The sequence below is a fragment of the Frisingicoccus caecimuris genome (genome assembly GCF_004340975.1).
Classification (GTDB): Bacteria; Bacillota; Clostridia; order Lachnospirales; family Lachnospiraceae; genus Frisingicoccus; species Frisingicoccus caecimuris.
Genome location: NZ_SLXA01000004.1, coordinates 115,343 through 230,685 on the forward strand (window position 1 = coordinate 115,343; position 115,343 = coordinate 230,685).

General features: G+C 43.2%; 121 protein-coding genes, 1 tRNA gene and 7 pseudogenes (2 of these 129 running past the window's edge). 10 read left to right on the top strand and 119 right to left on the bottom strand.

The window, feature by feature from the left end; all coding sequences use genetic code 11:
* The 4 genes from EV212_RS05975 to EV212_RS05990 all read right to left on the bottom strand — a co-directional run.
* A protein-coding gene (locus EV212_RS05975) for a diacylglycerol/lipid kinase family protein (protein ID WP_132090366.1) crosses the window boundary here: on the bottom strand, positions 1-250 show its beginning. 647 nt of this gene lie to the left of the window's left edge; the window shows 250 of its 897 coding nt (coding positions 1-250); its start codon is at positions 248-250; its stop codon lies off the left edge, out of view.
* Positions 240-1,244 (bottom strand): 3'-5' exonuclease, encoded by a 1,005-nt coding sequence (locus tag EV212_RS05980; RefSeq protein WP_243115478.1) that lies wholly within the window; start codon positions 1,242-1,244, stop codon positions 240-242. The genes EV212_RS05975 and EV212_RS05980 overlap by 11 nt, the downstream gene beginning before the upstream one ends.
* A gap of 127 nt (positions 1,245-1,371) precedes the next feature.
* Entirely contained in the window at positions 1,372-1,821 is a 450-nt protein-coding gene (locus tag EV212_RS05985; protein WP_132090369.1) for an Hsp20/alpha crystallin family protein, read from the bottom strand.
* 147 nt (positions 1,822-1,968) lie between these two features.
* Positions 1,969-3,225 (bottom strand): glycosyltransferase family 2 protein, encoded by a 1,257-nt coding sequence (locus tag EV212_RS05990; RefSeq protein WP_243115479.1) that lies wholly within the window; start codon positions 3,223-3,225, stop codon positions 1,969-1,971.
* A gap of 242 nt (positions 3,226-3,467) precedes the next feature.
* Here EV212_RS05990 and EV212_RS05995 point away from each other — a divergent pair, with 242 nt between their 5' ends.
* Positions 3,468-4,718 (top strand): DUF1015 domain-containing protein, encoded by a 1,251-nt coding sequence (locus tag EV212_RS05995; RefSeq protein WP_132090375.1) that lies wholly within the window; start codon positions 3,468-3,470, stop codon positions 4,716-4,718.
* An 81-nt stretch (positions 4,719-4,799) separates the two neighbouring features.
* Here the strand turns inward: EV212_RS05995 and EV212_RS06000 are convergent, their stop codons facing one another.
* The 8 genes from EV212_RS06000 to EV212_RS06030 are packed head-to-tail and all read right to left on the bottom strand — an operon-like array spanning position 4,800 to position 10,376.
* A complete protein-coding gene (locus EV212_RS06000; RefSeq protein ID WP_132090378.1) occupies positions 4,800-5,528 on the bottom strand; it encodes an ATP-binding cassette domain-containing protein in 729 nt (242 codons plus the stop codon).
* 15 nt (positions 5,529-5,543) lie between these two features.
* Positions 5,544-5,705: a glycine betaine ABC transporter substrate-binding protein gene (locus EV212_RS06005; RefSeq protein WP_330570472.1), complete on the bottom strand. Its 162-nt coding sequence runs from the start codon at positions 5,703-5,705 to the stop codon at positions 5,544-5,546.
* Positions 5,683-6,060 (bottom strand): ABC transporter permease, encoded by a 378-nt coding sequence (locus tag EV212_RS06010; RefSeq protein ID WP_243115494.1) that lies wholly within the window; start codon positions 6,058-6,060, stop codon positions 5,683-5,685. The genes EV212_RS06005 and EV212_RS06010 overlap by 23 nt, the downstream gene beginning before the upstream one ends.
* Positions 6,061-6,071: 11 nt before the next feature.
* The gene (locus EV212_RS13660) at positions 6,072-7,139 is read right to left on the bottom strand and encodes an ABC transporter substrate-binding protein (protein WP_243115480.1); all 1,068 of its coding nucleotides are present in this window, start codon (positions 7,137-7,139) and stop codon (positions 6,072-6,074) included.
* Between the two features lie 13 nt (positions 7,140-7,152).
* Positions 7,153-7,935 carry an ABC transporter permease gene (locus EV212_RS13665; RefSeq protein WP_165873316.1) on the bottom strand — a complete coding sequence of 261 codons (783 nt, stop codon included), beginning with the start codon at positions 7,933-7,935 and terminating at the stop codon, positions 7,153-7,155.
* Positions 7,929-8,747 carry an ABC transporter permease gene (locus tag EV212_RS06020; protein WP_132090384.1) on the bottom strand — a complete coding sequence of 273 codons (819 nt, stop codon included), beginning with the start codon at positions 8,745-8,747 and terminating at the stop codon, positions 7,929-7,931. Before EV212_RS06020 ends, EV212_RS13665 begins: the two co-directional genes overlap by 7 nt.
* Positions 8,740-9,816 (bottom strand): ABC transporter ATP-binding protein, encoded by a 1,077-nt coding sequence (locus EV212_RS06025; RefSeq protein WP_132090387.1) that lies wholly within the window; start codon positions 9,814-9,816, stop codon positions 8,740-8,742. The genes EV212_RS06020 and EV212_RS06025 overlap by 8 nt, the downstream gene beginning before the upstream one ends.
* Before the next feature lie 26 nt (positions 9,817-9,842).
* On the bottom strand, positions 9,843-10,376 hold the full coding sequence (locus EV212_RS06030) for a helix-turn-helix domain-containing protein (RefSeq protein ID WP_132090390.1): 534 nt from the start codon (positions 10,374-10,376) through the stop codon (positions 9,843-9,845).
* Positions 10,377-10,813: 437 nt separating this feature from the next.
* Between EV212_RS06030 and EV212_RS06035 the strand changes: the two genes are divergently transcribed.
* Positions 10,814-11,029 (top strand): hypothetical protein, encoded by a 216-nt coding sequence (locus EV212_RS06035; protein WP_243115481.1) that lies wholly within the window; start codon positions 10,814-10,816, stop codon positions 11,027-11,029.
* 117 nt (positions 11,030-11,146) lie between these two features.
* Here the strand turns inward: EV212_RS06035 and EV212_RS06040 are convergent, their stop codons facing one another.
* Genes EV212_RS06040 through acgA form a run of 6 tightly spaced genes read right to left on the bottom strand, consistent with a single transcriptional unit; the run spans position 11,147 to position 15,317 of the window.
* A complete protein-coding gene (locus tag EV212_RS06040) occupies positions 11,147-12,091 on the bottom strand; it encodes an SIR2 family NAD-dependent protein deacylase (protein WP_132090695.1) in 945 nt (314 codons plus the stop codon).
* Positions 12,092-12,112: 21 nt separating this feature from the next.
* Positions 12,113-12,886 (bottom strand): protein-ADP-ribose hydrolase, encoded by a 774-nt coding sequence (locus EV212_RS06045; protein WP_132090394.1) that lies wholly within the window; start codon positions 12,884-12,886, stop codon positions 12,113-12,115.
* Between the two features lie 4 nt (positions 12,887-12,890).
* Positions 12,891-13,502 (bottom strand): 4Fe-4S binding protein, encoded by a 612-nt coding sequence (locus EV212_RS06050; RefSeq protein ID WP_132090397.1) that lies wholly within the window; start codon positions 13,500-13,502, stop codon positions 12,891-12,893.
* 10 nt (positions 13,503-13,512) lie between these two features.
* Positions 13,513-14,088, bottom strand: a complete 576-nt coding sequence (locus EV212_RS06055; RefSeq protein ID WP_132090400.1) for a nitroreductase family protein — start codon at positions 14,086-14,088, stop codon at positions 13,513-13,515.
* Positions 14,082-15,143 (bottom strand): radical SAM/SPASM domain protein, ACGX system, encoded by a 1,062-nt coding sequence (acgM, locus tag EV212_RS06060; RefSeq protein WP_132090404.1) that lies wholly within the window; start codon positions 15,141-15,143, stop codon positions 14,082-14,084. Before acgM ends, EV212_RS06055 begins: the two co-directional genes overlap by 7 nt.
* Positions 15,144-15,173: 30 nt before the next feature.
* Positions 15,174-15,317, bottom strand: coding sequence for an ACGX-repeat peptide (acgA, locus tag EV212_RS06065; protein WP_132090407.1), 144 nt, complete (start codon positions 15,315-15,317; stop codon positions 15,174-15,176).
* A gap of 219 nt (positions 15,318-15,536) precedes the next feature.
* On the opposite strand from acgA, the gene EV212_RS06070 reads away from it, so the two are divergent.
* Positions 15,537-15,857: a winged helix-turn-helix transcriptional regulator gene (locus EV212_RS06070; protein ID WP_132090411.1), complete on the top strand. Its 321-nt coding sequence runs from the start codon at positions 15,537-15,539 to the stop codon at positions 15,855-15,857.
* Between the two features lie 569 nt (positions 15,858-16,426).
* Here EV212_RS06070 and EV212_RS06075 read toward each other — a convergent pair.
* The 34 genes and pseudogenes from EV212_RS06075 to EV212_RS06225 all read right to left on the bottom strand — a co-directional run bounded on the left by EV212_RS06075 (position 16,427) and on the right by EV212_RS06225 (position 42,171).
* Positions 16,427-18,178: a helix-turn-helix domain-containing protein gene (locus EV212_RS06075; RefSeq protein ID WP_132090414.1), complete on the bottom strand. Its 1,752-nt coding sequence runs from the start codon at positions 18,176-18,178 to the stop codon at positions 16,427-16,429.
* 112 nt (positions 18,179-18,290) lie between these two features.
* Positions 18,291-18,473, bottom strand: coding sequence for a PD-(D/E)XK nuclease domain-containing protein (locus EV212_RS13670; protein WP_243115482.1), 183 nt, complete (start codon positions 18,471-18,473; stop codon positions 18,291-18,293).
* A gap of 51 nt (positions 18,474-18,524) precedes the next feature.
* Positions 18,525-19,202 carry a hypothetical protein gene (locus EV212_RS13675; RefSeq protein WP_456298269.1) on the bottom strand — a complete coding sequence of 226 codons (678 nt, stop codon included), beginning with the start codon at positions 19,200-19,202 and terminating at the stop codon, positions 18,525-18,527.
* Between the two features lie 202 nt (positions 19,203-19,404).
* Positions 19,405-19,935: an AAA family ATPase gene (locus EV212_RS13680; RefSeq protein ID WP_243115483.1), complete on the bottom strand. Its 531-nt coding sequence runs from the start codon at positions 19,933-19,935 to the stop codon at positions 19,405-19,407.
* Positions 19,936-20,257: 322 nt separating this feature from the next.
* Complete coding sequence (locus tag EV212_RS06085) at positions 20,258-21,226, bottom strand: hypothetical protein (RefSeq protein WP_132090418.1); 969 nt, start codon at positions 21,224-21,226, stop codon at positions 20,258-20,260.
* A gap of 4 nt (positions 21,227-21,230) precedes the next feature.
* Positions 21,231-21,404, bottom strand: a complete 174-nt coding sequence (locus tag EV212_RS06090) for a helix-turn-helix domain-containing protein (protein ID WP_257591931.1) — start codon at positions 21,402-21,404, stop codon at positions 21,231-21,233.
* Positions 21,405-21,708: 304 nt separating this feature from the next.
* Positions 21,709-22,221 (bottom strand): RNA 2'-phosphotransferase, encoded by a 513-nt coding sequence (locus tag EV212_RS06095; protein ID WP_132090421.1) that lies wholly within the window; start codon positions 22,219-22,221, stop codon positions 21,709-21,711.
* A gap of 76 nt (positions 22,222-22,297) precedes the next feature.
* Positions 22,298-22,648, bottom strand: a complete 351-nt coding sequence (locus EV212_RS06100) for a DUF2200 domain-containing protein (protein WP_132090424.1) — start codon at positions 22,646-22,648, stop codon at positions 22,298-22,300.
* A 15-nt stretch (positions 22,649-22,663) separates the two neighbouring features.
* Positions 22,664-22,936, bottom strand: coding sequence for a hypothetical protein (locus EV212_RS06105; RefSeq protein ID WP_132090427.1), 273 nt, complete (start codon positions 22,934-22,936; stop codon positions 22,664-22,666).
* Positions 22,937-22,947: 11 nt separating this feature from the next.
* Positions 22,948-23,628: a DUF1905 domain-containing protein gene (locus tag EV212_RS13875; RefSeq protein ID WP_132090430.1), complete on the bottom strand. Its 681-nt coding sequence runs from the start codon at positions 23,626-23,628 to the stop codon at positions 22,948-22,950.
* 98 nt (positions 23,629-23,726) lie between these two features.
* Positions 23,727-24,857, bottom strand: coding sequence for a DUF4062 domain-containing protein (locus tag EV212_RS06115; RefSeq protein WP_132090433.1), 1,131 nt, complete (start codon positions 24,855-24,857; stop codon positions 23,727-23,729).
* Between the two features lie 109 nt (positions 24,858-24,966).
* Positions 24,967-25,401, bottom strand: a complete 435-nt coding sequence (locus EV212_RS06120) for a flavodoxin family protein (RefSeq protein WP_132090436.1) — start codon at positions 25,399-25,401, stop codon at positions 24,967-24,969.
* Positions 25,322-25,837 carry an N-acetyltransferase gene (locus EV212_RS06125; protein WP_132090439.1) on the bottom strand — a complete coding sequence of 172 codons (516 nt, stop codon included), beginning with the start codon at positions 25,835-25,837 and terminating at the stop codon, positions 25,322-25,324. Before EV212_RS06125 ends, EV212_RS06120 begins: the two co-directional genes overlap by 80 nt.
* Positions 25,838-25,867: 30 nt before the next feature.
* Entirely contained in the window at positions 25,868-26,140 is a 273-nt protein-coding gene (locus tag EV212_RS06130; RefSeq protein ID WP_132090442.1) for a hypothetical protein, read from the bottom strand.
* Positions 26,141-26,169: 29 nt separating this feature from the next.
* Positions 26,170-26,580, bottom strand: a complete 411-nt coding sequence (locus EV212_RS06135; RefSeq protein ID WP_132090445.1) for a peptide deformylase — start codon at positions 26,578-26,580, stop codon at positions 26,170-26,172.
* Positions 26,581-26,689: 109 nt separating this feature from the next.
* A complete protein-coding gene (locus EV212_RS06140; RefSeq protein WP_132090448.1) occupies positions 26,690-27,157 on the bottom strand; it encodes a YaiI/YqxD family protein in 468 nt (155 codons plus the stop codon).
* Positions 27,154-27,492: an MmcQ/YjbR family DNA-binding protein gene (locus EV212_RS06145; protein ID WP_132090451.1), complete on the bottom strand. Its 339-nt coding sequence runs from the start codon at positions 27,490-27,492 to the stop codon at positions 27,154-27,156. Before EV212_RS06145 ends, EV212_RS06140 begins: the two co-directional genes overlap by 4 nt.
* A gap of 792 nt (positions 27,493-28,284) precedes the next feature.
* Complete coding sequence (locus EV212_RS06150; RefSeq protein ID WP_207669077.1) at positions 28,285-28,563, bottom strand: hypothetical protein; 279 nt, start codon at positions 28,561-28,563, stop codon at positions 28,285-28,287.
* Between the two features lie 87 nt (positions 28,564-28,650).
* A complete protein-coding gene (locus EV212_RS06155; RefSeq protein WP_132090454.1) occupies positions 28,651-30,030 on the bottom strand; it encodes a tyrosine-type recombinase/integrase in 1,380 nt (459 codons plus the stop codon).
* Positions 30,031-30,043: 13 nt separating this feature from the next.
* Positions 30,044-30,259, bottom strand: coding sequence for a helix-turn-helix domain-containing protein (locus EV212_RS06160; RefSeq protein ID WP_132090457.1), 216 nt, complete (start codon positions 30,257-30,259; stop codon positions 30,044-30,046).
* Positions 30,232-30,666 carry a helix-turn-helix domain-containing protein gene (locus tag EV212_RS06165; protein WP_132090460.1) on the bottom strand — a complete coding sequence of 145 codons (435 nt, stop codon included), beginning with the start codon at positions 30,664-30,666 and terminating at the stop codon, positions 30,232-30,234. The genes EV212_RS06160 and EV212_RS06165 overlap by 28 nt, the downstream gene beginning before the upstream one ends.
* 139 nt (positions 30,667-30,805) lie before the next feature.
* Complete coding sequence (locus EV212_RS06170) at positions 30,806-31,048, bottom strand: helix-turn-helix domain-containing protein (protein WP_008727012.1); 243 nt, start codon at positions 31,046-31,048, stop codon at positions 30,806-30,808.
* Positions 31,041-31,427: a type II toxin-antitoxin system PemK/MazF family toxin gene (locus EV212_RS06175; RefSeq protein WP_132090463.1), complete on the bottom strand. Its 387-nt coding sequence runs from the start codon at positions 31,425-31,427 to the stop codon at positions 31,041-31,043. The genes EV212_RS06170 and EV212_RS06175 overlap by 8 nt, the downstream gene beginning before the upstream one ends.
* A 598-nt stretch (positions 31,428-32,025) precedes the next feature.
* Positions 32,026-32,451 (bottom strand): annotated as a pseudogene (locus EV212_RS13930) (ECF-type sigma factor).
* A 516-nt stretch (positions 32,452-32,967) separates the two neighbouring features.
* Positions 32,968-33,843, bottom strand: a complete 876-nt coding sequence (locus EV212_RS06190; RefSeq protein ID WP_132090466.1) for a 4Fe-4S binding protein — start codon at positions 33,841-33,843, stop codon at positions 32,968-32,970.
* Complete coding sequence (locus EV212_RS13460) at positions 33,836-33,991, bottom strand: CD1871A family CXXC motif-containing protein (RefSeq protein WP_165873318.1); 156 nt, start codon at positions 33,989-33,991, stop codon at positions 33,836-33,838. The genes EV212_RS06190 and EV212_RS13460 overlap by 8 nt, the downstream gene beginning before the upstream one ends.
* A 22-nt stretch (positions 33,992-34,013) precedes the next feature.
* Positions 34,014-35,810: an ABC transporter ATP-binding protein/permease gene (locus EV212_RS06195; protein WP_132090469.1), complete on the bottom strand. Its 1,797-nt coding sequence runs from the start codon at positions 35,808-35,810 to the stop codon at positions 34,014-34,016.
* Entirely contained in the window at positions 35,807-37,708 is a 1,902-nt protein-coding gene (locus EV212_RS06200; protein ID WP_132090472.1) for an ABC transporter ATP-binding protein/permease, read from the bottom strand. Before EV212_RS06200 ends, EV212_RS06195 begins: the two co-directional genes overlap by 4 nt.
* A 3-nt stretch (positions 37,709-37,711) precedes the next feature.
* Entirely contained in the window at positions 37,712-38,335 is a 624-nt protein-coding gene (locus EV212_RS06205; RefSeq protein ID WP_132090475.1) for a TlpA disulfide reductase family protein, read from the bottom strand.
* A 29-nt stretch (positions 38,336-38,364) separates the two neighbouring features.
* Positions 38,365-38,517, bottom strand: a complete 153-nt coding sequence (locus EV212_RS13465; protein ID WP_165873319.1) for a hypothetical protein — start codon at positions 38,515-38,517, stop codon at positions 38,365-38,367.
* A gap of 181 nt (positions 38,518-38,698) precedes the next feature.
* On the bottom strand, positions 38,699-39,436 hold the full coding sequence (locus EV212_RS06210) for a hypothetical protein (RefSeq protein WP_132090478.1): 738 nt from the start codon (positions 39,434-39,436) through the stop codon (positions 38,699-38,701).
* Positions 39,437-39,567: 131 nt separating this feature from the next.
* Complete coding sequence (locus EV212_RS06215) at positions 39,568-40,671, bottom strand: sensor histidine kinase (protein ID WP_132090481.1); 1,104 nt, start codon at positions 40,669-40,671, stop codon at positions 39,568-39,570.
* Positions 40,672-40,674: 3 nt separating this feature from the next.
* The gene (locus EV212_RS06220; protein WP_132090484.1) at positions 40,675-41,349 is read right to left on the bottom strand and encodes a response regulator transcription factor; all 675 of its coding nucleotides are present in this window, start codon (positions 41,347-41,349) and stop codon (positions 40,675-40,677) included.
* Positions 41,350-41,415: 66 nt separating this feature from the next.
* Positions 41,416-42,171 (bottom strand): MerR family transcriptional regulator, encoded by a 756-nt coding sequence (locus tag EV212_RS06225; protein ID WP_243115487.1) that lies wholly within the window; start codon positions 42,169-42,171, stop codon positions 41,416-41,418.
* 82 nt (positions 42,172-42,253) lie between these two features.
* Between EV212_RS06225 and EV212_RS06230 the strand changes: the two genes are divergently transcribed.
* Complete coding sequence (locus tag EV212_RS06230) at positions 42,254-43,591, top strand: MATE family efflux transporter (RefSeq protein WP_132090487.1); 1,338 nt, start codon at positions 42,254-42,256, stop codon at positions 43,589-43,591.
* Positions 43,592-44,067: 476 nt separating this feature from the next.
* On the opposite strand, the gene EV212_RS06235 is transcribed toward EV212_RS06230, so the two are convergent.
* The gene (locus tag EV212_RS06235) at positions 44,068-44,277 is read right to left on the bottom strand and encodes a DNA-binding protein (RefSeq protein ID WP_132090490.1); all 210 of its coding nucleotides are present in this window, start codon (positions 44,275-44,277) and stop codon (positions 44,068-44,070) included.
* A gap of 186 nt (positions 44,278-44,463) precedes the next feature.
* Here EV212_RS06235 and EV212_RS06240 point away from each other — a divergent pair, with 186 nt between their 5' ends.
* On the top strand, positions 44,464-44,823 hold the full coding sequence (locus EV212_RS06240) for a helix-turn-helix transcriptional regulator (protein WP_004607553.1): 360 nt from the start codon (positions 44,464-44,466) through the stop codon (positions 44,821-44,823).
* 27 nt (positions 44,824-44,850) lie between these two features.
* On the opposite strand, the gene EV212_RS06245 is transcribed toward EV212_RS06240, so the two are convergent.
* The 17 genes and pseudogenes from EV212_RS06245 to EV212_RS06320 all read right to left on the bottom strand — a co-directional run bounded on the left by EV212_RS06245 (position 44,851) and on the right by EV212_RS06320 (position 62,500).
* Positions 44,851-46,617 carry a lysozyme family protein gene (locus EV212_RS06245; RefSeq protein WP_132090493.1) on the bottom strand — a complete coding sequence of 589 codons (1,767 nt, stop codon included), beginning with the start codon at positions 46,615-46,617 and terminating at the stop codon, positions 44,851-44,853.
* 33 nt (positions 46,618-46,650) lie between these two features.
* Positions 46,651-47,424: a class B sortase gene (gene srtB / locus EV212_RS06250; protein WP_132090496.1), complete on the bottom strand. Its 774-nt coding sequence runs from the start codon at positions 47,422-47,424 to the stop codon at positions 46,651-46,653.
* A gap of 14 nt (positions 47,425-47,438) precedes the next feature.
* Positions 47,439-47,843: a DUF6075 family protein gene (locus EV212_RS06255; RefSeq protein ID WP_132090499.1), complete on the bottom strand. Its 405-nt coding sequence runs from the start codon at positions 47,841-47,843 to the stop codon at positions 47,439-47,441.
* Positions 47,836-48,588 carry a DNA-methyltransferase gene (locus tag EV212_RS06260; protein ID WP_132090502.1) on the bottom strand — a complete coding sequence of 251 codons (753 nt, stop codon included), beginning with the start codon at positions 48,586-48,588 and terminating at the stop codon, positions 47,836-47,838. The genes EV212_RS06255 and EV212_RS06260 overlap by 8 nt, the downstream gene beginning before the upstream one ends.
* A gap of 52 nt (positions 48,589-48,640) precedes the next feature.
* On the bottom strand, positions 48,641-50,974 hold the full coding sequence (locus EV212_RS06265) for a VirB4-like conjugal transfer ATPase, CD1110 family (RefSeq protein ID WP_132090505.1): 2,334 nt from the start codon (positions 50,972-50,974) through the stop codon (positions 48,641-48,643).
* Positions 50,971-51,411 carry a PrgI family protein gene (locus tag EV212_RS06270; protein ID WP_132090508.1) on the bottom strand — a complete coding sequence of 147 codons (441 nt, stop codon included), beginning with the start codon at positions 51,409-51,411 and terminating at the stop codon, positions 50,971-50,973. Before EV212_RS06270 ends, EV212_RS06265 begins: the two co-directional genes overlap by 4 nt.
* Before the next feature lie 14 nt (positions 51,412-51,425).
* Positions 51,426-52,262, bottom strand: a complete 837-nt coding sequence (locus EV212_RS06275; protein WP_002607869.1) for a hypothetical protein — start codon at positions 52,260-52,262, stop codon at positions 51,426-51,428.
* Positions 52,255-52,827 carry an MT-A70 family methyltransferase gene (locus EV212_RS06280; RefSeq protein ID WP_165873324.1) on the bottom strand — a complete coding sequence of 191 codons (573 nt, stop codon included), beginning with the start codon at positions 52,825-52,827 and terminating at the stop codon, positions 52,255-52,257. Before EV212_RS06280 ends, EV212_RS06275 begins: the two co-directional genes overlap by 8 nt.
* Before the next feature lie 100 nt (positions 52,828-52,927).
* A complete protein-coding gene (locus tag EV212_RS06285) occupies positions 52,928-53,281 on the bottom strand; it encodes a hypothetical protein (RefSeq protein ID WP_002607871.1) in 354 nt (117 codons plus the stop codon).
* 14 nt (positions 53,282-53,295) lie between these two features.
* Positions 53,296-53,736 (bottom strand): annotated as a pseudogene (locus EV212_RS06290) (type IV secretory system conjugative DNA transfer family protein); the annotation flags it as partial.
* Positions 53,737-53,843: 107 nt separating this feature from the next.
* Positions 53,844-55,661, bottom strand: a complete 1,818-nt coding sequence (locus EV212_RS06295; protein WP_306812214.1) for a reverse transcriptase/maturase family protein — start codon at positions 55,659-55,661, stop codon at positions 53,844-53,846.
* A 591-nt stretch (positions 55,662-56,252) separates the two neighbouring features.
* A pseudogene (locus tag EV212_RS06300) lies at positions 56,253-57,107 on the bottom strand (VirD4-like conjugal transfer protein, CD1115 family); the annotation flags it as partial.
* 65 nt (positions 57,108-57,172) lie between these two features.
* Positions 57,173-57,331, bottom strand: coding sequence for a hypothetical protein (locus EV212_RS13470; protein WP_165873310.1), 159 nt, complete (start codon positions 57,329-57,331; stop codon positions 57,173-57,175).
* A gap of 69 nt (positions 57,332-57,400) precedes the next feature.
* Positions 57,401-57,628, bottom strand: a complete 228-nt coding sequence (locus EV212_RS06305; protein WP_066733266.1) for a YdbC family protein — start codon at positions 57,626-57,628, stop codon at positions 57,401-57,403.
* A gap of 62 nt (positions 57,629-57,690) precedes the next feature.
* The gene (locus EV212_RS06310) at positions 57,691-58,947 is read right to left on the bottom strand and encodes a plasmid recombination protein (protein ID WP_132090517.1); all 1,257 of its coding nucleotides are present in this window, start codon (positions 58,945-58,947) and stop codon (positions 57,691-57,693) included.
* Between the two features lie 146 nt (positions 58,948-59,093).
* Entirely contained in the window at positions 59,094-60,152 is a 1,059-nt protein-coding gene (locus EV212_RS06315; RefSeq protein ID WP_132090520.1) for an AAA family ATPase, read from the bottom strand.
* 428 nt (positions 60,153-60,580) lie between these two features.
* Entirely contained in the window at positions 60,581-62,500 is a 1,920-nt protein-coding gene (locus EV212_RS06320; RefSeq protein WP_132090523.1) for a bacterial Ig-like domain-containing protein, read from the bottom strand.
* A gap of 192 nt (positions 62,501-62,692) precedes the next feature.
* On the opposite strand from EV212_RS06320, the gene EV212_RS06325 reads away from it, so the two are divergent.
* Positions 62,693-62,974, top strand: a complete 282-nt coding sequence (locus EV212_RS06325; protein ID WP_132090526.1) for a hypothetical protein — start codon at positions 62,693-62,695, stop codon at positions 62,972-62,974.
* A 309-nt stretch (positions 62,975-63,283) separates the two neighbouring features.
* Here EV212_RS06325 and EV212_RS06330 read toward each other — a convergent pair whose 3' ends face one another.
* From EV212_RS06330 to argS, 41 genes and pseudogenes are all read right to left on the bottom strand, one after another.
* Positions 63,284-63,574, bottom strand: a complete 291-nt coding sequence (locus EV212_RS06330; RefSeq protein WP_132090529.1) for a hypothetical protein — start codon at positions 63,572-63,574, stop codon at positions 63,284-63,286.
* A 10-nt stretch (positions 63,575-63,584) separates the two neighbouring features.
* A complete protein-coding gene (locus tag EV212_RS06335; protein ID WP_132090532.1) occupies positions 63,585-63,959 on the bottom strand; it encodes a TnpV protein in 375 nt (124 codons plus the stop codon).
* An 18-nt stretch (positions 63,960-63,977) separates the two neighbouring features.
* Positions 63,978-66,062, bottom strand: a complete 2,085-nt coding sequence (locus tag EV212_RS06340) for a recombinase family protein (RefSeq protein WP_132090535.1) — start codon at positions 66,060-66,062, stop codon at positions 63,978-63,980.
* A gap of 68 nt (positions 66,063-66,130) precedes the next feature.
* Positions 66,131-66,643, bottom strand: a pseudogene (locus tag EV212_RS06345) (type IV secretory system conjugative DNA transfer family protein); the annotation flags it as partial.
* Positions 66,630-66,827: a hypothetical protein gene (locus EV212_RS06350; RefSeq protein WP_132090538.1), complete on the bottom strand. Its 198-nt coding sequence runs from the start codon at positions 66,825-66,827 to the stop codon at positions 66,630-66,632. The pseudogene EV212_RS06345 and the gene EV212_RS06350, both read right to left, overlap by 14 nt.
* A gap of 15 nt (positions 66,828-66,842) precedes the next feature.
* Positions 66,843-67,706: a hypothetical protein gene (locus EV212_RS06355; protein WP_132090541.1), complete on the bottom strand. Its 864-nt coding sequence runs from the start codon at positions 67,704-67,706 to the stop codon at positions 66,843-66,845.
* A gap of 6 nt (positions 67,707-67,712) precedes the next feature.
* Positions 67,713-68,528 carry a PcfB family protein gene (locus EV212_RS06360; RefSeq protein ID WP_132090544.1) on the bottom strand — a complete coding sequence of 272 codons (816 nt, stop codon included), beginning with the start codon at positions 68,526-68,528 and terminating at the stop codon, positions 67,713-67,715.
* Positions 68,470-69,879, bottom strand: a complete 1,410-nt coding sequence (locus EV212_RS06365) for a relaxase/mobilization nuclease domain-containing protein (protein ID WP_132090546.1) — start codon at positions 69,877-69,879, stop codon at positions 68,470-68,472. The genes EV212_RS06360 and EV212_RS06365 overlap by 59 nt, the downstream gene beginning before the upstream one ends.
* Positions 69,879-70,211 carry a plasmid mobilization protein gene (locus EV212_RS06370; RefSeq protein WP_008727095.1) on the bottom strand — a complete coding sequence of 111 codons (333 nt, stop codon included), beginning with the start codon at positions 70,209-70,211 and terminating at the stop codon, positions 69,879-69,881. The genes EV212_RS06365 and EV212_RS06370 overlap by 1 nt, the downstream gene beginning before the upstream one ends.
* Positions 70,171-70,311 carry a DUF3789 domain-containing protein gene (locus EV212_RS06375; protein ID WP_132090549.1) on the bottom strand — a complete coding sequence of 47 codons (141 nt, stop codon included), beginning with the start codon at positions 70,309-70,311 and terminating at the stop codon, positions 70,171-70,173. Before EV212_RS06375 ends, EV212_RS06370 begins: the two co-directional genes overlap by 41 nt.
* Before the next feature lie 105 nt (positions 70,312-70,416).
* A complete protein-coding gene (locus EV212_RS06380; RefSeq protein WP_002607879.1) occupies positions 70,417-70,710 on the bottom strand; it encodes a hypothetical protein in 294 nt (97 codons plus the stop codon).
* A gap of 73 nt (positions 70,711-70,783) precedes the next feature.
* Positions 70,784-71,767 (bottom strand): DUF3991 and TOPRIM domain-containing protein, encoded by a 984-nt coding sequence (locus EV212_RS06385; RefSeq protein WP_132090551.1) that lies wholly within the window; start codon positions 71,765-71,767, stop codon positions 70,784-70,786.
* 83 nt (positions 71,768-71,850) lie between these two features.
* The gene (locus EV212_RS06390; RefSeq protein WP_165873320.1) at positions 71,851-72,435 is read right to left on the bottom strand and encodes a hypothetical protein; all 585 of its coding nucleotides are present in this window, start codon (positions 72,433-72,435) and stop codon (positions 71,851-71,853) included.
* 408 nt (positions 72,436-72,843) lie between these two features.
* Entirely contained in the window at positions 72,844-73,173 is a 330-nt protein-coding gene (locus tag EV212_RS06395; RefSeq protein WP_165873321.1) for a DUF6664 family protein, read from the bottom strand.
* A gap of 80 nt (positions 73,174-73,253) precedes the next feature.
* On the bottom strand, positions 73,254-74,807 hold the full coding sequence (locus EV212_RS06400) for a helicase-related protein (protein ID WP_243115488.1): 1,554 nt from the start codon (positions 74,805-74,807) through the stop codon (positions 73,254-73,256).
* 73 nt (positions 74,808-74,880) lie between these two features.
* The gene (locus tag EV212_RS06405; protein ID WP_132090557.1) at positions 74,881-75,069 is read right to left on the bottom strand and encodes a transposase; all 189 of its coding nucleotides are present in this window, start codon (positions 75,067-75,069) and stop codon (positions 74,881-74,883) included.
* A 118-nt stretch (positions 75,070-75,187) separates the two neighbouring features.
* On the bottom strand, positions 75,188-76,453 hold the full coding sequence (locus tag EV212_RS06410) for a plasmid recombination protein (RefSeq protein WP_132090559.1): 1,266 nt from the start codon (positions 76,451-76,453) through the stop codon (positions 75,188-75,190).
* A 180-nt stretch (positions 76,454-76,633) separates the two neighbouring features.
* Positions 76,634-77,650, bottom strand: coding sequence for an AAA family ATPase (locus tag EV212_RS06415; protein ID WP_243115489.1), 1,017 nt, complete (start codon positions 77,648-77,650; stop codon positions 76,634-76,636).
* Complete coding sequence (locus EV212_RS13705; RefSeq protein ID WP_226845240.1) at positions 77,643-77,822, bottom strand: hypothetical protein; 180 nt, start codon at positions 77,820-77,822, stop codon at positions 77,643-77,645. The genes EV212_RS06415 and EV212_RS13705 overlap by 8 nt, the downstream gene beginning before the upstream one ends.
* A 258-nt stretch (positions 77,823-78,080) precedes the next feature.
* Positions 78,081-78,500 (bottom strand): nuclear transport factor 2 family protein, encoded by a 420-nt coding sequence (locus tag EV212_RS06420; protein WP_003864537.1) that lies wholly within the window; start codon positions 78,498-78,500, stop codon positions 78,081-78,083.
* A gap of 173 nt (positions 78,501-78,673) precedes the next feature.
* Entirely contained in the window at positions 78,674-79,045 is a 372-nt protein-coding gene (locus EV212_RS06425; protein ID WP_004612398.1) for a TnpV protein, read from the bottom strand.
* The gene (locus EV212_RS06430) at positions 78,970-81,090 is read right to left on the bottom strand and encodes a recombinase family protein (protein ID WP_055173296.1); all 2,121 of its coding nucleotides are present in this window, start codon (positions 81,088-81,090) and stop codon (positions 78,970-78,972) included. Before EV212_RS06430 ends, EV212_RS06425 begins: the two co-directional genes overlap by 76 nt.
* Before the next feature lie 68 nt (positions 81,091-81,158).
* Positions 81,159-84,341, bottom strand: a pseudogene (locus EV212_RS14035) (N-6 DNA methylase); the annotation flags it as partial.
* Positions 84,342-85,361: 1,020 nt separating this feature from the next.
* Positions 85,362-86,201 (bottom strand): annotated as a pseudogene (locus EV212_RS14040) (LPD25 domain-containing protein); the annotation flags it as partial.
* Between the two features lie 488 nt (positions 86,202-86,689).
* Positions 86,690-87,142, bottom strand: coding sequence for a TnpV protein (locus tag EV212_RS13935; RefSeq protein ID WP_306812216.1), 453 nt, complete (start codon positions 87,140-87,142; stop codon positions 86,690-86,692).
* 754 nt (positions 87,143-87,896) lie between these two features.
* The gene (locus EV212_RS06440) at positions 87,897-88,121 is read right to left on the bottom strand and encodes a hypothetical protein (RefSeq protein WP_003433202.1); all 225 of its coding nucleotides are present in this window, start codon (positions 88,119-88,121) and stop codon (positions 87,897-87,899) included.
* A gap of 12 nt (positions 88,122-88,133) precedes the next feature.
* A complete protein-coding gene (locus EV212_RS06445) occupies positions 88,134-88,739 on the bottom strand; it encodes a hypothetical protein (RefSeq protein ID WP_165873322.1) in 606 nt (201 codons plus the stop codon).
* A complete protein-coding gene (locus tag EV212_RS13475) occupies positions 88,732-88,956 on the bottom strand; it encodes a hypothetical protein (protein WP_165873311.1) in 225 nt (74 codons plus the stop codon). The genes EV212_RS06445 and EV212_RS13475 overlap by 8 nt, the downstream gene beginning before the upstream one ends.
* Positions 88,957-88,993: 37 nt before the next feature.
* On the bottom strand, positions 88,994-89,146 hold the full coding sequence (locus EV212_RS14085) for a hypothetical protein (RefSeq protein ID WP_243115490.1): 153 nt from the start codon (positions 89,144-89,146) through the stop codon (positions 88,994-88,996).
* 9 nt (positions 89,147-89,155) lie between these two features.
* Positions 89,156-89,461, bottom strand: a complete 306-nt coding sequence (locus tag EV212_RS06455) for a hypothetical protein (protein ID WP_132090570.1) — start codon at positions 89,459-89,461, stop codon at positions 89,156-89,158.
* 147 nt (positions 89,462-89,608) lie between these two features.
* Positions 89,609-93,800 (bottom strand): annotated as a pseudogene (locus tag EV212_RS06460) (SpaA isopeptide-forming pilin-related protein).
* 181 nt (positions 93,801-93,981) lie between these two features.
* Positions 93,982-94,926 carry a ParB/RepB/Spo0J family partition protein gene (locus EV212_RS06465; RefSeq protein ID WP_132090573.1) on the bottom strand — a complete coding sequence of 315 codons (945 nt, stop codon included), beginning with the start codon at positions 94,924-94,926 and terminating at the stop codon, positions 93,982-93,984.
* On the bottom strand, positions 94,880-95,707 hold the full coding sequence (locus EV212_RS06470) for a ParA family protein (protein WP_132090576.1): 828 nt from the start codon (positions 95,705-95,707) through the stop codon (positions 94,880-94,882). The genes EV212_RS06465 and EV212_RS06470 overlap by 47 nt, the downstream gene beginning before the upstream one ends.
* A 181-nt stretch (positions 95,708-95,888) precedes the next feature.
* Positions 95,889-96,068 (bottom strand): hypothetical protein, encoded by a 180-nt coding sequence (locus tag EV212_RS06475; protein ID WP_132090579.1) that lies wholly within the window; start codon positions 96,066-96,068, stop codon positions 95,889-95,891.
* Positions 96,069-96,439: 371 nt separating this feature from the next.
* A tRNA-Arg gene (locus EV212_RS06480) sits at positions 96,440-96,516 on the bottom strand.
* A 582-nt stretch (positions 96,517-97,098) separates the two neighbouring features.
* Positions 97,099-97,986 carry a DUF3881 family protein gene (locus EV212_RS06485; RefSeq protein ID WP_132090582.1) on the bottom strand — a complete coding sequence of 296 codons (888 nt, stop codon included), beginning with the start codon at positions 97,984-97,986 and terminating at the stop codon, positions 97,099-97,101.
* A 78-nt stretch (positions 97,987-98,064) separates the two neighbouring features.
* Positions 98,065-99,342, bottom strand: a complete 1,278-nt coding sequence (serS, locus tag EV212_RS06490; protein WP_132090585.1) for a serine--tRNA ligase — start codon at positions 99,340-99,342, stop codon at positions 98,065-98,067.
* Positions 99,343-99,526: 184 nt separating this feature from the next.
* Positions 99,527-100,045, bottom strand: a complete 519-nt coding sequence (locus EV212_RS06495; protein ID WP_132090588.1) for a DUF4446 family protein — start codon at positions 100,043-100,045, stop codon at positions 99,527-99,529.
* A 1-nt stretch (position 100,046) separates the two neighbouring features.
* Positions 100,047-101,006 carry a ParB/RepB/Spo0J family partition protein gene (locus EV212_RS06500; RefSeq protein ID WP_132090591.1) on the bottom strand — a complete coding sequence of 320 codons (960 nt, stop codon included), beginning with the start codon at positions 101,004-101,006 and terminating at the stop codon, positions 100,047-100,049.
* A 31-nt stretch (positions 101,007-101,037) separates the two neighbouring features.
* Entirely contained in the window at positions 101,038-101,808 is a 771-nt protein-coding gene (locus EV212_RS06505) for a ParA family protein (protein ID WP_132090594.1), read from the bottom strand.
* Between the two features lie 332 nt (positions 101,809-102,140).
* On the bottom strand, positions 102,141-103,826 hold the full coding sequence (argS, locus tag EV212_RS06510; protein ID WP_132090597.1) for an arginine--tRNA ligase: 1,686 nt from the start codon (positions 103,824-103,826) through the stop codon (positions 102,141-102,143).
* A gap of 198 nt (positions 103,827-104,024) precedes the next feature.
* Here argS and EV212_RS06515 point away from each other — a divergent pair, with 198 nt between their 5' ends.
* Both EV212_RS06515 and aroE read left to right on the top strand, forming a co-directional pair.
* Entirely contained in the window at positions 104,025-104,975 is a 951-nt protein-coding gene (locus EV212_RS06515) for an alpha/beta fold hydrolase (protein WP_132090600.1), read from the top strand.
* A gap of 14 nt (positions 104,976-104,989) precedes the next feature.
* Positions 104,990-105,847, top strand: coding sequence for a shikimate dehydrogenase (gene aroE / locus EV212_RS06520; RefSeq protein ID WP_132090603.1), 858 nt, complete (start codon positions 104,990-104,992; stop codon positions 105,845-105,847).
* Here the strand turns inward: aroE and rsmG are convergent.
* The 8 genes from rsmG to rpmH form a co-directional block, all read right to left on the bottom strand.
* Positions 105,842-106,549, bottom strand: coding sequence for a 16S rRNA (guanine(527)-N(7))-methyltransferase RsmG (gene rsmG / locus EV212_RS06525; protein WP_132090606.1), 708 nt, complete (start codon positions 106,547-106,549; stop codon positions 105,842-105,844). The two genes, aroE and rsmG, sit on opposite strands and share 6 nt — an antisense overlap.
* Complete coding sequence (gene mnmG / locus EV212_RS06530) at positions 106,546-108,444, bottom strand: tRNA uridine-5-carboxymethylaminomethyl(34) synthesis enzyme MnmG (protein ID WP_132090609.1); 1,899 nt, start codon at positions 108,442-108,444, stop codon at positions 106,546-106,548. Before mnmG ends, rsmG begins: the two co-directional genes overlap by 4 nt.
* A gap of 10 nt (positions 108,445-108,454) precedes the next feature.
* Positions 108,455-109,831, bottom strand: a complete 1,377-nt coding sequence (gene mnmE, locus EV212_RS06535; protein ID WP_132090612.1) for a tRNA uridine-5-carboxymethylaminomethyl(34) synthesis GTPase MnmE — start codon at positions 109,829-109,831, stop codon at positions 108,455-108,457.
* Positions 109,832-109,892: 61 nt separating this feature from the next.
* The gene (gene jag / locus EV212_RS06540) at positions 109,893-110,558 is read right to left on the bottom strand and encodes an RNA-binding cell elongation regulator Jag/EloR (RefSeq protein ID WP_132090615.1); all 666 of its coding nucleotides are present in this window, start codon (positions 110,556-110,558) and stop codon (positions 109,893-109,895) included.
* Positions 110,559-110,586: 28 nt separating this feature from the next.
* Positions 110,587-111,855 (bottom strand): YidC/Oxa1 family membrane protein insertase, encoded by a 1,269-nt coding sequence (locus tag EV212_RS06545; protein ID WP_132090618.1) that lies wholly within the window; start codon positions 111,853-111,855, stop codon positions 110,587-110,589.
* A 19-nt stretch (positions 111,856-111,874) separates the two neighbouring features.
* Complete coding sequence (gene yidD, locus EV212_RS06550) at positions 111,875-112,084, bottom strand: membrane protein insertion efficiency factor YidD (RefSeq protein ID WP_132090621.1); 210 nt, start codon at positions 112,082-112,084, stop codon at positions 111,875-111,877.
* The gene (gene rnpA, locus EV212_RS06555) at positions 112,081-112,431 is read right to left on the bottom strand and encodes a ribonuclease P protein component (RefSeq protein ID WP_132090623.1); all 351 of its coding nucleotides are present in this window, start codon (positions 112,429-112,431) and stop codon (positions 112,081-112,083) included. The genes yidD and rnpA overlap by 4 nt, the downstream gene beginning before the upstream one ends.
* A 52-nt stretch (positions 112,432-112,483) precedes the next feature.
* A complete protein-coding gene (gene rpmH, locus EV212_RS06560; protein ID WP_132090626.1) occupies positions 112,484-112,618 on the bottom strand; it encodes a 50S ribosomal protein L34 in 135 nt (44 codons plus the stop codon).
* A gap of 425 nt (positions 112,619-113,043) precedes the next feature.
* Between rpmH and dnaA the strand changes: the two genes are divergently transcribed.
* Both dnaA and dnaN read left to right on the top strand, forming a co-directional pair.
* Positions 113,044-114,396: a chromosomal replication initiator protein DnaA gene (gene dnaA / locus EV212_RS06565; protein ID WP_132090629.1), complete on the top strand. Its 1,353-nt coding sequence runs from the start codon at positions 113,044-113,046 to the stop codon at positions 114,394-114,396.
* A 316-nt stretch (positions 114,397-114,712) separates the two neighbouring features.
* Positions 114,713-115,343 carry the 5' portion of a DNA polymerase III subunit beta gene (dnaN, locus tag EV212_RS06570; RefSeq protein ID WP_132090632.1) on the top strand. Its footprint extends 479 nt past the window's final position, so the window shows 631 of its 1,110 coding nt (coding positions 1-631); it begins with the start codon at positions 114,713-114,715; its stop codon lies off the right edge, out of view.

A 115,343-nucleotide genomic window follows, 5' to 3' on the forward strand; every position in this document is an offset into this window, starting at 1 on the left:
CGCTGCCACCCTCCATCAAACCGTTGACCACGTCATTCAACGTACCGTCACCGCCAACGGATACGACAAAATCGTACTCACCCTTTTTTATATTTTTCGCTTCCGCAAGTGCGTCCCCCTCTTGTTTCGTGTAAACCACATCCACCTGATTTACCACCTGATTTAAGACAAGGCATCCAACCACACTTTCAATACTTTTTAAAAAATTTTGTTTTCCGGATGAAGGGTTAATAATAAACTTAGCCTTCATGCGTTCCCTCCCTGTGTCTTTTTTCCTGACGCTTCTGGCGCAGCTCTTCTTTCATATCCCCAATCCCGGCCGCTCCTGCTGCGTCAACCGGACGCAGTGTCTTAACTACAAAAAATTTATCCTCATCCGTCTTTTTCAGCCGAATCTTACCACGGATATATCCATGTTCCGCACACTCAGCCAGACAATAATAGGCCCTGTTCTTTCCTGAAAACCAGCGAATTCGTTTCAATGCCGGTTTACCACACCGATAACACCGGGTCGTACGCACTTCCCTGTCGGACATGGCCGCCTCTTTGCTCTCAAATTCCTTTGAGATATACTTCGAATAATCCTCATACACCAGTTTGATTTCCTGCTTTCGGCTCTTTGGATTCTGATAATAATCTACCGTATACCACTTTGCCGCTTCTTTTTTATCCATTACGGCAAATATCTCCGCTGTATATTCGGCATCATTGATTGCCCGATGAAACTCACCTTTATGCCTGAGCTTCAGAAAATCCACCGCATATTCCAGAGACACTACGCTGCTCTCATGATTATAAAACCGGCAAAACAGCTTTTGTACATTGTAATATTTAATCGGACCGACAAGCAGATCTTCCAAATGATAAAACTTCATATTTCTCTGTAGTTCCAACAGATCAAGATTCCCCCAGGTACAGAACATATAGTCCTCACCGCACCAAAGCATAAAATCAACCAGTACCTTTGGGAACACGGTCCCCCGGTTTAAATCTTTCTCCGTAATGCCCGTCAGATTTTTTGTTACATGGTTCATCTTTCTGTAGACCTTCGGCTTGATCATTTCACTGAACCGATCAATCTCCCGTCCCTCTTCATCCAGCTTTACCGCTCCTATTTCAATAATTTCAAACGGAAGACGTTTATTTGAAGCGTTTTTACCGTATGGGGACTGGTTCCATTCAAAATCCACGACAACATATTCCATAGCTAACTGTCTCACTCTCTCCGTTACATTCCTTATCATTATATCATATGTCTTTTATAACTGCGAGGACTTCTTTAAGGACGTAATTTTGTTCCCTTTAAACACTAACAAAAAACCGGGCGCCCTTCAAGGACGCCCGGAGAAAGCAGTAAGGTATATAAAGCAATTAACCTTCAATGGATATATATTTCTGTTCCTCAATTTTGGCCGGTTGTGTTTTTGGAACAGTCAACTTCAAAATACCGTCTTCAAATTTTGCGTGAATATCTTCCTGACGGACATTCTCACCCACATAAAATGTTCTGGAACACTGTCCGCAATAACGTTCACGACGGATATATTTTCCATTGCCGCCATTTTCATTATTTTCTTCATTCTTCACAGCTGTAATTGTAAGATAGCCTTTATCAAGTCTGGCTGAAACATCCTCTTTTTTATATCCCGGGAGTTCCATGTCGACTTCATAAACTCCATCGGCTTCTTTCACATCGGTTTTCATCACTCCCGTTCTATAGTCATTCAGCATACGTCCGGAATCACCAAAGAAATCTCTTCCGAATGGGAAATCCATCATCTCATCAAATAAACTGTTATTAAAAATACTAGGCATTAACATACATCATTCCTCCATTCGACTGTTTTATATGTTTTATTTGTTCTAGATGTAATATAACAGATATTAATCTATATGTCAACCCTTTTTTTAAAAAAAAATTGAGAGACATCTACAGATAGTATGTGTCTCTCAGTTAAATTAAATTCATTATTGACCTTTAATCTGATTTGCCGTAACAGCAACCGAATGGGGAATCGGTTTCCAGTGAATCTTTGCAAACAGCGCCACAATGGATATCGGCAAATAAGTAAACATAAATATTGGAAATGTGAATAAATAAAATACTTTCTTCCGGGTATTACAATAAATATTTTTCCACTCCGTCAATGTTGTTATCAATCCCATAACAAAGAATGAAACATAGGAGGCAACCACCGAATAAAGCGCCAGCGAAGTCAGCGAATCCATTAATATTTTAGAGCTTGTATCCTCCGCGACAACAACGCCCAGGCAGGCCAGAATAATCAACACTGTCACTAAAAGCCCCGGAAGCAATGTCATAAACATATCGTAACAGGAAAATTTAAATTCTATAAAAATCTTTTTGATCAAATCTCTCCCATATCGGAAAAACACCTGGTAAAATCCTTTTGACCAGCGCAGCCTCTGATTCCATGAATCAATAAATCGTACCGGCTGTTCATCATAAAACATGGCATCGGCACAATACCCAATCTTATCACCCCGGATAATATTTTCCGTTGAAAACTGAATATCCTCCGTCAAAAGGAAACAGTTCCAGCCACCATTCCGTTTGATGATATCTTTATGCACAAGGAAGCCTGTTCCCGAAACCACACAGCTTGCTCCGAGAATCATTCGGGCATTATTCAAATATCTGGCTTCTCTTAAAAACCATAATCCATAGCCGGAAGTAATCCAGTTATCACTGTAATTTTTTGAATTCCGATAACTGGTGACCAGAGAATATCCATTATCAAATACCGTATTCATCTGGCTGATATAATCCTTCTCCAGAATATTATCCGCATCAAATACAAAATAACCTTCGTAATAATCCGGTCCATACTGCTGCTTGATCATGCCGAGCAAATAGTTTAAAGCATATCCCTTTCCCTTTTGCTGCTCATCATATCTCTCAAAAACAATGGCTCCCGCCTGCCGCGCAACAACCGCCGTATCATCCGTACAATTATCCGCTACAACAAATATATCCACAAGTTCCGATGCGTAGTCCTGGTTCTTTATACTTTCAATGAGATTTGCAATAACAGCTCTTTCATTCCGTGCCGATATCAACACGGCGTATCGATGAAAATTTTCAGCAACGAACCGTTTCGGTTTACAAAAAAGACCAACAAGCAAATACAATGTCTGATACAAATATAAAAGAACAAATATCCGAAGTATACATACAATAATAATATCCAACGTATTTCCCATATACATCACCTTTCTGTTCCAATGCCCACATATACTAACGTAGTATATCACCTTATATACATTTGTCTATGTCATAAAGCCTGAAAAATTCTTACATTTTTCTTACAAATCCTGTCATTTTTTTTAATTTTAATGTTTTTTCTTTAATAAACTATCATGATAACACTTGAAACTTTGTAATTATTTGTGTTAATATAGGAGTTACCTTTTACATATTAAACTATACATTTAAGGAGGATATCATGGCCGTTCTAAAACCTTTTGCTGCGATCCGGCCCGTACCATCTCTGGCCAGCCAGGTTGCCGCATTACCTTATGATGTAATGAATACGGAAGAAGCCCGAAAGATTGTTCAGAATAACCCTTATTCCTTTCTTCATGTGGACAAAGCAGAAATCAATTTTGATACCTCCGTCAATCCCTACGATGACCAGGTATATAAAAAAGCCGCGGACACATTGAATCAAATGCGTTCCAACGGCGTTTACATTCAGGATTCAAAACCCTGTCTCTATATTTATCGCGAAATTATGTACGGACGTGTGCAAACGGGAATTGTCGGCTGTGTCTCCATCGACGATTATGCTGACGGAACAATAAAAAAACATGAGATGACCCGGGCAGACAAAGAAGCCGACCGAATCCGTCACGTGGATACCTGCGATGCTAATACCGGTCCGATTTTTCTGACTTATCGTGCTCGTCAGAATGTGACACAGGCGATGAAATACTGGATAGACAGCTATCGGCCGGTGTATGACTTTACAGCTGAAGACGGCGTTCGTCACACGGTCTGGGTCGTAGATGATGAAAAAACAATTCTTGGATTTCAAAAAGAATTTAAAAATATTCCATACTTATATATTGCCGATGGTCACCATCGGGCAGCTTCTGCCTTCCATGTAGGTATGAAACGCAGAGAAAAATATCCGAACTACACCGGCGATGAAGAATTTAACTATTTTCTCGCTGTCCTTTTCCCGGATGAACAGCTTCATATATGGCCATACAACCGCTATGTCCACGACTTAAACGCCATGACGAATGCTCAGTTCCTGGAGAAACTCGGAAAAGATTTCGACTTATCCCCGGTAAACGGACGTTACGAGCCAACAAAAAAGCATCAGGCCGGTATGTATCTGGACGGGCGATGGTACAGCCTGACTTTTAAAGATGGCAGCTTCAATAAAGAAAATCCCGTTGAGCAGCTTGACGTCTCCATCCTCCAGAACAACCTTCTGGGACCGATCTTAAATATTGACGACCCCCGCACAAGTACCCGTATTGACTTTGTAGGTGGAATCCGCGGTCTCGCCGAACTGGAACGACTTGTCAACGAAGGGCATGGCGTCGCCTTTGCTCTTTACCCGACCACTCTGGATGATTTAATGGATATCGCCGACTCAGACTGTATCATGCCGCCAAAATCCACCTGGTTCGAGCCAAAGCTCCGAAGCGGACTTTTTATCCACGAGTTAACAGTGAAAGCCTGACAATATAAAGGATATCTCCGAAAGCCTTACCTTAAAGAAGGCATCTTCGGAGATATCCTTTTTCTACTCACGATTTAACGACTATAAAACACACTTTATCAGATCCGATACAAAACTGTCCGCCGGAACCTGGCATATATTTTCCGGCGTATCCAGCTGAATCGTTTTTCCGCCTTCCATCACCATGACCCGATCACCGAGTTTCATGGCCTCCCGAATGTCATGGGTAATAAAAATAATCGTCAATCCCAGTTCTTTCTGAAGCCTTAAAATCTCGTCCTGCATGGTCTGTCGGGTAATTTCATCCAAAGCTCCAAAAGGTTCATCCATAAGAAGAATCTTTGGATTCGCTGCCAAAGCCCGGGCAATTCCTACACGCTGCTGCTGTCCACCGGACAATTCTGCCGGATACCGCTGCAGCTTTTCTTCTTCCAGTCCGACCAGCTTTAAAAGCCTTAACGCCAGATCATGGTTTTCTTTTTTATTCTTCTTTCCGCTGATCACGGGAACATAGGTAATATTTTTTTCCACTGTCATATGCGGGAATAATCCCCGGTTTTGAATCACATAGCCAATCCGCCGCCGAAGAGAAATCATGTCCGTTTCAGCAATATTCTTCCCCTCAACATATACTTTTCCCCTATCCGGTGTCAAAAGCCCGTTCATCAGCTTCAGCATCGTTGTTTTGCCGCAGCCGGACCGCCCGATCACCGTAAGAAATTCGCCTTCCCTCACAGAAAGGTTAAAATCCTCCAGTATTTTCTGCCCATCAAAACTTTTTGTCACATGCTCCAGTGTAATGATATCCATCTGATTATTCTCCAACTATTCCTCAATGACTCCTTTAGAAATTAAAAATTCCTTTGCAACATCGGCTTCATTTTTTCCTTCCACTTCAACCTTATAATTGAGTCCGGCCATCTCTTTATCTGTTAAAATGCCGTCCATTTTCATAAGAGCATCTTCAAGCCCCGGATACTTTTCCAAAGAATCCTTTCTCACAACCGTTGAACAAAAATAATTTGCCGGTATAAGTATTTCGAACCATCGGCATGATACCATAAATAGTCAGAGCCACCACTGCCGTTTTGTTTCCAATCCCTATAAAGGGAATCAGCATACCAAGCAGAGAAATCGAAGGAATTGTATAAAACACATTGGCAATACCAAGAATGACCGGAGCCACTCGGTTGTGCTCCGCAATCCACATTCCTATTAAGAGTCCGATAATCCCCGCAAAAAAAATGGCAATAGCTGACAAGGTCATATGCTGTAGCATCAACCCCCCAAACCATTCTTTTCTCTCGATATATACTTGAATGACCTCTTCCAACAGTTCCAAACGCTTTCCTCCTAATATGCCTTTAATTCCTTCCACAATTGATTATAAAAGCTTTCAATCTCTGATCCTAAATATTTATATACCTCACATTTTTCCAGTGTACGCTCTGCCGGAAAAATCGTATAATCCTCTTTTGTCTCCTCATCCAAAGATTCATAAAGGACCTTATTCGGAGTACCATAATACACATAGTCAAAATTTATCCGGGCAATATCCTCCCGGTTCATAAAATCAATAAACTTCTGGGCATTCTCCGGATGTTTACAGGAATCCGGAATCATCCAACAGTCAAACCATATGTTGGAGCCCTCTTCCGGCACCACATAATCCAGATTTTCATTGGCCTCCATGGCCGCTGTCGCATCACCGGAATAGATGACAGCAAGCGCCGCATCACCTGCGATCATGGCGTCTCTGGACTCGTCCACCATATAAGCCATCACCATTTTTTTCTGTTCCATGAGCAGGGCCTGAGCTTCCCGAAGCTCCTCTTCGTCTGTCGTATTTAAAGACTTACCTTTCCACTTTAATGGAACTTCAAAGGCGTCCCGCATACTATTCTCCATAATAATCTGATTTTCATACTTTTCATCCCAGAGAATATCCCAGCTGTCAACCTCTTCCTCTACCATCTCCGTATTATAAAGAATACCCACTGTCCCCCAAAAATAAGGAACCGCATATTCATTCTCCGCATCAAAAGCCCGACAAAATTCCAGGTAAGTCGGATCCAGATTCTCATAGTATTCCATCGAAGTCTTATCGATCTTCTTTGCTTCTCCATTACGAATCATTTTTTCGACCATATAATCCGACGTACAGATCAAATCATAGGGAATATTTCCGGACTGATACTTGGTATACATATCTTCCGGCGTCACATATTGCTCATACTCCACGTGAATTCCTGTTTCCTTCTCAAACATCTCAATCGTGGTAAAATCAATATAATCACCATAGTTAAAAACAACCAGTGTATTTCCCGAATCGGCGGCATTTTCATTATCTGAACTGCCACAACCGCCCAATATTACCACCCCGGCGGCCATCAAACACATATATACTTTAACCTTTTTCACCGCATTCTCCCTTCTATCCCCGCGTTCCCTGGACCTGTCTTGCCGATATCCGATTGGCGATCCAAAGTACAATCAGAATCAACAGGAATAAAATCGTTGACAACGCATACATTTTCGGATTAATACCGCGACGCACCTGCTGATAGATCATGGTAGATATGGTATTCATCCCGGCGCCCTTTGTAAAATAAGTAATCACAAAGTCATCCAGAGAAATGGTAAACGCCAGCAAAAATCCCGAGAAGATTCCCGGCATAATATCCGGCAGAACAATCTTAAAAAAAGCATAGACCGGAGATGCCCCCAGATCCAGAGCCGCTTCATAGGTACTCACATTTGTCTGCTGGAGTTTCGGCATGACATTTAAAATGACATAAGGCACTCCCAGGGTGATATGGGCAGCCAGCATGGAAAAATACCCCAGATTCCAGAAGCGTCCGAAAAGAAGCATGATCGCAATACCTGTAACGACATCCGCATTCAGCATGGGAACATTGGTAACCGTCATAAACACCTGCTTCGTTTTCTGGCCCATGACTGTAATTCCGATACTGGCCAGTGTTCCAAGGAGCACAGCCACGATTGCCGCCACCGTTGTCAACATTAAAGAGGTCCGAACGGCTCCGATAACGGCCTCATCCTGAAATAATTCGATATACCACTGAAACGTAAATCCATCCCAAACTCTGCGGGATTTCGAAGCATTAAAGGAGCAGACAATAAGAATTGCGATCGGTGCATACAGCAAAAAGAGAACAAGCCCCACATAGCATTTCTCAATCCATCGTTTTACCATATCATCTGTCCCTCCCCTTCCGCGTCGTTCTTATTCATAACCGCCATACTGATAAAAATAAATACCATCAATACGATGGAAAGTCCGGAGCCCAGGTGCCAGTTGTTTGTCAACGAAAACTCCTGTTCAATGACATTTCCGATGAGCAAAATTTTCGAACCGCCTAAAATATCCGCGATCGCAAATTCTGAAATACTCGGTACAAACACCATGATAATTCCGCTGATCACACCAGGCATGGATAACGGCAGTATGATCTTTCTGAAAATCAACTTACTTCCCGCGCCCAGATCGGCCGCCGCATGTATCAAATCTCTGTCAATTTTACACATGGCATTATAAATCGGCAGGATCATAAACGGTAAATAGTCGTAAGTCATTCCGATGAGAATGGCGGTCCGCGTATAAAGCAGATGCTGCGACGGAAGTCCGAAAAAGTTCAGTATGCCATTTAAAATACCTGTATTCGCCAGAATCATCTGCAGCGCAAGAACACGCAGCAAAAAATTAATCCACATCGGAAGAATAAACAGCATAATGATAATGTCCTTTTTGCTCCCCTGATTTTTACTCAATATATAGGCCAGAGGATAAGCAATAAGAAGACTGATACACGTACTGCCAAAGGCAATCAATAAAGACTGTCCAAGGGCCTTATAGTGGATGGAATCTCCAATGGCCGATAGATTTTCCAGCGTAAAACCGCCATCTGGAGAAGTCAGGCCATAATAAATAATCATCAGTAAAGGTAAGATAATAAATCCTATGGCCCAAATAAGATAAGGCCCTGCCAAAAGTTTCCGTTTATTCATCAGGCGTCACAGCTTTCTCATCTTCGGATTCCGGTTTATTCATAATCTGAATATTAAACGGATCTACCCGAAGGCTTACCGGAGTACCTACCGCATGAGCTACCGTACTCTGCACCAGCCACTCAAAACCATTCGCCATAACTTCCATCTCATAGTGAACTCCCTTAAAGATTAAATGGCTCACCACACCATCCATAGAACCCTCTCCCGGGTTTCCAAGAATAATATCTTCGGGCCGAATGACCACATCTACCGGTTTATAGTTTCCAAAGCCCTTGTCCACACAGGCAAATTTCACACCAAGAATCTCAACCAGTTCATCCCGGACCATTAATCCATCAATAATATTACTGTCACCAATAAAGTCTGCCACAAAGGCATTCTCAGGCTCATTATAAATATCCTCCGGCGTACCCATCTGCTGAATATAGCCCTGATTCATGACCACCACTGTATCCGACATGGTCAACGCCTCTTCCTGATCGTGGGTTACATAAACAAAAGTAATTCCAAGCTCATTTTTTAATCGGATCAATTCATACTGCATGTCCTGACGCAGCTTTAAATCCAGCGCTCCCAAAGGCTCATCCAGAAGGAGTACCTTCGGCTCATTGACAATAGCGCGGGCAATAGCTATTCGCTGCTGCTGCCCCCCGGACAAATAGGATGGCATACGTTTCTCATATCCCTGCAGATTCACTAGCTTTAATGCATACTTAATCTTATCCTTAATATAAGCTTTCGATTTATGACTGATTTTCAAACCAAAGGCAATATTTTCCTCAATATTCATATGTGGAAACAGGGCATATTTTTGAAATACCGTATTCAGATTCCTCTTATTCGGAGGCACCTGAGTGATATCCTCACCGTCAAAAATGACATTACCCTTATCCGGCGTCACAAAACCGCCCAGAATCCTTAATGTTGTTGTCTTTCCACACCCCGAAGGTCCAAGCAATGTTAAAAATTCATTTTCCTTGATGGACAGGTTCAAATCATCCAGAACACAGGTGTCATCAAAGGATTTGGTAATATCCACCAGGTCGATTAATGGCTTTTTGCTCAACTTTTTTTCCTCCTAAGTACCAATTATTAAAAGCTGGGCGGTGAACTCACCCAGAGCACAGTTGCTCCGTGCCGGGATTCCAGATAATGCTGTTTTTCCGGCAGGAAGTAAAAAGATTCACCGCTCTTAATCTTATAAACATTATTTCCAATGTGCAGCCGGGCCGACCCCTTAAGCACATATCCGAATTCTTCCCCCTCATGGGGATTATCGGGATAGACCGAACCGCCCGGTTCCAGTGTTAAAAGAATTGGTTCCATAACATTTTTCTGCGCGTTAGGAATAATCCATTGAATTTTATTTTTTAACTCACCATCAAGCTTTTCAAAATAATCTCCCTTTAAGAATACTACCTGTTCTTCCGTCTCTTCATTGAAAAACTCGCCGATATTTGTTCCCAGACATTGAAGAATATCCATCAGAGTTGCAATCGACGGCGATGTTAAATTCCGTTCCAACTGGGAAATAAACCCCTTTGTCAACTCTGCCCGATCAGCCAGCTCTTCCTGAGTAAGTCCTTTCCTGACTCGCAAATCCTTTAATTTTCGTCCAATATCCATGTTAGCCTCCTACAGCAAATCGATCGCTGCATTTGTAATTATAAAAATAATCTTAAAGTTTAGTAAAACTAAACATCATTCACTGCTTATTATACAGAATGTCTTACATTTGTCAATGAGATTTTTAACGGGAAATACCGATAGGGTTAAGCTTAGACAAAACCGGGTATGAAAAAGTAGAGATACGGGCTGCTTTATGATATAATACGATTAACCACATTCATGCTTTCTGTTGATGAAAAAAAATGAAATAAAGAAACCCGAATGGGAGGAATGCAATCCTTGTCAGATAGAAGAATCATATTATCATTATAAGGTTTATAATACGGCTTTGTTCTTTCTTCTGTTTTCATTGAAATGATCATCTCAAATAACCCCGACACTCTAAAAAATCTGAGGGGATAGAATACATATCCGTAATTTTGGAGCTTTTCTTGTTGGGCTATAATGATGGCCGCAAAAAAACACTCTTTTGTGTAGCCGTCAACCTTTTGGAACTGCAAGACCTGCAATCGGTACTCAGGGAAATTGAGCGTAAACCTGATATGGAAACACTGACCCTCAAAGAAAAAAGTGCTTTTGTTGCTGGATTACTACAGGATGCAACGGCAACGAAAAATATCAGCTTAAAACTGCGTAAGAAAAAGGGATAATGTGAGCTTCATTCGCCTATTTTTCAGTGAATCTTATTAAAAGCATATGTGAAATCATCGGTGCTGGATTTTTGGTACAAAATGCCGGAATATCTGTCCTCATTCCTGTCTGTATGATTACTTACGCTTCACTTCCTCCACAATATCTTTGATACTCTCTGCCATATCCGCATGAATGCCTACCGCTCTGCGTCCAAAACTTTCCGGCACAACTGCCTGTTCCAGATTCAATCTGATCAGACTGATATTATCATGTTCTCTTACAAGTTTTTCAAATGGAAAACGAATAATTGTCGGGGTGTTAAATCCTACACCCAGTTCCAGAAGCACCAGCTTTTCATTGATAGCTTCTGACAGATAATCAGAAAATCTTTCTTCTGCTTCATACCAGTCATCATCCTGAACAAAAAAATGATCCTTACGGAGATTCATATCCATAGATTCACCGCAAACGGGACACTTTGGCACCAGATCAGATGGAATCTTACAATCTCTTCTTGCCTGATTCATCCGGCAAAACAATTCTACTGCATCATATGTTTTGTCGTGGCATCCTTTGCCACATTGGATATGGAAATAATCTCCCTGTGTACAGAAGATTTTCTCACCCGGCAGGCCTGCTTTTACGAACTGGGCATCTGCATTCGTGCTTAATACAAATATCTTCTTATCGGATAACGATTCCAAAAGCAATCTATGCAGTGGAGTTACATCAAGAGTTATTCCAGCCAGCAACGCCTGTTTTGACCAGTATCCCCAATAGCTTTCCTCATCCGGGAACGGATAAAAGCCTGCAGAATACATATCCTGCATATATGGACCTTTCCCGTATTTCATCTGAAACTCTCCGAAATTCTCTTCAAAGAATTTTCCGCCATACTGAGCACCGGCAGCCGTACTCATTCCAGCACCAGCTCCAATCAGCACATACTCTGCATTCTTTATCATTTTGGCAGCATCTTTTATCTGCTGATCATAAGGGATGTCCTGATAAATATAATCTCTTGCAGGTATACCACATAAAAAAGATTCAAATGTTATTTTCTGATTTGGAAACTTCATCAATTTCACAAGTATCACCTTCTATCTTAACAGTTCCCTGTAGATTTCTTCATCCAGATCTTTGAACACATTAAAGATCACCTTAATGGAACTGCCTGTTTTCTCTTTATATCCTTTTACTGTTTTGACTGCAATCTCTGCTGCTCTTTCATTTGGAAACATAAACACCCCTGTTGAAATACAGCAGAATGCAATGGAATCCACCTTATTTGCATCCGCAATTTCAAGGCAGGATGTATAACATGATGCCAACAGCTCCTCATGCTTTTCTGTCAATTTTCCCTGGACGATGGGACCTACCGTATGGATCACATAATCACAGGGGAGATTATATGCCGGAGTAATCTTTGCCTGGCCGGTTGGTTCTTGATTCCCCTGCTCTTCCATAATCTTGGCACATGTAAGTCTTAACTGGATTCCGGCATAGGTATGGATACAGTTATCAATACAATTATGACATGGCTGATAGCATCCGGTCATACCACTATTGGCAGCGTTTACAATTGCCCCAACCTTAAGCCTTGTAATATCCCCCTTCCAGATATATACACCCGGCTGTATCTCCTCCATATCCGAAAGTATAACAACACCCTTTTCTGCATTGACTTGCTGTAAATATTCATCCTGCACATTTAAAAATTCTTCATCTATATTATCAGGCATTCTGACATTCATAAGAGACCGAAGCATCACTTTCTGCTCATCTGTCCCGACAGGTATCTGCATGTTGCTATATCTCGGCCGTTCCTTTAATAATCTCTTAATCAGAAACAAGCGTTTTTCACTCTGATTCATCTCTTCATCTTCTTTCTATAGCTTTTACCGGACAGTTTTCATAACAGTTTCCACAGTGAAGACAATGATTCTGTCTGATTGTAAAAGGCGAACCATCCTCTATACACCTCTGCGGACACATTTCTCTGCAGGTTCCGCAGCCGATGCAGCTTTCGGTTATAAAATATCCTTTTTCTTTCAGTTTAACATCTCCCAGGCGGTATGTCTCCCGAAATATGGGATTTACACCAAGATGGAAATACTCTATTTCTGCCTTGTCAATGCAAAAGATGATTCCTATGCTTCTGGTATCTCCGGGATATACATTTCCCAGGTAGGGCTGTTCCTCAAAAATTTTATCTCTCCATTTCATCTGTTCATCTCCCGGCACAGCATATGCTTTTCCCGACAAACGAATCATTTCTTTATATTTTGTATAACATAGTATCTGAACTCTGCCATCCTCCAGCAGTTCTTTACAAAAATTCTTTCCCCTTGCGGTAAAGAAATATAAAGCATCCGGCTCATAATGAATAGCACTGATATTTCTGATCTGCGGCGCACCATCGCTGTCTACTGTTGCAAATGCAAGCACACCGACCAATTCCATTTTCTTAAGACATGTTGCCAGATCCATACGGCACCTCCTACTCAATAACCTTTATTCTGCCGGGTTTTCTTGGTTTACTGTGCGGCTGCTCTCCGTCTATGTAGCCAAGGATTACAAAACACTGGCACATATAGCCTTCCGGCACTTCCCATTCTTTCATCCGTTTTCGTCCTTCCTCATTGTCAAAAGTCTCATATCCTCTTGAAATGATGCAGGAAGCAATTCCCAGTTCCGTTGCCTGTAAAATCATATTTTCAGCCATACAGAAAGCATCTGCTGTTTTGAACATAAAATTGTTCTGTGCAAAAATGCAGATAACTGTGGGTGCATCATAGAATCCATTTTTAATTGACGGATCATCAATGGTACTTGGCTGCTCTTTCGACACAAAGTTTCCGGCTAAATGCATACGATCAAAATTGGCCATATTCATTTTTCCTACATGAGCCGCCAGTTCTTTGTTATGAATCGCAACCACCATGCTTCTCTGTCCACCGCCTGCATTTGGAGCAAAATTACCAGCTTTCAAAATTGTCTGAAGGTCCTCTCTGCTTATCTGCTCATTCGTATATTTTCTGATAGAATGCCTTGCCTTGATCAAATCCATTAACATGGCAGTTCCTCCCCGGTTATTTCATTCTTCGTTTTCCAGCACTGCGGATCTGCTCCATAGAAATCTCCATTTGTTCCATTGGCAACAGCAGGGCAGCCTCTGCACCATGATTTCAATTCGCACTTACTGCACTTCGTGAATTTATCATACTCTCTATAGTTTTCCATCTGACAGATCCATACATCTGCCAGCCTGTCTTCAAATACATTTGCCACCTTACTATTCGTAACCCTTCTGCACGCCATCACATCACCATTTGACGAAATCGTGATATGGCAATTACCACAATTACAGCCGCCGTAAATCATCCCTTCTTTTGCCTTTGAAGGCAGTTTAAACTGTCCTGTCTCATATTCGTAAAGAGTCCACAGATGGTCTTTTTTATTAAAATAGGTCTCACATCCCGCTGCTTCATATACCTTATACTTTGCATCGCATATTTCCAGAAGATTTCTGTATTCCTGTGGTGTCATGCTGGTATCCACTTCTCCACCAGTCGGCACATAACGGGAAAATGCAAAGACCTTAACATTCGCTTTTACAACTGCATCAATAACATCTGGTATCTCATCCATATTTGTCTTTGAAACCGTACTCATAATAATACTTTTTATCCCAGCACGATTCAGGCAACCTACTTTTTCCAAGGTAAGATCAAAGCTCCCGGGCTTTCTGAACCAATCGTGCGTTTCTCTCATTCCATCCAGTGACATCTGATATTTTTCACAGCCACAGACTTTCAGCATTCTGCAGATTTCATCATCCAGGTGAAACGGATTACCCATAAGCGTAAATGGTATATCCTTACTCTTCAACAATACCATCAATTTCCAGAAATCGGGATGAAGGATAGGATCTCCCCCGGTAATGTAGAAGTATGGCACTCTGTTGTACACTTTACAGAAATCCTCACAATTCGCTACTACCTCCTGCATCTGTTCCCAGGTCATGCTCTTAATTTCTCTGCAGCCTTCTCCCGAGAAAATATAGCAGTGCTTGCAGCGCTGATCACATTCATCTGTAATATGCCATTGAAAAGCAAAATACTGGCTCATCCTATCCCACTCCCTTCCCTTGATTTCTACTTACTTATCAGATGCTCCGCATGCTGTTCCACATGCTGCCGGTTTCTCTTCCGGTTTGTCAGCTGATCCACATGCTGTCCCACATGCTGCGCTTGTCTGTTTGTTCTCATCTTCGTTCCATCCTGCAATGTTTGTTAATGCCATTTTAGTTACCTCCTGCAATATTAGTTTTTTTGGGGCTTTGCCCTGTTGCACCTTTAGAATAGCAAGACCGGGCTTCAAAAAAAAGTACGCACATTTTTATTACAGAGGCACAAAAAAGTAACCCGGGTCACCTTTTTGTAACTGATTGACAGTTCTATGAGTGCTACATTATAATTTGATGTAACAATCAAAATGCATCTAATATAAGGAGTTGATTCTATGCTGACAAAAGAAGAATTGCCAGAATGCCCGGTTGCCACTACCGTCGCCCTGATTGGAAGTAAATGGAAATTGCTTATCATAAGAAATCTGTTAGAACGCCCTTGGCGTTTCAATGAACTTAAGAAGGATTTAGAAGGTATCAGCCAGAAGGTTCTCACCGACAGCCTCCGCTCCATGGAAAATGATGGCTTGATCACAAGAACTGTCTATCCGGAAGTTCCGCCAAGAGTAGAATATGCCTTAAGTGATTTGGGCAAGTCCCTGAAACCAATCCTTGATTCCATGGTTGAGTGGGGAAATGCATATAAAAAAATGTAATAAAAAAGAGTGAAGATATTTTTCCATTGCGATATCTTCACTCTTAATTTGTTTGCAAAATGTTGGCATGAGCTAATTTAGTTCTTAGTACCGAATTGCCAAACAGTAAAAATTGAGTGCTTATAACGACGCCAATAGATTTATCGGCTACCGATTCCGTACTTTCTCGGAATTGATAACTCTATTAAATTATTGACCTGTTTTTATAATCTCTACTCTTATATTATACCCCCAAAACACACGCATTGTGTATATCAAATTTACGCCGATGGGATATCTTTTCGTCAACCGATCCGGTGCTTTGCTGCTTTGCAGGCACTCATAGGTCGGCTCGCAGAACTGCTGCTTTAGTAGTCAAAACTTTCCCTCGCCCCGGCTGATTCAGCTGGTATCGGTAAGATACATATATCACTCATTTCCATACGATGCAACAATGTACATAAAGATCTTTCGACTTTTAATGGTCGCCAACTTGGCTACCATTAGCCAGAGCATGGTTTTATGCAAAGAAAACTGCAAGTCTGGGCGAATTGGCGAAAAGTGAAATTTCTATGCTATTATCGAGAATATCACACTACTGCTTCAACCAGTGTATGATCCTTAAAATGAATTTCCTGTACCCCTGGTTTTTTATTCTTGTTGAAGTTAAAGCTGAGCATATATCCTCTTTCGAGATGATAGTCATTTAGATATCCCAATAACTGCTCCTCCCCACGAGTATTGTATTCATTTCCGTGCCAGATCTTCATCTCGATGATATACTGTTTTCCCAGATAATCTATAATCAGGTCGGTACGTCCCATACTGCGCGTACGTGCCTCAATATAATAGTTTCCAATGCCATTAATTAACGGACGAATATACAACATAAACAGTTTTCTTCCATTCTCTTCTACAAATGCATCCGTACTATTACCGAAACTTTCTGTAAAATGCTCCACAAATTTCTTCAGTATTTTCTCTACATCCAGGCCACTCTCTGTAACAAACTGTCCCTTCAATTGCTGCCCGGCATCGTACGTCTTACTATCGATTGCATCCTGCGCAATGAAAAGGTTATAAAACCAGATTTCAAAAATTCTATTTGCTATTGCAACCTGTCCATCTTCATCCTTCAAAAAACCAAACATGGCACCAATCGATACCAGTTCTGTTCCCAGATTAAACGGAATTCCTTTTCCACAAAATAAAATATCCCGCAGCATGGTTCCCAGATCAGGATAATCCTTCACCTTCTTTGCCATATCTTCAAATAGAGAATTTGACTCGCGAACCAGTTTGCGAACCGCCTCCAAAATTCCTGCATGGGTCCAGCTATCATGCATTCCTGCTGTGTACATTTCATCAAGCAGCTGGCAAAGTCTGGATACAAGATACGGGTAACCGGAAGTGTAGTCATAGATTTCTCTGGCAATCATATTTGTATCTATAGCTGAATCATGTTCAGATGCATAATCAAGGAGCATGCCATTAATCTGTTCTACAGAAAAGCTCATATCAATATCAAAATCCGCAGCAATGTTCCATGGACTATTATCTTTATGTTCCTCTTCCGGTCGCATTTTACGTTTCAGATTACGAATATCACATACCCCGGCGAGGATTACTGATTGAAATGTAGCAAACCGACTTCTGTTAATATAATAGCCACGTAACTGTGCAAGAAAATCCAGAAAAACCTGATTGTTTGTCGCACTGTCAACTTCATCGATCATAAGCACTATCTTCTTTGGAACGGCTGCACAAAGGTTGCTGAGTGCCTGAAACAATTCTACCAATTCAAATTGTTCCCCGGCCTCTTGCCGCTCTTTTGTAAACTCCTTGAAAGCAGCCTGATATTCCTGACTCCTGCCACTTTCCGTAATTCGGTATGAATTTTCAAAGGCTCTGGCAAATGCCAAAGAAAAGCTGTTCTCATTTCTGAATTTTGCATCACTCATCTGCATCTGAAAATCCATACTTATGACAAGATAATCCTGACTCAGATATTCTGCCAGAGCATGCAATGTTGTCGTCTTTCCAAACTGTCTGGCACGATTGATCATAAAGTATTTTCCTTCATCAACGAGTTTCCTTACCTCAAGAAGTCTCTGTGTCAAATCTACCATATAGTGTTCTGCCGGATTACAGATACCGGTCGTATTAAATACGCGGGTTGAAACATTCCTTTTACTCTTTTTTGCAATAAAACTCTCCGGAATCATCCATCGGCTTCCCTTTTTTTCTGCACCGGAAATTGCTTTACTGGTACAGAGTTTTGTTATATATCTTTTTGTAACACCAAGGAGCTCTGCAGCTTCCTTTGTTGTATAATACTTCATATGCTTGGCTCCTCTCCTTTGATTGTATACTTATTTTATTATATTGTTCTCATTTTTTCAATCTTTAGTTCTCATTTTTTATATTTAGTTCCCTTATAATGATTTTTAGTTCCTATTCGGAAAAACCTATCGCAATCTCTACATTTTTACCTGCAAAGGCGATGCCGTATTTTACGATTTCCTTGATTCCACGGTCCTTCATATCCGTATCATAGTGCTTATCCTCAATCTGCTTTAAAGCCTCAGCGGCGGATGCAGACAAACCAGCATCATCCTTTGTCGCTTTGAATTCCATGATAACCCCCGGCAAAGAATGTACCTTAGGCTCCAACACAAGATCGAATCTTCACTCTCCGAATTCCCTATTTGATCTGATGTAATATCTTGAGGACATGCCTGCTGCCAGTCCAAACATCATGCCATGGTAAAAGCCCTCTGATGCTCCATCAAAACAACTGATGCAGGTGATCATATATTTTCGAAAGAATTCCTGAAGTTTCTTCCCATCATTCAGATACAATGCTTTTTCAAGTCCTGCCATGACATTGCCATCCACTGTCCCCCTGAGCCAGGATAAAATCTCTGTATTGTAAACTCTGCGAATCTCCTTATTCGGTAACGCCAGCTCCATAAATGTCCCAAATTCTGTTTCAACCGAATCGCTTACAGGTTTTAAATATCCTGCAAGTAACAAGAAGCTGAAGATGGTATCTGTTCCATCCGTTATCCTCGGATAGATGACATCCATATTTAACGATGCCTGAACGGTCTGCCCCTGCAGCAGTGCAAAAAGATTCTCTGCAATATCCGGTGTAAGAGATATCATGATCTCCCGGATAATCTCATTATCACTGGTATTGGTCCAATATGGTTTCGCCTGGCAGTTATTATAGAAATAATTGGCAACAGACCAAGGATTATAGATTTCTGTACTTCCGAAGCGATACCCATCGTACCACTCTCGAAGTTCTTCCAGTTTTGTCTCCTGTCCGTAGTATGCTGCCATGGTGTTCACTTCGTCCACGGTAAATCCAAAGTATTTACTGTATTTCTCATCAAGTACAGAATTTACGATTGGATTATTAAGTCCACTAAACAGATTCTCCTTTGATACGAGGAGGATGCCGGTAAGGACACCAAAAGCAAGAGAAGGGTTATCCTTAAGACCACCGGATTAAGGCTGTCGCTTGTAAAAAGCTCATCGTGCCGCATAAATTCATCACGAATCACATTTTTAATTGTCGCATACTGGCCCAATCCGAAAACTTTGCATCTTTGAAAGTGATGGAAATCACCGGAAATGCACCTTGCATCTTCTGATATTTTTCACCGCACGCCCAAATCTGTTTATCTTTGAAGTAAATAGAAGTATCCTCTTTCGTTTTTTCAAAAAAGGTTTTACGCATATCAAGGGCAAGTGTTTTGCCAAATCTTCGTGGTCTGGTAAACAAAATGACCGGAACCTGATCGTCAATCAAATCACGAATCAGAAGCGTTTTATCTACATAATAACTGTTCTTTACCACATCCATGTAAGATGTATTCCCAACTGCGCAAGAAAGAATCCCTTTATTTCTTTTTTCAGGTTTTACGGTACCTAGGTATGCATATACAGTCTCTTCCGGAATTTTCCATCCACGGCCCTTTTGCAAAGCACCTGCCAGCTTTCCGTCATTGCATAATCCTACTACTCTTCTGGTTGATAATCCCAGTATTTCAGCAGCTTCTTTCGTTGAAATATATCTAATATCGGTCATGTTATCGCCACTTTCGGAAATAGTATAGTATCTATCGAAAATTTCAGCAATGTGTTTCCGTTAACTTTCCGATATGTTCCCTCTGTATTTCTGAGGAAATGCCCGGTTCTTTGCGTTTGTTCTTTTTTCTTATTCCTCCTCATCCTCCGCAATCAGTCGCTTCAGCATATACGCCCTGTTATCCAGGAAAATCTTTGTAATCTGATATCAATAAAACCTTCGGTGTAGCCATTGAAAACAATCTCTATGCACAACTCAATCGTGTTCATACTTCCTTTCTTCTGCTGCACATCCAAAGTCCAGGTCTTGCTTTTTAATTTCATTACTCCCAAATACTTGAAATTGTTTCTGCGCTCAGTAATTCTTGTAAATTCACATATCGACAGGAACGAACAGGCTTTTTGTTATTTCCCATAGGTATTTTATCAATTTTCTTTGCTTTATCTTTAAAATAAATAATATACTTACCAGTTTCCTTATATTTTTCAATTCTGTCAACAGAAGCGTAATATGTAACACCTGATACAGGAGCCACCTGATATGCAGCAACATATTTTATTCTATTTAACATCGGTGCAGAAATTCTTACGGCATACCAACAATTTTCTCCAAGGAATACCTGATTAAATCCTTCTTCCATAGCTGGAACAATGATAGTGTCTAATTCATCCACATCTGCTGTTTCTTCATTGTCTACGTCAATTTCCTGATCATCATAGAAAGGTGTAAATTTATGAACAATGTCTCCGTTTGCTTTATAGGACTCAAACTCTAAAACAGTAATTTCATCATTTAACTTAGATTGAACTCTTTCCAACTGCTCTGTATATTCATCTATAATGACAATAATAGAAATTGGCATTTCATAAATCACATGGTACAAAAGCTCTGTTTCATCGCTGAATTTTGTTTTTGAATCTTGGACGTAATTTTTTAGCATCTTCTGTTTTTCAGAGTCTTTTGCGATTTCTTCCATTAAAATATTTTTCAATTTATACTTATTATCATCAAAAGCCATCGAAAACTTCAAAAGCTGTTCTGCTATATGACCATAAAGGTCATGACTTTCCATCTCTATCTCAATAAAATATAATTTGGGTTCTGTATGAAAAGTCAAATCTAAGCAATATCCATCAGGAATGGTATTCCCAATCTTCTTTTTGATTTCAAAGTAAATTGACTTTTCTCCGAAGATAGCAGTTTTATTTTTCACAATTTCCTGTTCAAATTCATTCTCCGTATTATATTTATAGGGTTCTAAAATACCTTGTTTTGTAATTAATTTGTACATATTCTCACTTACTTTCCGTAAACTTCATTATTTCGTCAATAGTACAATTCGGTGTTCCGCATATCTTTTCGACAGACTGCATGGAAATATATTCATTTCTTCCCAATTTGGCGAGAATATTCCCGCTGATTTCCAAACGATATTGTAATTCAATTTTTTTCATATCCTTTTTAGCCAAAAGTTTTCACAGTCTTTCATAGCATACTGCCATGTCTGTACCTCCATGTATAACTACACAAATTGTATCACGTTCTCATTAGATTGAATACCTCAAAGATTTTGATTCTCCATATTTCAGCTGCAAATTAATAAATTACTTTCGGACAGCTGGCTACCTTCAACAACTGTAACCTCACCACATTCTTCATTTAATCATAATAGGTTCTTTATGAATATTATAATACCAAGTTATTACGTTCTAAAAAATATAAATATTGAAGAATTAACCTGTCTTATTTCGCATATCAGGATAAAACAGCAAACTAGAGCGCAAAAAAAGAACAGTTCATATCTCCATGAGATTGAAAGAATTCATAACCGTCATGGTACATCTGACTCGCAAGTACTTCATACACCACAGGTCTCCCATGTCTTGAGCCGACAATGGTTGCAGTTGCTTCATCGCCAGATAAATGGACATAGAGACGGCTCCTTGGAATTAGTCCTTGTTCATCAATCGAGATTACATATTTTTCTCCCGTTCCGTGATATAAGATTACTGGCGGCTGCTTCTTCGGAAGTTCTACATCCACGTCAATGGAATGACCTTGATTTGCTCTGATCAAAGTTTTGCCTTCATTAAAAGAATATCTCTGCTTGCTATCTGTTGCCACAATCTTCTCAAGCATTGCCATATCAATGTACTGTGTCTTTGAGATACCGGCCAAAAGTTCTTCAACACTTGCCCATCCATGTTCATCTAACGAGATTCCGATAGTATCTGGCCTGTGTCGGAGAATCAAACTGATAAATCTGCTTGTTTTATTTAAATCCATTTACATCACTTCCTTCCGTACCATTAATGAAGTTCTTTCAGTTCCTCCATTGTATATCCCATCAGATTAACGCTTTCTATTCCCTCAATATTTTCTCCATTGCCTTGCCTCTGGCAAGTTCATCCACCAGCTTATCGAGATACCGAATATCACGCATCAGCGAATTTTCAACATTTTCGACTCGAACACCACATACAACGCCGATAATCTTCTCCCGGTTCGGATTCATTGCCGGAGCCTGTCGGAAGAAATCGCCATAGAAAATCTCACTATCCATGAGGTCATCAATCTGCTGCGCGGTGTACCCGGTAAGCCAGGAGGTGACTTCTTCAACCTCTGCCCTGGTGCGTCCTTTACGCTCGGCTTTTGCTATCAGAAGGCCATATACTTTGGAAAAGGACATGGCAAATACCTTTTCATTCTCCATGATTCTTTTTCTCCATTACTTGTGTTTTTTGTTTTTCTTCGATCGGTTATCCATGTACTCATGAGCCAGGATATCCTTCAGAACCAGCATGGCATCCTGTTCTGAATAATTGTAATCTTCCTGCAGTTCCGTGAGCATACGACGGATCTCGGTAGCATATTTCGGAATATCCACTTCTTTCTGATAAGTGGCAAGCACAGAATACTTTGTACTCCAGGCCTTGGTCCAATCCACCTTTTCCTGTTCTTCTTCGGTTGTATTTCTAATGATCTCTTCTATCTGCTTCATGATATTCCTCCTCATGCATGGTTCCCGGTTTCGTAGCACCACAAGGTAATTCTTTTTATCAGTTCTTCATCGACCTTGCCGTAAGGAATACGAATCGTTCCTTTATCCGTCTTATACCCTTTCAATGCTTCAGCAAATTCTTCAACTGCTGCAGGGCCCGGATACAAGCCGATGTGTTTCTTCGAAGCAGCAAAATGAACAATGTTATGACCTTTCCAATAGGTCGGCATACTCCATGAAATGCGTTCTTCCGCTTCCGGTAATGCACTGCGAAGAATCTGACGGATATATTGCAGATCTTCCTGTTTATCTTCATCCTGGCTCAGGATGTATTCATCGATCGTCTTTGGCTTTTCACCGCAGTAATGACTTTGCTCTTTTTTCTTAAACTCTCTGCCACATTTGGGACATTGCCACATTGGACTTTTCTCACTATCTCTTTCATGAAGAACCACTTCAACCATATCACCAAAACTCTTGCCAATCTGCTTGCGTATCTGTTTTGTAACGCCGATAATGTAACATGGAGTTCCCATTTTTACCACTTGCCCACGATACGGACTACCATCAAATGTAGCATTTACCAACAAACGCCCTTTTCCAAAAAGCTCTTTGATATCGTAAGGAACCTCTACATAGGCGGCATCCATATTCTCATTTTGAAGAATTTTTGCACAAAATTTTAATTCCATATTATTTGCCTTTCATTCTGTGAATATCATCCTCCGCAAATTTCGTTCTCTCGAGTTCTAAAAACAGGAATTTGAGGGTACTTTATGTATATAAAATATCAATCTTCAAACTCTTTTAACTCGTCAAGCGGGTCTTTTGAAGTATCAATTCTCATACCATCCTTCAACCAATCTGCTTTACTGTAACCAGTTCCTGTCAATTCAAATATTTCGCCTTTATACCCTACAGCTTTAACCCATCCCCATTCAACAAGTCGGTCTAACGCCTCTTCCCATCTTGCTGATTCTCTTTTCGAGTTATCAGCCATAAACGGCTTGCCAGACGTAAAAATCTGAGTAGGCGAGCTAAGCGTCTGTGACTTTATAATTTGACCATCACCATCAGCTGCATACACTAAGAGAAAAGCCGATTCCACAGGAATGTTGCCAACATCATCTTGACCTACAACTGATTTACCTTCCTCTGTATTTCCAATAATTAATGTCTCGTTTTCGACCCGAAATAATTTATGGATATCTTCACTCGTTACTGTAGGGATTTCCTCCCAACTTAACCGGTTATTCTCCATATCGGTAAGTTTACTGCCAAATTGAGACAGCATGTCTTTCATTTCTTCTAACATTTTCTGTTGATGCTCTCCAAATTCAGCGTTGGCCTTGTTTCGCCCTTCTGCCTCTTCATTGATTACATCTACGATATCTCGATATCGAACCCATCCAGCATATTCATCAACGTAGTTAATGGCCTTGCTAAATGTCGGTGATGCTTTATACTTTAAACTATTTATGTCTGTGAAAAAATCAACAGTATTTCCGTCATTCTTTACCCTATTTCTGAATTCCTCCAGCATTTTCATTTTCGTATATTTGTCATATTTTTCGTCTCCAATATCCTGTTCACTTTCAGTGATTGCTGAAGACTCCTTAATCAATACAAGCACCGGTAGTCCCTTGACTTTTGCATAATTGTATTCTTTCTCCGTGTAGCTTATACCTGCTTCTTCATCGATTGAGCCATACCGCCCTCCAATAACAAGAAGGTAAAAATCGCACTCATCAATCATCTTTGTTATAACATTCCATTGGCTTGTAGGCGCAGCGTGAAATTGCTCCATTCCCACGGGAATGAAATTATTCTCAAGCGCTACCCCCATTAATGCCTGTCTTTCATTTTTGAGGTCTTCATAGGTAGAACTAATAAAAACAGAAAACTTCCGTACATTCTTCATATCAATATTCTCCTCGTATATTTTTCTTTTATCATTTCACAGTATAATCAATTGCCCGAAAAGTCGGAATTTACCAACTTTACAAACACCGATTTTCTCATCGTTCTAATCACTGCAATCCAGCCACGAAGGATACTGCTGCTTTCAGATCATTTCCATCCGGATGACCTTTTGCAATACCACCCACCAATTTAAACGGTCCAAAAGTGTCATATCCTTTACAGCCAAATTTTCCGATAATGTCCGTTTTCTTCTCTTTCAAAATAACTTCCAGTGGTTTATATGCTGCATTTCCACCGTAAGTACAGATCATAAATACCTTTTTATTCTCCGGCAGATTTTCAGAAGCAAACTTTAAGATTGTCTGATGAAATTTTGAAAAATATATACCGGATGCAAAACCAATCCGGTCATAATCCGACAGATCTGCTTTTGGCTGCTGAACGGCATCAATCAGATCAACATTACATTCCTTTGCTATTTTCTCTACCAGTTTCTTTGTATTTCCGTGATGTACAGATGCATAAACAATTACTGTCTTCATTTTTACCTCCCGCCTGACGATACCATTCCATCGTATATTCTTCTTCTGATGTATTTTCATCTGTTTCCTGATTCACAATTTTAAATCCACGATGCTGATAGAACACTACCGCTCTCATATTTTTCTTATACACATTCAGTTGCAACTGATCATTTAAATTCATAACGGTGCGAAGCAGTTCTGTTCCGATCCCTTTTGATTGTTCCGTTGCCCTTACAAAGATCCCGGCTATATAAGTATCTGTCAAACCAATAAATCCCTGAATCTCCTCATTTTCTTCTGCCACAAATACTTCTGCTTCAGGAATCAGTTTTCTGACCATATCATAATTCTTTTTCCAGTAATCTGCTTCTATAAAAGAATGGCTCTCTATATTTGCATGAAGCCATAAGGCCATTACTTCGTCCAGATCTCTTGTTTCAAATCTTCGAATCATTTTCCAGTACCATAATTACTCAACTTTTCTTTACAACCCATTTCTGTAAATCTCATTGATCACAGTCTGGGCATGTTCCATTTCTTTTTTCTGGATGATCGCATCCCTTTCACTTAAGATTGCAAGCATCTCATCCACCAGATTCTCGATTCGGGGATCACTTACCCGATACAAATATCCAAGCATCCGAGTGGCAGTATAGTCTGTGTTCATATTTTTAAAGGCAATTTCTTCACAGAACTCTTTGGGATATCCTCTATCCAGCAAAACCTTGTATAATTCATCGGTTCGTTCCGATACCATAAGCAGTTACTCCTGTAATTTTAAAATTTTTAAATCAATATTCCTTCCAAATGATCCAATTCATGCTGACAAATCTGTGCCGGCCAGCCACTCAGTTTCTGCCGTTGCTTTTTCCAATTCATATCATGATATTCTACTTCGATATTTTCATATCGTGTTGTTTTCCGCACACCGGTAAGCGACAGACATCCTTCTTCTGTTTCATATGGAGTATCCTTGCTCAGCAAAGCCGGATTAAACATCACGATATCTACGAATCCCATATTTACAATAATCACTCTCTTTTTCACACCGATCATATTTGCAGCCATACCTACACACCCGGCACGATTTGCCTGTAAGGTGTCCTGTAAATCCTTTCCCACCTGCAGATCTGCCTTTGTAGCAGGTTCTGATTTTTGTCCCAGAAAGAGCACATCTTTCATTATCGGTTTTACCATCTATCATTCCTCCATGTCATATTATCTCTTTTTCAATCCCTCCGAACCATATAGTGATTATATCAACAATATTATATTTCTACCATAGAGAGGTTTTTTCATTTTCATTCTAATTTTGTCTCAGTAAGGGATTTCGATCTACTGCTGAGATGAGTTTCTCCAACGATACTTCAAACCGTTGATCATCTTCCCCCGTTCGTTTTACCGGACCTTTCAAATGATGCTTTTTCTTTGCATTTCTTGCCTTCTTCGCCAGATGACGTTCCATCAGCATCTGATCAATATTTTCATTTGTATACCATTTACCGCTCTGATGGATGCCATAAGCACCTTTTCCCAGAATCATTGCAGCCACACCATAATCCTGTGTCACAACAATATCTCCCTTCTGGCACAGACTGACCAGTTTAAAATCTACTGCATCAGCACCGGCTCCCACTGTGATCACTTCACTGTAATCTGAATACAAAACATGATTTGTATCACATAAGAGAATAACCGGAATTTCATATTTCTTTGCTGTCTTTTCTACGATTGGCACTACAGGACAAGCATCCGCATCTACTAATATTCTCATTTTTTCTTTCCTTTCGTCAGATCATAACTTTCCCCAATCATCCGCCGGATATCTTTATCCGGAATAGAGCCATCCAGGATAATAGAATTCCAGTGTGTTTTGTTCATATGATAAGCTGGGACAACAGATTCAAAAGCATTTCTCCAGAACTCTCTCCATTCCGGATCACATTTTACATTTATCCATACATAACCATCTTTATCATAAATAAGCGCAAATGTTTTCTTATTTTCCTTATGACGCATAACACACCAGTTATCATCATGAAATGGATAATCTTCATATACATCTTGAAATGAATGGCAATATTGTATTGCCTCCTGCCTTGTCTGCATAGCTTCTCCTCATTTTTATATTTCCTTATGTTGATCTATCTATATATTGTACTCGCAGCCGTAAATAAAATCTACAGCATGTCCATAATAAAAATGCCCATTCACGAGACCATTTACAGATCTGTGAATGAGCATTGTCATTCGATAACTTATATAGAGTTGTCATTCAATGAATTTTTGCTAAGAAAGTACTGATTTTAACAATACTTAACGCTAACCATACTGGCGAAAACAGCATCGTCGCCATAATTCCTTAGAAGAATTCATTTTCATGTTTTGGAAATAGGTACTTTTTCGTTGGGAAAATTTCTTTGCCCGAGTCCCCATTTCGTTTGCAATTCTGAGGGTAAAACGGAGCGTTTTTTACACCGTTATAAAGACAAATCGGAATGATTTCACAATTTCTGCTAATCATTCCGATACCCACCGTCGACAAGAGGATTTGAACCTCCGACCCTTCGCTTAGGAGAGGCACTCCTAAAGGTCAATCAGCTACCTTCTAAGTTTAAATAATCCCCGTATTTACTGGGTTTTCACGGCATCAGAATGTTATCCTGTACCTCGGTATTTCTGCTAATTTTAAGGTGTTTTATGCCCTTCAATTTGCAGGTAATTAGCAAAAAAGCAGGAGTTGGGAAAATACTAAATAGTAAAAACAAGTCGTTGCTGTGTGGGTGCGTCCCATCTGGTGTTAGGACAGTTCTCCTGATCTGCTCTGGAACTTCTCTAGAACAGTATGTAAATAATAGCCTGAAAGAAAGAGGACAACCCATGTTGGATTGTCCTCCTAAGTCATAAGGATAACTCGCATTCAGTTTGTGTTGCTTCAGAAGTTGATTTTCCTTTTATAATCTCATACCTCCTTCCACCACAATTTTCTTGTAGCATATTTTGTATCACGCTGTAAGGTACATCGAATACATAGTGTGAAAAATCTTCTAATTGTTTCTTAGGATATTCTGACAAACAAAAGTGTTTCAGTTCCAACCAAACTGCACGCTTATGATAGGGCAGGTCAGATATATACTGACATCCTATTTTGGCCTGCATATCCGTAAAAATATCTTTCAATCAATCACTCCAATCTTAATACGATATAGCAGAAGGAGCCATTGCTCCATAGATGATTACTCATCCATTTGCAACGGCTCCTCAGTGTCATATGGTTTTCGCCAGTGATTTCAAAAGGGCTGCCATTTCTGGATTGGCAAGAAGTTTCTGAAGCAGCTCCTGTTCAGTCTGTGTTTCTTTAGGTTCGGTTGTTTCCTCCGGTTCTTCAACTGCTGGGGTTGATTTGCCCTGGTAAAACTGCTCTTCAAATCGTTGCGCATTTAAGCGTCTGTCCTCATCTATGATATGAGAATACACATCAGCTACCATCTTCATTTGTGCATGGCCGGAATCACCCTGTACGGACTTCATATCGCCACCGTTGAGTTTCAGCTTATAAGTGATACTTGAATGTCTGAAACTGTGAAATACAACAGGCGGCAAGTCATGATCTTTGATCAGCTTTCCTAAAGCTCGATTGATAACCTGTCCTTCAATCGGTCTGCCACAGGTAGAAGCGAATACGAGATTAAAGTCCAAGTATTCGTCTCCAAACAGTGCCTTGTAGTTTTCAATTTCCTCATGCCGATCAACAAGCATTTCCGCAACTGTTTTCGGAAGAAATATCTTTCGGATACTGGTTTTTGTTTTCGGCTCTTTAAGCACCAGTGCTGTGTGTGTACTTGCCAGCGCAGGCGGGAACTTAAAGACTACTCCTTTTTCACCCAACTGTTCCAACGCATTACGATTAACACGCTGAAGTTCTTTGTTGACAAAGATGTAGGCACATCCATTTTTTATACTGTCCTCTGAAATGTCGATACAGTCCCAGGTCAGTCCGAGAAGCTCACCCATTCGCAATGAGCAGGAAAAAGCAAGATTCAGTGCCAATGCCAAATTGTCATCATCACAGACTTCCAATGCTTTGAACAGTGTTTCTGCTGTCCAGATTGCTCGCTCTTTATGTTCTTCTTTTGGAAGGGTAGCATTAAGAACAGGATTCCTTGACATCAGTTCCCATTTTACTGCCTGATTAAAGGCATTGCGGAGCAGCTTATGAATCTCTCTGACTGTATGAGCCGTGAGATATTCATTGTTTGGCCTGCGGTTATTTACCACCTTTGACTTGACCGATAATAAGCCCTGATAAAATTTGTCCATAGTTCTTGGTGTCAGATCTTCCAGTTTAATATCTCCAATCAGCGGAGTAATATAATTGAGGATCAGGCTTCGCCTTGCTTCATAGGTCGATAATGCCCAGGTATTCACACCATAAATAGACATGTATTCTTCCAGAAGATCACTGACCGTCTTAGCGGAAGGGGTAATAAAAGTACCTGTCTCCTGTTCAAATTCCACCTGCACTTTGCGCTTTTTAGCTTCGGCATTAGTGGCAAAGGTTTCCCACTTTTGCCTCTTTACGCCGTTTTCATCCGTATAGCTGTAAACCACAGAATAGCGGTTTTTTCTCTTAACAATAGATGCCATGCAAAACACCTCCTTACTCTCTTGTTTCGAGCCATGCATCAAAACTGCTTTTCACGATTCTGATGCCACTATTCAATCGAACACTCTGAAACACATTCTGATTTATCAGCTTATATGCAGTGGGGCGGCTTATTCCAAGAATCTGCCGAATTTCTGCAACAGTATAGCTTTTCTTATTCGGAGCAGTTTTTGAAACTCCATTTAATTCAGCGATGCGATCTTCAAACATGCTGCCACCTCCTCATTTTTGATAACTTTCTTATAGTGGGATTGAGAGTTATACCAATCCTCGAAGCTATCTATGTAAATACGGGTATACATGCCAACCTTTACGGTTTTAAAGGGTTTCTTCTTCATCAAGTCATATAGGGTTCCTTCAGCAATCCCAAGTAAGCGGGCAGTTTCCTGAATTGACATTGTGATGGATGTCCAATTCTTTCCCGGTGCTTCACCAATTATTTTCTTATAATGAAGCTGGTTGGCGTACCAGTTTTCAAAGCTCTCGATCATCACACGCATCTTACCGCCTATGATAACCGTATCAAAATAGTTCTTTTTTACGAGCCAGTATGATTCCGTCTTGCCAAGCCCAAGAAGCCGACGCATTTCTCGCACGGACATGCTTTTCTTTTTCATTGTGTTTTCCTCCGATTCATTTTTTTCGGCTCGTCAGCCGTTAGGGTATGCTATATAGCCAAGCATCTCTGCTTGGCTATATAGTAGGGAAAATCGGAGAAAAAGTGAAATGTGCAAATCCGACATTTCAAGGAATTTTTCACACTTGACAAGTATCCATTTGTTTATCAAGCCAATCGTCAAAGCTCTTTTTTGAAATACGGATATTGCCGCCGATACGGACACTGTGAAATACGCCAGATTTCACAAGATTATAGGCAGAATTCCTGCCGATGCCTAAAATGTCCTGGATCTCATCTACTGTATAAATTCTTTTCTCATATGGAATACTCGGCATAGCTTCTGTATCCTTATTTAATGCTGCAATTCTATCCTCAAACATGAGAAATCCTCCTTTCTGCTTTCAGCTCTTTTTCTGCGCCCATGCTGATAAATAGGGGTAAAACAATCTTTTCCATAGATTGTTTATCAAGCTGTGTTACTTTCTCTTTGAGACGGCTTTTATCAATCGTGCGCACCTGTTCAAAGAGAATAATTGAATTTTCGGGAAGCCCGTCAACATCTTTCAAATAGTAATGTGTCGGCAGCTTCGTTTTCTTTCGTACTCGGCTCGTAATGGCAGCAACAATGACCGTAGGGCTGAACCTGTTTCCTGTATCATTGGAAAGAATGAGGACAGGTCTTGTGCCGCCCTGTTCAGAGCCGATATGCGGATCAAGTTTTGCGTAGTAAATATCTCCACGCCTGACAGTTCTTTTCATTTGAATGCCCTCCAATCTATATTTGACATACGGTTTCTGTCTATGTAATAAGCCAGGCAAAAGGCTTTTTGAGGTCGGGAGCATATAAAACAAAGCTCTGTTCTCAGTAATAACCTTGTGTCTGGCTTTATGGTCATGGCATTTCTATTTGTCCTCGACACCCCGAAATGCAAATGTGCAAAAGCGCAGGGAAGTCGCCAAACGGTCAGCAGCGAACTGACTCCACGGGAGTTTCACCCCAACTGACGGTCTGCCAGAGCCGCCCTCATTGCCTGCGGCGGATTGGATACCGCTCGGACTGTGACTGGACGGGAGTACCATTATGCTCTTTGTGGGTTATGGCGGAACCGGGGGCTACCCGATATTTGGAGTCAGTATAGGCTCGCTCACCACCTTTCATCGCTATTTGCTTGTCGGCAGGTCTTGGCGTACTGCTCCGCACGCTTATGCTCATCACAATCACAAAGAGGACGTATTTGGCGAATGACTATTTGGTTGTCAAGGAACAATCCTGTTTTCGCCACACAAAGGAAAACAGGGTGGAGGATTTCGTCCTCTCACCCTGTCGCCAATGGGAACCTATAAATTTCCCCTCATATTAAAATATTTTTTTGATTTTTTCTTTTAACCTGTCCATTCGCCTGTAAACCGCCTTTTCGGTAATCTTCAGATACCTGGCGATTTCATGGGTGCTATACCCCTGGATCTTCATCAGAACAATCTGAAGGGTAAGCCTGTCCACTGTGATCAATACATGATACAATTCCTGATTCTCAATATGATCCAGGAAGTCCTGTACTGTTTTCGGTTCTGCCTGATCTGTGGATGCTGCTACGGTATCCAGATATGTACCTGTTTCCTGCACACGCTCGTAATATCATCTGTCTGAATTAAACACCTGGCGGTCATAGAGACGGATTGCTTCAATCGTATCTTCGGTAACACCGCTGTCTCTTAAAATTTTTTCTTCTTTCTCTTTCCAGAGTTTCCATTTATACTCTGCTTTTCCATGGTTATATGCCATTTTCCTTACCTCCAATCTGATTTGTTTGAACATTCAGATTGGAAAGGGCGGAGAACGGCAGCCGATACCGGAAGAAGGCTTGTCCTTATTTCCGACAAATATCGACAAACAAAAAACCGCAAAGGCTGTTAAACCTTTGCGGTAATAAGAAAAATAAGAACTATTATGTAGAAATATAGCTTCTACATTCGGGGCGTGAGAGTGCCACCAATAGCAGAAGCTTTTTTTAACAAATTATCCTCATTTTTATGTAAGAAGATGTAAATAGTCGCTGCTTCGGATCAGCAGCGGGGTGGTCACATCAGACCAGCACATAAAAAATCCCTCCAAACCAAAAACGATGGATTGGGGGGATGCGCATGACAATTTACCCTGCCAAAACCTCGTTTTTTTTATTGGCAGGGTATGTTTTATCTCAGGTTTATTATTTCCGCACTTTCAATTTCGTAATTATTGTCACTGCTCCTCAAAAATGGAGATGAAATTATTCTGAGGAGCAGTTTTTATATTGTATACCTACTTTTCTGCTTTATTTTTAAAAAGTTGAATTTTAATTGCCGAGGTAGGGCATATTGCTTTACACTTTCCGCAGCGAATACACTCCAGACTGTTTGCATTGTTTACCGGATTACATCCCATTTTGCAGACATTTGCACAAGCACCGCAGTTGACACATTTTTCCGAATCCACACGGTAGCGCAGAATGGAAACCGGGTTGAATAAGGAATATATTGCGCCTAAAGGGCAGATGTACTTACAAAATGGCCGATAAATCATAATAGACAGCAAAATGGTTACAACCAGGATAATGTTTTTCCATGCATATAACCATCCTACCGTAGCTCGCATGGCCTCATTCAACAGCACCAACGGGATTCCGCCCTCCAGAGTTCCCACTGGGCAGATCAGTTTGCAGAACCAAGGATAGCCCTGTCCAATCATGTCGGTGAGGTAGAGCGGCAAAAGGATGACAAAGACCAAAAGAATCACATATTTCAACCATCGCAGTTGTTTGTCGCCCTTGAATGTATGGACTTTCAGTTTGGATGGCAAGGGAATCTTATTCAGCAGATCTTGGATCAGACCAAACGGACAGAGCCAGCCACACACAAAACGTCCCATGATTGTGCCGACCAGAATCATAAATCCGGCCACATAAAACGCAAACTTATATTCATAGCTGCCGATGGTAGCCTGTAACGCACCAATGGGACAGGCAGCAACCGCGCCAGGGCAGGAATAGCAATTCATCCCTGGCACACATACATTTTTGATCTTTCCCTGATAAATCTTTCCCCGGACAAAACCGATGAGATAACTATTTGTAATAACCGCCCATAAAACTTGAAAAAAGTGGCGGAAACGTTCTGACTTTTTTACTTTCTTATCCAATTCCGATGCACTCCAAACAAATGTTGATTGCCTTTCCCATGACAATAGCGTACTCTTCTCTCCAAATGCCAAGGATCAGAAATGCCATACCAATCAGCAAGAGCAATATTGTGATTCCATTCGATAAAATATCAACTTTTTTACCCATACGGATTCCTCCTTGCAATCGTTTACTGCCGTAGTACTTTGGCAGGATCTGTTTTCAATAGTTTCACATTCGACACAGCCGTTGTGATCCACACAAGAAGGACTGTACCGCACATGCTCAGTACAAACTGGATGGGGGCAATGTGAATCGGCAAAATCTCCGACAAAGCAGTAAGCAAGAGCGAAACCAGCACGGTGGTCATAGCGGAAAGTGCTGATAGGAATAAACTTTCACAAAGGAGCATTTGCTGAATCTGTCCTCGCTGATACCCAAGCGCCATCAAAAGCCCCATTTCAGCGGCACGCATCCGGGTTGTTTTCAACAGCAACATCACACAAATACTCAGTGCGATGACAACAATAAAGCCGGAGACGATCATAAATAAAGTTTGGAGCTGCGTAAAGGTTTCTTCCAAACTTGCCACTTGTTCAGAGGCCGTAACAGGTGTCAACCCCTGTTCCTTTAGCTGCGTTTCAACTTCTAATACTTCGTGAAACCCTATGACCTGATAGGCTACTGAGATGGGGGATTCCTCGTTTTGCAATGTGCGGTACAACAATTGCTCGGTTTCGGCATCTAAATAATAGTCATCAAAGCTGCCGTTATAAATTCCGCTGATCCTCAGATTCTTTGAAAACGGCCCACAGATGAATGTGACCTCTTTTCCAATCAGGGTGCGTATATCCGTGGCAAACTGTTTGGCAAGGGATGGTGTGATTGCGATCTCGCCCTCTTGTGGCATTGTACCGATATTCATGGACTCTGCCGCAATGCTTCCAAACTGTTTGGTGGGAATGGATACTGTTTGCTGCTCAAATGTAATGTCACACTCTGGAACCTGATATTGGGAATAATACTGCTGTACCTGTTCGGATCGAGCGAGCAGAGACAGAACATCTTCTGATGATGTTCCTTCTTCCAATGGGACTTGTCCCCATGCAAAGGCAGTATTCTTTTCCTCGAAACTGCTGATCTTTTCTTCAATGATATTTTGAGAGGAAAATGACATCAGCACTGCACACACAGCAATCGTGACCGCAAGGGAAATGCCCAGAAACCGCTTAAAATGCACCCGGAAATTGTGCCAAGCTCTTTTCGGCATAGATACCAAAGCATTATCCGGGCTGCACTTCTGTATATGGGCTGCATCGGAATTATTTTCCGATGCTTTCCATATCTTGCATTTTCCATCTTCTATGGAGATGATTTCGTCCGCGTAATCACATATTTTGTGGTCATGCGTGATAATCACAACAGGCCGTTCCTTCGCAATCTCAGACAAAATCAACATGATTTCATTTGCTGTCTTGCGATCCAGCGCGCCAGTAGGCTCATCTGCCAAAATGAGCTTCGGGTCACCGACTAACGCTCTGGCAATGGCGACACGCTGCTTTTGCCCACCGGACAGGTTTTCCGTTTTTTCGTTTGCTTTATCTTCAATGCCAAGACGGCGGAGGAGCGTCAGTGCCCACTCTTTGTTCTTTTCTTTCTCCGAGCAGGCAAGATCAGCGGCAAGCAGGATGTTCTCCAACACGGTATATCCTGTCAGCAAATGATATTCTTGAAAAATAAATCCAATAGTATGTTTTCTGTAATCTGCCAAGGCTTCTGCTGATAGCGCAGAAAGTTTCTGCCCAGCGACGATAATATCGCCGCTGTACTCTCGGTCAAACCCTGCAAGGAGATTGAGCAGCGTACTTTTGCCGGAACCGGAAGCCCCCAGCAGGCAGGTGATTCCGCAGCTGCCAAATTCGTGGGAAAATTCATCCAGCACGACCTGCTCTCCGTATTTTTTGGAAAGGTTTCTAATCGTTATCATCCGCGCCCTCCTGTTTTCAATGCAGTCAGAGGATTGACCAGAGAAGAAATCAGGCTGGTCTCGGCAAAGCAAACGACCGACACACCAAGACTAAGTGCAAGCCCCAGCCACACAGGAATGCTCAGTATCCATGCCGCAACGACGCTTATAAACCCGCTCAGCAGGAACACCCCCGTGTATTCCACTGCGGAAAGCACAGCAATATCGAACTTGGCGTAGCCGCTGAGCTGGTAGACCGCATATTCCTTTTTTCGCATCAGCCCACAAAGTAAGCAGACTGAAAGTGCAGCCAGCACGGAAAGAACGGCAATTAGGGTATAGGAAATACCTGCCTGCGCCAGTGCAGCGCCCTTGAGGCCTACAATATCTCGAATCAGTTCAACTTGTCCCAGAGGCACAACGCCAGCTCCCATCAATTCTTCATAAATTTCCAGATAGTGTTCCGGCGAATCCGGACGAATGATAAAGTTGAAGCTGGGATCTTCTTTTCCGGCCTGTTCATATATGTCACGCATAATGGCAAGAGAAGGGAATAGAGAATCCTCGTGTTCAAAGGTCATTACCTCGCCTTCAAATTCCATGCCATAGGAGGTGTCGGCAACGCCGGAAATAACTGCAGTAAAGGAAACCGGCATTGTCACGGGTTTACCGCTGTCCCAGTTGATTACACTTCCCATAAAATCCAATTTTTGACCAATGATCTCCTCATTCGTACATCCCATTTTTTTAACCAAAATCTGTGGAAGCACGATTTCATGCTTGCTGTTGTCAGAGATTTTTCCAGCAATCATTTTGTTGTATACTGGCGCCTGACCCGTGGACTCAATAATAAAATCTTTTCCATCCAAAGTGACGACCATATCGTCCATAGGAGCATCCATGATAATCGCTTCCACACGGCTGTCATCCTGGTATTTCTCCAGCAAGCCGCTGATATCCTGCGAGACTTGCTGTACTGCATCTGGCGTTTCCTGACCAGTACCGGAGGCATTCATAAAAGAGGAAACAATCATCAGATTCATCACAGAATTTCCCTGCTTTTCCAGAAGCTCCTGAAATGCCTGGTTACTGCTTCCACTAAGCATACCACTAAAGTTTACTGCGAGACAGGAGGCAGCAATAGTGGTTGCAACAACAAGGGATAGAAGTTTTCCGGCTTGTCGCTTGCAAGTCACACCAGTCATACGCAGTGCAGAGCGCAGGGAGAGACTCTTCTTTTGTTTAGAAGGATTGATCGCTTTAGAAGGGGTATCTGTCACCTTGCATTTGCACAGAACGCCTTTATCCAGTTCGAAAACAGAACACTTGCCCCGGATCAGGGAGGTGTCATGGGTCACGACCACAACCGTCCGCTCTTTGGCGATTGTGGTCAACAACTCACCGATTTCCCGTGCGGTCTTGGCATCCAGAGCAGCCGTAGGTTCGTCAGCAATCAGCACCTGTGGATCTTTCATCAGTTCTCTGGCAATGGCCACCCGCTGCTTTTGGCCGCCGGACAAGGTGCTAACCTTCTGGTCAGCCAGCTTTTCGATCTTGAACTTCCGAAGCAGCATATCCAGCTTCCGCTCCGGATCATCGGATTTCAAGTAAGAGGGAACCAGAATGTTTTCCCGGACAGTCAGTTCGTCGATCAGATGGAACCCCTGAGCAATGAAGCCCAGTTCCGTTGCATAGAGCCGTGCTCGCTCCTGATGAGTCAGCTCTTTCAGGTTCTTGCCATGATAAAATGCTTCGCCTTCATACTGCGTGTCCATGGCAGAAAGAATGCGCAGCAGGGTGGTCTTTCCGCTGCCCGAAGCGCCAATGATGTAGTTCATGCCGCCGCTAATAGAAAGTGATACATCTCGCAGAGCGGCTTCATTTCCAAATATTTTGGTGATGTTCTTTAATTCAAACATCGATTACTCCTCCGTTTCGGCTTGTTTCAATTTGTCAATTTCATTGTTCATGGTCACACGCCAGTGGTTTTTGGGCAATGCACCGACATACGGCTCACTGACAACATTCCCTTCACTGTCTACAAAGAAGCTTTCCGGAAATGCTTGAATCCCCTTCAAACGACCTTCCAAAAGTACACTGTCCGGAATCAAGTTGGGATATTCTACGCCGGCTTTTTCAATGATCTCCTGGGCCTTCTTCAGATTGGCATCATTGATTTCATCCGTGTTTCCAACATCCATGCAAACACTGATAATGTTGAAGCTAATGCCGTCATCCTGGAATTCCTTCCGCAATTCATTCAAGACAGGCATTTCCTCGATACAGTAACCACAGGTCGTGGTCCAAAGATTGACCATCGTCAAATCATAATCTGCAAAAATATCTTTTGTGACGGTATTCCCACTAAAATCCTGTGCGGAGAACTCACCCAGAGGAATAGGTTCAAATTCTGTTGCCGGAGGCTGAGATTGCGATGTATCATCGCCGGAGGCAGAGACCCCCGTATCGTTTCCAGCAGTATTTCCGCAGGCAGCGAGGCTGAATACCATAGTTAAGGCTAAAATTAGTGTTATGACTTTTTTCATGATAGAATGCTCCTTTATTTTTGGCTTTGTTATCGTACTCGATAATGTTTGATCCCTATGACCTCAAGTACAAATTGCATCAATTCATCACGGCTGGCAAACTCTTTTTGCTTCGCACCAGAGATGGGAGAAAACGAAACAATTTGCTCAACATCATTTACCCAACATCGATTTTCGTTCATTAGCTTCCATATCCCCCTTGTGCCCCAGACGCTTGAGATTGAGTCATACAACATCGTCTATTTTCAGACCAAATGTCCTCCTGTATTGCCTGATCTGAAATCAGTATACAGGAGGACATATAAAGTTTATATAAAGTATGTGTATGTGACCGTTATAAACGGCACATCAAACGAGGATATTTTATTTGCGATCGCCCTCCAAAAGCTTGACTGCAACACAGGTACCGGGTTCAATTTCCGGGATTACTTTGGGGTCAAAAGTTGTAATCTCTATGGCGCTGAACAGTTCCGTTACATTGTCTACGGGATTGGTGCCGCGGTAAAACACATACTGGCCATCGGAAGACTTTCCAATTTCTTCATTCTCCTCACAGCCTGTAATACTCTCGATGGCATTATCTTTCAAATAGTCGCTGTGAATCACGGTGATTGTACCAACGCGTTTTGTGGTAGAAAGCCACTGAAAATATGCGTCATCGGTTTCTCCCATCAACATATCCTCGGTAAGATTTTTGTCCTCTGCGACCTGGAAGTACAGCATCGTATAGTTAAACTCACGCCCATTGGACATCCAGTTGGAATCAATATAGAGCGACATCTCGCCAGCGACCAGTTTCTCCTGGAGTTCCTTGGGCAGTTTATAGGAAAAACCGAGATAGTCATAGGTAAATTCGGTGTACTGGGAAAGTTCTTCATAGAGCGCATACGGGGTAGGCAGCGGGACGCTACATGCATTTGCTGTGCCAGTCCCGCCAGCAGCTGTTGCTCCACCACCATTTTCCGAAGAAAGGTCACTGCTGGAATTGGAACTGCTGTTGTCTGAAGAACCAACATTGGGGAGGTTGGCATTTTGACCACCGCATGCTGCGAGGCTTAGGGCCATAGTAAGTGCCAAAAACAAGGCGATAAATTTTTTCATGTTCAGGTCTCCTTTAATAAATTGATATTTAAGCGATAAACGCTTACAAATCAATTATAGAAACGAGGATATAAAATTCATATAAAGAGAGCGTCTGAAGAAAAATCTTCAGGCGCTCTCTTGCGGGTTCCTTATTCAAACTCTTTTTTATCAAATCCAACAACAAATACGCTACCTTGGGGGAGGTTGTTCTTGACATAGATATAGCCGTTATGTTTTTCGATAATATTTTTGACGATCGCAAGGCCCAAACCGCTGCCGCCCAATTCCCGACTGCGTGATTTATCTACGCAGAAAAAGGTGTTGAAAATATTAGGCTTTGCTTCGTCTGGAATTCCAATCCCTGTATCAGAAATGATAACACGTGAAGATTCAATCTGAATATCTACGCAGCCGCCATCCACATTATAACGGATTGCATTTGTAATCAAATTGTAGAACGCCCGCTGCAAAAGACTGTCATTTCCATAAACAGTGCCTTCTCCGGAAACCGTAACTTGAATTTGCTTTGCTTCGGCAGCCTCCTCCAATTCAAAAACAGTTTCGTCCAACAAAGAACGCAGATCCACGGGATATGAAAGATCAATCTCTTGTTCATTGGTAAAACTCAGAAGGTCATTTACCAGATGAGACAGCCGATCTGTACTTTCCGTGATACTTTGCAGCAGAGCATTATACTCCGTCGCACTGCGGTCGGATTTCATCTGGAACACTTCCACTTGTGTTTGAAGCATGGCAAGAGGAGTACGAAGCTCATGGGCAGCGTTCGCTGAAAAGTTTTTCTGCACCTGATAAGACTGATTAAGCTTGGTTGTCATATCATTGAAGGACTGCGTTAAGCGATCCACCTCATCTCCTGTATGTGGAATCGGGATGTTTTCATCCAGGTTATTGATGTTAATATTATCGACTGTTTCGGTTAAGTGTTCCAATGGTTTTAGGGTTTTAGAAGCGAACACATACGTCAATACAGATCCAAACACAATCAAGCAAATCATGACAACTATTGTATTTCCTCGAAATTGGCCAAGTGCCGCATCAACAGAAGGAACACTGTCTTGCGTAACAGTGACCTCTGTGGAAGGCCCTATAGATTTGGCAGGTGTAGTGAGCGTTGCAGCTACGATTGAATCTGCTATGAAAATAGTAGAGGCAGCCAAAGCAATACACATTGTTGTTAATATCACCACTGACATAATTGTCAACTTGATTTTTAGTGACATTTTCCTTTTCATAATTCAGTTTTCCTCCCGAATCACATAACCCTTACCAATCATATTTTGAATGGGGTCATATCCTAACTGTTTTTTCAGTTTTCGGCGCAGAGAAGACATATGAACTCGGATAGAGTTGGAAAAGGTGTCCGCGTTGCTATCCCAAACGTGTTCGAGCAGTTCTTCCAGACTGATAACTCTGCCTTTGTGTAGCAACAAATATTCCAGCAGCGCAGCTTCTTTTGTTGTCAGAGAAACTGGACGATTTGCGGCAGAGGTGATTCTTGAAACAGTATCAAAGCAGAGAGAGCCGCTGGATAAAATAGTATTTTCTACAACAGTTTTTCGCCGCAGTAGCGAGCGAATACGCGCTTCCAATTCTGCAAAATGAAAAGGTTTGGTCAAATAGTCATTTGCTCCGAGATCCAGCCCGGTTACCTTATCCGCAATTCCATCCCTGGCGGACAGGATTAGCACAGGCACATCTTGCTTCTCTCTCCGAAAATTTTGAAGCACAGAGAACCCATCTACCTTTGGCAAATTCAAGTCCAGGATGATGAGGTCATAGTTTTCACAAAATGCCATTTCATCTGCAAGTTCTCCATCCGCAGCTACATCAATGGCATAACCTTTCAAACGCAATCCCTCTGCAAGGGAATTACGTAGCTTTTCTTCATCTTCAACAATTAAAATCTTCATATGTTACACCTCGTTTCCACGATAGAATGTATATCATGGGCTATAAAGTTTATATAAAGGCAGATATCATTCAGTAATTTCAATATATGTCTTATAAAAATCGTAGGGAATCCCATTTTCAGCACCACAGGTCAAGAAACGACTAATAATATACCCCGTTTGATGGCTCTTCTGAATTTGCTCCATATGATACTGTAAATCATTGGGATATCCAGGGCAGATTTGTTCACGCATCAGACATACAGCAAACGTGCCGCTTCCATGCCACAGGATCTCCGGGTACTGTTCACGTTCACAAGTAGGGACTGCCAGCCCCCGCCGTTCCGCTGGCAAGGTTTTTGTGTGCTGTACACGGGAGTATAAATAGGGATTCTCAATATACTGGCGCAGTTTTTCTATTTCAATCAGTTCGAAGGGAACAATACACAAAGTTTCCATTGTTTCCAGTGTATATGGCTTCTCTCGTAGAAATGTAATTTCATTTAACGCATCAATATGCCATTGCAATTTTCGAATCCGACCTTCGATTTCTTGTTGCTGCTTTTGCAATTCAGCCATTTGTTGCTGGCACAACGTGTTGTGGTCAGGCAAATTGAGCAGCTCTATTTCTGAAATATGTTTTAGAGAAAGTCCAAGACTTTGATAAAAAATAACATCAGAAATCGTCATCAGATCTGAAACATCGTATTCCCGGTACCCATTCTTTTTATTTCGACACCCAGCCAAAATTCCTTGGGATTCCCAATAACGGAGCTTTGACGACGCAATATCAAACATTTTTGCTATTTCTCCGATCTGAAATCGTCGTTCCATAAACATCATCCTCCTGTCTATTAATTATAGCATAATGGTTCTTGACCTTCAAGGTACTTCAAGGTATAGACTTAAACAAGGAGGCGTTTGTATGAATTCAAAATACTACAAAGAAAACATCTCTTTTCGTGAGGTGATCCTTTTTGTGCTGCCAACCTATTTTACCTCACTTTTTACAACTATGTACACGATTGTGGACGGAGTATGTGTTGCCGCTTGGGTTGACACGGATGCTTTAGCTTCCATCAATATTGTCTACCCGTTGGTCAACATTTTGACTGGAATCGGGATGATGTTTGGCATCGGTGGTAGTGCTCTTGCAGCTGTATCATTGGGAAGTGGAAATTCAAAAAAAGCCGGTGAACAGTGTACGATATCTGCACTGTATGCCTTTTTTCTGAGCGGTGTGTTTGCTGGGGTGTGCATCTGGAAGCTTGAAACGTGGCTGCAATTTCTGGGCGCAACACCGTCTACTTTAACAAGCTGTGAAATATATGCTAAAATCTGGCTGTTTGGCGCTCCTATTGCAGTTGGAAAGGATTTAATAGTTGCCTATATCCGAGCTGACGGGGCGCCTAAAAAGTCTTTCTTCATATCAGCTGCAGGCGGTATCACTAATATTATTCTGGATATTATCTTTGTGGGCCTATTCAAGTGGGGAATTTTCGGTGCTGGTTTGGCAACAATAATCGGCTTGGCAGTATCTATGATTCTTGGGATTTTGTATTTTACAAAAGGGAAAAATCAGATTTCCTTTTCTATTTCGGGATTGTCTTTGAAAGAAGGATTAATATGTGCCGTCAACGGAAGTTCAGAATTGGTTGATCAAGTCGCCATTGCCGTTACGACAGTTGTGTTTAACAGAACCGCATTGTCCTTTGCAGGAAAGGATGGAGTGGCTGCAGTTTCCATTATTATGTATTTACAGTTTATTTTTCTGGGAATTTACTATGGGTACTCCTCCGGCATTTTGCCCTTATTAAGTTTTGAACTGGGACGCAAAAATTATACCGCCTGCCGATGTCTGGAGCAATACTCGTACCGTCTTGTTTCACTGCTCCCAATTGTTCTATACTGTGCCTCTTACTTTTTGGCACCCCTCGCGGTAGGTGTTTTTGCCAATCGTCAAACAGAAGTTTTCACCATGGCAGTCCGTGGAATGAGAATATATGGTTTGGGATATCTTTTTGCTGGCATCAATATCTTCTGCGCCATCCGCTTGATTGCATATAAATGGGGAAAATGGGCTGCGGTTATCACCTCGCTTCGTTCATTTTCTTTATTACTTCTATTTCTCTCCATTCTCCCAGCAACTATTTTAGGCATGGATGGCCTATGGTTGGCATTCCCAGCAGCCGAAGCGGGAACACTCTCAGTTTCCGCTTTAATTTCCAGATACAGCACAAAAAAGATTCACACTCAGAAATAAACACACAAAAATAGACTTATATAACAGGAGGCTTGGAACTATTTAACCAAGCCCTCTGTTTCTATGATATCTTAATTTTCCCATCCCTTACAGAGCGGGGGTTCGAATATGGATTCTGGTGAAAAATGTGAAAGTGAAAAGACAAATAACTATCTGGTTACCATTATCCAAAATTTGATAAACAATAGTGAACTGGACCTAAGTTCTTTCAACAAATAACCCCATGAAAACGGAATCCTCTGTTGTAGAAATACCACTTGAATCCAACAAATCAAATGGAATGGCTCTTACGACCAGTTGTTTTTCTTCGGAAAGACTATTAAACCAACCTAGCCATAACAATTACAGGAACATTTTTAATATGGAGCAACTTAACTCCAAAAACACTAAATCAAATAATGCTTGGTCTTAGCCGAGAAAGCACAAATATAGCTTTCGTTCACGTGTATGCACCGGAAACAGAATATCGCTCATTTTCATAATTGCCTCAATTCATTCTTGCGTGAGCTAACACTCTGAGAACTTTTATGGCGTCTATCCATTGGCTTTTCTGTCTTTTGTGGGATCAACCAAACATCAGCCATTTTAACAGCGGTGGGAATACGGCCACCCGCGCAATAGTAATTTACCCGTCGAGGGGTCACGTCCCATTTTTCACTTGCTTCTTTCAAGGTCATATAATTCATAGCACGCCTCCGCAAAGTACATTATAGTTCTTGTGCTCGAACAACACAAGTTTCATAGTATGAATCTATATTTCTACCGATAAGATGTATAATCTCTTGTCGCAAGAAATGACACATCGTTTCATAAGAACTCTCACCTCTGTACAATATAAAAGTAACATTATATTGCTACAAGGTGGTGAGCTTATGGACGAAAGAAACAACGATTTTGACTTTGATTTTATGCCCATTGGACAGGCAATCAAAAAAGCCCGTGAAGCCAGAGGGATGACCAGGGAGCAACTTGCCGGGATCATTGGGTATGCTCCACGACACATTCAGTCCATTGAAAATGAGGGACAACACCCAAGTATTGAGCTGTTTATTCAGCTGATTACCATGTTCGATGTGTCTGTTGATGAATACATATTTCCTGAAAAAGAAGTGAAGAAAAGTTCCGTCCGCAGACGCTTAGACGCACAGCTCGACAAACTTAATGATAGAGAACTGTCCGTCATAGAAGCAACTGTGAACGGGTTATGTATGGCAAAAGAGCCAGAGGAATAAAATCCTCTGGTTTTCTTTTGCTGATTTTTAGTAGGCTGGAACACCATATCCATAAATAGAGCTGCTTCCAATCGTATATTGTCTCTGTTTTACCGCATCACCGGAATTTCCTTCTACGGTGTAGACAACTCCGTTTTCGCATTTCTCTACAATACCTACATGATCGGTTAAACCATCGCCTTCCCAATCGAAGAAAATAATGTCTCCCGCCGTAGGCTCATAGTTTCTGTCCTGCCATTGGTTCTGTTCCTTGAACCAGTTTGCACCGCTGATGCATCCTGCAAACTTCGGGATAAATCCGCCTTCGATATAGCCACACTGTTCCGCACACCACGAAACAAAGCAGGCACACCATTCCACCCGGCTGTTGAATCCATACCACGACCAGTAGGGCTGACCACCTTCATTGCCAAGCTGCGTCAGAGCAACTTCTACAATCGCCTGATTTCCACCGCTGGTAAATGCCCGTCCGAAGGGATAATAGCGCAACACATGGGAAACATACTGGGTATCGCCATAGCTGTCCCATCCCAGTCGTTCTGCCTGTATCGTGGAAAATTCAACTGCATTGGCATAAGTGTAACCACCATAATTGTTCTGTGCCCATGTGATATAGCCATTTCCGAAGTTATATCCCTGCAGGGCCAGTTTGATCCGATCCATGTCCACGGGATTTTCCACCTGTGCGGCATTCAGACAGGCAGCTAAATTCTGGATACCGACATTGATGGAATATTCCGGGTCTGTAATGCCATTTGGTGTATTTGGGTACTGTGTGTTATACCCACATTCCGATGCCTGCATGGGGTCGTTTCCCCGTCCTCCAGACTCCTGCATCATGACCGCCTTGATAAGCTCTACATACTCAGGAATCCTATGCTGCTTTGCATATTTCTGGATCAGCGGTTCATAAGCTTCTACCTCGGCACTGACCGGAGTATAAGAAGTGCTTTCACTGCCGCCGCCAAACAGGGAGATCGCACAACCAAGCAATACCACAATCAGAATAATCACTACTGCGATCCAGCCGCCTGCAACAATCGCTGCTATCAATGCTTTTGTTCCTGCAATGATCGCTTTTACAGCCGCTATGGTGGCTTTGACGGTTGTTTTAGCCGCCGCTGCAGATGCCTTTGCGGATGCTCTTGCCGCCTGCGCTGCTTTCTGTGCGGTTTTGGCAGAAGCCTTTGCCGCTGCCTGTGCGGTTTTGGTAGCCTGCTGTGTGGTCTTAATGGCCGCTTTGGAAGTCACCTGTGCTGTTTTTACACTTCTTTCGGTTGTTTTTACAGAGCCTTTTGCCGCTGTCTTAACGGTTTTTCCTGCGCTTCTGGCGGACTGCTTAATCGTTTTTTGGGTATCTGTTGATGTTTTTATGGTCTGGACAGAAGCATCTGAAATAACAGAAGAACGGCCTGCAGTTCCACGATGGATCTGCAAGCCGTTCTGTCCAGATACATTTCTTGCTGACCTCTGCTCAGCAGCTTTGGCAGCCCGCTTCTGCTTAAAATCAGCCATTTTGTCCTTTGCCTTAACGACAGTTTCTTTGGTGGTCTTAACGCCTTTTTGCCCTTGCTTATTGAACTGGTGGATACCCTCATCTTTTACCCGGTCAGAAGCATAGGAGATCTTATCCGCAGCATATTCCGTAGCAGAGCCTTCATTGGCGTAATATCCTTCTTCCGCTTTCTCCTTTGTCTTTGCATAGGCAGCTTTCATACGCTCTGAAGCAACGGCGGCTTTATCTATGGTCTTAATCGTGCCTTTGACTGCATCTCTGGTTTTAATATCTGCCATAGAAGCCCTCCTTTCTTAGAAGCTGTACTTTCCTCATGCAGTCTTTTTTGCTACCACGACAAGCCTGCCATTTGTGGCCGAATACTCACAGGTAGAAAGGGTAATCAGCCTGTCGCCATAGTCTGCGGTAACACCCGTATCGTACAGGGCAAGCTCTTTACACGTTTGGATATAGGCATTAAATTCTTCCTCATTCTTGGCATCTACAAAATCATAATAGCGGTAGCCGCTGGAGCTGTAAGCGACTGTCTTAAATACAGCAACGATCTCATACTCTGCCTGTTCTGTCAGGGTATCAAACTGAATGGTTTTGTGTTCTTCATAAAAGCTTTTGGATTTATAATCCTCCAAAGCTCCAAACATGCGGTTACCGCTGATGTGGTGTCCGTAAATGATGAGATTATCACTGGTAAGCAGGTCACAGTTTTCCTGAATATACGGAGTACCTAAATCACTGTACTGCTTCTCAAAATTGTGTTTAAGATAATAATTCGGTTCGTCCTTCGTCTGCATAACAGGGTAGTTAATAGACGTGCCGAAAATGGAAATCCAGCCCACCATATCTTCATTTTGTAAATACAACTCCTTATATTTGGACAGGATATCTTCACCCTCGCTGACGGGAACATCATCAGGAACCGGTTCTTCATCGGGAGCCTGTGCCACCACTTCTGCAATCTCATCAAATACTTCGGTCTGCTCGTCCAGCTGTGCATAGTGATCATAGATGTGATAAACAGAAAATGCCGCCGTACCTAAAAGGCACACGGCGGCAGCAATACAGATCATAGATTGATATTTTTTCATGGGTTTCTCCTTTCTTAGCGTGACAATTCGTTTTGTTTTCTGGGTGCGGGAAGATCCCTGCAATATTCGGGATACCTGACCTTGATGCCCTCCATCAAGTAGGGGGCAAATTCACAACAGAACAGATCTTCCGGTGTAAAAGACTGGGGGCTGTCCATGTCGGTGTACCCATTCCAGAGGTTAAAGGCAAGGCGGCAAACCCTAACAGTTCCGCTGGTCTGCCATCCGCCGTGCATCCCATCCGGCTCGATACAGTCATTCTTAAAGTCAAACATCTGGCTGATATTTGCCCTTGTTTCCGAAGCAATCCCCATGACATAGAAAAATGCCCGGTGATAGCAGTCGTTGACTCTGCACTTACTCATGTTTTCCAGAAAGAAATCTCTATGCTCTGCGGAGCGAAATTGAATATTAGACATTTGAAAATACCTCCTTTATTCGTTTTTGCGTAATCTTAAAATATGCCTCATTGATCTCTGCACCTAAATAATCCCTGCCGTTTGCCAAGGCAGCCAAAGCAGTGCTTCCAGTCCCCATAAAACCGTCAAAGACCAGTTCCTTTCTGGTACTGGAAATCTGGATCAGCCACGACAAAAACTCCACATTTTTTACGGTTGGATGGTAAATGCCATGTTTCTTCTGCCATGTGGCATTGTAGGTTGCCTTGGGATATTCCTCTCCAAACCAGCAGGCAGGGAACCTCGTCTTGTACTTCTTACTTGGTTCTCTGCCTTTATGGAACAGTGTGCCTTCTTTTTTACGGTTCTCCAGTAATTGTGTCTGCTGAAACAATCGCCGTCCTTTCTGGCAGAAAATGATCCATTCTGAATTATTGGCATAGCTGCCTTTCAGATCACCGATGCCGCCCAGTGTTCCTTTCTCCACCACCAGACAGTTTTTTACCGTAAATCCTGCTTTTCGCAGACAGTCGTAATGAAAAGAATAGCAGTCAAACCGGGTAAAAAAATAAGCGTGGGAATTGTCCCGCAAAATGCGGTAACTTTCCCACGCAAAGCGTTCATAATCAATCCCGTGATCCCCATCCAATATTTCATGGGGCTGTCTGGCAAAATGGTTCTGGTATGCGATGCCATAGGGCGGATCGGTCAGGATCAGTGACACAAAGTTATCCGGGATATGCGCCATCAGCTCCATACAATCCATACAGTAAATTTGATTGCGCAGATCTAAACACTCTGTCTCCTTCCTCACTTCCTTATACCTCTCCAAACTTGGTCGTCATCAGTTTATACAGTTCGGTGTTATGCGGGAATTTGTTGACAAACGGCACAAGGGAACTGCCTACCTTCAAAAGTCCCTGGCCTGCGCCTACATTGGTGATATAGCCCATCTGAAGGTCAGAGATGTTCAAAAGCTTGGCAAGCTCAATCCTGTCCGTAGACGCCTGATTGAGCATGATGATAAATTCAGAATTGGCAAGCATTGTCCTTGCGGTATGGCTCTGCAAAAGATCGTCTACATTCTGTGTGATACCGGTACAGTATGCACCATATTTACGCACACGCTTCCAGAGGGTAAAGAGGAAGTTTGCCGAGTATTCATGCTGGAACAGCAGATAGATTTCATCAATGAAAATGAACGTGTTCCTGCCCTTGGCTCTGTTCTGCGTAATGCGGTTTAAGATACTGTCCAGGACAACCAGCATACCAATCGGCTGTAACTGTTTGCCCAGATCCAGAATGTCATAACAGATCAGACGGCTGTGGGTATCCACATTGGTGTTCTTGGCAAAGGTGTTCAGGCTGCCATCGGTAAACAGCTCAATGGCAAGGGCGATTTCCTGTGCCTCCGGCTCATTCTGTTTGAGCAGTTCTTCACGGAAGTCCTGCAAAGTGGGCGGGACACCCTGATAATTGCCCTGCTGATAGTGGCGGTAAACACTGGCCGTACAGCGGTCAATAATGGATTTCTGTTTTGCTCCCAGACTTGTACCGCCAATGAGCTGTTCACAGAGAGACAAAATAAACTCCGATTTCAGAATGACCGGGTTTGCGCCGTCACCGTAATCGGAGTTCATATCCATTGCATTGATGTGGTTTTCACTGGTCGCAGAAATGTGGATGACTTCGCCCTGCATGGCCTTGACCAGCGGGGAATATTCCCGCTCAGGATCAATAATAATGACATCTGCATTGGGGTCTGTGAGAATGATATTTGTCATTTCCTCTTTCGCCGTAAATGATTTACCTGCACCAGACACACCGAGAATAAAGGAGTTGCCGTTGAGCAGGTGGCGGCGGTTGGCAATAATCATGTTCTTGCTGATCACATTCTGCCCGTAATATACACCGTCCTTGTGGTAGATCTCCTGCACCCGGAACGGGATAAAAACAGCAAGGCTCTCTGTGGTCAGTGTGCGCAGGGCATCGATCTTACGCACACCAAAAGGCAGCGCCGTGTTCAGTCCGTCCATCTGCTGATATTTCAGCACCGCAAACTGACACAAATGCTTTCTGGCAGTGGTCAGCAGGGCTTCCGTATCGCTGTCCAGCTGTTCTTTGGTTTCAGCAGTATGCACCAGTGTCAGCACCGCAAACATCATCCTCTGGTCACGGGTTGTCAGGTCGTCCAGAAATTCCTTACTTTCCTTGCGCTGCTGCTCAAGGTCATAAGGGACAACTGCGGAGAAGTTATTGTTTTGATTCTGTTTTCTCTGCCAGTTTGTGATATTGGTTTCGACACCAAGTAGCCTGTTTTCCACTTCCCGCACAGCTTCATCCGTGGGAACCGGGACAACATCAATGGACAGCATCATGTTGCGGTTCAGCTCACAAAGCTCCGCTACCATGCTGTCTTTGATATAAGCAGCGTATTCTCTAAGGAAGATCACACGCCCGTATCGGTTGCCCATACGGAAGTAGTCACTTTCAAACTCAAAGGTGTCCGGGCAGATGAAGTCCTTAAAATCATGGCCTTTGCGCATACTCTGTACCATATCAAAGGTAAAGGCGGTTTCTTCTCCGGTACGGTAGAAGTCGTGGAAGATACGGAGTTTTTCTTCCGCTTCCAGTTCCACGCAGCGTGCGCCCAGACGGGAAAAATGAGTGACAAGATCCGCACCCACACGGGCAAAATAGTTCCGTGCTTCTTCGATATTTTTCTTGCACACAGAAATGGTCACATATTTGTCCTGCACAATAGAGTTTGCTCCTGTTGCCTTATCCAGCAGCATCTTGTTGTATTCCTTACGGTACTTATCCAGACCATCCTCTGCCATGGGGATCAGGATAGTCTGCTCAAAATCCACCCGGTTCAGACGGCGGTTGTTGATGGTGAGCTTTGTGGTAGCGCCGCTGTCAAAAGCATTGAGCAGTTCAGAGTATTCCAAAAACATGGCTTCCTTGTCCTCACGGCTGGCCACGGCATAATTGATGTCCTCAAATTTAAAGGTCTTTGCATATTTGTTCCTGCCGACAAGGAAAATGCCATCTTCCCAGATGGTATAAATGGGAATGACATTTTGTACTGACTTTGGCACGACAAATTTTTCCTTATCCTGCTTGAACAGGGTTCTCAGTGTTTTGATCATGCTGCGCCTCCTTTATTCTTTTTCGTTTTCTTCTTATCCTGTTTTTTCTCCTTTCGCTCTTTTCGTCTCTGTTTCTTGGGAACGACAGGAAGTCCTTTTTCTCTGGCTTCGATGCTGGACTTCATAGCTTCATAATAAAGATTGTTTGGCCGGAACATCAGTTTCTTGGGCATCAGAAATTCGGATTTAAACCACGCCCAGACAAACTGTTCTGCGGTCATGCCGTTATATTTGATAAAGCCCATCGCCGCAAAGGGGAATGCCCCTAAAATGCATACCCAGCTAAGGGTTTCCATACCAAAGTATGGGCGGAGAAGAAAATACAAGCCTACCGCAACACCGCAGGCAAGGACAGAAAAAATGAACTGCCTTAATGACAGTCCGAAAAACATACTTTCCGTATAGTTACGGATTTCTTTATTGATCTTTACTTCCAAAATGGATACCTCCTTTATAAGCCCATCATTTCCCGTACAACACGGTCAGCCATTTTGATCGCACCGACTAAGACGAGCATATTGAATACCAGTTCCCCGATGTAGCTCCATACCATAGATACCGCTGCCGCATCCGGGTTGACTGCCGGTGGAGCCGCTGCAAACAAGGAAAAGATGATGCAGGCAAGCACAATGATCGCACCTTCCAGGCAGACAGCAGCATAACTTTTGATGAAGCTCTTGCCAACACTCTGACTCGGTTCCCCTGCAAAAGTGGAAAGAGGGATGGGCGCAATCGCCGTATAGAGATACAGTTTAAAAAATCTGCCATAGACAGACATAATCATAATGAACGACAGTATCGTAATAAACAGACCGCCGATCAATGTGACTGCCCAGAGGGGAATACTCTCAAAAAAGCCACAGTCCTCAACGGCTGTGACGATTTCCTGCGGCAGTACCGTTTGTGTGGCAGAGCCAAATCCAGCGGCATTCATGATCGTGGAAACTACACCCTGAACGATATTAAAGAGAGCCATCATCAGTTCTAAGCCATAGGTGACGACTCCTTTTGCAAGGGCAAAACGAATAAACAGCTTCAAAGCATGTTCCGGCTTTTTGACTTCTGCAAAATTGCCGCAGGTACGCATGACACCAACGACAAAGAACAGCACCAGCAGGGCAAGCCCGATTGCCTGCAGTGCGCCGTGGATATTCAGGATAACAGACCATATCGTACCGCCTTTGAACTGCTCCGGTGACTGGGTAATAAGCTGCCATATCTCGGCTAACTTTTCATTCCAGGTATTCAGGGCATTTTCAAGATTTTGTACGACCCAGTTATCAGACACATAAACCACCTCCTGTTTTCTCTGCATAACTGCTGATTTCAACATCACTTACAACTTCGTCGCCCCACACATCCCAACCATCTGTTTTTTGGCGGGCAAACAATTCCAATCGCGGCAGGTCGCCCATCAGCTCAACGATTTTCTCTCGGGCTTCATCCGGTTTCTGACTATGCTCACGCAAAGGGCTGATGATAAACTGATGAGTACGTTTTGATTGTCTGCAAGGTTTTCCTTTTGTGGCAAGCAGGCAGATTTCCGCATTTCCTCTTGTCCAAAATCCAAGACCGAAGAACCATCCTTTTCCACTTTTGTTCTGTTTTAGCCAAACAAATGCAACTGTCTTATATTGAAAGCCCCATGCTTTTATTACCTTTAAGGCTTCGGGTAATTGAGGAAATGTTGCCCACAAAAACAGGACGCAATGTTGATCGGCCACTTCTGCCACTTTCAGGTTACAGATTTCTTCGATGCTCATGGTGCGGTAATGATGTTCTGCTGCTCCAGAAAGATTTTTCTGGTTGTAGCGCCACGGTGGATCGGCGTAGATGATGCCATATTTTTTTATATTCTCGATAAATTCAACCTCCTTTCTTGTCATAAAACAGACAGTGGGAGCATTTCTGCCGCAGCAGATCTGCTCCCATTGTCTTGTTTCATCCGTTATCTTAGCCTGTGATCAGGGTAAGGATCTCCTTTGCAAAGGTAATGACTACACCGCCCGCAAGTGTCAGGAAACCGTTCGCTCTCTGGGAAGGGTCATGGGATTTCAGAGAAAGGCCGATCTGTACGATACCAAAGCCGAGCATGATCATACCAACAGCCCTGACCAGTCCGAAAATGAAGTCAGAGAGGTTATTGACTACGGTAATGGGATCGTTGGCGGCAAATGCCGTCGTGGTAAAACAGGTCATACAAAGCACTGCACCTGCATATGCCACCAAGGCTCTTTTGGTCTTTCTTCTCATCGGCAGCTTCACGGTTTCTTTCTTCTTGGTATCCTTCTTGCTAAAAAATTTCATAGATAAATCCTCCTTTAGATGTTAAACATTTCTTCCAAATCCTCATCGGACAGAAGTTCATAAGTTGTGTTGACAGATGCAATGCTTACGGCATTCTCTGGAATTTCACTGTCAAACACGAGCGTAGCGACAGCCTGTGTCGGCTCTCCGTGGATATACGGCGGCTGGCCTCCATCCACCGTCAGCTTTACATTTGGATGCTTCAGGATGTCGTACTTCAGATCCATAACCGGACGCTCCCCTCGGATAAACAGCAGTGCATAACGGTTATCCAGCATACGCACCTCATCTGGCGTCATCAGTTCACGTCCTGAAATCTGATAGTTGGTCGAATAGTTTCCGCTGCGCCCGGAGCTTTTTCCATAGGTGTTCGTATCAATGGTTTCCTTACCTAAAAGCTCGGACACATATTTGTGGGTACTCTGTTCGTTGCCGCCCAGATACAGAAATTCATCATGAGGTAAGGTTCAGCTTGTCCTTTACAGGACTTGCATCCCCTCCCTCCCAAACCGCACGTACACCTCTCGATGTATACGGCTTTCCGCTTATTATATTTGCGGTATTAAGAATGAATCAGTTTATGACATTCGGGGCATACCACAAGAGTTTTCCGTCTCCTTTTGCGCATAAGGAGTACCCACTCCGCATTGCCCTTTAAGTCTTTTAGTTTCTTTACTTGATGGATTTCCAGATTTCTGCAATCCTTTCCACAAAGTTCACAGGCATGGCGTTCCACTCTCTGTTTCAGAGTGTTGGTTTTAGCGTATTTTGAGAACTGCGGAAGTTCGCTCACATTGTCAAACTTCGTAGCTGATTCTTTTCGCTTAAACCCGTCTCTGTAAAAGGTTGTAGTTTTCCTTCCTGCTCTGGTATCGTATGCGATTGTAAACAGTCCTCCAACACAATATCTGCGCTTGATTTCGTGAACATTTGTTTTATACTTACAGGCAAATGTCTTGTACATACTGTACTTCATAAGATTGGCGAATCTGCCTATCTTAAAAGAATCATTTGCTATGGCGTAGTAGTTATAAAGTCCACGAACTTCCGCATTATATCTTGCCAGAATCTCTATATCGCTTTGGTTTACCAGTTTTCCCCTGTGTAGGGCTACAAATCTTTCTTTTCCATTTTCGTTAATCTTGATTTTGATTGCATGGTATTCCAGTAACTTTCCCACCCATTTTTCTCTGGGTACAAGTAGTTTCACCACTCCTGCATTGCTCCTGATTTTGTATCCTCCTGCGGATTTCTTTAAATCCTGACTTCTGGATACCGTAATGTCGTAGCCTAAAAATCTGGCTCTGTCTCCTGTATGTGTAACCTTCGTTTTGGTTTCGGACATTTCCAAATCCAGTTCTTCCCTGAGGAATTTGCCGACATCAGCTTTAATCTGTTCTGCGTCCGCTTTGCTCCCAATTACTCCAATGATAAAATCATCAGCGTAACGGGTGTACTGAATCCGTTTATACGTCTCATCTAAAGGTTCGGTAGGAGTTAGTTGTCGTGCTTGCTTTTCAAGCGTTTTCAAATGCTTATTGCGTTCCCAGCGTTCTTCTGGAGATAAATCCGCCCACTTCTTTTTGCCCATACATCTGTAATAGGATGCCTTTTTGACAACTTTATTGTAGTCGGAGTTCATTTGTTTCTTCTTTCCTCGGTTATATTTCTGTGCGTATTCTTCCATAAATTTGTCTAATTCATGGAGATACACGTTCGCAAGCACTGGACTGACACCAGACCCCTGCGGTACGCCGCTATATGTCCGATTGTACGTCCATTGCTCCATATATCCTGCTTTTAGGAATTTCCAGATAAGTTGTAGGAACATTTCATCATCAATGCGTTTTCTCAGCAATCTGATGATTGTGTGGTGATTAAAACTGTCGAAGCAGGCGTGTATATCACCCTCAACAAACCAGTTCGTTCCCGTAAAGGTTTTCTGAATCTGGTATAATGCTGTCTGACAGCTTTTGTTTGGTCTGAACCCATGAGATGTTTTCTTAAACACAGGATCATAAATGCTTTCTAAAATCATTTTCACTACTTCCTGCACCAGTTTGTCATTGCCCGACTGGATTCCCAACGGGCGCTTTTTATTGCTGTTTTTCTTAGCAATATATTCCCTACGTGCAGGTTTTGGCAGGTAACTTTTATCTCGCATGGATTCAATAATCCTTTGGATTCTTTCGTCACTCATGCCATCAATGGTAGTTCCATCTGCACCGGCAGTCATACTGCCTGTGTTTGCATATATGTTTTTATATGCAAGCCAGTAGAACTCAGGATTGTACAGATTCCGATATAATCTCTGAAACCTGTAAGATTCATTCTTTGACTTTTCCGTCAAACTACTTAATACTTGGATTGGATTTCTCAATGCCTCTCGCACCGTCCTTTCATATCGTATTAGTAAATAAGCTGCTCCCCTTCGCCATGTGAACGTCATTAACGTCTCGGACTACTATGGGAGCTGTGTGACCATGCCCGTTACCGGGTTTAGGTCATCCCCAGTTAGTATTCATAGAATTAGCGTTTCGTGTTGTCGGCACCGACTTTCGCCATTTACCCGCTGTCTTGCGGTTGTCTTTCCATGAGTATCGCTTGCTTTCATAACTGCGAAATGAAACCAACATGGAATAGCATACGTTTCAATCCTTTTCGTATGCGGAGTGCGGATTCCCCCACTTTGGCTATCGTTCAGGCAGTTTAGCTTTGTACCTCATACACGAATTTTTATTCTTGAATTTTCAGATACACAGGATTAGTACCTTATCATTCAGGCTCTCGTCTATTGACAAGAGCGACAACATGCTACACTCCCCTTCGGGTTTCCCCTCTCGGATAAGTTGTAGAATAATAGGTTGTGATTTTTCATCACTTGATACTTTTACCTACTGCTTGCTAAAGGCAGTATTCCATAAATACCACGCCGCCGAATTTATAATGCGCTGGCGACTTCTGGGCGCACGCAGTTGCCCACAATGCTTTCCCACTGCTTTTCAAAGAGCGCCTTGAGCTGTGCCAGATTCTGAAGAATGATGCTGACGGATACGCCACGGGAGCGCATCACAGAAAGAATCTTGTCAAAATCATCCGGCAGGCTCACGTTGGCAAACTCGTCCATGATGAAATGGCAGTGGACAGGCAGGCTGCCTCCGTACTTATGGTCGGCAAGATAAAAGAGCTGCTGAAAAAGCTGCGTATAAAGGATACTGACAAGGAAGTTAAAACTCGTATCGTTGTCTGGTATCAGAGCGAACAAAGCAACTTTCTTTTCCCCTAAACTGGGCAGATCAAGCTCATCCGTAGCTGTCAAACCGGCAAGGCTCTCCAGATTGAATTTTTCAAGCCTTGCGGCAAGGGTGATCTGGATGCTCTTTAAGGTCTTAGCCGAACCGGAGTGATAATCCCTGTAATACTTCAGGGCGATATGCTCCGGGTTATCCAATTCCAACCGGTCAAACAGTTCATCCAGAGGACTGACATAGCTATCATCATCCTCCCGAACTTCACCAGCCCGTAAAAGCTCCATGACCATTGGGAAGTTCTGTTCATCAGGCGGCGCTTCGTATTTCAGATAAAACACCAGTGCCAGAAGCAGCATACTGGCCGCTGTATCCCAGAAGGGGTCTTGCGACTGTGCGCCTTTGGGCGTGGTTGCCTTAAAAAGATTGGTCACCAGCCTTTGCACATCGTTGTCATTCCTAAGATAAACAAAGGGATTGTAACAATGGCTTCGGTGCATATTGATCAGATCAAGGACTCGCACTTCATAGCCTTTCTTTTCCAACAGACCGCCAATGTCACGGACAATTTCTCCTTTCTGTCAAGTGGTTTTGAGATATTTTTTGAAAAATCTCCAAAGCGCATAGCTGTGCGTAAAGTCAATCAGGCAACCTCCGCTTCCTGCAAAGCCATTGCTTCTCTTGCAATCAGAGCCTTTACAAGCTCCTCCTGCGTATGCTTTGCGTTCTCTGCGGGCATTGCGTTGACAACGAAAATGGTGCCGCCGATTCTCTCTACAAAGCCGGTTTTGATATTCTCCACGGTCATCACCTCACTCCATAAAAATAGGGGCGTCCGTTTCCGCACACCCCGTTACCACCCGAAAAAGGATTATTCCTTTTCATAGATTGCTTTCAGTGCGGCATAAAGGTTCCTGCCCTCGTCCTCCGTGAGCGTGATGCCCTTGCCGCAACGCTCGTGGTTCGGATGCCACTCTCTGATGTCCAGCTTGGCGGCATTGCCGTTCCACGAAATGAAGTTGGCTTCCTTGGTGTAGCCCTTACCGTTCTCTCCGAGGACGGCGAGGGGCTTGGTAATCGTGCTTGTAATGTCTTTCATTTTCGTACCTCCGTAATTCAAGTGTTGAAGAAGTTAAAAAGTCGGGATAGTAATGGAAGGGATTATCGTTCCCAATCATTTCTGTCCCGACGGTGTTTGGATTGTTCTTTTCGGGCGGCGGCTCTGTCCTCCCGTTCCTTGCGCTCCTGCGCTTCCTTGATGCTGAAAAACTCCTTGACCTTCTCCACAAAGACCTCCACCAGCTTCGGGAAGTGTTCCAGCGCCTGTAAAAACGGCTGGCATTTTTCCTTGAGCCGGTCATAGCGTTCCTGCAATCGCTCCACGGCAGAGGACGCATTGAAATACTGCCTTTGATAGTAGGAAACGCTGCTTTTCAAATCTTGGATTTCACTGCGGCTCGTGATTCCCTCCTTTGCAAGTGCCGTGAGCTGCTGGTAATCGTCCTTAGAAACGGCAATTTTGCCGGTGATGGTTTTCTGTCCCATTCCCTCAATCTCTGCCATTGTCTTGTGGACTTCGTGGGCAGGTTCATAGCGCACCTGCTCGGCTTCAATGCGTTCCTGAATGTCGGCAAGCCGCTCCTTGTCCTTCTGAATTTGATAATCCAGGCTGCTCAAATTCTCCGCTGTGCTGCCCAATACGCCACGCTCAAAGCCGGTGAAGCCAGCCTCGGTCATATGCTCAAAGAGCTTGTCTTGCAGGACAGAATAGGACTTGCGGAACATCGGCTTTCCGTATTTGCTGATAATCTGCTGCCCATTTTCGTCCAGCAGAGGAACAGTGTTTTTCCATTTCTTCGAGTGGGAAACTTGATTGATGACCTCCTTGACCGTTCCTCTCAGGGCTTCGTCCTTGCAGCGTTTCGACCACAGAATTTCTTTTCGGACGGTGGGGATCGCCACAATGTGCAGGTGGTAGTGGTAGACCGGCTTGCCCAGTTCTTCGGACACCGCCTTGTTGATTTCATCGGCGTGCATAACCGCCGACACGATGTTCTCCTCGCCGTAAATCTCACAGCCGAAGCGGTAGGATTCCTCGTAGAACTGCTTGGCGTATTCGTAGCCGCCGTGTTCCTCAAAGTACCTTGTGTTCACATCAATGACCAACTCATTAAAAATGGTTGCACCGGCTTTCTGTCCTCTTGTGGAGATTTTGCCCTCGTCAATGAGCCGCTGGAAATACTCGTTGTAGGTAAAACCGCCCGTGTCCTTGAAGTGAACATTGCGGGCAATTTGCTCGGTGTCCACATTGAGATTTGCGTAGCTTTCATTCTTGCGCTCGTTGTGTCGCTCGGTTTTCTGCGCTCCCTCTGCGGAGATTTTCTCCACTCGGATAACGCTCCAGTTTCCTTCCGCCATTCTCATCACCTCCAGTCAGCGGAAAGGGAGGGGGTGCGGGTTACGCAACTTTTTCAAAGTGCGTAACCCACTATGACACTTTCAGCTTCGCTGCAAAGATGTCGTGGGCAAGGGCTTTCCTCCCTTGACCTCCCTCAAAACCTCAATCAAACAGGCAGGTCGTCCTCGTCCGTGACTTCCTGCCCATTCTCAATCGGTTTTTCAACCTCCGGCAAAGTCCAGTACCAAAGAAAGCCGTCCTTCACGGAGCAAACTCCGGCTTTCTTTTTGGACTTCTTGTAGGTTGATTTCTTGAAGCCTGCGGCTTCAAGCTTTGCTTCGCAATCGGAAGCCAGCCGCCTACCGCCCGCCAGCAGGGAACGGATAAAATCCGTTGCCGCTTCCTCACGGGCATTCGGTCTGCCCATCCTCGGCGCAGAAGCAGAGAAAGCGTCCTCCGCACTCAGCTCCAGCTCATCAAGAAAGTTCACGCCCTTGTCGGCTACCTCAAAGAGAATAGCCGAGCCCATCGGTGCAAGATTGCTCTTGACCTGCACCAGATAACGCTCGGCGGGGTTCTGTTTGTTTGCTGTGCGTGTGACGGCAAGAATGCTTCTCGCTGCACCGGCAATGTCGATAGAGCCATTGGTGCGATAGAGGGGACTTGTGTCCTTTGCCTTGTTCATATGGGCGATGATAACGATGGCGCAGCCGGTGTCCTTGGCAACGGCAATCAGGTGGTTGAAGTCAGCTCTTGTTTCGTTGGCGTTGTTCATCGAGCAGGTGTCACCGATATACGAACTCATCGGGTCGAGAATCAGCAGCTTGGCGTTGTACTTCTCCACGGCTTCACGGATACGGTCATCTCCGAAGGTCAGGCTCTTTTCGTCCTCCTTGATGAAGATGAGCCTGTCCCCATCACCGCCCGCCGAATTAAATCTCGGCACAACGGTATCGTCTGCATCGTCCTCGGTGGTCTGATAGATAACGGTCATCGGCTCGCCGCTCTCGTCCTCATCGGCAAAGGGTAGCGGCGCTCCCTTGGAAAGCAAAGCGGCAAGAGAAAGCATCAGCTTACTCTTGCCGTCGCCGGGGTCGCCTTGCAGCAGTGTGACCTTGCCGAAGGGGATATAGGGATACCACAGCCAGCGCACCTCCTTGGGTGTAATCTCGCTTGCCTTGATGATTTCCAGCTTTGCGGGAATGTTGTTCGGATAGTCTGTCATTGTCTTGTTCTCCTTTTCGATAGATAGTGCGGGCATTGGATAACGGTGGCACGGAAGCTCTGCTTGCAGCTCCTTTCGCATTTCCTGCAAAGCTCGTTATATTTCTTCCTGCCACGCTCATCAAGAAAGAACGCCCATTCTTCCTTGAGGTATTTCGGCATACGGGGCATAGCGGGCACCTCCTTTTCGCTGCCGAATTGCCGATTTGCTCCCGAAACGCAGAAACGCCCAAAACCGTTTCCCGCTGTATGGTTTCGGGGCGATTTTGGGCGTTTTCTTTCGATATGAGCGGCTTTGTTTTAGCGGCGGTATCCTTACCGTCCGCCATTCAAAAGCCGCTGTTTGTCGCTTCCGGGTAACAAAAAAGCGCCGTATTGCTACGACGCTTTTGTCTTGCTCGGAAGATGGAGCAAGGGAACGCTATTCAATTATCTGTTGTACTTTTTCTTCCTGCTTACAACCGTTGTGCCAATGGCTGCACCGCCGCTGACGAACAGAGCAGCCAGCCAACCGATGAGGTTGCTGCTGTCACCGGTCTGAGGAGACTTGGTGGAGTCGTCCTTTCCGGGCTTATCGGTGTTATTATTACCGCTACCTGTATTGCCGGTGCTGCCGTTGTCGGAGAGCTTGTCGATGACTGTATTCTCGCTGCGCTTAGCGCCGCAAACGGTGCATTCCTCGTGCTTGATGCCGGTGGCCTTCTTGGTAGCGGCCTTGTCGATCACCCACTGGAAGCTGTGTGCTGCCGTGTCGGCCTTGTCGCGACACTCACACTCATGCCAGTGATTGGTGTCGTCATACTTCCAATCTGTGCCATAGCTGTGGGTATGAGTGCTGCCTGTTGCGGGGATCGTTGCGGTTTCAAGCACCTTCTTGCAAACGGTGCATTCCTTATGCTTAGCGCCGTCAGCGGTTCCGGTAGCTGCCGTGTCAATGATCCACTCGCTGGCGCTGTGAGCCGCAATATCGGCCTTGTCGCCGCACTCGCACTCATGCCAGTGATTGGTGTCGTCATACTTCCACTCCGTGCCGTAGCTGTGGCTATGTGTTGCGGGGAGCTTGTCGATGACCGTATTTTCGCTGCGCTTATAGCTGCAGACGGTACACTCCTCATGCTTCAGGCCGGTCTGGGTCGTGGTGGCCGCCTGGTCTACCTTCCACACGAAGGTGTGGGACGCCAGATCCTTTGTGCTGCCACTCGGATCCGGGCAGGCGCTGTCGGTGCACTGATGCCAATGGCTCTTTGCGTCCGCATACCACGGACCGCCGTAGGTATGGGTATGGGGACCCACATACGGCTTCACGGTGATGTTCTGGTAGGTCTTGATATTACTGCTGCCGCTGCCATCGTTATACTGGATCGTTACATCCGTCTGCCCCTGCATGAGCCCCGTACCCCGGAAGATCGTATAGCCGGTTTCAGGGAGGTCAGCCGTGGTGCCGTCGGTATAATGCGCGGTGATCACCATGCCCGTCGGGTCAAAATCCTCGCCGGCCATGTACTCGGTCTTATCCGGCTGTTTTGTGATCTCGATGCTCTCCACCGTCTTGACGACCTCCGGTTTGCCAAGGCCACGGATCACCTGATAATCCTTGTTATACGGAAAACCACTCCATGTTGTTTCAAAGGCATCCGCTTCAACTCCGTTTACGGTCACGTTCTCCTTTTTCAGCCCGGTGTAATCGCACCCCAGGAGCTTATTAAAATAAACCTCTACCCTATATTCTGTATCCGCCTTGAAGGTTCCGGTTAGAGGTGCGGAAGTCCAATCACCCGCCGAGTCCTTTTCCATAAATTGGAAGTAGCTAAGTTTAATACCAGGCTCTGTCGTCGTAACCGCGGCATCTGCTATCTTTGCGTCCGCTTTATATCCGGTCACCGTGATCGGCAGTGTGGTCACCTTTGTCTCGCTCGCTGGTCTATAGGTGTTGTATACCTTGAATTCGGTGCTGTTACCGTTGCCATACACGCTCTGCGGGCCGCTTTCGTTGTTGCCGCCCGTATAAGAAATGCTGTACCATACATACTCTCCGATTGGATCGCCGGGCACGACCTGCTGTACGATATACTTGCCCTCCTCGACCGCTATGGTGTTTGTTCCTGTTGTTCCGTCTGCTCCGACGGTGACAGTCATCGTACCGTATTCATAGTATTGCGCAGTCACTTCATTTATGGCCTTCTTGATTTGGAATGTAAAGGTCGCGCCTTCCGCGCTTCCGGTCAGTCCGTTCACCCCCACGGTGATTTTTAATTCACATGTTTTACTCTCTTCTGCTCGCGCCGTTGTGGGCACCATGCACAGCACCATACAGAGAACCAATACAATGCTGAGCCACTGTTTTTTCATGATTTCTTCCTCCCTAAAAAGTATATAGACTCTCGGAATCTCCAGCCCATTGAAAACACTGGGTTTGGAGGTTCCTTTTTTATCGAAATCACCCACTTTTTTTGCAAAAAGAGCTTTACAAACGGCTCGAAAAACGAGGCGCTTCGCGCCCTTGTTTACAGAAATGACTTTTGCGAACAGGGGGCGACTTCGATGTTACCGATTTATCCTGGCGGCCATGTGGCCTACCAGAATTTTGTGGTTGAGCAGTTGCGCAACCACTATGCCAACCCGGCAGAATTGCCGGATTTTTCTTCCTCCGACAGCGGACACGCCGGAGAAGACAGAAGGTTTAACCGGAAGAGATTGATTTGCCGGTCGTGGTTAGGACTTCAATATCAAACCACCATCCTTCCGGCAAACGCAAAAAGCCGAAGCCAAGGCATAATGCGCCCTGTCTCCGGCAACTGGTTCGTTATAAATTGTATGAAATAAGACTTGACACGCTGAAAAAACGGCGCTATGTTCCTGCCGAGCCGAGCCGACAATAATTGTCGCATTTCCGTTTGCCATAGTCAAGTCCTCCTTCCATAATTTCTAAGGCAAAAGGATATGAATTCCCCTACCCCATAGATATACAAAAGTATTTTAGCAGATTTTCTCCAAAATCTCAAGTAGTTTTCAGAATATTGCTCTCATCTTTTTCTCAAAGCATTACCTTCTTCCATTACTCACGGAACTTTATGACTTCTTGAATAGTACCCGAAAAGGAAAAGCCGCCGTCTGTGACAGCGACTTTTCTCTTTAGCGGGTAAACCGTATCAGCAGTTCATTTATAGCATCCACTGCGCCGTGTCTTTTCGCCTGTATCTCTCGATTTCGCCACTCCATAAGGCACTGACAAATTACTCTGATTTCTACCGGCTCAAAGGGGATTTTCTTCTTTCGCCCCGGCTTCATTGTTTCAGCAATGTCGCACAGGTGCAGGGCGAGGGCATCAATCTGACCGTTGGTTTCTGCGTCATAGCTTCTGTGCTGCTGTATTAAGCCGTTTATCAGCACCCGCACCTCATAATCGTCCAGCTTGACCTTCATAGCCGCCCTCCTAACAGTAGATAAGTTCGCTTGAAACGATTTCCGTAGCAGCGTTTCGCAGATTGTTCATCCTTTGCACCCACAGCATTTGGTTTTCCGCTTTGAGGGCTTCCGTTACGCCCTCTTTTTCGGAAAGCTGCTTTACCAGCCGAGAAAACATTGCTTCTGCCTGCTCGTTAAGGTCTGCAAGGTAATCGTTCAGCTTGCCGGTGGTAAGCAGTTCGGCATACAAACCAACTTTGTGCTTGCGGATATACCGCAGATGTCGTTGTCCCCAGATGCCGATGGGTCTGCCCTCCGGCTCGTCCTCTCCGGCGATCAGGTAGTAATCCCCGACAAGCTCATAACACAAGCCTGTTCTTTCGTCTGTGATGAATTTTTCCATTATGTTGTCCTCCTTGAATTATATTGCTTCTCCGGCTTTCTGCCCGGATTGCTTACGGTGATAATAGGCAAGTTGTTTCTGTCTGCGGTTGATTGCCTTGCATTCCTCGGAGCATAGCACCTCCTGACCATTGGACGGCCAGAAGGGCTTGCCGCATATCTTGCAGACCTTTTGACGGAAGGTGTGCTCTCCCTTTTCGGCAAAGCGTTTCTTCTCTTTTTCTGCCTGCTGATGGGCTTTTGTGCAGTCAGTATTGCAAAACCTCTGCCTTGTGCTGTTCGGATAAAACTCTTTGCCGCACTGTTCGCAGATACGCTTCGGGTACTTATGCCCATCATTCGCCGCCCAGCGTTCCGCCTTTGCTTTGGCTTGATGTGCAACATTGCTCTCACGCTGCCGGTTCTTCTTGCACTTGGCTTTTTTCGCCGCTTCTTGCTCGGCTTTTTGTCTTGCTTCGGCAATTTCCTTTTCGGAAAGCGGGAGGTCAAACTGCCCGATGAAGTTATAGTAGATGTCCACCTGCTGCTGCCGGTTCGGCTTCTTGCCTGTGGCTTCGTGAACAACGATTTTATCAATCAGCTCACACGCCATCTCTTTCGTCAGCTCTGCGGGCTGCTTATACTTCTTGATGAGCCTGATAAACCGCCCGATATGGGCAGAGGACGCTTTGGTTTGCTCCAGCTTCTCCTGAATTTCCGACACTTGGCTCTCAAGGCTGTCCTGTTCAGTCGAGTATTTCTTCATCAGGGACTTGTACTGCTTTTCGGGCAGCAGACCTGAAATGAAATTCTCATAAAGGCTTCCAATCAGGCGGTCAAGCTCGTTCAGTCTGCGATTGATTGTCTGAAGTTCATCCTTTTGCTTTTGTGGCTTGCCATTCGCCTGTGCTTCCCATTTGCTTTTCAGTTCTTCCGCAAAGCCACACTCATCTGCGATAATGTGGCTTGAAAGGCGTTGGATAGAGCGCAGTACCAGCTGATAGAGGACTTTGTCGCTGATATGATGGATGGTGCAGTTCACGGTTCTGTTTCCGTAGCTGCTGCATCGGAACGAATGATAGGGTTCTCCGCTTTTGTAGTAATTCGTCTGATAGGACATCTTACTGCCGCAATCGGCGCAATACACAAGACCGGGCAGTAAGCATTCCTCTTTGTGCGTCCCTTCCTTTATACGGCGTGTGGCGTGTTTCAATCTTCTGTGCGCCTGCTCCCAAAGCTCGCTGTCAACGATTGGCTCGTGGGTGTCCTCAAACACAAGGCGTTCCTCATCGGTGGCAAAGCGGCGTTCATCGGTCTTAAAGTTCGTTCCGATGGTCTTTCTCAGCACAGTATGACCGAGATATTCCTGTCGGCTTAAAATCTCTCTTACCGTGTTTGCGTTCCAGTTTGTGCAGCCGTACTCTGCTTTTCGGTTGCACTGTTCGGGGTGGTATTGGAGGGTGTATGCCGATGGAATCAACACCTTTTCCTCCGTAAGCTGTCTTGCGATTGTCGGAGGCGTCAAGCCCTCTGCCGCAAGCTCAAAGATGTGTTTTACCACCTGAGAAGCAACAGGATCGGCCACTAAGGTCTGCTTATCTTCGGGCAGTCGATTGTAGCCGTAGGGAATGCTGCCGGAGCAGCGTTTTCCATCGCTCATACGGGACAGGAAGATGGACTTTATCTTGTTGCTGGTGTCCTTGGCGTACCACTCGTTCATTATGTTGAGGAATGGGGTGAAGTCGTTATCCTGCGGCTTGTCGCTGTCCACGCTGTTATTGATTGCGATAAAGCGTATCTGCTTCTTGGGGAACAGAATCTCGGTATAAAAGCCGACTTCAAGATAGTTTCTGCCGAAACGGCTCATATCCTTGACGATAATCGTGCCGATTTTTCCAGCTTCGGCTTCTGCAAGCATTGCCTGAAATCCGGGACGGTTAAAGTTACGCCCTGTATAGCCGTCATCGGTAAAATGCTTGATGTTCGTCATACCGCTTTTGCGGGCAAAATCTTCGAGAAATCTCTTTTGATTCAGTATCGAGTTCGATTCGCCCTGCTGCTCATCATCCTTGGACAGCCTTTCATAGAGGGCTGTAACTCTATCAAAATCCCTGATTTTAGGCACTTTCTGACCTCCTTTCCGTCTTTTATTCGCAGCCGTATTCAATGGACTGCTTGCAATATATATCCTAAAACTTCTTTTCCGTTCGGATCGAGGATCACGAAAGAGGTATTGCACTGCATGGCATTAGGCTTACAGAAAAACCTTGTTTTTCCTGCACCGGAACCGCCGCATACTAAAATGTTCAGGTTTCTGCGGTGTTTTCTGCCATTCAGACCAATACGGACATTCTGCGTCAGCAGCTTATTTGCGGACGGATCTTTATCCCGGTACTTTTTATTCAAAGTCCCGGTGTTGCCCCATTTTGCCGAGCCATGCTCCTCCCGTCTGCGGTAGTTCCTGCGGGTAGAGAAATAAATGCCGATCCCTATTGCATAAGCGAGCAAAAAAAGAAGGACAGTTTTTAAGCTGTCCTCACACATCCTGATTGCAAAAGGGTGGCTCATCGCCACGGGTAATCCATTGACGATCTCTACCATGCCTCCACTGACATAGGGCGCTGTCAGCAGGGCAAACCATACGACAGGAACAATCCCGCAGACAGAAAGGATGATGTTCGTTTTCTGGCTGTTATCGTTCCTCATGACACTTACAGGGAATTACCCTGACTTTCTTTGTCGGGGCATTGGCTACCTTGTCGATCAGCTCATCCACAGGCTCGGTGGGGCGTTCCTCCTGTATCTGCCGTGTCCGCAAGGTATTTAAGGCATTGATCACGATATTCCTGTCGTACCTATCCAGTGCGATATGGTATCGTTCTTCTTTCATAGGCTCTACCTCCGATTAGCGTTCCTGCTCCTTATTCTTAGGCGGTCTGCTCTTTTCCAGGCTCTTAAACATGTCGCTCTGGATTTCTCCCAGAACATCACGCATGGAGTTAAGCTCGCCTTTGAACACCTGCGTATCCATTTCCGAAAATTCACCCGGAAGCCGGTCAAAACTGAACCCTCTGGTATCTACGCCATAGCGTTCACTGACCATATAGGCGACACAGAAGGATTTGAAATCGGAAGCATCACGGCTTTCATTGTGTTTAAAGTCAAAGACCGCTGCAGAAACTTCCTTTGCCATGCTCACAAAAAGCTGTTCTTCGGAAAGACCGGTCTTAATAAAAATCGTCTGCTGCTTACTATCGTAGTAGGCAGGCATTTCCAGATCGTCAACCGGAACAAAGGGAACCGGGCTTGCATCGATCAGGGCGGAAACAAGCTCCCGCATGGTTTTCGTCTCCGGTGCCTGTACTTTTCCTGCCGCAGAGGTTTCAGAAATGTCATAGACAATCTTTGCATTATAGCCGACTGCCTTTGAACCATCCTCACGGGTATACTCCTTACCCGGTTCGAGAATCACAATCTTGTGTGCATCCTTGTTGACAAAGATCCGATTCTGCTTCCATGTGCTGTAATCTTTCAGCTGCACTGCATCGGGTTTCTGGGCAGATACCAAAATGGCATTGGCAACCGAGTATCGGTCAAAACGGCTCTGCACATCCAGATACTGGCGGAAGCTGTCGCCGTTTGTCATCATTTCCGCACAGGTACTGTCGATCAGCTCATAGGCTTCCTTTCGCTGTGCCTGCTTCTGGGCAGCCCACTGTGCTTTATCAAACGGTTTACTGCCGCCGCTAAATACATCATAAATACTCATTATCATTTACCTCGTTTCTTTGGATTTGGGTTTCTTTTTCCGCCTTGGCGGTTGTTTATGCTCTGTTTTTCCTGCTGGCGGTTTCTTGGCTTTGTCGGAAGCAGTGCTTCTGTCCAGGAAAGGGGAAGCCTCCGCTTCCTGCTCCTTACGGCTCTCTTTGATTTTCCGCAGTTCCTCTCTGACAGAAGGTTTTTCCTTAGTCATAGTAGCCCCCTCTGCGGACTTCTTTGGCTGCTCTAAGATAGGCTCGGACTGAGGGGATTTTTCGGTCTTTGCCACAGAGGGGTTTTCCGGGGCATGTTCCTCCTTCTGAACCGGCGCACCCATCAATGCGTCAAGAAGTTTATCTTTCTCTGCCTTTTCCTGTACTCCGATGTCTGGCTCCGGCTGGCCGTCCTTCGTATCTTTGGACTTTTCTGTTTCCGTCACAATAGACGCCGTGCTTTCGGATGCCAGTTTGAAGCGCTCCGCAATACGGCTGATCTTAGACGCATCCTCCGCACGGGCGATCACATCTACCTCGGCATTTGGATCTTTGTTTTTTCGGTCAGCAAGCACACAGTAGAGGACACCGTATTTCTTGGCTTCCTGTGTGAACTTCTTCAAATCACCATTCTTGACGGTAAAGACTTTCAGTTCCTTTCCAGAGCGCAGCATGTTGGTGAGTCTTGCCTTGCCTTTGGTTTTCTTTTCTTCTTTGAGAATCGAATACAAGAGGATCGCAATGTTTTTTGCACCAGCACCGGTAATCCTGGCGGCAACTTCAAATCCCTCCAAGCTCATTCGGACGATCTGTTCTGCCGCTTCGCCGCTTGTGTTCATTCGTCATCAGCTCCTTTCTTTGCTGTTCTTCATCCGCCCGTATGGTTTTCAGCTTTTTCTTGAGGGTATCGTTACGGGCCTCGATCCCCTCGCACAGTTTCACCTCCTTTCGGATTTCTCGCAATCGTTTGGAAAGATCGGAAAGCTGTGACCGTATCGCTTCCTTTTCTTCACCGCCCATCTTGCGGGATTGGGAATAAAGTCCCTTGCGCTTTTGAAGCAGGTCAGCCATTTCCGTTTCCAAAGATTCCTTATAAGAACAAAGCTGCTCTACCGTATCAATGCGATTCCGGCAAAGCAGCCTTGTTTCCTGCGATATAGCTTCCATCTTCATCAGGTCATCCTTTAAAAGATAATGAAGCCTTGCATAATTCTGTTTTCTGTTTTTCGGAAGAATACCGAGCCTGTAGCAGTAATGCAGATACAGCCCCCGCAGCCCGCCGATTTTCTTTGCTCCATTCAGAGTTCCTTTCAGGCGGTACACCGGGATTGGTTTTTGCGGCCCGGCAAACCGGGAAAACTTAACGGCATAGGAATTTTCCCGGATGCGCTCCATAATCCTCTCGTTGGTATAATCTTCTCCCAGCTTGTAAAGCCGCTTGGGGCGCTTCCATCCTTTCCCTATGATCGTCCAGTATTTTCGGTTCGGGTCAAATCGGACATGGTATCCCATTTCTGCCATCTGACGATCAAAGTCTTTCAGGGTAAAGGACTTGCTGATCGCTTCATCCACTGCCTGCCTTGCCACGTTGTCCCGTGTGGGCATCCCATTCTTTTCCGCCTGATAAAGCGCATAGGGTTTCTTTCTGCCGCTTGGATGTTCTATGACCGAAAGGGCATATTCCCGGCACAGCTCATCGGAGCGCTGGCGAAGCAATCGAAGATTGGCTTTGTTGTCGTGGTAATGTTTCCCGTCCATAAAAGAAACCGAGTTCACAACAAAGTGATTGTGAAGGCAATCCGTATTCAGATGAGTAGCAACAATTACCTGAAACCTGTCGCCCCACATCCGCTGTGCAAGTCTGACACCGATTTCGTGTGCCTGTTTGGGCGTGACCTCTCCCGATTTAAAACTCTGGAACCCGTGATAGCAGATGATCTCACTTTCATCATTCCACTGTGCTTTAGCGATCATCATTTCCTCTCTGGCAGAGGCAGGGTCACAGTTGACACCCGTGACAAAAAACCGCTGCTCCGTCTTATACTGATTGGTCGCATATTCCATCACATCCACCAAAGCCTGAAGGTCTGTTTCCGAATAATTGGGATTGGCAGTCTTTTCCGGGTTTTCGGCATAGTCAATCGGGTGGTCAAGCCTGCCCCGTACATCCCAGATCTCACAGACTGCCATTATCCTGATTGCCTTTGGGGAAGCAGATATTTTTTTCGCACATCCACCTGAAACTCATGCCACTTCTTTGCTTCCTGTGAAAGCATAGGGGCGTCCACAAATCCCAGGGCATTGGCTTTCGCAGCAAGCTGGTTGATACGGTTGCCGATAGCAGACAGTTCCCGCATGATCTTATAAAATTCAGGATCGGGCTTTTCACAAAGGCGGTAGCCCTTAACCATTTCCCGCAGGAACGCTTCTTTGGAGCGGCCGGATTTTTTTACAAGCTCATAAAGATGCTGCGCTTCTTCCTCATTCAGACGAAACAGGATCTGTACGCTTCGGTTTCTCATTTTCCACATCCTTTCTGGCGGAGAGCCGGCTGATCTGCAGGCAGCACATCAGTACAACGCCGAAAATTCCGCCCAGGGTAAACGCAATAAATTCACTCATTCTTAAACTCCTTTTCTTCACTGGGGTATTAGGGGATGCCCCCTAACAAGCGAATTTGGAATCCAGAAGATTTCTGGATAACCAAATTCAGTGCTTGGTAAGACATCACTCCTCGCACTCGTCCTCGTACACACATTCTCCGCAAACGGAACAGAAGTACGGGCAGCCCGAACAGCAGTCGTCCTCATCTGTTTCTTCTTCGACTGATTCTTCAAGACCGTCCTCCCGGTCTACGGTGACGACAGCTTCACCGCCAATGAAATCCTCATCAGAAAAGTCGATCAGGTCAGTGTCAAACAGGATGGTTTCTGTCTTTTCTTTTACCTGTTCCGGGGTTTCCGCATATACGGAAATGGTCTTTTGATAGTGTCCAGTCAGAGTAACCTTAAATTTTTTCAATGAATTTTCCTCGCTTTCTTTGTTCAATTTAATTTCAATGCCGTGGTGTTTCCTTCTAAAAATCAGTGGACAATCAACGGGCATCCCTCCTTTCATGGTTCCGATTCGGCCTTGCAATTCCTAAATAGGACAATAAAAAATCGTTGAAATCCTTACCGACAGGCGGTGGATCATCAACGATCTGATAGTCTTTCTGCAACAATTCTTTTAAGGCGGCAGTACAGAGTCTGCCTGTTTTGTCATTGTCCAGATGCAGAAAAATGGTCTTTACTTGTGGATTTCCCTTCAAAAAGGTGGAAAGGGCAATGGGGATTTTGCTGTCCTTTATCTCTTTCTTTGGCTGATACACGCCCGAAAGAGAAAGCAGATTTTCTTTTTTGTAGTCCTTACCTTCACATTTAAGCAGGGTAGCATAGGAGAGTAAATCAATGGCGGCTTCAAACAGATGCACCGACTGGCAAGGCTCTCTTGCCAGAAGGCGGAAGGAATACCGCTTGTCACTTCCCGATGCATCGCCCTTAAAAGAGCTGGCCATCGTTCCACGATAGGCCGCATACTTAGGAGTTCCGCTTTCATCCTTGCCGATAAAAACAACATTGTGATACCTGGCACTTTCATAAATCGTACCGTCTGCAATGCACTCCTGAATGATCTGAAAATCAATGCCACGTCCGAAAAGATACTGGGTCACTCGGTCACAGTCTTTATTCCTGGGTGGCAGAAGAAGAACTTTCGGTTCCTTTTTGGGTGCAGAAACAGGCGGCGGACTCCAACTTGCGGTAATACCTGCCAGAGCTTCCACAGCTTCTACAAAGCTGTATTCCTTGACTTTGATCAGATAGTCCAGGGCAGAAACACCGCCAAAACCTCTTGACCACCAGTACCATTTGCCATTGGAAATCTTCAAACTGTCGTGTTCTCTGGTGCAGTAAACATTCCTCGCCACATGCTTCAGATTGTCTGGTTCATACCTCTGCAAGTAGGAAAGCAAGTCCATCTGCCGTGCCTGCTCAATCACGGCAGGGTCAAGCTGCACATAAGGTCTGTTACTTCTCATTCAATAAAATCACCTCCTGAAATAGAAAAAGCCGAGGGATTTTCGTAATGAAAACCTCTCGGCTATGTAAATTATTAATCAATTCAATACTTAGGAACATGAAAATATTCCAATGTATTTTCCTCTTTGTCCAAATCTTTTCTTTTGCAAACTGTTACATTTTTAAATAAAATCTTTCTGTCATCAACAGGAAATATATCGTAATATGTTCTTGGATCATCTTCTTTGACTTTAGATGCGTCAAAAAGCTGTACTAAGATATTATGTGCATTATTATAAAATAAATTGTATGCACATTTCGGAGTAATTGGAAATACTTTGCAAAAACAAATTTGCGTCACCAAAAAATTGAGTTCCTTGCCTGCATTTTTTCTTTTATCAAAAAGTCTTTCATGTAACTCGCAATTCTTTTTGATGAACCGTCTTTCCAAAGTAGGATATATATGAACCGAATAATGGCGCTTATCCTCCTGCACTAAGGACATTTGGATATTTCCCTCATTGACATTGTTATTGTCGTTCCAAGCTAATAGTGTATTAAAAAAATCAATTCCAACCTTTTTATCGGAAAATCCAAATCCAAGTATTAAATTTTTCTCATCAGTAGCACCAACCATGCATATCCACTTGCTGGAATCCCAGTTTTGCGGCATTGGCTGAACAAGCATAATATTGTGAGTGAATATAATTTGTTCAAATACCTGCTCAATAATAAATAATATAAGTGAAAAAGCCAATGAATAGTACCACTCTGAAAAGGTGAAAATCGAGGATATAATGCCAACTAATGTGAGTATTCGAAGTATAAATTTTACTTTTTTTTGATGCTTTTCATTTATTTTTATGTGAGGAATTTTATTCAAGATTACAATGTCGAACTTGGAACGAAAATAATGAATCTTAATTTGGATTCGTCGAATTGCTCTGCGAACTCTATTGATCATTATATTATAACACTTCTTTCATTTTTGCTTTTTGATTTATAGTAACATATACTGTAGATTATTTCTATCATATTGTCTATGTAAAAGACGGCATTAGCTTTATACCAATGCCGCCTTTCTTTGATTATTCAGTTATAAAATTCCTGCTTTTTTCAGATACCCAACGCCATCATAACATCCACGGAAGTAAACCGTCTGAATTTCAATATCTGTAAGATTATTCCTAAGCTCCATGACTTTGATCAGAGCTGCACATTCCTGCTGGGATAATTCCGCTGCAGTTTCGGTATCAACAGCCTCCAGCACTTTAGGATATTGTTGAAATATCGCTTCCATCTGTTCCTGAATGGCACGGTAGTCCTCATTGCTTTCCGTCAGTTTCGCAATCACGGAGCTTAGATATTCACGAAAGATATTGCTGTGGGCATCTACAAAGGTTTCAAATCTGAACTCGTCAGACACCTCTCTCACCTCCGATAGTTTCAATTCTACACTTATTATACTGCCCACATTTCTGCAATACAAATGTGCAAAACGAGAATTTATCTCTCCCGGCTGGCACATTTTCTTTCGGGCGGTTCCTCACTTTGCTCCGGCTCTGCGTCAAGCACAGTGGGGTCTTTCTGGTCTAAATTCAGCTCGATGTTGAGGGCATTGAGCCGTTCTGATTTCTCTTTCAGCTCATCTACAAAGGCAAATGGCTTTTCTACCTCGATCTTAGCGGTTTCAAGCTGCTCCATCGTTTCTGCCTTTTTGATTTTTGCGGCTTCCAGTTTTACAGGGATTTTCGCAAGCTCATTTTCAACTCGTGTCAGGTTACCCAGTGGATCAGTACCTAAATCTACCTTGTGCTTTGCCTTTCCGCAAAGATATAAACAGTAATGGGCATTGAAAGTATCATAGAAAACTTCCAGTTTGAACCCACGATAGCTTCCGATTTCCGCAGGCTCGGCCATCGGATATTCTTTGCAGACCGCAAGAAGCATTTCACCTGCGGCGGCTTTTTCCGTATAAGTGATTCCTTTTAAGGTCATCGGACAGAACTTTTCTTCACCCTGCGGCTGATGCTGCCGGGCAAGGGAAGCATCGGCTTCATAGCAGACAATCCGCTGTTCACACTCCTTAATGGTCTGCGGGAAATATTTCAGTATCCTGTCCTCAAGGTCATAATGTTCCGAAAGATAGCTCTGCTTCAGGACTTTGAGCTTGGAAACCTGAATGTCTAAGTCCATTTTTTCCTTGAAACGCTCGTCCCCTGTGGCAAGCATTTTGACTTCCGCAAAGGAAAGGGCCACCTCATCCACATCTTCCGCAGAGCGGACAGGACTTTTGCTGGTCATGATCTGGGAGATAAATTTCTGCTTCGATTCCACCAGCTGATAGAGATAGGCATCAAAGGTCTGCTCCGTCACATAACGGTAAACCTGAACTTCCGGGAACATGTTTCCCTGACGCTCAATACGTCCCTGGCGCTGTTCCAGATCGGATGGACGCCACGGGCAATCCAGATTATGAATGGCAATGAGTCTGTCCTGTACGTTGGTACCTGCGCCCATCTTAGGGGTTGAACCCAGCAGCACACGGACTTCGCCGCTTCTGACCTTTGCAAACAGTTCCTTTTTCTGTGCATCACTGGTGGCTTCATGGATAAACCGTATCTGTTCGGCAGGGATGCCACGGGCAATCAACTTTTCCCGGATGTCATCGTAGACATTAAAAGTCCCGTCATTTTTCGGGGTAGACAGGTCACAGAACACCAGCTGGGTTGCTTTCGTGTCTGTATATTCTTCCCAGATACGGTACACGTTGTCCACACAGGCATTCACCTTGCTGTTGGGATCATCCGGCAGCATGGGGTCGATCATCCTCTGGTCAAGGGCAAGTTTTCGACCATCGTTGGTAATCTTGAGCATGTTGTCCACATTCGGCTCCACAAGCCTTGCACGGACTTTTTCTGCTCGTTTGGCAAGGGAAGCGACCAGTTCCGTCTGGATTTCACTTGGCCTGGTCTTGATGTTGTGGTACTTGACCGCCGGAACAGGGAGCTTCAGCATATCGGCGGTCTGAATATCCGCCACCTCCCGGAACATCAGCATCAGCTCCGGCAGGTTGAAAAACTTGGCAAAGCGGGTTTTCGCCCGGTAATTGGTTCCCTCGGGGTCGAGTTTGTCAAGATACTTTTTGTGGACTTTCTAAATTAAATGATTTGTCCGTAAAGAAATCGCCCAAAACCTCGTGCTTGCAGATGTCTTGAAACACCGTATTCAAAGGCTTTTTGGCACTTTCGGACTGCTTTACATTTACGATGAATGTTGTCTTTCCAATTCGCTGTGAATAAGAATATTTCTGTTCTTTCATATAGTCAGTTCCTCTCTTTCATAAAATTTGATTGCTGGGCATTCACATTAGAGCACCCAGTAACCGCAGATTTTCAATATATCAAGAAGTCATTAAGTCGTGAGTATAATGGAAATGGTTATCTTTCCATACCACGCTTGTTTCTTCGAGCCTTGATACGCTCCTGTCGTTCTTTTTCCCTTGCTTCTTTTTCGGCTCGTTCCTGTGCTTCCTTAAAAGAAAAAAGTTGCTTCACTTTTTCGGTAAAAAGTTTAGCAACTTCGGGGAAATGCTCCAACGCTTGAAGAAAAGGTCTGCACTTTTCTTTCAGTTCGTTGTATTTAGTTTTCATTCTTTCGAGCGCGTTTGCACAGTCAAAATATTTCTGTCGGTAATAGTTGGCACTCTGTTCTAATTCGCTAATTTCCGCACGACTTGTAATGCCCTCTTTGGCAAGGGCAGTAAGCTCAGAATAATCCTCTTTGGAGATTGCCATTTTACCTGTGATTGTTTTCTGCCCCATACGGTCAATCTCGTTATAGGTTTTAGAAACATTACGGGCAGGCTCATACTTCATCTGTTCATGCTGAATGCGCTTCTGCAACTTCTCCAAGCGTTCCTTGTCCTGCTTGATTTGATATTGCAGGGAAGTAAGATGTTCGGCGGTACTTCCGTATTCGCCACGCTGAAAGCCTTTGAAGCCTTGCTCCGTCATATGGTTAAACAATTCATCTTGCAGAATACTGTATGAAGCTCGGAACATCGGTTTTCCGTTCTTTCTGAGAAGCGGATTGCCTTTTTCGTCGGTCAGCGGAATATCCGATTTCCATTTCTTTGAATGGCTGATTTGATGAACAACTTCCTTAACCGTTCCTCGCAGTTTTTCATCTTTGCAACGCTTGCTCCATAGGATTTCTTTCTCCACCACAGGCAGAACCATAGCATGAAGATGATAGTGGTACACCTCTTTCCCAAGTTCCTCGGTTGCCGCTATATTGATTTCATCAGCGTGCATTACTGCCGATATTACATTTTCAGCACCGAATTTTTCTTCGATGAAATGGAACGCTTCTTCATAAAACTGCTTTGCGTATTCGTAGCCGCCGTTACGCTCGAAGTACATCGTGTTCACATCAATCACAATTTCATTGAAGATCGTTGCGTCTTTCCTCAACCCACGAAGCGACACCAAACCGTCAGTTTCCATCTGCTTTAATTGTTCCATATAAGTCGGGGCAGTCGGTGTTTTGAAATGCACATTAAATGGTATGCGTTCCTCAATGACATTCATATTTTCATAGGTTTCATTTTTGCGCTCGTTGTGTCTTTCTGCTTTGCTGACATCGGAAGCGGTGTACTTTTTAACCCTTGCACAACTCATATCCGCTTTGTTGTTTTTAGCCATTTTCGTTCTCCTTTCTCGGCAGGGCGAAGCCGTTACACAACATTCTTTGAATGTGTGTAACCCACTATGACACTTTCAGACTTCGTCTGCAAAGATGTCGTGGGCAAGGGTGTTCCCCCTTGACCTCCTTTGATACCTCAATCATAAAATCAGACTGTCCCATCAGCAGACAGTCCGTTTTTATTCTCTCGATATATCGCCCATCGGCAAAGACCAGTACCACAGAAAACCTTTCTTTCGGGAAATAACTCCTGTGTTCTTCTTTGCCTTTTTGATGGTCGATTTCTTGAACCCTGCGGCTTCAAGTTTTTCTTCACAATCTGAAGAAAGCATTTCTCCGTCTTTCAGCATTTCCATCAGAAATGCTTTCGCCTTGACTTCCTTATCGTTGGGTCTGCCAATTTTCGGGGCAAGGGACTGGAACGCTTCTTCTGCTGTCATTTCCATTTCGGAAATGAAGTCCACACCTTTCTCAGATACTTCAAACAGAATGGCAGAGCCTGTCGGGGCAAGGTTGGATTTTACCTGCACCAAATATCTTTCCGCAGGTACTTCCTTGTTCGGTGTGCGTGTGATTGCAAGAATACTTCTTGCAGCACCCGCAATGTCAATCGAACCATTGGTACGGTAAAGGGGGTTGGTGTCTTTCATCTTGTTCATATGAGCGATAATCACAATCGCACAGCCAGTATCTTTCGCAACCGCTATCAGATGATTAAACTCGGCTCGTGTTTCGTTGGCATTGTTCATCGAACAGATTTCTCCGATATAGGAACTCATCGGGTCAAGAATTAAAAGTTTTGCGTGGTACATCTCAATCGCTTCACGAATACGGTTATCCCCAAAGGATAAAGACTTTTCATCTTCCCTGATGAAGATAAGGTTCTCTCCGTTGCCACCGGCAGAGTTAAAGCGAGGTACTACCGTATCGTCTGCGTCATCTTCCGTTGTCTGATAGATGATAGTCACAGGCTCGTTTTCTTCCGTTTCGGTAAAGGGCAGAGGTTCGCCCTTTGAGAGCAGGGCGGCAACGGAAAGCATTAGCTTGCTTTTTCCATCGCCCGGATCGCCCTGCAACAGCGTAACCTTGCCAAACGGAATATACGGATACCACAGCCATTTCACTTCTTTCGGCTCGATTTCGCTTGCCTTGACAACTTCAAGAGGTACGCTGACAGTCATTTCATTTTCAATCATTTTTATTTGTTCTCCTTTTCGATAAATATTTCGGGCAAAGCACCACGATACAGCGGAAACTCTGCTTACAGTCATTCCTGCATTTTCTGCAAAGTTCGTTGTAGGTAATGCGATTACGGTCATTCAGAAACAATGCCCATTCTTGTTTCCGTTTCTTGCTCATTCTTGGCATATCAATCCACCTTTCCGTTTGAAAATAAAAAAACCACAGGAAAGATACTTGAAACCTTTTTGTGTATCTTTTAGGGGCGAAAATCGGAGAAAATCCCCGTTCTAAGCCTTTCAAAAAATCACACAAGGTATTTGTACTAACCTGTGGTTATGTATGAATTTGTTGGTTTTAGGTAACAAAAAAACACCGTATTGCTACGATGTTTTTCGTTGTTCATATTATGTCTAAGATACTGGCAAACTGGAATTTATAGTCCTCTCAAAACCAATTTGCTTTTTCTTCTCGAAATACGGGAATATCACTATCTCGATATGGATTGTAATTATGAAGATTGCAACCAAACTCTTTTAATGATTTTATTTTGTTATCCTGTGTCCATACAATTAAAGATATTCCGTCAAATTCTTCAACATTTCCATTATTCATTTTGCTTTTAAAATACCACTCCACGATTGTTTGATTGCCTTGATGAAAAAATTGCTTAATCTCCCAGACAAGAACACTTCCGCGTGTATTCCATTCGTCAAACCAGTGCTTTACCGTTTTGCGGTTTTCATATTTAGGACTCCAACTCTCAGTATATACAACATCATCTGTAAAAATATTGTCAATTCCTAAATCTGCTTTCTTAATCCACATATCAAACCATAATCGGATAATTTTTTCTCTCTCGTTCATAAAGTACCTCCATAACTTCCGATTTGTCGCTCACAAGCAAAAGTATTGTACCACATCTTTACGAATTTTTCTACCACTTCGATTATACTCACGACTTAATGACTTCTTGAATACTTGCCGAAAAAGAAAAACTGCCATCGGTTTGACAGCAGTTCTTCTTCGGTTGGTATCCGTTAGGAATACACAATATCATTCAATACAATCTCATCGGCACAGGTTCGAATGTTATTCATCAATCCTATCCATCTCATCATATCCGTTGCTTTCAGTTCTTCCGTTACACCCTGCTTCTTTGCCATTTCCTTTATCAGATATTCCGCCATATCACGAGCCGAAGTATCAATTTCGGCAAGGTGTTCATATAACTTTCCGCTTGTCAGCAGATTAAAATATAGCACACGCTTATGTTCCCTCAAATATCGTTGCCGCAATCGACCATATTTTGAAAGGGGAGGACTTTTCTCTACTGTCAGGCAGGGATAATAGTAATCTCCGATGAGTTCGTATCGGATACCTGTTCTTTCGTCTGTAATAAATCTTTGCATAGTTCTTTCTCCTTTTGCTTCTTGTAGTAAAACTCCAAGGTTTTCTTATTGTGATTTACCTTTTTACATTCCTCGGAACAGAATTTCTGCTGACTGTGTGTAGGCCAGTAAGTACTGCCACACACAGCACATACACGCTGACGATAATAATGACTTCCTTTTTCCGCTTCTCTATCGGCTTTTGTCTTATCCTGCCTTGCCTGATAGCAGCAATCCTTTGAACAGAAAATCTGTCGGTTGCTTGTAGGGGTAAACTCTTTCCCACAATGAGGACATACCTTTGTTTTGACGATTTCGCCACCGTTTTCAGCAAGTTTTTTTGCCTTTCGCTTCTCTCGATAGGCTTTTTCACGCTGACGCTGTTTCTCCAATCGCTTCTTTTCTTCCTGTTCTTCCTGCTCTTTTATCTCGGCAAGTTCTTCCTCGGTGTAGGCAATATCGACCTGTCCGACATAATTGAAGTAAATATCAACCTTTTGTGTCTTTGCTTTTCCCACACCCTCGGCTTCATACACCACAATCTTGTCAATGAGTTCGGTAAACATCAAATCAGAAACTTCCGTAGGATTTTTGTACTTGCGTATCAGCGATATAAAATGCTGAATATCCATAGTGCTGTCTTTTTCTTCAGAAAGTTCCTTTTTCATCGTTTCCATTTTCGCTTCCAATTCAGCCTGTTCATCGTCATACTGCTTCATCAGTTGCTTGTATTGTCTTTCGGGTAGCAATCCCGATATAAGATTTTCATACAAGCCACGAATGAGCGTAGAGAGTTCGTCATAGCGTTTCTGACAGCGTTTCAACTCCGATTGATTGTGCTTCGGCTTTTCCTCTTGCTTATCTTTCCAAAGGGATTGCAGTTCCAAAGCAAAGGCTTTTTCATCATTCAGAACAAATCTTGAAAAGCGTTTAACTGCCGATAATATCAAGGCTTCAACATTATCAGCACTAATCGTATGGGAAGTACAGGAATTAACCCTGCTTGCATACCCGCCGCAACGGTAAGAATACTGAACAGAACCGTCTTTCTTGCTATAATGCGTTTGCAAAGTCATTCTCCTGCCACAGTCGGCACAGTACAGATAACCGCTTAATCGGTTGGTATGTGTACCTCTTGCCGCAGCTCTGTTCACTCGTTTCTTTCGCTTCTGAACGCTGTCCCAAAGTTCCTGCGATATGATAGGCTCGTGGGTGTTATAAAACACATACTGCTCATCTTCATCGGTAGTCTTTCTCTTATGCAATTTAAAATTGGTGCTGACCGACTTTCTCAAAACAGTATGTCCAAGATATTCCTGCCTGCTTAAAATCGTTCTAATGGCAGATATGCCCCAAATATAAGGGTCTGCAAACTTAATCCCGTTGTACTGTTCTGGGTGATATTCCTTTGCATATGCGGCAGGAATTAAAACCTTTTCTTCGGTCAGTATTTCCGCTATGGCTCGTGGACTTTTGCCCTCATTGGCAAGCAGAAAGATACGCTTTACCACCTCAGAAGCCACAGGGTCAACAACAAGCGTCTGCTTATCGCTCGGCAATCGGTTATATCCATAAGGGATTGAACCGCTACAACGCTTTCCGTCTTTCATTCGGGCATCAAATACAGCCTTGATTTTATTGCTCGTGTCTTTGGCATAAAATTCGTTCATAATATTCAAAAACGGAGCAAAATCATTATCCGAAGCATTGTTGCTGTCAATGCTGTTGTTGATTGCAAGAAAACGGACATCTTTCTGCGGAAACAGAATTTCCGTATAAAATCCGACTTGCAGATAGTTTCGCCCTAATCGGCTCATATCCTTAACAATCAATGTTCCGACATTGCCTGCTTCAACTTCTTTTATCAAAGACTGAAAGCCTGGGCGATTGAAATTTACACCCGAAAAACCATCGTCAGTAAAATGGCGGATGTTCTCAAAGCCATTTCTACGGGCATAATCTTCGAGGTATTTTTTCTGATTGGTAATGGAATTACTCTCGCCATTCAGGTCATCATCTCTTGATAATCTCTCATAAAGTGCTGTAATCTTTGAAGTCCTTGACATTCTCTTAACCTCCTTCCTTATGTATTTTCAATTTAGGACAGTTAATTTTATCGTCCTATTAAAGTATAGCCCTCCGGAGCCAGCTCCAGAGCGGTGACTGTCTCACCAAAGGTGGATGCCCAGCTGTCAAAATGCTGCAAACCATTCCGTAAAAGCGCATCATACTGCAAGTAGCGCTGTACCGAATACAGCTCGACCATGGAGTTGCTGATCGGGGTTCCCGTGGCAAAGATCGTTCCCCGGTTGCCTGTGATTTCATCCAGATAGCGGCACTTCATAAAAAGGTCGCTGGATTTCTGGGCTTCCGTCTGGGCGATCCCGCCTACATTTCGCATCTTGGTATAAAGATACAGGTTCTTATAAAAATGGCTCTCATCAATAAAGAGCCTGTCGATGCCGAGCTGTTCAAAATCAATGACGGTATCTTTTCGCTTGGTGTCATTGAGCTTATCCAGCTTTGCCTGAATCGCCTTTCTGGTTTTCATCAGCTGCTTGACCGTGAACTGTTCGCCTTTGCTTGCCTTCACATCATCAATTCCACGCTCAATATCATCGATCTGACGTTGAAGCTGTTCTCTCTGACGCTCAATGCTCATTGGGATTTTCTCAAACTGGCTATGCCCGATAATGACCGCATCGTAATCGCCGGTGGCAATGCGGGAACAAAACTTTTTCCGGTTGCCCGTCTCAAAGTCCTGCCTGCGGGTTACAAGGATATTGGCACTTGGGTACAGCCTGAGATACTCGGAAGCCCATTGCCCCACAAGATGATTGGGAACAACGAACATCGACTTATTGCATAATCCAAGGCGCTTGCTTTCCTGTGCCGCAGCAACCATTTCAAAGGTCTTTCCTGCGCCCACCTTATGGGCAAGGAGTGTGTTGCCGCCGTACAGGATATGGGCAATAGCATTGACCTGGTGAGGTCGGAGAGTAATCTCTGGGCTGATACCGCCAAATACGATATGGCTTCCGTCATACTCACGAGGGCGGACGGAATTGAATGTGTCGTTGTAATACCGCACCAGTCGGCTCCTTCGTGCCGGATCTTTCCAGATCCAATCCTGAAATGCCTGTTTGATAGCTTCCTGCTTTGCCTGCGCTGCCGTGGTTTCTTTGGCATTGAATACGGCTCTTTTATTGCCGTTTTCATCATACACATAATCAAAAATACGGGTATCACGCAGGTTTAAGGTGTCCTCAATAATACGATAGGCGGAAGCTCTTTTTGTACCATAGGTGCTGTCCGCCTTGACATTTCCGAAATCGGAACTCTTATTTTCAATAAACCAGTCGCCATTCATTGGAGTATAGCGCACTCGGATTCTTCCTGCTGCATAGCTGGAAGGGGTAAGAAGCTCCATGACAAACCGCTGAATATCCTCCTGCGGTATCCAGGTGGTACCCAGACGGACGGAGATTTCTGCCGCTGACAGGTCTTTGGGGATCACCTGCTTTAAGGCTTCTACATTGATTTCATACGCCGGATCTTCCTTTGCCGCAGCCTGTGCGCTTAGAAGTTTTGTTCGCACATTGCCGGACAGATATTCGTCAGCAGTCACATATTTTGCCGGTTCCGAAGCGGGGATACGGAAGATCACGCCCTGCAATTCCTGTACCAGTTCCTCCTGGGGTTTGCCTGTAAGCTGTTCCATATAAGGCAGGTCAACAAGCGCTTTTTCCCCAATCGAAAGGGCAAGGGCTTCACTGGCCGTTTCCACAGAAGTAACTTCTCGGTGGGGCTTGATCGTCCGCTTCGTAAACATATCTGCTTTTCGTTTGAAATTACCCTCATCATCCAGCACTTCCAAAGAGCATAACAGGAAGTAGCTCTCATCCGATGCAAAGGCCAGATAGTTGCCACGGCTGTTGATCAGTCCGTATTTTTGGGAAAACGCATCATACAGCCGGTTCAGGTTTTCCTGTTCGGTGCGTATCATTTCTTCTGGATAATCCTCCGTCTGATACTCGATGAGCTTTCTGACACAGTCACGGATCTGGATCAATCCCTTGATGCGGCTCTCTGCGGTCATAGATACTGTGGCCGGTGTCATGCGGTCATTTTCCCGGAAGTAGACTTTTCCATCCACCATGGTAAAGGAAAAATTGCGCACATTCGGGTCGGCAGGAACAGAAGCGTCCGGTTCATCCGAGATTTCATCGATCCCTTTTTCATACTCCGGGATTTCTCCCTGAATGTTCTGGACAGCTTTGCTTAACAGGTCTGCAAGTGGAATATCTTTGTATGCCTTGCAGACAGAGTCAAAACCAAAACGGGTACTTTCCATTTTCATTTCGCCCAGGATCATTTCCGGGTGCTGTACAAAATAGCTGTTCATGGTGATCCCGTTCTCATCGGTATCCAGGTGTACCCAATCCGGTTCCACATCTGCAATGCGGTCACGCTTTTGCAAAAAGAGGATGTCACTGGTGACCTCTGTCCCTGCATTGGCTCGGAACGTATTATCTGGCAGGCGGATGGCTCCTAAAAGTTCTGCCCTCTGTGCGATATATTTCCGCACCTCCGGGCTTGTTTTATCCATCGTTCCCTTGGAAGTGATAAAGGCCACTACGCCGCCGCTGCGGACTTTATCCAATGCTTTCGCAAAGAAATAATCGTGGATCAGGAATTTCTGGGCGTTGTAACGGCTGTCATTGACCTTAAAATCGCCAAACGGTACATTGCCGACAACGACGTCAAAATGGTCATCGGGAAGTTTTGTCTGCTCAAATCCCTCAATGGCAATGCTGGCTTTCTGGTAAAGCTGCTTTGCAATTCTTCCTGTAAGAGAGTCGATTTCTACACCGTGAAGCGTTGAGCCTGCCATACGATCCGGGAGCAGACCAAAGAAATTGCCGGTTCCGCAGGACGGCTCCAGAATCGTACCACCGGAAAATCCCATATGGTCAAGGGATTCGTACATGGCTTTGATGACAACCGGCGGGGTATAGAACGCTGTCAGAGTGGACTCCATGGCTGCCCGGTATTCTTCCGGGGAGAGGCTGGCGTTCAGCTCCTTAAATTCTTCTGCCCAGGCCGCATTGTTCTCGTCAAAGGCCATGGATAGACCGCCCCAGCCAACATAACGGGCAAGAACTTCCTGTTCTTCGGGTGTAGCAAGACGATGTTCCAATTCCAGCTCATGGAGCAGCTGGATGGCTGCCATGTTGTTTCTGAATTTTTCTTTTGCACCACCGACACCTAAAGTATCTTCTGTAATCCGATAATTGTGCCGGTCAGAAGAAGGAACAACTGCTTTTTCTGTCTTTTCTTCGGTCTGTGATTCAAGCGGTTTCAATCGTTCAACCTGATCTTCTGCCTTTGCTACTAAGTCTCCAAATTCCAGATCAGAAAGACAACGTTCAATCATATCCGAAAGACCGTTGAATCTTTCTCGATGAGCCAGGCTGCTGTCGATATAAATATCCAGTGTACAATCCACCAGATCCGCATTGATTTGAAGATCATGCTCCTCATTCTCGGAAGTAGTATAGGCAAGCCCTACGCTGTGCAAATCCTCATAATCTGCCCCTAATTCGCTGTCGTATTCTTCATGGATAAATTCATCGATCAGGGCTTTCGCCTGTTTCAGTAGTTCCTCCTGTGGCTGTTGCTGTTCCAAAAGCCTGCGGATATAACTGATCTTTTCCACACGATTGATCGGGAAACCAACACGGTTCTGGAACGTGATGTCACGCATAGACACATCACCGCTGATTTCTCCCACGCTTTCAATCCGGTATCTTCGGTTGTCGATCACGATTTCCTTACCGATCAGGTCGGAAGAATCCTGTGAAACTCCATCTTGTTCTTTTTCTTCCTGTCCTGCAGTGGGCTGCAATTCAGCAATAAGCTGTCTGCAGATCTCTTTTTGTTCTTCATCCTCCAATTCTTCCTGCCACTGCGTCAGCTGTTCCACATAACTTTGCACATGCGCCGGATCAGCTAAATCTGCCTCGATTTTCTGAATGGCATCCTCTTTGGTTTCTCCAACTTCCAAGGTGTCCTGATACTCATATGGATCAACTTCCTCAATGAAGTCCACCAAACGCCCGGCAAGGCTTGTGTTCTTCTCCTCCGGGACACGGAACCAGTCATTTTCGGTTGCCATGATTTCCGCAAAGAGCTTCTCATCCTCTGGCGTCAGCGTCTTATGCTGTTCCAGATAGGGAAGAAATACATCTCGTCCCCATTGCAGGCTCTCTAGTTTCTCACGATAGAAATCCTCGCCCTGTTTCTTCCATTCGGGAATAAATGGGCAGTTGGGGGAGAGAGAGTATTCATAGAAGTTTTTGATATGGGCAATCAGATCGCCCTCGCCATCTCCAATGTCAAATCGTCCCTCATAGTGAAAATCTTCGCCGCCGATAGTGGCCGTAATCTCAAAATCAGTCTTGTGATACCATCCAACATGATTTTCTTCCGCCTGTCTTTCCCGGTGCTGCTTCTCGTCCAAAACACCCAGAAGATAATTGCCAAGGGCAAAGCTCAAATTGGTATAGCGATCCTTCAGTTCCCGGTCATAAAAGGCGGGATGTTCCGAAAAGCCGATAGAAAATACCAAACGGTCAGGCTTTGTTTCGGCAGGTGTTTCCTTGTCCTGCATTTCTGTAATGATGACCTTGAGGTGGTCATTGGCAGGATTTTCACGGAGCTTTTCTTCAAAATCCGTCCGGCTCATTTCTTTCCCGAACAGAGGAAATTCAGGATTTTGAAGGGAAACAGCAGTTTCATCAAAGGCAGATACTTCATATTTATCTGCTCCCAGATACACCATATCTCCCTCGTGATAGAGGTAGCGGACAGGGTGAAGCTCCAGAAGTTCCTGGGAAAAGCGCCATGCATTGCTCCGGCTGTAAACGCTGACGGTCTGCCTCTGCACTTTCGTCAGAAACTCAAGCAGCTGCTGGACAGTGGCAGGCTCTGAAAGAAGCTGCTCCATCTGTTCGGCAGGAACATCAGCAAGATCGGCACGATCCACTTCTTTGAGCAGATCCTTTTCGTAATGATCCAGATCATGGATAAAATCAGACAGCCGCAAAGAAAGGGTATCTCTCTTATCCGCAGGCGGAAGCTCACGGTGAGCATCAATAAAACGCTGCCTTGCCATTTTCCGCTGTGCATCAATTTCATACTGGGGAGCTTCCACACTTTCCAGAAATTCAGGATAGTGGTCTTTTTCCTTGGCATTAAAATAGCGGTCATTTTGAATCAGTTCCCTGATCCGTTTTTCTACTTTTGACCACGAAAGTACAAGGTCGGGCTTTGTATAGGAACCATGCTTTTTAATTCCGATCCCTTTACTGTCATGCCATGTCCCGCCCTGTGTCCCATCGGGATAACTGTGCGTACCGCCGCCGGTGCCGTACTCATTTTTAAGAAAGGCAATGTTGGCTTTCTTATCCTCATGCTTCTGAAATTGACGGTAGATACGGTACTTGCCATTTTCAAAGCCGCTTCCTCTTACCAGGACAGAGTCAATATCTTCCTGTGAAACAGAAAAAGCAGAGGATTTTTCGTCCTCTGCTTCTGCAATCTGTTCGATTTGTTCCTCTACGGTAGGAAGATTGGCTGTGACTTCTTCTTCATTGGCTGTGCTTAACGGTAGATCAGTTCGTTCAGGATCAGTTCCTCCGCCTGGCTGCGGATGTTGTTCATCATTCCCACCCACTGCATCGGTGCTTTCTCTTTCAGTTCCTCCGTCACGCCCTGCTCGGCTGACAGCTGCTTCGTCAGAAGTTCCAGCCTCTGGAGCGCTGCCTGTTCCGTCTGGTACAGATGCTCGTTCAACCTGCCCTGTGTCAGAAGGTTCAGATAGGTCACTCTCTTGTGCTGTTCCAGATAATCCCGGTGCATCAATGCGTATCTGCCAAGCGGAAGTTCTGGCTCTGTCGGTAATGTCAGGTCGGGAATAAGATAATCCCCCTGACGGGTATATGTGATGTTCTCCATGATGATCGCTCCTTTCGGGTTGTTTTCTGCTTCTATCATACGAAGATTGTATTTCCTGCGCAAAGGTGCGGGATTGTGTTTTTTCTGCCACCTGCACATCCCGGATCGTTTGTGAGATTTCCCGGAGTGCCATTTCCGCAATGTCACTTGTTGCAATGCCAAGGGCGTTAATAGTGGCAGGGGTATTAAAGTTCACAATGTCCTGAAAATCCTCACGGTCAAAGTATTCGCCCGTATCCAGACCGCAGCGGCTGACCAGCATAAATGCCACACTGTTTACGGCCAGCCGCTGGTACATGACCTCAATGTTCAAATCGTCCAGTTCCTCTAAGAAACTGTCCGCTGTTACATCTTTGAGCTGTGCAAGATAGTCCTGCAGATGATCTTCCACGGCATTTTTCGCTGTTTCCATCAGGGCAGAAGCAAGATCGGTGCTTTCCAGTTCTCCAAACCTGTCAGAAAGCCGTTCCATCACAGGCTGCTCGTATCGGGTTTCCATCTGCCATATCGGAACAGGACGGCTGCCGTAATAACCTTCGTGTGTGTCTGACACATCAAAGTAATATTTCAGGGTATTCCTGCGGCCTTTGGGGTCAAATACCGCAATCCCTTTGCTGTCTTTATTTACCCAGCGCCGGAACTGTTTGTTCCAGGTTTCAATCTGTGCCACGGCAACCGCATCCGGGCGCTGTGCAAAGATTAAGAGCTGTTCGTCAAAGCGGCATTTGTAATTCCGGCAGGCAGCGGCAAGAAAGTTCTGCCATGTCTGCGGGTTCTTGGCTACCGCAATTTCTGTGCGCCGATACAGCTCGGTAATCAGCTGATACTTTGCAGCCATTTCATTTCCACCTCCTTATTGATTTTCAGGATTATTCCTTGTCCTCTCAGTCAAAAAGGAAATCACCCTGTTTGCTTTTATGCTTTTCTGTAATTCATTGATGAGCGCAATATCCGCCACGGTAATGCCCTGGATAGAGAGAATATCGTCCATTGTCATGGCGGAGATCGCTTTTTCATCGGTAAAACCAGCGTCCAGAATCTTATTGATGACTTTGACCGCTTTCTGGTTGATCGCCATTATCTATCCTCCTTATCTTTCCATTTCTTTCTGCTTTGCAGCTTTTACAGGCTGCGCTTTCTGGATGGTTTTCAAAGCATCCTTGGCCCATTGGGGCATACGCTCCGGCTTGATCTCACCAAGGACATCATACCTTTCCCAGCGGCTATGCTCGCCGGTAGCAAGGCAGGTGCCAAAGACTGCCTGACCTCTGCCGCCGGTGGCCCCGTTTCCGCCTTCCGCAAGTACAAGCTGGTAAGCAGCGTGCTGATATTCATATCGCTTCGGTTCTGCATTGATCACAACCACCTTGCCCACAATGCTTTTATTCCTCATATCAGGGATACAGTCAGCGACTGTAAAGGGGGTAGGGTCAAATTTGAATTTTTCCTGTTCGGCTCGTGTCTGTTCGATCTGTGCCTGCACACGGTCACAAAATAGCTGCATGGCTTCCAGATAATCCTCTGTGCCTACGGCTTCGGTTGGCCAGGGTGCGGAAAATGGATTGTTGTAATCGCAGTAGCAGACTACATAGGGATGTTCCGCCCGCTTATCGACACAGAAAACAACTTCTTTCTTTCCGATGTGGATACTCTGTTCCACAGTAAAGTTGCCGATCATCCTTTTCTCATCATTCATCAGCATCATCCTTTCTTTGTTTTTTCCTGTTCTGCTCGTCTAAGATCTTTCGGATACAGACATCGCAGAAAATCATTGACCTGTCCTTATATCGGGGATAGGGGCAGGTCGTACAGTCATATTTCTTCTTTTTACCGTTCACGGTCATCACTGCTTTTCTGCTTTGGGGAAGAAGGATTGTTGTAAGGCAGACGGCATTCCGTCTGATACCGCTCATTCAGTTTCTCCCTCGCCGCAGAAAGTTCATTGACATATCAGCCCCAGAAATAATCCGTTCCGTTTTTGCAATACCAGCAGACATACGGGTTCGGGGCTTTCGGGTTATGACCGATCACCAATTCCGTACTCCCGATAGTACAGCTTTCTATGATCTCATAACCGGCATTGATGCGCTTTTCTTCATTCATAGGCAGACCTCATGATTCTTTCGCATAGTTGCGATAGTCTTTTTCTCCTTTGGCCCGGACACGGCGCACATGGCTGTTGCCCGCAAGCTCCGGGTGCTTTGCCTGAAGTTTTCTCCGTATCCTGCATACGCTCTCAAAACTCGGTAAGCCAAGATATTTGTACTGGGTCATGACCTCAGCCAGAGGCATTGCCCCGGCACCTTTCAGATAGGCATTGCACACTTTCAGGTAGAGCAGCATATCATCATCCCTGGTTTCCTCTTCTTTTTTCAGAATGGCCTTGATCTTGCCCTCGATGGTTTTCAGATTTTCCATTAAATACCTCCATAAAGGAAAGGGGCGGCATGTTTTGCCGCCCCTCCACGATCACTTCTTATTTCTGTGGCGGATGTTCAGCCAGATGGCTCCGCCTGCAATGAACACAACAAGTGCGATTGCAAGGATTGTTTTTACCTCCATGCTTTAATCCTCCTTTTTCTTTTTATTCTTAAAGCCAACAAAACCTAAGACACCGGCACCAAGCACGGAAACCGCCGCCAGCCCGATCCAAAGAGCAGGATTGAAGTCGTCTCCTGTTTTCGGTGTTTCTCTCAGTTCGTTGTGCATTTCTACGGTAGCTGTTTCATCTACCTTGATGGTTACCTGCTTGTCGGCAGGCAGGATATATCCAGAAGAAACACTGTCGCTGACCTCAGATACCGTGTATTCGCCAATTCGCAGACCTTCAATGAAGATCTCACCGTTTTTATCGGTCTTAAAGGTCTGGTCATATCCGTTTGTTCCTGTCACACGGAAGGAGAAGCCCTCTACCTTTTTGTCAGAAGAAGTTTTTACGATCTTCAGAGAGCCTTTCTGCGCTGCATTGAGAAGAAGTTTTTACGATCTTCAGAGAGCCTTTCTGCGCTGCATTGATAAATCCAACACCTGCTTCATTTTCAACCGTATAGACCTTTCCATCTTCCTCAATGGACACCGGATAAACATTCTCATCAAGCAGGAATCCTTCGGGCGCTGTCTTTTCACGGACAAGATATTTTCCATAGCGAAGGTCGCTCATCTGGTAAACACCATCGCCCAGTTCGCCCATTTCTCCCAGCAGTTCATCGCCGTCATCCAGTTTTCCGTCACCGTTTTTATCTGCATAGACTTCAAAAACAGCACCGGTCAGCTTATTGTCAGGATAATCTTCATCCACCTTTGTCAGCTCGATGCTGCCGGTAATAAACTCATTGACCAGTTCAATTTCCACAACCTCTTCTACCTTGCTGATGGTTACAGGAATTTCTTCATCGGTGAGTACATAACCCGTCGGGCTTTCAATCTCACGGATGATCCAGTTTCCATATGGTACTTTGGCAAAAGAAAAACTACCGTCATCTTCCGATGTGGTAGTTGCAATCGCTGTTTCGGTTGTAAATTCCTCGGTACCGGTCTTAAAGATACCGATAAGCGCACCGCCTAAAGCATTTCCATCCTCATCGGATTTCTTTCCACTGACAGCTCCATAAATCAGATCATTTTCAATGGCTTCGCCCTCATTGGCAGTAATGGAAACGACAGCGGTTTCCTGACCGGCGTACTCAAAGACAACCGGGTATTTGGTTTCATTTTTCAGATAGGCTGCATTGGTACTGATTTCCTGTACATAATAGCTGCCCATCGGCAGGTCGCTGACTGCCTTACCGTGTCCATTCTCATCAAGGGTAATCACCTCGATCAGACCGTCAGCCGGAATGGTCGTTCCATCAGCGGCGGTCAATTCCTCGGCTGCATAAAGTCCAAAGGAAACATCAAAGATTTCGCCGTTGTTTCCAACGCCATAATCCTCATCGACTTCAAGGCTCTTGGTCAGGTCAATTTCAACTTTCTGTCTTTCGTTGTAGAAGCTGGTGGAAGTTTCTGTCACCGCTACTTCCTGACCGGCATAGACAAGCTCAACCGAGTGAATTTCTTCATTGAGAACCATACCATACGGAGCCGTGATTTCCTTTACTTCATAGCTGCCCAGATACAGTTCCTTGCTGGTTGCCGTCCCGTCTGCACCTGTGGTAATGGTATCCACAACCTCGCCCTTAGAAGCCCGAAGGGTACCATCCAGCGTATAGATGTCCTCGGCTGCGGTGATCTCATATACCGCACCTTCCAGGCTGCCGACTGCAAAAACAGGCTGATACATTCCTCCGGCTTCCGTAACAGAGCGGAACACTTCGCCGGACTTGGAAACGGTAATGGTTCCTTTCTGGGCTACGTTTTCCCTTACCACCTCAATGACGGTAATGCCGCTTTCCTCAGAAGAATCCTCCTGTACCACATCGAAATAGACAGGTTCAGAATTCAGAACATAGCCGTATGGAGCCTGTACTTCAACCAGGGAATATCCGGTTCCATACTCCAGTGTCTGCGGGGTGATCAGTTCGCCGTCTGCCGTAGTATAGAACGTGTCAATGGTTGTGACTTCCGGGTAAGTGAAAGTCATCGTTACCAGCTCGCCGTTCGGGTCATAGATCTGGAAACCGGCACCGGCATACGGGATGGTGTTGCCTGTTTCAGCGTCTTTCTTCACGATCTTGATATAACTTTCAAAGTTGGCATTGTTGATGAGATAGCGGTAAGTCTGTCCATCCGAATTGATAAACACATCAAACGGTTTCATCAGCTCACGGCCTTCCCAGCCGGATGTCTGCTTGACCGTATAGATCCCGTAGGGCAGGTCTTTTGTCTGAGCAAAACCATTCTCGTCACAAGTCAGAAGATCACGCTCACTGTCTTTGGCGTCGGCATAACTGTTTGCCGATTTCAAATAGACTTCAAATACTGCGCCTTCTTCGGGTGTTTCAATCTGGGTTTCTCCGTCATCGGTGTGTTTGATGATTGCAATTTTTCCCTTGATTACCTGTTCATTCACATCGTTGGCAGTGCTGTTCAGCTCTACGGTATAAAGCTCCGGCTCTGCCCCTACATGATGGATGGTTTCATCGAGCAGATAGCCTTCCGATGGGCTGATCTCACGGATACTCCAGTCATTGCCACACACATAATAGTCTGTGGTAAACTGTCCGTTTCCGTCTGTGGTGTAAGTGTCAATCAGTTCCTCGCCCTTATAGATGCCATAAACTGCACCGGCAAGGGAAGCATCCCCCTGGGGTGTCCCGGTTTCAGCGTCTGTCTTTGTGACAGTTACATTGAATTTTTTGAGGATGTTGGTAAAGCTGCGCTCTGTGACCTTATTCCATTCCACCGGAGCGGTCTGGCTTGCCGGAACCACATAGCGGATGGCGGTATCTACTTCCTCAAGGACATACGGGGTATTGCCGCTGATCAGGATATTTTCAAATTTTGCCACACCCTCGGCATCGGTCACAGCATACTCATCTACCGGTAAGCCGCTTAATGATGTTCCGTAAAGGTGGAACGTCACACCCTCAACCAGACTGTCCTCAGAAGTTTTTACAACCTCAAGGCTGCCTCTTTTCAGCGTATTGTTGAAGTTAACCGTGGTGGTCTTGCCGCCGATCAGCGTGATGGTCTGGGTTTCCTGTGGCTCATACTTATCAATGGACTGCTCCGTAATGGTGTAAGTGCCGGGGAACAATCCCTCCACAGTCAGATTGCCGTTTTCGTCTGTGGTAACGGTTTTGTTGAAGTTCTCGCCCTTGATCGTAAAGGAAATCCCTGCAACGACGCCGTCCTCAGAAGTCTTTTTCAGTGCGATTGTACCGGTAGGTGTCTCCACATTCAGATATGCTTTTACTGCATCTGCATTTTCTACACCGGTCACAACATCCTGCAGGCTGGGATCACCATAGGCGATCAGTTTTGCGCTGCTGCTGACCGTTGGCACATTGCTTCTTGTGGCAGTGATTCTTACAGAACCGTCAAAGGCTGTTGCGGATGTGATCGTCAGCTTATTGCCGGATTTGGACACACTCACTTTACTGTCGGATGTGGCAAAGGAATAGTCAGCAAGGACACCATTGTTATCCGTCAGTGTCATGGTGTATTTCCCGTCCTGATAGGAAAGTTCCTTTGTGATGTCATCCGCACCACCCGACATAAAACTCGGAATGGTATTGTGTTTGGACAGCTGAGAAACGATCTGGTTATACACCTCGGCAGCACCGCTGTTTGGATAATTGGAACCAAAGTGCAGGCTGTACGCTTTCTGGCTGGTCTGCTGGTAAGCTCCTGTGGACTCACGGCATCCCGTCACAAATTCCCAGACAAGGGTCTGTGTAGCAAGCCATTTCTCATCATCACTTCCCGAAAGAGAACTGCGGTTTCCCTGATAGCCATAGAGCAGGGCAAGTCCTACTGCTTTTTTCTGGCTGGAAGAAAGGGCATTCCATGTCTGAGAAGAATTTTTCTTCAGGGTATTGCCTGTTTTCAGCGGTACACCCGGCTGAATACAGAACGCATTATCGCCGTCTACATACATACGGTACTTGTAACTGCCTGTTCCGCCTGCGGTATAACCGTCAAACACTGCACTGGAGTTATAGCGCATGGCATTTCCATTCCTGTCATAAGTGAAGTCAAAGGAAATCGTGCCAATATCTCCCGCAGCAAATGCTGTTGTCGCTGGCAGCACAGAGAAGGTTGTGACCGCAGCCATGACAAGGGCCGCAGCCTTTTTGAATAATTTGGGGAATTTCATACATTACCTCCTACTTTTTGTTTGTGAGTTTCTTTACTAACCGAAAAAAGCAGTCTATAACGACTGCCAATTTTTTTCTTTCGGATAGTTTTGGTAGTAATTAGGGGGTGAGGTGTGGAGAGGGGGAAAGCAAAAATATGGCTATCCACACCAACAGGCAGACCTCGCCCTCGATGTGTGGCTATCGTTCCCGGTCTTTGTTTCGCTGCAGGTAGCGGTTGTAAAATTCCAGCGCCTTGACAACAAAATCCGATTCCCTGCCTCTGGGAACGCTCTTGGGAATGAGCTTGGAGATCCTTTCATCACGGAAAGCAGGTTTTTCCCTCTGGTTTGGCTTTTCTTCCTGCATGATCGACTGGATAACCTCATCTGTGAGTTTTCCGTCCTGCATGAACTTTTTCATTTTGATAGCCTGTGCAAGTGACGGGGTCGCATCGTTATACTGCATGGCTTCCAGAAGGGAATACTGCTGTTCATCGGACAGATAAGAGATTTCTACCGCCGGGCGAAAAGCAATCTGACGTTCATCTACCATCTGCAAAATTTCAGGAACAAGCTCGGTCAAGCGGATATAGCGGAAAATCTGATTTTTACTTTCACCAACCTTTTCGGCAAGTTCATCACTAGATTTTCTTCCTTGCAACTTGTTTCCCACTGGGGAACAAGTTAAATCTGTACGCTGTCCTTGTCGATTCATTGCTTCCAGACGCATTTTATAGGCAAAGGCTTTCTCACTTGGTAAGATCGTTGATCTTTGCAGATTGGACTCCACCATCACAATAATGGCTTCGTCACGGGTCAGTTCCTTTACCTCGCATTTCAGAGTTTCAAGCCCGGCAATCTCACATGCCTTTTTGCGCCTGTGGCCGCTGATAAGCTCATACCGCCCATCCTCTTTCAGCCGAACCGTTGCCGGGGTCATCACTCCATTTCGCTTGATGCTCTCAACAAGCTGTTCCATATCCTCATCCAGTAAAACTTTGAACGGATGATCTGGAAACTCGTCAATCTCCGCAATAGGAATGTCCCGTATCTTGCTCAGTTTGGCTTCCGCACGGCTTTCATCCGTCTGGAAAAGGTCATCGTATGCGGTCAACTCGATTTTGTGTCCGTTGCTTCTCGCCAATTTCTGCCACCTCCTTTCCTAATTGTTCATAGGCAGCGGCTACCTTTCCGCTTTTGTCATAAGCAAAAATGCTCTTTCCCTCTGCGGTAGCTTCTACCGCACGGATAGAATGGGGGATTTCGGTATCAAAAACCTTGATCCTTTGCCCGTATGCACTTTTCACCGAAGCGGTAATTTCTTTTGAAATGTTGGTGCGGGGCATTACCATTGTCATCAGGATACCGTCTATCCGCAGTTTAGGATTGATCTGCCGCTTGACCATAGAAACTGAGCGAAGCAACAGCTCCAGACCTTTCGCTGAAAGGTAGTGGGGCTGTGTTGGGATAACCACACTGTCAGCTGCCGCCAGAGCATTGATGGTGATCATGCCAAGAGAGGGCATACAGTCAATCAATACATAGTCGTAATTCTTTTTGACCTCATTCACATAGGTTTTCAAAACACGCTCACGGCTCATGGCATTGATCAGCCTGACTTCAAAGCCAGACAGCTCAATATTGGACGGAAGCAGATCCACGCCCTCATTGTGATACAGGATGCCTTTTGAAACATCAAAGGCTTTATCGTCGATAATGCTTTGCATCACCGTGGAGAGGGTTATGGGAATGTCATCTGGTCTGCTGTACCCCAGAGCCATGGTTAAGTTGGCCTGTGCATCTGCATCAATCAGCAGGACTTTCTTTCCTTGCTTTGCCAGACTGACACCCAGGTTGACTGCTGTGGTTGTCTTTCCCACGCCACCTTTTTGATTGGTCAGAGCAATCACTTTGCAATTTGACATAGGTGCGTCCTCCTTTCTTTTAGATTTAGCCGTCTTGTCAGGGCGGCTATGTAAAGTTCCCCAGAACGCAAAAAAGCCGACTGGTTTTTATACCAATCGGCTATGTAAAGCAGTATTCATTTATATGGCAAATTAAAAGATCAATCAGAATTATTTATCTGTAACCTATGATTTACATATTTTAATGTCTATCAATCTTGAACTTCTTTATGGGTGCATTGATTACCTTGAAAATCAGTTCATCCACGCAGTCCGTATATCTGCCTTGTTGGATCAACAGATTTTTCAATTCTACAAGGCTTTGAAGCAAAAGGCTTCTATCATGGCTATCCACATAAACATGAAATGTTTTTTCTCTCATACGATGCACCTCCTTACAACATCATTATACGAGAAGCGGTGTACCCCCTCAAATATGCCAGCAAAAGGACGAAATAAACTTCAAAAAAATGCCTTTTACTCGGTAACATTCGCCCATTCGATTAGCAAGGTTTTTTGCATGATTTTTCGGCAAATTAGCAGGAGAGGCAGTTTGATTAGCAAAAATCGAAAATTTTCTGCTAATCATTAGCAAGCTAATCGGTGACAAAAATCAATCGTTCGAGTTCACCATGGTCACTTCCGATTAGCAAAAATGCTTCCTGCTAATCGCTGTTTGTTATGTGTTCGATTTTTCTTGGGAAAAAGAAAACGCCGAAAACCTTGAAAAATCAACGTTTTCGGCGGAGTTTTTGGCGTCGCTAAGAGGATTTGAACCTCCGACCTACCGCTTAGGAGGCGGTCGCTCTATCCAGCTGAGCTATAGCGACATTTAGAAAATCTATATTTAATTTTACTTGCTACCGTTTTCCTTTTCCTCCGGGGTGTATGTTTCAACACTTTCTTAGGAGGCGGTCGCTCTATCCAGCTGAGCTATAGCGACATCTGAAAAATCTATTAAATTGTACTTGTAATCTGAACTCTTGTCAATCGCCTTTTTTGCTTAGGTGTATGTTATAACACTTTCTTAGGAGGCGAATGCTCTATCCAGCTGAGCTATGCCGACATATGATTTTTGGTTTACTTCGCTGACGCTCAGTGACGCGGCAGTCGCCAAAATCCTGCATAAATGCCGGATTTGTGGCTCGTTGCTTACGCACAAAATAAGGCTTTTCGGGCCTTTTTGCCTCGGGCTCGTTAACCGATTTTTTTCTATTTTCAGCCGATATTTTTTTCGGCGAAAATACTATTTGCGTCCTCTGCAGCACTTGGCAATTTCTAATCAAAATTCTCAGTACCGAATTTCCATCAACACCTGAGTACTTTTCAAAAGTTCTCAGTACAGGTCCCCCCTTAGGAGGCGGTCATTCTATCCAGCTGAGCTATAGCGACATCTAAACTTACTATACCACCTACAGGCCCATAAAGTCAACCGTTCCCTGCATCCAGACATTACCTCGGAAACGTCGTCCAGGAAGGGGCTCTCCAAGTAAATCTTCTTTATTGATGCAGATATCAAATATCAGGTTATTGCATTCCAGTGACAAAATATAAATGGACTCTTCCGTCAGGGAATTCTTTACTGTTTCCACACTGAGAATATCCCCCATAATAGAGTACTGATCATAAGCAATGCCATAAGGCATAAAATAGGACTCCACGATTGTCAAAACGTCTTCTTTTTTTGACCGTCGGCTGATGGTCGCATACAAATCAATATCTTCCAAAGTCAGACTTTCTATGGCATCCTGATCTCCTTCCCGGGCTGCGGCAATCATTCGATCCCGATTGATGCTTTCATCCCTTTTGCGGCGCACATCCTCTTCGGTTTTCATCAAAGGCAAAATTACCTTTCCCGAAACAGATAAACCAGTCAAATACATGGGCGCATAAAATAAAGAGCCTTTATGAAATTCTGTATAATCAATGAAATCAGCCATATTCAATAATTGAAAAATGAGAGAAACTCCAACCTTCACATTATCACAGATTCCCGCATAAGCATCTCTATCTGACTGTTTTTCAATCGTAACTTCATCCTTTAATGTCGGATTCTTCGCTTTGAAATAAGGAAAATAATATCCAACATGAAATTGGCCGTTTTCATCGTATTCTCCGCGGACACTTATCCCCATACGGTCTGCAAACTCCTTAACTTTTTCACCAAAAACAGCTTCTTCATCCGTAGCTGAAGATACATACTCTGAGGTTGGACGCAACATGACCAGATTTAAAATATCCCTGACATCTTTATTCTTTTTTATGTTACTGAAACCAATTGCCCGCAAGTAATCGTGCATCTCACCCTCCGTTTTATGTTACCTTTTAAGGTGCATATTTGAATAAATATGCACCTTGTTATTTCTTAGGATTCTTTATTATTTAATAACTTCCATGCCGCCCATGTAAGGAATCAAAACATCCGGAACACGGATGCTTCCGTCGGCCTGCTGATAATTTTCCATAATAGCTGCGGTTGTCCGGCCGATGGCCACACCACTTCCGTTTAATGTATGAACATATTTAGCCTTATCCTTTACGCCATCTTTATATTTTATATTCGCACGGCGTGCCTGGAATTCCTCAAAATTACTGCAGCTTGAAATTTCTACATAGCGGCCATAACTTGGCATCCATACTTCAATATCATATTTCATAGCGGCTGTAAAACCAAGATCGCCGATACAAATTTTAACAACACGGTAAGGCAGACCAAGACGCTGTAGTACATCCTCTGCATCTCTTGTAAGTTTTTCCAATTCCTCATAAGAATCTTCCGGTTTTGTAAATTTAACCAGCTCAACCTTATTAAACTGATGCTGACGGATCAGACCACGAGTATCTCGTCCGGCCGAACCAGCCTCTGCACGAAAACATGCCGTATAAGCAACATGTTTTATTGGCAATTTAGAACCATCCAAAATTGTTTCACGATACATATTGGTTACAGGAACTTCCGCTGTAGGAATCAGAAAATATTCTTTTCCATCACCAGTAACTTTATAAGCATCCTCTTCAAATTTAGGAAGCTGACCGGTTCCGATCATACTGTCACGGCTAACCATAAATGGTGCAAAAATTTCTTCATAACCATGTTCTTTTGTATGAATATCCAAAAAGAAATTCATAATGGCACGTTCAAGTCTTGCACCGGCATTACGATAAAATGTAAAACGGGCACCGGTTGTCTTTGCTGCAGTTTCTGGATCCAAAATTCCCAGATCTGCTCCTAAATCCCAATGGGCCTTCGGCTCAAAATCAAATTTTGTAGGTTCACCAAAACGGCGGATTTCTACATTATCTTCATCCGAATTACCTGCAGGAACTGTCGGATTTGGAATATTAGGAATTGTCAACATGTAAGCATTCAATTCAGCATCCACAGCGCTTACCTGGGCATCCAGAAGTTTAATGCTTTCAGAAAGCTTCTTCATCTCTTCCATAACTGGTGCAACATCTTGTCCAGCTTTTTTCATCTGCGGAATTTTTTTTGATTCTACATTCTGTTTATTCTTTAACTGCTCTACTTCAGCCAGAAGTTGTCTTCTCTTTTCATCCATAGATTTAAATTTTGATAAATCGAAATCCTCATTTCGAGTAGAAAGGGCTTTTTCGACTTCTTCAAAATTGTTTCTTAATAATTTAATGTCAAGCATGTTTTTTCCTCCTCTTTGGAAATCATTTATACATTATATAATAGGCATATCCTTTTTACAACTTAATATACCACAAGTTTCCCAAAATTTCCAGCACTTTATAAATCATATAATGCATATTTATTCATATCATTCGTTGACATAAAAAAGGCAGTTACCAAAGTATCTGCCTTTTTATTTCTATTTACTCATTTCCCATGCCGTACTGTTTTGCCTGTTCCAGAGCTTCTGCTTCCTCATCACCTAATGGAATATAGGACTCGCCTTTAATAATTTCTTTAATATAATTGTAACAGCCATCCTTACTGTGAATGGAATTAATTATAAAGCCATCATCCCTGTCATTTAATAATGCACAAGCAAAACTAAGTTTTCCACCCATTTCTTTAAATGCATCATATTTCACGATACCCATTTTTTGATAAGAACGTCCCATGCTTTTTTCAAGCCGGGTAATGCGATCATTTAAGCTATCATTGACATCTGTAATTTTATTTAAAGACTGCATTTTATTTTGCAATGCTTCATCCAATGATTTTGCACCACGTCCGCCCCGCATGAATGCTCTGTACTTTTTATCTAGTTGATTCTGTTTTCTATGTAAGGTATATATGTATATAAGCATTAAAAGCATAAGAATAAACATGCCTATGATTAAAATACCCGGGTCAAAACTCAATCCTGCTAAAATCTTACTCTCCATATTATCCCACCTGCTTTACTGATTCTATTAAATCAATAATCCTTTCCAGTTCATCATTTGAGTAGTATTCAATTTCAATTTTTCCTTTTTTATAGTTTCTGCTGTGGATGGCTACCTTCGATCCAATGACAGATTTCATTCGTTCTTCCAATTGATGGTAGATTGTTTCCATTTGCGAGAAGTCTTCTTTCTTCTCTACTCTTTTTTCTTCTTCCTTTTTTATATGTTCCCGAACCAGTTTTTCCGTCTCACGTACACTCATCTTATTGTCAAATATAAGCATAGCCGTTAAATATTGTTCTTCCTTATCTTCAATAGCCAAAAGTGCTCTCGCATGACCTCCACTGATCATCTCGTCAATTACCATCTGCTGAACTCTTTCATCAAGTTTTAAAAGTCTTAAAGCATTTGTTACCGCTGTTCTGCTTTTCGAAACTCTCTGAGCAGCTTCATCTTGTTTTAATCCAAATTCTTCAATAAGTTTCTGATAAGCCTGTGCTTCTTCTATTGGATTTAAATCCTCTCTCTGGAGATTTTCCACAATAGCTATTTCCATAGATTCCTTTTCGCTATATTCTTTGATAATCACAGGAACCTCTTTAAGCCCGGCAATTCTTGCGGCTCTCCACCGCCGTTCGCCGGCAACGATTTCATAATACTTTCCTTTGTTCTTAACTATGATTGGTTGTATTAATCCAAACTGCTTAATCGATTCAGATAATTCCTGCAAAGCATCTTCATCAAAATTCTTTCTTGGCTGTAATTGATTTGGCTCAATCTCATCAATCCGCATAAGCTGTTCTACGGGTTTTTCCACAACCTTTTCAACTTCAACGATTTTCTCTACAATTTTTTCAACTGGCTCTTCAACAACTTTTTCTTTTTCAGTTTCCCTTTTTACCGATGGTGAAATTAATGCATCAATTCCCTTTCCAAGCCCACCTTTTTTTCGTGCCGCCATTACATTTACTCATTCCTTTCGCTTTTAGCTATTATTTGTTCATCTGATACTGAATAACTTCCTCAGCAAGCAAACGATAGGCCTCAGCGCCTGATGAACGTGTATCATACATATTAATTGGCATTCCATAACTTGGTGCCTCTGCCAAACGAACATTCCTCGGAATTATCGTTTTATAGATATTTCGATTTAAATTTTCTTTTACATTTTCGACAACCTGTAAGGACAAATTCGTCCGGCCATCAAACATTGTAAATACAACGCCTTCTATTTCTAAATCAGGATTTAATCGTTCTTTAATCAACTCAATTGTATGTATTAATTGGCTTAATCCCTCCAAAGCATAATATTCACATTGGATTGGCACCAATACAGTATCTGATGTTGTCATTGCATTAATAGTGAGAAGATTTAAAGAAGGTGGGCAGTCAATCACAATATAATCATAGTTGTCTCTCAGTAAATTAATTTTTTCTTTTAAAAGAAACTCTTTGTTTTCTATAGAAATCAATTCTACTTCCGCTCCGGAAAGATTTATATTGGATGCAATGACATCCAACCCTTCCATGACCGAAGTATAAATGCATTCATCTGTAGATACTTCTTCCAGAAGTAATTCATAAACCGTATTTTCTACCTGATTTTTATCAATTCCTAATCCGCTGGTAGTGTTTCCCTGTGGATCCATATCAATCGTTAATACTTTTTTTCCAAGCTCAGCTAAACTGGCCGATAGATTGATCGATGTTGTTGTCTTTCCAACGCCACCCTTTTGATTTGCAATTGCTATTATCCGCCCCATATCATTCCTCTTTTCATACTTTATCGCACGCAGTCTGACAGCGTGCGCCCATGCGGAGCATCTGACATACGGTATGCCCGGATGGGTATACTTTATCGCACGCAGCCTGACAGCGTGCGCCCATGCGGAGCATCTGACATACGGTGTGCCCGAATGGGTATACTAATTCATCTTCTACTTTTAACAGTATACCACTTCATGCTAAGTTAATCCAGAGAAAGAAATATGAAAATTCTGTAAAACAAGAGGATGTTTCACGTGAAACATCCTCTTGATAATATTTTTATTAATTTTCCATGTTTCACGTGAAACATTTTTATATACTTACCGAATTACATCTGTTCCGGACACTGAATACCAAGTAAACTTAAAGCGTCTTTTAAAATAGACTTTGTAATGATAACAATATTGGCTCTTGTATACTTTATATTTTCATCCTCAACATTAATCTGACACTCATGATAAAATTTATTGAATGCTTGCGCCAATGCTACCGCATATCTTGAAACAACAAACGGCTCCATCTTTTCCGCTGCATCGGAGACAACCTGCGGATACCGGGCAATTTCCTTAAGTAATGCCATAGATACATCATCGGACAAAACTGAATAATCGTAGACAGACGGTACATCACCAATTTTCCGAATTACACTGGCTGCCCTGGCATAAGTATACTGAACATAAGGACCTGTTTCCCCATCAAAATTTAAAAGTTTTTCCCAATCAAAGATGACATCCTTAATTCTCTGATTATACAAATCATTAAACACAATTGCGCCAATACCAACCTGCTTTGCTACTTCTTCCTTATTTGGAATATTCGGATTCTTTTCTTCAATAATACTGCGTGTCTTTTGAATTGATTCATGAAGAATATCCTCAGCATAGATAACATGACCCTTACGTGTAGACAATTTACCACCCTTTAAACTAACGAGGCCATACGGTACATGCATTAAATCTTTTGACCAATCATAACCCATCAATTCAATAACCTTGAACCACTGGGCAAAATGAAGTTTTTGTTCGAGTCCGGTAACATAAATACACTTTGAGAAATCATATGTTTTCTTGCGATACATAGCGGCTGCGATATCTCTTGTAGCATATAAAGAACTTCCGTCTTTTTTTGTGATCAGGCATGGAGGCATATTATACTCTTCCAGGTCAACAATCTGAGCACCGTCACTGACTTTGATCAAACCTTTTTGCTTTAACTCTTCAATAACCGGCTGCATCTTATCATTATAAAAACTTTCTCCGGCGAAAGAATCAAACTCCATACCAAGAAGCTCATACACCCGCATAAATTCTTTTAAGCTAATCTCCCGGAACCATTTCCATATACTTAAAGCTTCTTCATCTCCATGCTCCATCTTCGTAAACCATGCTCTGGCCTCATCATTTAAAGAATCGTCTTTTTCTGCTTCTTCGTGGAATTTTACATAAATACGCATCAATTCCTCGATACCTTTTTCCTCAACAGCTTTTTTACTGCCCCAGTTCTTATAAGCAACGATTAATTTACCAAACTGAGTTCCCCAATCCCCTAAATGATTAATTCTTTCCACATGATATCCCAATTTTGTAAATATCTTATTTAAAGAATTACCGATGATCGTTGTACGGAGATGACCAACATGGAAATTCTTGGCAACATTTGGTGATGAATAATCGATACAGATTGTCTTTCCCTGACCCTCATCAGATCCTCCATAATTCGAATCGGATAAGTAATTTTCCACAATCTGTCTGGCAAACATGGACTTATCCACAAAAAAGTTTAAATATCCACCAAGGCATTCCACTTTATTCAGGAAATCCGGACAACCGATTTTCTCTTTTAAGTCCAATGCGATCATTGGCGGCGCCTTACGAAATACCTTAGCAAGCTTAAAACATGGAAAGGCAAAATCACCCATCTCAGATTTTGGAGGAATCTCTAAAAGACTATTTATTTCCTCAGCATCCATATTTTCAATTTGAGCATCGAGTAACTCTACAATTTTATTTTTCATTTATAAATTTCCCCTTTTGTTATATTGCTCTAACATTTAAAATTCTGCAAAATAAGTATTCTATCCTTTATTTTGGACATATACAGATATTGTACAACATATTTAAGAAAATATCCATTAAAAAATATTTGTATATGTATAATAATTATCTTATAATATAAAGTACAAAAAATGCTTATTTAAAGGAGAATGATTCATATGAGAAATTACAAAAAGCTCCTGAACGCAGGAATTATTTCTTCTGCTCTTCTTTTCACAACATGGGGAATTAATAAACTGATTTTTCTCCGGGCAGGAATGAAGGATATGCTGTTTTGTGAAAACAAACATCAATATTCATGGAGATTCGGAAATATCTTTTATACAAAAAAGGGCAGTGGTTCCCCACTCCTCTTGATTCATGAATTAAAATGTACAGCTTCCGCTGATGAATGGAAATCTTTGATCAACCAATTGTCAAAAGATCATACCGTTTATGCTTTGGATTTAATTGGATGCGGACGCTCTGAAAAACCGAAAATGACATATACAAATTATATCTATGTCCAATTGATCAATAATTTTATTAAAGATGTCATTGGAGCCAAAACAGACGTGATCACCAGTGGTTCTTCATCAAATATTGCCATTATGGGATGCTACAGTGAACCTGATCTTTATCGACGGATCATGATGGTAAATCCTTTATCGATGAAAGATATGGCTAAATATCCGAAAACAAACCATAAAACATTAAAATACTTAGTAGAACTTCCTTTAATTGGAACAACTATTTATAACATAGCAAATTCCCATGGTACCATATTCAAAGAGTATAAAAAGAAAACGCTTTATCCGGATATTCATACGCAAAAGGATGTGGATACAATGTATGAATCCAGCCATCTCGGCGGTCCTTCAGCCAGATACCTCTATGCCAGTGAGCGAAGTCATTTTACCAATATCAATATGCTCCATGCCTTAAAAAAGTTGAATCATTCAATGTATATCATTGGCGGAAAAGATTTAAAAGACATAGAACATACAATAGAAGACTATGTATCCATTAATCCTTCTATTGAAACAGAATTGGTTGATAACTGCAAACAATATCCGCATATCGAACAGACCGATGCTTTTTCCGCCCTCTGTTCCATTTATTTGTCCTGAAAGGAGTTATACACATGGCAGAAAAATGCTATCGCAGTGAATTAATCGGGCTGTTTGGTTGTCCGGTAGATGAAAATCCGACAGTTGTTATTATGGAAGCTGCTTTTAAAGCTCTCGGATTAAATTATCGCTATAACACGATGCTCGTGTACCCGGAAAATTTGGAGACAGCCGTAAAATCTTTAAAAGCGCTTCACATGAAAGGAACACATATCACGATACCCCACAAAGTAAGTGTGATACCTTATCTGGACCGTTTAACAGACACGGCTGCCCTGATTGGCGCTGTAAACACGGTATATGAAGATCATGGTGAAATGGTCGGTGAAAATACGGATGGAAAAGGATTTATAAAATCCCTGGAAGATGAACATATAAAAATTTCCGGCAAAAAAGCAGTGATTCTCGGGGCCGGTGGAGCCGCCAGAGCGATTGCTGTAGAACTTGCCCTGGCCGGAACCCGGAAAATCATCATTGTCAATCGTTCCCCGGACAGAGGTGAAACCCTCGTTAAGCTGATTAATGAAAAAACAACAGCCCACGCAGAATTCACACTCTGGGAGGGCTGTTATAATGTGGATGAAGATACAGATATTCTTGTAAACTGTACATCCATTGGTTTATATCCTGATACAAATGTACCAAATATTGATTATAATACGCTTAAATTCACCACCGTCGTCTGCGATATCATCCCAAATCCGCTCCATACACGTTTTATGGCAAAGGCACAGGCTTGCGGCTGTAAAACACTGGATGGATTTTCCATGCTGATCAATCAGGCCGCTGTTAGTTTCAAACTCTGGACCGGAATCGACGCTCCGGTAGAAATCATGAAAATGGCCATGATGAAAGAAAATGGTGATTTATAAAGGTTCTTTTGAAGGCTTACCTGCTTTTCTCGGGTAAGCCTTTTTTGTAGGTTTTATCTTTTCGATAATCACAAGAGAACGCTCCATATCCGTATCTGCCAAATTGTAAGACAGGCAATCCTTAACATTTCCTCCAAGCATTGTCACAGCTCTCTTTGCCCCTTCCAATTCTTCCTGTACTTTTCCTGATTTATAAGGGACAAAATGACCACCAATCTGAACAAAAGGTATACAATATTCCGATAATGTGGATAAGTTGGCCACGGCCCGGGAGACACACAGATCAAACTGTTCCCGGTACTTTGGATTCCTTCCAAAATCTTCAGCTCTTCCATGAATCGTCTCTATATCTGTTAATTCTAACGCTTCAATCACCCGATTTAAAAAGTTAATCCGTTTATTCAGAGAATCCAGAAGTACAATTTTTAACTCAGGAAAAGCAATCTTTAATGGAATTCCCGGAAATCCAGCGCCAGTCCCCACATCGATCACTTTTAAGGGTTGATTCAGATCAATAGCTTGTATCAGAGAAAGGCTGTCAACAAAATGCTTATCAACAACTTCATCGTATTCCGTAATCGCTGTCAGATTCATGACTTTATTTGTCTCAATCAGCATCTCATAATACATTTGAAACTGACACAATTGTTTCTCATTAAGATGAACATTTAGTTTTTCTAAAACATTTTCAAATTTACTCATACCGTTTCCTTTCGATGTGACCGATTAAACTGCTCCATATAAATGAGTAATACGGATATATCTGCCGGCGTTACTCCTGAAATACGCGAAGCCTGTCCTACGGAATGCGGACGAACTGCCGACAATTTCTGCTGTGCCTCAATCCTCAAACCACTGATATCATTATAATCCAACGCTTCAGGAATTAATTTAACTTCCATTTTTTTAAACTGTTCCACTTGTCTCAGTTGGCGGGTAATATAACCTTCATACTTTACATGAATATTTACCTGCTCAATAACTCCTTCCGGTAATGGTTCCCTTTCTTTGTCCAATGGTTCCAGAATTTCATAGGAAAGTTCAGGTCGACGAATAAGTTCAGCGAGAGATACCGCCGTTTTAAGCGGTGTACTTTTATGAGCTTCAAGAAACTCCTGAACCTCTTTTGAACCACCGATCATCACATGCTTTACCCGCTCAATTTCTTTTTCAATCATTGCTTTTTTCTCTAAAAGTGCTTCATAACGTTCATCGGATATCAATCCAACCTGATGACCAATCGGTGTCAGACGCATATCCGCATTATCCTGACGCAGAAGCAAACGATATTCTGCTCTTGATGTCATCATCCTGTATGGCTCATGGGTCTCTTTTGTGACTAAATCATCAATAAGTACACCTATATAGGCTTCTGACCGCTTTAAAACGATCTGTTCTTTTCCAAGTAATTTCATAGAGGCATTAATTCCCGCCATAAGTCCTTGAGCTGCCGCCTCTTCATAACCGGAGCTTCCGTTAAACTGGCCTCCGGAAAAAAGACCTTCCACCTTCTTAAATTCCAGTGTCGACTTAAGCTGTGTGGCCGGAATGCAATCATACTCAATCGCATAGGCATTTCGCACAATCCGGGCATTTTCAAGTCCCGGCACTGTCCGGTACATCCGATATTGAACATCCTCCGGCAATGAACTTGACATTCCGCCGATATACATTTCATTTGTATAATTTCCTTCCGGTTCAATAAATACCTGATGCCGGTTCTTATCCGCAAATTTAACCACCTTATCCTCAATAGAAGGACAATAACGGGGACCCACCCCTTCAATCACACCTGCATAAATCGGTGAACGATCCAGGTTGGAACGAATAATCTCATGCGTTTTCTCATTTGTATAAGTCAGCCAACAGGATACCTGGTCTTTTTGAACATCTTCAGGATTGGTCGTAAATGAAAATGGTACAACTGTTTCATCTCCAAATTGTTCTTCCATTTTACTAAAATCGATACTTCGTTTATCAATACGGGCCGGCGTTCCTGTTTTAAAACGCACCAGTTCAATTCCAAGGCGTTTTAAACTGTCTGAAAGATGAGTCGCAGCCTGAAGTCCATTTGGGCCTGTATAAGTAATCGATTCTCCGCACAGACATCTGGCTTTCAAATAAACACCTGTAGCCAGAATTGCCGCTTTACATGGATAAATTCCACCTGTATGGGTAACTACCCCGGATACATGTCCATCTTCTGTCAATATATCCACGATTTCAGCCTGTTTTACTGTAAGATTTTCTTGATTTTCTAATGTACGGCGCATAAATTCCGTATAATCATGTTTATCTGCCTGCGCTCTTAATGAGTGAACCGCAGGTCCCTTGGATTTATTGAGCATTTTTGACTGTATAAAGGTCTGATCAATAGTTTTTCCCATCTGACCGCCAAGAGCATCAATCTCACGTACAAGATGTCCTTTGGAACTCCCTCCGATATTCGGATTACACGGCATCAAGGCAATGCTTTCCACATTGACCGTAAATACAATCGTTTTTAAACCAAGACGTGCACAGGCCAAAGCGGCTTCACATCCCGCATGTCCGGCACCGATGACCGCAATATCATAATTTTCATAAGTATAAGACATAAAAAGCCTCCTATTTACCCATACAAAAATCACTAAATATGGTATTAATCAAATCTTCTCCAACAGATTCCCCGATAATCTTTCCAAGAGCCTCGTAAGCATTCATCAAATCAATAGAAAAGAAATCCTCCGGCATATCATCCGCAATACTTTGAAGTACCATCTTCAAACTGTCTGCAGCTTCCTGAATAGCCGCCTTATGTCGGACATTTGTTATATAAATCTGGTCATTAAATGTCAGCTTTCCTTCAAAAAACATCTGACGAATGTTTTCCGAGAATTGCTCCAATCCCTTCCTGTCTTTTACAGATACTTCCACGATTGGATGTTCTGTTTCTTTTTCAATGGCCGCTTTTGTTGTTTTCAAATCTAAATCTATTTTATTTAACAGTATGATTGTTTTTTTATTCCGAATCAATTTTAAAATTTCCAGATCATTTTCATCCATAGAAGTAGAACCATCTACAATATAAATAATTAAATCTGCTTCTGAAGCATATTTCTTTGCCTTCTCAACGCCGATTTTTTCAACAGTATCATCTGTATCACGTATACCAGCCGTATCAATAACATTCAATAAAATACCATCTACCTGGACTGTTTCCTCAAGGACATCTCTCGTCGTTCCCGCTATATCTGTAACAATGGCCCTTTCCTCACCGGAAAGATAATTTAATAAAGAGGACTTTCCCGCATTCGGTTTGCCTAAAATAACAGTTTTTATCCCCTCTTTTAAAAGCCGCCCATCATCACAGGACCTAAGCAGTTTTTCCAGAATTCCCATATTTTCGTCAATCTGTTTTTTTAAAGTCATTCCATAGTCGTCTGCGTTGATATGTTCCGGATCATCCAGAGCAGCTTCAATAAAAGCAATACTGCCGATAATACTCTTTCTTACTTCCTTAATCTGATTTAAAAGATTTCCCTGAAGCTGCTGAACCGAGCTTTTTAAAGCATATTCATTTCTTGAATTAATAATATCAATGACAGCCTCTGCCTGTGACAGATCAATCCTTCCATTTAAAAAGGCCCGTTTTGTAAATTCTCCCGGTTCGGCCGGACGGGCGCCATATTTAATCACTGTCTCCAGAATTTTCCTCATGACCACAACACCGCCATGACAGTCAATCTCCACCACATCCTCTGTGGTATAACTGTTCGGAGCCTTCATGATCAATACAAGTACCTCATCGATCATCTGGCTGCCGTCATATATATAACCATAGTGTATCGTATGAGATGGTACATTTTTTAGAGATTTTTTTCCTTTAGGACTTCTGTAAATCTGATCTGCGATTTCAATGGCAGAATCGCCGCTCAAACGCACCTTTCCTATGCCAGACGGCGTCATTCCTGTAGATATGGCAGCAATGGTATCACTGATCATGATAAAAACTCCTTTCCAAAAATTGCCCCCGTCTTTCATCCAAAGAAGGGGGCAATTTCCACTAATTTTTATTATAATCCTTACGGTATTCTCTGTTTTCCCGACGTTTCAATGTGATAACAACTTTGCGGTAAGGTTCATCACCTTCACTGTGAGTCTCCACATAACGGTCATTCTGAAGCGCAGAATGAATAATCCGGCGTTCATAAGGATTCATAGGTTCAAGTGTTACCGGACGGCGTGTCCTTTTTACCTTATAAGATAAGTTCTTTGCAAGATTCTCTAACGTCTGCTTACGACGTTCTCTGTAATCTTCCGTATCCACCTTTACCTTAATGTAAGCATCACTTTCTTTATTGACTACAAGACTGATCAAATACTGAAGAGAGTCCAGCGTCTGTCCTCTTTTTCCAATCAAAATCCCCATCTCATCACCGGAAAAATCGATATTCATTGTCCGATTCTCTTCATTGTAGTCAATTTCTGATTTGACTTCCATATTCATGGCAGCAAACATCTTATTTAAAAATTCGTATGTATCATCTAAAAGATTGCTTTTTTTACGAACTTTAATAACTGCATCCTGTTTGCCGATCAATCCAAGAAAACCATTACTTCCTTTTTCAATGACTTCATACTCAATCTGATCACTGGTTGTTTCTAACTGAATCAACGCATTTGTGATCGCATCATCCACTGTTTTTCCTGTAACTTCTATATAATCCATCTTTTATCCCTCCAATAAAAACAGCAAATCAATCGTCTTTTTTGCTCTTATCCAACATATGAGCAATTGATGAAATACTGCCAGGATCTAAAGGCACATCTTTGTCCACAGGCGTATAGTTCTTCGGCATATAATCTTTTTTCGAACGATTTGCCTTAGCTATATCACTCATAGACTGATACTTTTTCGTCTCTTCCTGAGCATTCGAAGCGCCATTGGACATGAGCTTTTCGGTAAATGTCGGTTTTCCTTTGCGTTCTGCAACTTTTTCTGCATTTTCTTTAACAAGTTCATCAATGTCCTTATTATTAAAGAAACGATTGACAATAACAACCATTAATGTACGGAATACAGAGTTACATACCCAGTAAAGACCAACACCGGCCGGCAATGTAAAGCAAATCCATACGGAGAATAAAGGCATGAAAACATTCATCATTTTCATTGACTGAGCCATATCATTTTCCGGAGCCGCTGCCGCATTGTTATTTTTCGGGGTTGTGATCTTAACACTGAGATACTGAGTCACACCGGCCAAAATCGGAATCAAAATTCCAGGGAAAATTCCGGCCATCCCCTGTGAAAAATGTACTGGCGCATCCATAACATTCAGGCCACCCGGCATAGAATTAATATTAATGATCGTATCTTTTACGTTGTTGATGGCCTGCACAACATTTGGATTAGATGCAAAGGCATTAGCTACCGTATCCCATCCGGTTGTTTTTACACCATTTAAAGCATCAATGATTTTCTCAATATCCTGAAAGTCAAACTTTGTGACAGATATTTTCAATTCTTCAATCAACTGATCCATAATAGCCGCACCGCCGGTCGTCTGCTGAATCGGAGTGGCAATAGTCAAAAACAGATCATGAATCGAATTAACATAGGACGGAATATTATATATAATCCGGTACAATGCTAACAAAATTGGAAAAGAAATTAATACCGGAAGACATCCGGAAGATGGGCTGGCCCCATATTTTTTATAGACTTCCATCGTTTCAGCCTGCATACGGCGTTGTGAAACTTCATCTGTCCTTCCTTTATATTTCTTGTTAATTTTCTGAATTTCTGGTGTTACAAGAGCTGATACTCTTGAATAACGCTGCTGTTTTATAGTCAACGGCAACATCAAAATATTGGCGATCAATGTAAATAATATGATTGTCAACGCAACATTTGGTATCCCCACTAAATCAAGAACTTCATAAATTGCGTTCATGATTAGACCAAATATCAATGCAAATGGTCCTAGGATACCCCCCACTTTTGTAAGAACAATTACATCCATGTTCTATTTCCTCCTTAATTTAGGGAACCGGATCATAGCCACCTTCATGAAATGGATGGCATCTTAGTATTCTTCTTATAGCTAAATAACTTCCCTTAACTGCCCCATACTTTTCCAACGCCTCAATAGCATACTGGGAGCAGGTTGGCACATAAATGCAGCAAGGTGCCTTAAGCGGAGAGATATATTTTCTGTAAAAACGAACACATCCTATTAATACTTTTTTCATTGCAAATCGCTGTCCTTTAACAAATCCAGTTTTTTTGACAACTGACTGAGACTTTTTTCAATAACATGATAATCCGCATCTTTTGCTGCAACTCTGGCAATCACAACAATATCATAGCCTTCTTTATAAAGCTCTTCGCTCAAACGATAATTCTCGCGGATCAGTCTTGCCAGATGATGTCTTACAATACTGTTCCCTACCTTCTTACTGACAGAAATCCCCAAATGATTTCTTTTCAGGCCGTTTTCCAATTTATATACAACCAAATACCGATTGGCACATGATGTCCCCTTTTCATAAACGGCTCTGAACTGCTGATTCTTTTTCAATGATTCCGAAAATTTCATTATTCATTCTACCTAAAGATTTCCCTAAAGAAAAAGGCCACATATTTGCGGCCTAAGCTGATAATTTATTTCTACCTTTAGCTCTTCTTGCTGCTAAAACTTTTCTGCCGTTAGCAGTGCTCATTCTCTTTCTGAAACCATGAACTTTACTTCTCTGTCTCTTTTTTGGCTGAAATGTCATCTTCATTTATAAACACCTCCCTTTATGAAAAATGAGATAAAATATCTACTATATTATAGTCATTTCCCCAAATCTCGTCAAGCAAAACCTTTGCTTTTTTTTGCAATTGTGGATAACTTGATTATCAACACAATTATCCCCACATTTACATAATTCTATCCACATAATGTGAATAACTTGTGGATAACTGTTTATAAGTTTTATAAAAATACGATAAATCCACAATTTATTGGAAAAACGGCCTGTTTATAATGTGATTAATTTTCCTTTTATTTATTAACATTAACATAATTAGTCCAGATAAATATCACTTTATGTTAATTCATAAATAATTCTTATCCACATAGTTATCCACAATTTTAATGTTGATATCTCATCATTTTTGTAATAAAATATATATGTGAATTTATGCTCAGGGGGATTGTAATATTGTGTTGTCTTTAATAAAAGAAAAATGGAATGATATTCTTGAACAAATGAAAATTGAAAATGACATCAGCGAAGTGGCTTTTACCACCTGGGTCAAATATTTCAGGCCTTATAAAGTTGAAGGTAATATGATCACTATTTCTATTGAAAAGGAAAATCTCGTTTTGGACCCAAGCTGGTTCTCCAAAAAATATCGTATGCCTTTAATTATTACGATCGCTGAAGTACTTGAAACTGAGTTCGATGTTCAATTTATTATTCCGGATTTATCTGAAAAAAATCGCATCAGTGAAGATGCCGAAAAAACAGATTCAGAGTCACTGATCAATGCTCATCTGAATCCAAGATATACATTTGAAACATTTGTCGTTGGAAAAAATAATGACATTGCCCATGCTACCGCTTTGGCCGTAGCCGAAGATCCCGGTATTTACGGCAACCCGTTGTTTATTTATGGCGGCGCCGGTCTCGGCAAAACCCATCTACTGCATTCCATCGCTCATTACGTTTTAGGTAAACACCCGGATTATCGTATTATTTATGTAACATCTGAAGAATTTACAAATGAACTCGTCCATTCGATTCAACATAAGCAGATTGAAAATTTTAAAAACAAATATCGAAACATTGATATGCTTTTGATTGACGATATTCAGTTTATTGTTAATAAAGAAAGTACCCAGGAAGAATTTTTCCATACTTTTACAACATTATACGAATCTAAAAAACAGATTGTTATATCTTCCGATAAACCACCAAAGGATATCAATGGTTTGGAAGACCGACTGATCACCCGATTCAAAGCGGGACTGACCGTCGACGTACAGCCTCCAAATTATGAAACACGTATGGCTATCCTTAAAAAGCGTGCGGAACTTGATAACATCATGGTCGACGATGAATCATTAAATTACATCGCTACGAATATAAAATCCAGTATTCGTGAACTGGAAGGTGCATTGAAACAGATTTACAATTTTTCAAGACTTCGCAAAAAAACAATTAATTTTGATTTAACAAAGGAAGCACTTGAAAATATTATTTCTCCGGAGGAAAAACGTCCTGTCACCTGTGAACTCATCATTGATACGGTTGCAGAACATTACAACATATCTCCGGATGATATAAAAAGTACAAAACGAAATAAGGAAATCGCTTATCCCCGTCAGATCTGTATGTATCTATGCCGTAAGATGACTGCTGATTCCTTACAGGCTGTCGGAAATTCTCTTGGAAAAAAGGACCACACGACAATTATTCACGGTGAAAAGAAAATATCCGATGATTTAAAACATGATGAAAATCTTAAAAATACAATTGATATATTAATAAAGAAGATAAATCCTCCAACCTGATTGTGGATAACCTCTTTATAATTTGTGGACGAAAGGTGATTCATAAGGGGATAATTTTTTTTTAACCTCCCGAATGTTGATTTTCAGAATTTGATGATGTGGATAATTTCAGAGTTATCCCTTAGTCATCCGGTCGGTTTCAACAGAGTTATCCCATCAAAAAAACCAGTAAAAATCAGGGGTTAAACGGCATATCCACATATCCACGGCCCCTACTACTACAACTACTATAAAATAATTATTTATATATTTATATGCGGCTGCCCGGAAGTTATTCACAAAATTTTCGGCAGGCTGAGAAAGGTTGATTTTTAACATGAAAATTATCTGCAGCAAATCTGAACTCCTCCAGGGAGTCAATACCGTATTGAAAGCAGTTCCTGCGAAGACAACGATGCCTATCCTTGAATGTATTTTAATTGATACAACAGATGGTCAAATTAAACTGACTGCAAATGATATGGAACTTGGAATCGAAACCAAAATTAAGGGGGACATTCTTGACAAAGGAAAGATTGCCCTCGAAGCAAAGCTTTTTTCAGAAATTGTCCGAAAACTTCCGGATAGTGAAGTTACCATACAGACAGATGAAAATTTCCGGGCTTTGATCAAATGTGAAAAAGCAAAATTCAATATTGCTGGAAAATCCGGTGATGATTTTTCTTACTTACCGGAGATTGAAAAGGATCAAATGGTTGTCTTATCCCAATTTTCATTGAAAGAAATTATCCGTCAAACTATTTTTTCTATTGCGGACAATGAAAACAATCGTTTAATGACCGGAGAACTTTTTGAAATCAATGGTAATGAAATGAAGGTTGTATCTCTGGACGGACATCGTATTTCCATTCGTAAAATTGAATTGAAAGAAGAATATAATCATATTAAAGTTGTTGTCCCTGGTAAAACGTTAAACGAAGTCAGTAAGATTTTGACCGGTGGTATTG

Excerpts from the sequence above, each read along its gene's own strand:
- EV212_RS06405 (WP_132090557.1), bottom strand. The coding sequence starts at position 75,069 with ATGAAAGAACAGAAATATTCTTATTCACAGCGAATTGGAAAGACAACA.
- EV212_RS06485 (WP_132090582.1), bottom strand. The coding sequence starts at position 97,986 with ATGCACGATTACTTGCGGGCAATTGGTTTCAGTAACATAAAAAAGAAT.
- EV212_RS06430 (WP_055173296.1), bottom strand. The coding sequence starts at position 81,090 with ATGTCAAGGACTTCAAAGATTACAGCACTTTATGAGAGATTATCAAGA.
- EV212_RS06245 (WP_132090493.1), bottom strand. The coding sequence starts at position 46,617 with ATGGCAGATATTAAAACCAGAGATGCAGTCAAAGGCACGATTAAGACC.
- EV212_RS06305 (WP_066733266.1), bottom strand. The coding sequence starts at position 57,628 with ATGAAAGACATTACAAGCACGATTACCAAGCCCCTCGCCGTCCTCGGA.
- EV212_RS06315 (WP_132090520.1), bottom strand. The coding sequence starts at position 60,152 with ATGACAGACTATCCGAACAACATTCCCGCAAAGCTGGAAATCATCAAG.
- EV212_RS06000 (WP_132090378.1), bottom strand. The coding sequence starts at position 5,528 with ATGGATATCATTACACTGGAGCATGTGACAAAAAGTTTTGATGGGCAG.
- EV212_RS06350 (WP_132090538.1), bottom strand. The coding sequence starts at position 66,827 with ATGAAAGAAGAACGATACCATATCGCACTGGATAGGTACGACAGGAAT.
- EV212_RS06050 (WP_132090397.1), bottom strand. The coding sequence starts at position 13,502 with ATGGATCTGGCAACATGTCTTAAGAAAATGGAATTGGTCGGTGTGCTT.
- EV212_RS06355 (WP_132090541.1), bottom strand. The coding sequence starts at position 67,706 with ATGAGTATTTATGATGTATTTAGCGGCGGCAGTAAACCGTTTGATAAA.
- EV212_RS13475 (WP_165873311.1), bottom strand. The coding sequence starts at position 88,956 with ATGAGCGGTATCAGACGGAATGCCGTCTGCCTTACAACAATCCTTCTT.
- EV212_RS06040 (WP_132090695.1), bottom strand. The coding sequence starts at position 12,091 with ATGAAGTTTCCAAATCAGAAAATAACATTTGAATCTTTTTTATGTGGT.
- EV212_RS06445 (WP_165873322.1), bottom strand. The coding sequence starts at position 88,739 with ATGAATGATGAGAAAAGGATGATCGGCAACTTTACTGTGGAACAGAGT.
- EV212_RS06045 (WP_132090394.1), bottom strand. The coding sequence starts at position 12,886 with ATGAATCAGAGTGAAAAACGCTTGTTTCTGATTAAGAGATTATTAAAG.
- EV212_RS06285 (WP_002607871.1), bottom strand. The coding sequence starts at position 53,281 with ATGAAATTTTTTAGCAAGAAGGATACCAAGAAGAAAGAAACCGTGAAG.
- EV212_RS06145 (WP_132090451.1), bottom strand. The coding sequence starts at position 27,492 with ATGCAGACAAGGCAGGAGGCAATACAATATTGCCATTCATTTCAAGAT.
- EV212_RS06220 (WP_132090484.1), bottom strand. The coding sequence starts at position 41,349 with ATGAAGATTTTAATTGTTGAAGATGAAGAAAAGCTACGTAATTCCCTT.
- EV212_RS13460 (WP_165873318.1), bottom strand. The coding sequence starts at position 33,991 with ATGGGTAAAAAAGTTGATATTTTATCGAATGGAATCACAATATTGCTC.
- EV212_RS06115 (WP_132090433.1), bottom strand. The coding sequence starts at position 24,857 with ATGAAGAATGTACGGAAGTTTTCTGTTTTTATTAGTTCTACCTATGAA.
- EV212_RS05995 (WP_132090375.1), top strand. The coding sequence starts at position 3,468 with ATGGCCGTTCTAAAACCTTTTGCTGCGATCCGGCCCGTACCATCTCTG.
- EV212_RS06255 (WP_132090499.1), bottom strand. The coding sequence starts at position 47,843 with ATGTCTAATATTCAATTTCGCTCCGCAGAGCATAGAGATTTCTTTCTG.
- mnmG (WP_132090609.1), bottom strand. The coding sequence starts at position 108,444 with ATGTCTTATACTTATGAAAATTATGATATTGCGGTCATCGGTGCCGGA.
- srtB (WP_132090496.1), bottom strand. The coding sequence starts at position 47,424 with ATGAAAAAATATCAATCTATGATCTGTATTGCTGCCGCCGTGTGCCTT.
- serS (WP_132090585.1), bottom strand. The coding sequence starts at position 99,342 with ATGCTTGACATTAAATTATTAAGAAACAATTTTGAAGAAGTCGAAAAA.
- EV212_RS06085 (WP_132090418.1), bottom strand. The coding sequence starts at position 21,226 with ATGTACAAATTAATTACAAAACAAGGTATTTTAGAACCCTATAAATAT.
- EV212_RS06230 (WP_132090487.1), top strand. The coding sequence starts at position 42,254 with ATGAATTCAAAATACTACAAAGAAAACATCTCTTTTCGTGAGGTGATC.
- rnpA (WP_132090623.1), bottom strand. The coding sequence starts at position 112,431 with ATGAAATTTTCGGAATCATTGAAAAAGAATCAGCAGTTCAGAGCCGTT.
- EV212_RS06175 (WP_132090463.1), bottom strand. The coding sequence starts at position 31,427 with ATGAAAAGAACTGTCAGGCGTGGAGATATTTACTACGCAAAACTTGAT.
- EV212_RS06505 (WP_132090594.1), bottom strand. The coding sequence starts at position 101,808 with ATGGGGCGGATAATAGCAATTGCAAATCAAAAGGGTGGCGTTGGAAAG.
- EV212_RS14085 (WP_243115490.1), bottom strand. The coding sequence starts at position 89,146 with ATGAATGAAGAAAAGCGCATCAATGCCGGTTATGAGATCATAGAAAGC.
- aroE (WP_132090603.1), top strand. The coding sequence starts at position 104,990 with ATGGCAGAAAAATGCTATCGCAGTGAATTAATCGGGCTGTTTGGTTGT.
- EV212_RS05980 (WP_243115478.1), bottom strand. The coding sequence starts at position 1,244 with ATGATAAGGAATGTAACGGAGAGAGTGAGACAGTTAGCTATGGAATAT.
- EV212_RS06095 (WP_132090421.1), bottom strand. The coding sequence starts at position 22,221 with ATGGATTTAAATAAAACAAGCAGATTTATCAGTTTGATTCTCCGACAC.
- EV212_RS06240 (WP_004607553.1), top strand. The coding sequence starts at position 44,464 with ATGGACGAAAGAAACAACGATTTTGACTTTGATTTTATGCCCATTGGA.
- EV212_RS06420 (WP_003864537.1), bottom strand. The coding sequence starts at position 78,500 with ATGAACGAGAGAGAAAAAATTATCCGATTATGGTTTGATATGTGGATT.
- EV212_RS06390 (WP_165873320.1), bottom strand. The coding sequence starts at position 72,435 with ATGCTTGTTCAGCCAATGCCGCAAAACTGGGATTCCAGCAAGTGGATA.
- EV212_RS06470 (WP_132090576.1), bottom strand. The coding sequence starts at position 95,707 with ATGTCAAATTGCAAAGTGATTGCTCTGACCAATCAAAAAGGTGGCGTG.
- EV212_RS06545 (WP_132090618.1), bottom strand. The coding sequence starts at position 111,855 with ATGGATGTAATTGTTCTTACAAAAGTGGGGGGTATCCTAGGACCATTT.
- EV212_RS06515 (WP_132090600.1), top strand. The coding sequence starts at position 104,025 with ATGAGAAATTACAAAAAGCTCCTGAACGCAGGAATTATTTCTTCTGCT.
- EV212_RS13935 (WP_306812216.1), bottom strand. The coding sequence starts at position 87,142 with ATGTGCAGGTGGCAGAAAAAACACAATCCCGCACCTTTGCGCAGGAAA.
- EV212_RS06310 (WP_132090517.1), bottom strand. The coding sequence starts at position 58,947 with ATGGCGGAAGGAAACTGGAGCGTTATCCGAGTGGAGAAAATCTCCGCA.
- EV212_RS06265 (WP_132090505.1), bottom strand. The coding sequence starts at position 50,974 with ATGATCAAAACACTGAGAACCCTGTTCAAGCAGGATAAGGAAAAATTT.
- EV212_RS06165 (WP_132090460.1), bottom strand. The coding sequence starts at position 30,666 with ATGAAAAAGAAAAGCATGTCCGTGCGAGAAATGCGTCGGCTTCTTGGG.
- rpmH (WP_132090626.1), bottom strand. The coding sequence starts at position 112,618 with ATGAAGATGACATTTCAGCCAAAAAAGAGACAGAGAAGTAAAGTTCAT.
- EV212_RS06020 (WP_132090384.1), bottom strand. The coding sequence starts at position 8,747 with ATGAATAAACGGAAACTTTTGGCAGGGCCTTATCTTATTTGGGCCATA.
- EV212_RS06225 (WP_243115487.1), bottom strand. The coding sequence starts at position 42,171 with ATGATGTTTATGGAACGACGATTTCAGATCGGAGAAATAGCAAAAATG.
- EV212_RS06360 (WP_132090544.1), bottom strand. The coding sequence starts at position 68,528 with ATGAACACAAGCGGCGAAGCGGCAGAACAGATCGTCCGAATGAGCTTG.
- EV212_RS05990 (WP_243115479.1), bottom strand. The coding sequence starts at position 3,225 with ATGGGAAATACGTTGGATATTATTATTGTATGTATACTTCGGATATTT.
- EV212_RS06130 (WP_132090442.1), bottom strand. The coding sequence starts at position 26,140 with ATGGTATCGGAACGAACCGATGAATTATACAAGGTTTTGCTGGATAGA.
- EV212_RS13465 (WP_165873319.1), bottom strand. The coding sequence starts at position 38,517 with ATGAACGAAAATCGATGTTGGGTAAATGATGTTGAGCAAATTGTTTCG.
- EV212_RS06385 (WP_132090551.1), bottom strand. The coding sequence starts at position 71,767 with ATGAGAAGTAACAGACCTTATGTGCAGCTTGACCCTGCCGTGATTGAG.
- EV212_RS13875 (WP_132090430.1), bottom strand. The coding sequence starts at position 23,628 with ATGGAATTAAAATTTTGTGCAAAAATTCTTCAAAATGAGAATATGGAT.
- EV212_RS06495 (WP_132090588.1), bottom strand. The coding sequence starts at position 100,045 with ATGGAGAGTAAGATTTTAGCAGGATTGAGTTTTGACCCGGGTATTTTA.
- EV212_RS06440 (WP_003433202.1), bottom strand. The coding sequence starts at position 88,121 with ATGGCGATCAACCAGAAAGCGGTCAAAGTCATCAATAAGATTCTGGAC.
- EV212_RS06205 (WP_132090475.1), bottom strand. The coding sequence starts at position 38,335 with ATGAAAAAAGTCATAACACTAATTTTAGCCTTAACTATGGTATTCAGC.
- yidD (WP_132090621.1), bottom strand. The coding sequence starts at position 112,084 with ATGAAAAAAGTATTAATAGGATGTGTTCGTTTTTACAGAAAATATATC.
- EV212_RS06105 (WP_132090427.1), bottom strand. The coding sequence starts at position 22,936 with ATGAAGCAGATAGAAGAGATCATTAGAAATACAACCGAAGAAGAACAG.
- EV212_RS06475 (WP_132090579.1), bottom strand. The coding sequence starts at position 96,068 with ATGAGAGAAAAAACATTTCATGTTTATGTGGATAGCCATGATAGAAGC.
- EV212_RS06140 (WP_132090448.1), bottom strand. The coding sequence starts at position 27,157 with ATGAGAATATTAGTAGATGCGGATGCTTGTCCTGTAGTGCCAATCGTA.
- acgM (WP_132090404.1), bottom strand. The coding sequence starts at position 15,143 with ATGAGCCAGTATTTTGCTTTTCAATGGCATATTACAGATGAATGTGAT.
- rsmG (WP_132090606.1), bottom strand. The coding sequence starts at position 106,549 with ATGAGTAAATTTGAAAATGTTTTAGAAAAACTAAATGTTCATCTTAAT.
- EV212_RS06215 (WP_132090481.1), bottom strand. The coding sequence starts at position 40,671 with ATGAAAAGGAAAATGTCACTAAAAATCAAGTTGACAATTATGTCAGTG.
- EV212_RS13705 (WP_226845240.1), bottom strand. The coding sequence starts at position 77,822 with ATGCCAAGAATGAGCAAGAAACGGAAACAAGAATGGGCATTGTTTCTG.
- EV212_RS06365 (WP_132090546.1), bottom strand. The coding sequence starts at position 69,879 with ATGGCAGTCTGTGAGATCTGGGATGTACGGGGCAGGCTTGACCACCCG.
- EV212_RS06500 (WP_132090591.1), bottom strand. The coding sequence starts at position 101,006 with ATGGCGGCACGAAAAAAAGGTGGGCTTGGAAAGGGAATTGATGCATTA.
- EV212_RS06375 (WP_132090549.1), bottom strand. The coding sequence starts at position 70,311 with ATGAGTGAATTTATTGCGTTTACCCTGGGCGGAATTTTCGGCGTTGTA.
- EV212_RS13680 (WP_243115483.1), bottom strand. The coding sequence starts at position 19,935 with ATGACCGATATTAGATATATTTCAACGAAAGAAGCTGCTGAAATACTG.
- EV212_RS06425 (WP_004612398.1), bottom strand. The coding sequence starts at position 79,045 with ATGCAAAGATTTATTACAGACGAAAGAACAGGTATCCGATACGAACTC.
- EV212_RS06135 (WP_132090445.1), bottom strand. The coding sequence starts at position 26,580 with ATGGTAAAACCGATAATGAAAGATGTGCTCTTTCTGGGACAAAAATCA.
- EV212_RS06320 (WP_132090523.1), bottom strand. The coding sequence starts at position 62,500 with ATGAAAAAACAGTGGCTCAGCATTGTATTGGTTCTCTGTATGGTGCTG.
- EV212_RS13670 (WP_243115482.1), bottom strand. The coding sequence starts at position 18,473 with ATGGAATTCAAAGCGACAAAGGATGATGCTGGTTTGTCTGCATCCGCC.
- EV212_RS06235 (WP_132090490.1), bottom strand. The coding sequence starts at position 44,277 with ATGAATTATATGACCTTGAAAGAAGCAAGTGAAAAATGGGACGTGACC.
- EV212_RS06400 (WP_243115488.1), bottom strand. The coding sequence starts at position 74,807 with ATGCTGATGTTCCGGGAGGTGGCGGATATTCAGACCGCCGATATGCTG.
- EV212_RS05985 (WP_132090369.1), bottom strand. The coding sequence starts at position 1,821 with ATGTTAATGCCTAGTATTTTTAATAACAGTTTATTTGATGAGATGATG.
- mnmE (WP_132090612.1), bottom strand. The coding sequence starts at position 109,831 with ATGATCAGTGATACCATTGCTGCCATATCTACAGGAATGACGCCGTCT.
- EV212_RS06370 (WP_008727095.1), bottom strand. The coding sequence starts at position 70,211 with ATGAGAAACCGAAGCGTACAGATCCTGTTTCGTCTGAATGAGGAAGAA.
- EV212_RS06125 (WP_132090439.1), bottom strand. The coding sequence starts at position 25,837 with ATGATTCGAAGATTTGAAACAAGAGATCTGGACGAAGTAATGGCCTTA.
- jag (WP_132090615.1), bottom strand. The coding sequence starts at position 110,558 with ATGGATTATATAGAAGTTACAGGAAAAACAGTGGATGATGCGATCACA.
- EV212_RS06055 (WP_132090400.1), bottom strand. The coding sequence starts at position 14,088 with ATGTTAATGGATTTGATCAAGGCAAGGCATTCTATCAGAAAATATACG.
- EV212_RS06455 (WP_132090570.1), bottom strand. The coding sequence starts at position 89,461 with ATGGAAAATCTGAAAACCATCGAGGGCAAGATCAAGGCCATTCTGAAA.
- EV212_RS06160 (WP_132090457.1), bottom strand. The coding sequence starts at position 30,259 with ATGTTTGAAGATCGCATCGCTGAATTAAATGGAGTTTCAAAAACTGCT.
- EV212_RS06075 (WP_132090414.1), bottom strand. The coding sequence starts at position 18,178 with ATGAAGTATTATACAACAAAGGAAGCTGCAGAGCTCCTTGGTGTTACA.
- EV212_RS06155 (WP_132090454.1), bottom strand. The coding sequence starts at position 30,030 with ATGGCATCTATTGTTAAGAGAAAAAACCGCTATTCTGTGGTTTACAGC.
- EV212_RS06170 (WP_008727012.1), bottom strand. The coding sequence starts at position 31,048 with ATGTTTGAGGATAGAATTGCAGCATTAAATAAGGATACAGAAGCTATG.
- EV212_RS06100 (WP_132090424.1), bottom strand. The coding sequence starts at position 22,648 with ATGGAGAATGAAAAGGTATTTGCCATGTCCTTTTCCAAAGTATATGGC.
- EV212_RS06195 (WP_132090469.1), bottom strand. The coding sequence starts at position 35,810 with ATGATAACGATTAGAAACCTTTCCAAAAAATACGGAGAGCAGGTCGTG.
- EV212_RS06410 (WP_132090559.1), bottom strand. The coding sequence starts at position 76,453 with ATGGCTAAAAACAACAAAGCGGATATGAGTTGTGCAAGGGTTAAAAAG.
- EV212_RS06210 (WP_132090478.1), bottom strand. The coding sequence starts at position 39,436 with ATGAAAAAATTTATCGCCTTGTTTTTGGCACTTACTATGGCCCTAAGC.
- EV212_RS06325 (WP_132090526.1), top strand. The coding sequence starts at position 62,693 with ATGTTACCGATTTATCCTGGCGGCCATGTGGCCTACCAGAATTTTGTG.
- EV212_RS06030 (WP_132090390.1), bottom strand. The coding sequence starts at position 10,376 with ATGGATATTGGACGAAAATTAAAGGATTTGCGAGTCAGGAAAGGACTT.
- EV212_RS06070 (WP_132090411.1), top strand. The coding sequence starts at position 15,537 with ATGCTGACAAAAGAAGAATTGCCAGAATGCCCGGTTGCCACTACCGTC.
- EV212_RS06330 (WP_132090529.1), bottom strand. The coding sequence starts at position 63,574 with ATGAAGGTCAAGCTGGACGATTATGAGGTGCGGGTGCTGATAAACGGC.
- EV212_RS06335 (WP_132090532.1), bottom strand. The coding sequence starts at position 63,959 with ATGGAAAAATTCATCACAGACGAAAGAACAGGCTTGTGTTATGAGCTT.
- EV212_RS06200 (WP_132090472.1), bottom strand. The coding sequence starts at position 37,708 with ATGTTTGAATTAAAGAACATCACCAAAATATTTGGAAATGAAGCCGCT.
- EV212_RS06415 (WP_243115489.1), bottom strand. The coding sequence starts at position 77,650 with ATGATTGAAAATGAAATGACTGTCAGCGTACCTCTTGAAGTTGTCAAG.
- argS (WP_132090597.1), bottom strand. The coding sequence starts at position 103,826 with ATGAAAAATAAAATTGTAGAGTTACTCGATGCTCAAATTGAAAATATG.
- EV212_RS06120 (WP_132090436.1), bottom strand. The coding sequence starts at position 25,401 with ATGAAGACAGTAATTGTTTATGCATCTGTACATCACGGAAATACAAAG.
- EV212_RS13665 (WP_165873316.1), bottom strand. The coding sequence starts at position 7,935 with ATGGTAAAACGATGGATTGAGAAATGCTATGTGGGGCTTGTTCTCTTT.
- EV212_RS06260 (WP_132090502.1), bottom strand. The coding sequence starts at position 48,588 with ATGGATTGTATGGAGCTGATGGCGCATATCCCGGATAACTTTGTGTCA.
- acgA (WP_132090407.1), bottom strand. The coding sequence starts at position 15,317 with ATGGCATTAACAAACATTGCAGGATGGAACGAAGATGAGAACAAACAG.